Source organism: Rhizobium sp. BK251 (genome assembly GCF_004345245.1).
In the GTDB taxonomy this organism is placed as follows: domain Bacteria; phylum Pseudomonadota; class Alphaproteobacteria; order Rhizobiales; family Rhizobiaceae; genus Rhizobium.
Genome location: NZ_SLUQ01000008.1, coordinates 57,672 through 173,014, shown reverse-complemented (window position 1 = coordinate 173,014; position 115,343 = coordinate 57,672). Strand labels below are relative to the sequence as shown.

The window sequence follows — 115,343 nt, the reverse complement described above, 5'->3', positions numbered from 1 at the left end:
GCGCAAGGGGGTAACTCGCCGATGCAGGAAATAATGCAGCTTCTCCAGGATCCGGCTGCCTGGGTGGCGCTTGTCACCCTCGTGACCATGGAAGTCGTTCTCGGCATCGACAACCTGATCTTCATCTCGATCCTGACCAATAAGCTTCCGCCCGAAAATCGCGAAAAGGCGCGGCGCATCGGCATCGGGCTTGCCCTCGTCATGCGTCTTGCGCTGCTGGGCACGGTTGCCTGGATCGTCCAGCTGACCGAACCGGTTTTCGAGCTCTTCGGTCACGGCTTCTCCTGGAAGGACATCATCCTCATCGCCGGTGGCCTCTTCCTTGTCTGGAAGGCGACGAAGGAAATCCATCACAACGTCGATCCCGCCGATCATCAGGAGGATTTCATCGCGAGTTCCGCGACGACCGGCTTCGCCGCTGCGATCGGCCAGATCCTGCTGCTCGACCTCGTCTTCTCGGTGGACAGCATCATCACCGCCGTAGGCATGACGCCGCACGTCCCGATCATGGTGGTCGCCGTTATCGTCGCCGTTACGGTCATGCTGTTTGCTGCGACGCCGCTCGCAAACTTCATCGAGCGCAATCCGACGATCGTCATGCTGGCGCTCGCCTTCCTGCTGATGATCGGCACGACGCTGATCGCCGACGGCATGGGCTTCCATGTTCCGAAGGGATACGTCTACGCCGCGATGGCCTTCTCGGCGCTGGTCGAAGTGCTGAACATGGTGGCGCGCAACAGGCGCAAGAGAGCCGCCGGCGGTCATTGACGACCGCAAGCGAGCCGGGCGCGGTCGACGGCCGCGCCCGGCTGCAATTGAACAATCATCAGGCTGTTTGATCAGCCGGCTTTCGCGAGCTCCCGGTCGACCGCAGAGACAAGCCTTTGATCTTCGGGCGCCACATCGGGCGCGAAGCGGGCGACGACCTCGCCATTGCGCCCGATCAGGAATTTTTCGAAGTTCCAGAGAATTTCGGTTCGATCCTCCGCCTCGATCCCGTTGGCGCGCAGCCTTTGCCTCATCGGCTCATCGCCCGTCGCCGTAACGCCCGAACCCGTGAGTTGCCTGTAGAGCGGGTGCTGGTCCTCCCCCTTGACAGAGATCTTCGAGAAGATCGGAAACGTCACGTTATAGGTCGTGCTGCAGAACGCGACGATCTCCTCGTTCGTGCCGGGCTCCTGGCCCTTGAAGTTGTTGGCGGGGAAGGCTGCGATGACAAAGCCGCGGTCGCGCCTGTCCTCGTACAGCTTTTCCATGCCGTCATACTGGTTGGTGAAGCCGCATTTGGAGGCGACGTTGACGACCAGCATCACCTTACCCTTGTACTCGTTCAGCGTCGTTTCACGCCCGTCCGCCAGCTTTACCGGCACATGCAAAAGCTCGCTCATCTAAGATCTCTCCCTCGCGCGTCAGGCAATCGCCCTCCGGTTGAGCCTAGTCTCGCATCCGGCATTGTCCAGCCGCATTGACAGGTAAACGGTACGCCTTCGGCTCGAACCGCCGCTTTCGCTGCCGATCATCCTCGTCGGCAACGGCATTGCTCTTTGTCTGGCCGGTCCGCTCAGCCGCCGCCGACCGGTTTTCCTTGACGCGCACGGTTGAATATGGCCTAAGGCCAGCCGAGCGGAAAATCGGCCGATCATTCCGGGTTTCGACCCTCCCGCGGTGGTTTTCCTGATCCAGACATTCGCATCCATGGCGGCTGGCGCGCTCCCAGCGATGCCGCCTGCATCTCATAACGGGCAAAAAAGATGACAACCTCCGGCGTCCGCGTCCGCATTGCACCCTCCCCGACCGGCGAGCCGCATGTCGGCACCGCCTATATAGCGCTGTTCAACTACCTCTTCGCCAAGAAGCACGGCGGCGAATTCATCCTGCGTATCGAGGATACGGATGCGACCCGCTCGACGCCGGAATTCGAGACGAAGGTGCTGGACGCGCTGAAGTGGTGCGGGTTGGAATGGAAGGAAGGTCCGGATATCGGCGGCCCATATGGCCCTTATCGCCAGAGCGACCGCAAGTCGATGTACCAGCCCTATGCCCAGGAACTCCTGGACAAGGGCCACGCCTTCCGCTGTTTCTGCACGCCCGAGCGCCTGGAGCAGATGCGTGAAGCCCAGCGCGCCGCCGGCAAGGCGCCGAAATACGATGGTCTCTGCCTGACCCTTACGGCCGAGGAGGTCACGTCCAAGATGGCAGCGGGCGAAAGCTCCGTCATCCGCATGAAGATCCCGACCGAGGGCTCCTGCGACTTCACCGACGGCGTTTACGGCGAAGTCAGCATCCCCTGGGACTCGGTGGACATGCAGGTGCTGATCAAGGGCGACGGCATGCCGACCTACCACATGGCGAACGTCATCGACGACCATCTGATGAAGATCACCCATGTCGCGCGCGGCGAGGAATGGCTGGCATCCGTGCCGAAGCACATCCTGCTCTATCGCTATTTCGGCTGGGAGCAGCCCGTCTTCATGCACCTGTCGCTGATGCGCAACGCTGACAAATCCAAGCTGTCGAAGCGTAAGAACCCGACCTCGATCTCCTATTATTCGGCCCTCGGCTATATCCCCGAGGCGCTGATGAATTTCCTCGGCCTGTTCTTCGTCCAGATCGCCGAAGGCGAAGAACTGTTGACGATGGACGAATTCGCCGGAAAGTTCGATCCGGAAAACCTCTCCAAGGCAGGCGCGATCTTCGACATCCAGAAGCTCGACTGGCTGAACGGCCGGTGGATCCGCGAGAAGCTTTCGGAAGAGGAATTCCAGCAGCGCGTGCTGACCTGGGCGATGGAGAACGATCGGCTGCACCAGGGCCTGAAGCTGTCGCAGTCGCGCATTTCCAAGCTCGGCGAACTGCCGGACCTCATGGGCTTCCTTCTGAAGTCGGAGCTCAATCTCGATCCCTCGGCGTTTGCCCGCATCAAGTCGACGCCGGAAGAATTGCTCGAAATCCTCAATACAGTTCAGCCGGATCTTGAAAAGATACTGGAATGGAATGTTGAATCGATCGAGGCGGAGCTGCGCGCCGTCGCAGACCGCATGGGCAAGAAGCTGAAGGTCGTGGTGGCGCCGCTGTTCGTCGCGATGTCCGGCTCATCACGCTCGCTGCCCCTCTTCGATTCCATGGCAATCCTCGGCCGTGCCGTCGTGCGCCAGCGGCTGAAACTTGCCGCCCAGACCGTTGCCTCGCTCGTCGGCCCGAAGAACTGAATCGGACGCTTGAACCATGAACAACAAGACCGAAACCGCCGCCCTCTCCTCCGACGCGACCGAAGTGCGCGCCCAGAAGCTGAAGCTGCTGCGCGAGCAGATCGGCGAGGTCTATCCGGCCCACTTCCATCGCACGATGACCAATGCCGAGCTGGCCGCGAAATACGAAGGCCTTGAGCCGGACACGGAGACACAGGACGTCGTGACGGTCGCCGGCCGCGTCTACTCGTCGCGCAACTCCGGCATGTTCATGGACATCCATGACGCCGGCGGCAAGATCCAGATCTTCAGCCACAAGGACGTAACGCCCGAGGAAGCCCGCAACATGCTGGGCATGATCGATATCGGCGACATCATCGGCGTCACCGGCACTGTGCGTCGCACCAAGCGTGGCGAGCTGTCTATCAACGCCCGCGAAATCACCATGCTGACCAAGTCGCTGCTCCCCATGCCGGAGAAGTGGCACGGCATTTCCGACATCGAGATCCGCTATCGCAAGCGCCATCTCGACATCATGACCAACGAGGAATCGAAGCTGCGCTTCCAGCAGCGTTCGAAGATCGTTTCCGGCATCCGTCGCTTCATGGAAAACGACGGCTTCATGGAAGTCGAGACGCCGATGCTGCATTCGGTCTATGGCGGCGCGACCGCCGAACCCTTCAAGACGCATCACAACACGCTCAAGCTCGACATGTACCTGCGTATCGCGCCGGAACTGTTCCTGAAGCGCACGCTGGTCTCGGGCCTTACCGACAAGGTGTTCGAAATCAACCGCAACTTCCGCAACGAAGGCGTTTCCACCCGGCACAATCCAGAATTCACGATGATGGAGTGCTACTGGGCCTATGCCGACTACGAGGACATCATGGACCTCGTCGAGCGCCTGTTCGAGACGCTCGCTCTCTCGATCCACGGCAAGACCGAATTCGCCTTCGGCGACAAGGAAATCTCCTTCAAGGGTCCGTTCAAGCGCGTGCCGATGCCCGATGCCGTCAAGGACGTGACCGGCATCGACTTCCTTGCCATGAAGACCGATGAGGAAGCCCGCGCCGCCGCCAAGGCCGCCGGTTTCGAGGTCGAGAAGGACTGGACCTGGGGCGAATGCCTTGCCTTCATCTTCGAGGAGAAGGTCGAGGGCACGCTGATCCAGCCGAGCCACGTAACGCACTTCCCGAAGGATATCTCCCCCTTCGCCAAGGAAGTCCCGGGCGAGCCGCGCCTCGTCGAGCGCTTTGAGACCTATTGCAACGCCTGGGAACTCGGTAACGCATTCTCCGAGCTCAACGACCCGGAAGAGCAGCGCCGCCGCATGGTGGAGCAGCTCGAGCAGGCGCACGCCCGCGGCGAAAAGGAAAAGCAGCTGGACGACGAATTCCTCGACGCAATCGACCAGGGCATGCCACCCGCCGGCGGTCTCGGCATCGGCGTCGACCGTCTGATCATGCTTCTCACCAACGCACCGTCGATCCGCGACGTCATCCTATTCCCGGCCCGTCGCAGCAAAGCAGACTGAGCCGAACATACACAATCTCGTTGAAAGGGACCGGCGGCAAAACCGGTCCTTTTCTTTTTGAGCGGTACGGAATTCAATTCGTTTCGGATTCGGGCTTCGGCAGCGTGGCGAGATCTTCTTCGCTTTCCGCGGGTGCTTCCTGCCCGGCAGAAGCATAGCCGGATTCCGCGGCGGCGGCTGGCGCAGCGTCGGCCTCAGCGCCATTCTCGCTGATCTCGGGGCCGCTCGAGGGTGACGGGGCGCCATGCTCGGCCGGCCCGCTTCCCTTTTCCGCCGGTGGAGCAGCCTTGCTGGCGGCGGGCGCCTTCAGCGCGGCTTCGGCGGCGACCGGGTCGACGCAATCGTCATGGTCGGTCAGCGCCGCATTCATATGCTCGATGTCTTCGAGCGGCATTTCCATGCGCTCGCCGAAAAAGAGGCCGGCTTCGGTGGCGGCGCTATTGAAGTATTTGGCGGTGAAGAGTGCCGGGCTGACGCCTTCCACCATCTTCTCCGGATGCGGCACATAGACGACATCGGCGCCGATCGCACGGCCGCGGATGTCGGAACGCAGGGTAGGGCCGCTCTCGTCGAGCACCACGACTTGCACCAGGTCCGGCTTCTGCGTGTCGTAGACCGCCCGCGCGACGCGAAGTGCGGTCCTCACGCGCGTCATGCCGTCGGTCGGTGCCGTCTTTATATATTTGCGAACCCACAATTGGCCCGGACGGCGGATGGTCACCAGGTTGACGTCGGTGCAGGAAATTCCATTGGGGCCGCCGGCGGCGATGCGCAGGATCTTGTCCTTGCCGATATAAAGCGCAAAAGCGCCGGAAGCGCCCCCAAGGAGAGCGATTCCGCCGACAATCAGGGCCAGTTTCCGGGGTCGCCGGAAAATGCGCAGTAGGGCCATCACGCCAACTGCTCCGTCATTACGGCACTCCAACGCGATACAATTCAGTCTTGGACGCTAGAGAAATGTCGTTTCGGAATGCTTAAGTCGAGATGGAAATCAACGCCATATTCACGCGAAGCCCAGAAATGGGCCGGCGTTCTGGCTTCTGGATTTTGGCGCGCGGCCATGCTCTAACCGGCCATGGCCTTCACGCTTCGTCAGCTGCAGTATTTTGTCGCCGTGGCCGAGCAGGGCTCGGTGACGCGCGCCGCACAGAACCTATCGATTTCCCAATCTTCGGTCACCGAGGCGCTGAAGGAACTGGAAACGGACCTCGGCGTCGAACTCTTCGAGCGCCACCCGCGCGGGCTGACGATCACGCATAACGGGCACCAGTTCCTGCGCCATGCCACGAAGATCCTCTCGACGGTGTCGGACGCGCGAACGAGCTTTTCCGGCAAGCAGACCGAGCTGAACGGCAAGCTGAACATCGGCGTCACATCGCTGGTAGCGGGCTACGTGCTCTCCGATCTTCTGGCGCGCTATCGCCGCGCCTGCCCCGGCGTCGAGGTGAGCGCCATCGAGGACAACGGCGGCTACCTCGAACATCTCCTTGTCGGCGGAGAACTCGATGTGGCGGTCATGGTCATATCGAACCTGCGCGACCGCATGGCGCTGCAGGCGGAGATTCTCGAGACCTCGCCGTATCGCCTGTGGCTGCCCATGGGCCATCCGCTGGTCTCTGCCGACATCATCTCGGTCGCCGACATCGCGCGTGAGCCGCTGATCATGCTGACAGTCGACGAAATCGAGGAGAACACGGGCAAGCTGCTTTCCGCCCTCGGCGCCCGTCCGCATGTCGCCTTTCGCACCCGCTCGGTGGAAGCGGTCCGCAGTCTGGTCGCGACCGGTGCCGGCGTGGCTCTCCTGCCCGATCTCGTCTACCGCCCGTGGTCGCTGGAAGGCGACCGCATCGAAAGCCGGGACGTCTCGGGCTCGCTTCCTGTGGTGCAGGTGGGCATGGTCTGGCGGAAGGGCTCCAGTCTGCCGCAGGCGGCGCGGGATTTTGTCGGCATCGCCGAGGCCTTGCGATCCGGTCGCCAGCGATAGAGATATCGGAATTTCCGATATCGGCTTTCTGATAAATGAATTTGCGAAAGCTCGGAAATCGGATCAGTTTTCTACCTGGGAACAAATGCTGCAAAAAGCAGCGCAAGACCGGGAGAACTCCGATGAAAAACCATCTGAAATATTCGACTGCGATTCTGGCTGCCTTCAGCTTTGCGACGCAGGTCGTGGCCGCCGAACCGCTGAAGGAACTGGGCAAGGGCGAAGGCGCCGTCAGCATCGTGGCGTGGGCCGGCTATATCGAGCGCGGCGACACCGACAAGAATTACGACTGGGTCACCGACTTCGAAAAGGAGACGGGCTGCAAGGTCTCCGTGAAGACGGCGGCGACATCGGATGAAATGGTCGCGCTGATGAACGAAGGCGGCTTCGACCTGGTGACCGCTTCCGGCGACGCCTCGCTGCGCCTGGTGGCTGGCAAGCGCGTACAGCCGATCAATACGGACCTCATCCCGAGCTACAAGAGCATCGACGAGCGCCTGCAGAACGCGCCCTGGCATACGGTGAACGGCGTCCATTACGGTGTGCCCTATCTCTGGGGCCCCAACGTGCTGATGTACAGCACCGATACTTTCAAGGACGCGCCGACCAGCTGGAAGGTCGTCTTCGAGGAGGAAACGCTTCCCGACGGCAAGTCCAACAAGGGCCGCGTGCAGGCCTATGACGGCCCGATCTATATCGCTGACGCCGCACTCTACCTGATGGCGCACAAGCCGGAACTCGGCATCAAGGATCCCTATGAGCTGAACGAGGATCAGTACAAGGCGGCGATCGAGCTCCTGCGCGGACAGCGCAAGATCGTTTCTCGTTACTGGCACGACGCCATGATCCAGATCGACGACTTCAAGAACGAGGGCGTTGTAGCCTCCGGTTCCTGGCCGTTCCAGGTGAACCTGCTACAGACCGAAAAGGCAAAGATCGCTTCGACCTTCCCGGAGGAAGGTGTGACGGGCTGGGCTGACACGACCATGCTGCATGTCGACAGCGAGCATCCGAACTGCGCCTACATGTGGATGGAGCATTCGCTGAAGGCCAAGGTCCAGGGCGATGCCGCCTCCTGGTTCGGTGCCGTTCCTTCCGTGCCCGCCGCCTGCAAGGGCAACGAACTGCTGACGGACGACGGCTGCAACATGAACGGCTTCGACCACTTCGAGAAGATCAAGTTCTGGAAGACGCCGGTTGCCAAATGCTCGAGCGAGAGCGAGTGCGTGCCGTATCACCGCTGGGTATCCGACTATATCGGCGTGATCGGCGGCCGCTGATCGACGACGCGACAGCGCCAACGCGCTTTCAGCCTCTCCCCTGGCGGAGAGGCTGAAAGCCTCGACATGGGTTGCGGCCCGCTGAAACACCGAAACCGTGAGAAGCATGGCCACGCTCCTTAGCCACCGGCAAGGCGAAGGCTTCGACGCCCGCAATCCAGGCAGCAGCACGCCGCGGATGAATGACTGGAGTACCACAATGACCCCCGCCGTCCGTTTTCAAAGGGTTTCCCGCCATTTCGGCCAGGTTCGCGCCGTCGATAGCGTCGATCTTGACGTTGCGCCGGGCGAGTTCTTCGCCATGCTCGGGCCTTCCGGCTCGGGCAAGACCACCTGCCTGCGCCTGATCGCCGGCTTCGAGCAGCCGACCGCGGGGCACATCGAGATATTCGGCGAGACGGCGGAAGGCATGCCGCCCTATCGCCGCAACGTCAACACCGTCTTCCAGGATTACGCCCTCTTCCCGCATCTCAATATAGTCGACAACGTTGCCTACGGGCTAATGGTCAAGGGTGTTGGCAAGACAGAACGGATGCGCGCCGCAGAGCAGGCGCTCGAGTTGGTGAAGCTGCCGGGCTACGGCGCGCGCCGCCCCAGCCAGCTTTCCGGCGGCCAGCGTCAGCGCGTCGCGCTCGCCCGTGCGCTCGTCAACAAACCGAAGGTACTCCTCCTCGACGAGCCGCTCGGCGCGCTCGACCTGAAGCTGCGAGAGCAGATGCAGGAGGAATTGAAGAGCCTGCAAAGGGTCCTCGGCATCACCTTCATCTTCGTCACCCATGACCAGGGCGAAGCGCTGTCGATGGCCGATCGCGTCGCGGTCTTCAACGACGGCGGCATCGTCCAGCAGGCCACGCCGCAGGAAATCTACCAGCGTCCGCGCACCCGGTTCGTCGCGGATTTCGTCGGTTCGTCAAATGTGATCGCCCCCGACGCAATGGCCGCGTTCGGCGGTGAGCGGCGTTGGGCGAGCCTCAGGCCGGAGGCGATCCGGCTCGCGACCGGCGAAGGCGTTCCCGCCATGGTCGCTGCGACGAGCTTCCTCGGTGCTGCGACCCGGCTTGCGGTCGAGGCCCGGGGCACGCGGCTTCACGTGACCGTGCCGGCCGGGCAGCCGATCCCGGCGACGGGCGCCTCCGTCCAGATCGCCTGGGCGCCGGCCGACATTCATTACATGGATGACGCAGCATGACATCCGCCGCGACAACAGCTGCCCTGCCTTCGTCGACCTCGATCCTGCCCCGGCGCGGCGGGCTGTTCGGCGCCGTCTCGGATCTCTTCTGGAGAAAGCCGAAGCTGCTGCTCTTCCTGATGCTGACGCCGCCGCTGCTCTGGCTTGGCATCATCTATATCGGCTCGCTGATCGCGCTCTTGCTGCAGAGTTTCTTCTCGATCGACGACTTCTCGGGCCTCATCAACTACGAGTTCACGCTGGCAACCTATGCCCAGCTTCTCAACCCCACGAATTTCGACATCATCGTTCGCACCGTGCTGATGGCCGCTCTGGTAACGATCGCTTCGGCCTTCATCGCCTTCCCGATCGCCTATTACGCGGCCCGCTATGCCCAAGGAAAGTGGAAGGTGCTCTTCTACCTCGGCGTCATGCTGCCGCTTTGGTCGAGCTACCTCGTCAAGGTCTATGCCTGGAAGCTGATCCTTGCCAAGGAAGGCATCCTCACCTGGATCTTTGCCAAGCTGCATCTCGCCTGGCTGCTCGACGGCATCCTTGCCCTGCCGATCGTCGGCGGCAATTCGCTCTCGGTGAGCTACATCGGCACCTTCCTGGTCTTCGTCTATATCTGGCTGCCCTATATGATCCTGCCGACCCAGGCAGCGCTCGAACGCGTGCCGGGCAATTTGATCGAGGCCTCCGGCGATCTCGGCGCCACGCCGCAGCAGACCTTCCGCAGCGTCATCATGCCGCTGGCGCTGCCCGGCATCATCGCCGGCTCCATCTTTACGTTCTCGCTGACGCTCGGCGACTACATCATCCCGCAGATCGTCGGCTCCTCGCGGCTCTTCATCGGCCAGGCGGTCTATGCGCAGCAGGGCACGGCCGGCAACGTGCCGCTCGCCGCCGCCTTCTCCGTCGTGCCGATCGTCATCATGGCGATCTATCTTTGGCTCGCAAAACGAATGGGGGCCTTCGATGCGCTCTGATCGCGGCAATCGCTCCCCTCTCATCCTCAAGCTCGCAGCGGCCGGTGGCCTTCTCTTCCTGCACCTGCCGATCCTGCTGATCTTCGTCTACGCCTTCACGACGGAGGAAAAGAGCTATCAATGGCCGCCGCCGGGCCTGACGCTGCAATGGTTCGGGATCGCCTGGGACCGTCCTGATGTCTGGGCGGCACTCGGTCTGTCGCTCCAGGTCGCCTGTATCGCGACTGCCATCGCGCTCGTGCTTGGCACGCTTTGCGCGGCCGCCGTCAGCCAGACGAAATTCTTCGGCCGGGAGGCGATCTCGCTGCTCGTCATCCTGCCGATCGCCCTGCCCGGCATCATCACCGGCATTGCGCTGCGTTCGGCCTTCAGCCTGATGGACATCCCCTTCTCGGTCTGGACGATCGTACTCGGCCACGCGACCTTCTGCGTCGTCGTCGTCTACAACAATGCGGTCGCCCGCTTCCGCCGCACCTCCGGCTCGCTGATCGAGGCATCGATGGACCTCGGCGCCGACGGCTTCCAGACCTTCCGCCACATCATCCTGCCGAACATCGGAACGGCGCTTCTCGCCGGCGGCATGCTCGCCTTCGCGCTCTCCTTCGACGAGGTCATCGTCACGACCTTCACCGGCGGCCAGCAGACGACGCTGCCGATCTGGATGCTCGAGGAACTCATCCGTCCGCGCCAGCGCCCCGTCACCAATGTCGTGGCCATGGCCGTCGTCCTCGTTACCTTCCTGCCGATCCTGGCAGCCTACTATCTCACCCGCGACGGCGACCAGATCGCCGGAGCCGGCAAATAAAAAGGGAGAACATCATGGATACCCAGATGCTGATCGGAGACCGCTTCGAAACGGGCACGGAAACCGAAGAGCGCATCCTGAATCCGAAGACCGGCGAAGACGTGCTCAACCTGCCGGAAGCTTCGCTCGGGCAGGTCGATGCCGCCGTCGAGGCCGCCGAGGCAGCATTCCGCAGCTGGTCGCAGACGACGCCGCTGCAGCGCTCCACCTATCTCCTGAAGATTGCTGACGCGATCGAGAAGGACGCCGAAGGCTTCGCTGCGCTCGAGGCACTCAATTGCGGCAAGCCGATCAATGCGGTGCTGAACGACGAGATGCCCGCGATTGTCGACTGCTATCGCTTCTTCGCCGCCGCAGTGCGCAACCTGAGCGGACCTGTGGCCGCCGAATATCTGCCCGGCCATACCTCTATGATCCGGCGCGATCCGATCGGCATCGTCGGCTCGATCGCGCCGTGGAACTATCCGCTGATGATGATGGCCTGGAAGCTTGGGCCCGCGATTGCCGGCGGCAACACCGTCGTCTTCAAGCCGTCCGAGCAGACGCCGCTGACGGCGCTCAAGATGGCGAAGCTGCTCGCCGACATCCTTCCCGAAGGCGTCGTCAACGTCGTGCTCGGCCGTGGTGAAACGGTCGGCAACGCGCTGATCAATCACCCGAAGATCGGCATGGTGTCGATCACCGGCGATGTCGCGACCGGCAAGAAGGTGCTGCAGGCAGCCGCCAAGACCGTCAAGCGCACCCATCTGGAACTCGGCGGCAAGGCTCCGGTCATCGTCTTTGACGATGCCGATATCGAGGCCGTCGTCTCCGGCATCCGCACCTTCGGCTATTACAATGCCGGCCAGGACTGCACCGCCGCCTGCCGCATCTATGCCGACGCTCGGGTCTATGACCGCTTCGTCGCCGACCTGACATCGGCCGTCTCGAGCATCCGCTTCAACCAGGCCGATGACACCGAAAACGAGATCGGCCCGCTCATCTCCAAGCGCCAGCGCGACCGGGTCGAGAGCTTCGTCACCCGCGCCTCCGAGCACAAGCACATGGAGATCACCACAGGCGGCAAGACCTCCGGCGACAGGGGCTTCTTCTTTACGCCCACAGTCATTGCCGGCGCTCTGCAGGAGGACGAGATCGTCCGCCGCGAGGTCTTCGGCCCGGTTGTTTCCGTCACCCGCTTCAGCGACGTCGAGGATGCCGTCAACTGGGCGAACGACAGCGACTATGGCCTTGCCTCCTCGGTCTGGACCAAGGACATCGGCCGGGCCATGCAGACCGCCGCCCGGCTGCAATATGGCTGCACCTGGATCAACACGCACTTCATGCTGGCAAACGAGATGCCGCATGGCGGCGTGAAGCAATCCGGCTACGGCAAGGACATGTCGGTCTATGCCCTGGAGGACTACACCACCGTGCGTCACGTGATGATCAATCACGGATAACAGTGACGGCCGGACATACCGGCCGCAATCCAGAGGACAGAGGAAACAGGGAGAAATGATATGGAACGTCGTGCCTTTCTCGCCGCCTTCGGCGGCCTATGCATCGCCTCCGGGCTCGCTGCTCTCCCGGCACGCGCCGCAGACAGCCCGTCGCTTTCGGTCGTGGAGAACTATCTCGCCGCCTGGAATGCCCATGATGCCGAAAAGGCGGCCGCTCTCTTTGACGAGAAGGTGAGCTACTATGACGCCTCCGTCGGCAAGCCCACCGTCGGCAAGGCAGAGGCCAAATCCGCGGTGATCGACAATTTCATGACCGCCGTGCCGGATCTCAAATGGGTCATGCGCGGCGAGCCGATCGTGAGCGGCGACAGGGTTTCCTTCGAGTGGACCTTCAGCGGCACGAACAGCGGCGCCTGGGCGGACGGGACCAAGGCGACCAACAAGCCCTTCTCCTTCGATGGCGCCTCGGTGTTCGTCATTGAGAACGGGGCGATCAAGCAGCAGTCCGACTATTACGACGCCCTCGGTTTCTACAAGCAGTTGGGCCTGATGTGACGAGCGACCGGTAACCTGCCGAGTCGAAGACGGCCTCGCAACGAAGACCTGCTGAAGCAGGCATGCACGCGACAGGCCGGCCGCAAGCCGGCCTGATCGTCTTCAGAAGGGTGCCAGCCTGCCGCCGGCCGATTTGACGATTGCGGAACAAACTCGCGCCTTCCGCGTCATTACTCAGTGCAAGGCAGAGGAGACATGCATGCTCAAGTGGGCTCTTATATTCTTCGTGATATCACTCATCGCCGGCTTCTTCGGCTTTTCCGGCGTTTCAGCGGCGACGGCGACGATCGCGAGGGTGCTGTTTGCCCTGGCCCTGATCATCTTCGTGATCTTCCTGGTGCTCGCCTTCATGGCAGGACAGGCGGTTCTCTAGCGCCGCGACACCAGAGGTCGACGCGAATTAGGAAGGACGCGCCAGACGCGTCCTTTTCCATGTCCGGCGGCAATTGAACGGCAGGCGTTCGGCGCTATGCTGCGACGCTGACGAAGCCAAAACCGGACGGTACCAAGATGGCCGACATGACTGCGACACTCAGGATACTGGAGCCCTATCCGGGTATCTTCGCCTACTATGACGGCCGCATCGAAGGTCGCCGGCTGCACTCCCCGTCGCCCAATTGGCTGGACGACGGCGCCTACAGCCTGGGCGTTGCTTCCTACGCCATCGTCGATGGCGACGTGGCAATCGTCTACGACACCTCGATCTCGCTCGACCATGCCCGGGCAATCCGCTCCCATTTGCAAGCCATCGGCGTTCGCTCGATCCGCGTCGTGCTGAGCCATTGGCACGACGACCACATCGCCGGCAACGAGGTCTTCGCCGATTGCGAAATCATCGCGCTCAGGCTGACCGCCGAACGCCTTGAAGAGAACCGCGAGAAGATCGAGCACGCCAACCCACCGATCTCGCCGCTCGTGATGCCAACCCGCCTCTTCGAAAATCGGCTCGACCTGAAGGTCGGAAGCCGGAATGTGGAGTTGCACCACTTCGATATCCACAGCGCCGACGGCAACGTGATCTGGTTGCCGGACGATGGTCTTCTCCTTGCAGGCGATACGCTGGAGGATACGGTGACCTACATCTCAGAGGCCGACCGCCTCGCCGTCCATATCCGCGAACTGGAGCGGATGCGGACCTGGCCGATCCACCGCATCCTGCCCTGCCATGGCGATCCCGGCCGGATCGAGGCCGGCGGCTATATGGCAAGTCTCATCGATGCAAACAGACGCTATCTGCAGCGAGTGAGCGACCCCGCCTCGCTCGCGCAACGGGGTGACGAGAGCCTGAAGGAATTCGTGGCCGACAATATCGCGGCGGGCGCCATCCTCTATTTCGAGCCCTATGAGGAGGTGCATCGCACGAACGTTGCGGCAGTGAGGAATGTCACGAGCGTCTAGCAGGCGCGGCTGCGCTACAGCAGGCTTGCCCCGACATTGATGGCAAGCGCCAGGATCGTCGTATTGAACAGGAACGACAGCACCGCATGGAGCAGCGCAAGTCGGCGCATGTCCATCGTCGTGATGCTGACATCCGCCGTCTGCGCCGCGACGCCGATCGTGAAGGAGAAGTAGAGAAAATCCCAATAGATGGGATCGCCTGCAAGCTCGGGGAACTTCAGGCCGCCACCCTTGCCGGGAGCCGCATAGAAGCGGTGCGCATAGTGGATCGTGAAGAGCGTGTGCAGGAAGAACCAGGAAATGAGGATTGTGACGATTGCCACGAAGGCCCGCATCAGCGCGACGTCTCGCGGTGCATTATCGACGTTGTGAAGCTCGATCGCGATGCCGCCGATGCTTGCCAGAGCTGCGGCGATCGACAGGGAGAGGAGCACGACGTCGGAGAAATCGAGATCGGCGGAACGCTGCCGGATGCGGCTGGCGTTGGAGCGCATCATCCGGTACCAGGTGAAGCCGAGATAGCAGATTGCAGACAGGTTCCAGCTGGTCAGCAGGTTGGTCGCATTCGCCTGGCCGGAGGTCAGGAACGCAAATGCAAGAACGCCGACCACGACGGCGGCGACATAACTCTGGTGCCGCCGGATCTGGGCAAGGATCCACCGCGAGCCAGGCGATCGCTTGTTATCCATCTGCATTGATCGCGGTCCTCCAGTCAGGCCCAGGCGCATTGTCCGTCCGAAAAGCAAACCCGCCGAGGATCTCGGCGGGTCCGTGGTCAATCGACGCGCGGAGCCGGGACGCCTGTGCGTCCCTCCGCGTCCCGGGCCGTATCAGGCAGCGGCGAGCTGGAGTTCCTTCTGCACCATGGCGCGCAGCGTGCCGAGGTCCTTGGCAAAGGCGCGAATGCCTTCTGCCAGCTTTTCGGTCGCCATTGCGTCCTCGTTCATCATCCAGCGGAAAGTCTTCTCGTCGACGGAAACCTTCGGCGCGGCCTTCGTGGCCTCGGGCGAGAGCTTGCGCTCGAGCTTGCCCTGGTCCTTTGCGAGCTCGTCGAGCAGAGCGGGCGCGATCGTCAGGCGGTCGCAACCCGCAAGCGCTTCGATCTCGCCGGCGCTGCGGAACGAGGCACCCATGACGATCGTCTTGATGCCGTTGGCCTTGTAGTAGTTGTAGATGTCACGGACGGAGACGACGCCCGGATCTTCCTCAGGCGTGTACTCCTTGCCGGTCGACTTCTTGTACCAGTCGAGGATGCGGCCGACGAAAGGCGAGATCAGGAAAACCTTGGCGTCGGCGCAGGCGATAGCCTGGGCCTTGGAAAACAGAAGCGTCAGGTTGCAGTCGATGCCTTCCTTCTGGAGAATTTCGGCGGCACGGATACCTTCCCAGGTGGAAGCGAGCTTGATGAGGATGCGGTCACGCTCGATGCCGCGCTCCTTGTAGGCTGCGATGATGGAGCGCGCCTTGGCAAGCGAAGCTTCCTGGTTGAAAGAAAGGTCGGCGTCGACTTCGGTCGATACGCGGCCGGGAACGAGCTTCACCAGCGCAGCGCCGACGGAAATGGCGAGGCGGTCGGCGACGGCCGAAGACACGGCTTCCGGATTGCCGCCCTGCTTCTTGCCCCAGGCAACAGCTTCCTTGATCGCGTCTGCGAACATCGGCGTGCCGAGCGCCTTCAGGACGATGCTGGGGTTCGTGGTGCAATCGACCGGCTTCAGGCGGGCAACGGCTTCGATGTCGCCAGTGTCGGCAACGACCGTGGTGATCTCGCGGAGTTGGTCAAGCTTTGAGGTCATGATGACTATCCTTTGTGAACTTGAACTGTTGGGCCGGAACGCCATCGCCCGGCTTATGCTTCAGTCAGGAAGAGATTCCATGCTTGCGGCCACATCCGCGGTGGTCGCTTCGTCAGGGCGAGGGGTCCAGCGAGCATCCCGTCGAACGACGTCCTTCGCCTCATTTTCCGGCCAAAACTTACCGACCACAACAAAAAACCGCATGAGCGGCCCGCAAAATTCCTCGTCTCCCGCATGCTCGCACTCTGTCCTCCCCCGGACGAGCAAACCCGATCTTCCGCACGACTATCGCCAAACGCCCGGCGAAAAGTCAAGGGACATTTGTGCATTTCAATTGACATAAGTTTCATGTCGTACAATATCGACACCAAGGCGGCCAAAGGCGTCGCGGACCGCCACTTGGCGGCAGATCGGTTCTATCTAGTGCGGGAAGGCCAGTGGTAAAGCTGAGACGCGGCACGCACACCGCCTATTCGGAGGCGGCATCCCTGCGACTGAGGGCCGCATGGCTCTACTACAACCAGGGACTGACCCAGAAGGACGTTGCCGAGCAGCTCGGCATCAGCCGCACCACCGTCATCCGCCTCCTCGATGAGGCCATGAAGCGCAGCGAGGTTCAGATATGGATCAACGAGGCGATCGACGACTGCGTCGAGCTTGCGATCAAGTTGGAACGCGCCTACGGCCTTGACGAGGCAATCGTCGTCCCCGCCCCCGCCGAACCGACGGTGGACGCGGTCGCAAGGAGCGTGGGTCTCGCGCTCGGTCGTTTTCTTTCGGAAGCGATACCCGACGACTATACGATCGGTGTCGGCTGGGGCCGTACCATGACGGCCTCGCTTTCAAGCTTCCGCCCACCGCGCCGGGACAATTGCAAGATCGTTTCGCTGCTCGGCGGCATTGTCGCCGTGCACCAGACGAACCCGATCGACTACACCTGGCGGCTGGCAAACCAGCTCGGTGCGGAGTGCTACATGTTCCTCGCCCCGCTGCTCGTCGATTCGGTCCAGACCAAGCGCAATCTCATCGAGAAATGCGGGCTGGACACGATCTACCGGCTCGCGGAAGACCTCGATCTGGCGATCGTCAGCTGCGGAGATATCGGCCCGCACTCGACCTCGCTTTCCGAAGGCTGGATCTCCAAGAAGGAACTTCAGGAACTGGTCGACGCGGGCTGCGTCTGCGACACCATGTTCAATTTCCTCGACAGTGACGGCAATTCCGTCGACCACTCCATCAACCGCCGCGTCATGTCGGTCGACTTGGATACGCTGAAGAACGCCAAGCACATCGTTCTTTCCTCAGGTGGCGCGCACCGGGCCGTGGCAATCCGCGCCACGATCAAGCGGATCGGCTGCAATACTCTGATCACCGACGAGAGCGCAGCGAAGGCACTGCTGGAGCTTGCAGGCGATGCCGCCGCCGACGTCGCGCTCAATCCGCCGCAACACTCCGCGTCCAGCCGATAAGCCCGCAAGTCGGGTCGCTCAGCGCCATCCCGGCATGGCGCATGCCGAGCTCGCCCGCGCTCTCCCTATACCTGACCGGATTCCCAACCGAGCATGGCGCGCTTGCGCGTCAGTCCCCAATGGTAGCCGGTGAGCGCCCCGCTGCGGCCGAGCGCCCGATGGCAGGGCACGACGAACGAGATCGGATTGCGGCCGACGGCAGCACCGACGGCGCGCGCGGCAGTTGGTTGTCCGATATCGTTTGCGATGTCCGAATAGGTGACTGCATGACCCATCGGGATCTTTAGCAGGCTCTCCCAGACGCGGACCTGAAAGTCCGTGCCGATCAGGACGACGCGGAGCGGCTGGTCGGACGACCACCGCGATGGCTCGAAGATCTGCTCGGCATAGGTGGCGGTCGCCTCTGTATCTTCCACATAGTCCGCGTTCGGCCATCGGCATGTCATGTCTTCCAGGCACGCCTTCTCGTCGCCTGTATCGCTGAAGGCGAGGCCGGCAAGTCCGCGGTCCGTGACCATGACGAGCGCAATTCCGAAGGGCGAACGATGGAAGCCATAGCGGATCGTCAGGCCGCCGCCCCTCGCCTTCCATTCCCCGGGCGACATCGCCTCATGCGTGACGAAGAGGTCGTGCAGACGGCTGGGGCCTGAGAGACCGACCTCTATGGAGGTTTCCAGCAGCGGCATCTCCTCCTTGCGAAGCAGGCGCTTGGCGTGGTCGAGCGTAACGGCCTGCAGGAAGGCCTTCGGCGAAAGGCCGGCCCAGCGCGTGAAGGTCTTCTGCAATTGGGTCGGCGACTGGCCGAGACGCGACGCGATCGCCTCCAGGGAAGGCTGCTCGCGATAATCCTCGGAAATGAGCTCGATGACCTGCCGAACGGTCTCGTAATCGGAACCCGTGGGCGTGATGTCGTGCGAGAGGCTTGCTATCATGTTCATCGTATTTCTCCTTGTGGGAAGAAAACCATGAAGGAGAGCCGCAGGCCACCCGTTTCTTGCTGTCGCGCTATATGCGCCGCTTCACGGTGGCGAGCGCGCCCCTGAAGGCCTTGGCGAAGCTTTCCCGATCCTCCGGATTGAGGAAGGAGCCAACATCCGTGCCCCGGCCCTCGCCGGCGATGTACATCGAGAGAATGCCGATCTCCTGGTGACGGCGAACGAAGAACCGGGTCCAGAAGGGATTGAACAGGTGCTCGACCATCCGGCCTGAAGGCGAGTATTTGCGCACCGAAACGCTCGTGCGCGAGACCGTGACTTCCTCGCGCACCCTGCCCGAACGGTAGTTCAGCCAGAAGGCTCCGTAGAGCAGTACAAAATCGAGCCCGAAGAACATGCCGATCGGCCATGCGCCGGTGGTGGCGAAGAGCATTCCGTAGAAAAGGCAGACGCCACCGGTCATAAGCAGCAATATCCGGAAGCCCTTCCGACCGAGTGACCGGTAGGGGTAGAGTTCCGCCGCAAAAACGGGTTGCTCCTGGAGCGCGTCGGCGTTGCTTTCCGTCATGGCGGTTGAGTATAGATTCTCCATGTCAAATCCCAAACCAAAATCCATGATCGATGCACCGCGCAAGCTGAGTGCGACCGGTCGGCGGAAGCAGCAGGCGCGCAGTGCCTATTCCAAGGCCGAGGTTGAAGAGATCTTCCGTCGATTCTCCGTGCAGCGGCCCGAGCCGAAGGGCGAACTCGAGCATACCAATCCCTTCACGCTCGTCGTTGCGGTTGCGCTTTCCGCCCAGGCGACCGACGCCGGCGTCAACAGGGCGACGCGCGCTCTCTTCAAGATTGCCGATACGCCCGAGAAGATGCTCGAGCTTGGCGAGGAGCGCCTGCGCGACTACATCAAGACGATCGGTCTCTACAGGAACAAGGCGAAGAACGTCATCGCCCTTTCCCGGATGCTCGTGGAGCGGTATGGCGGCGAGGTGCCGCAGACCAGGGAGGAACTGGTCACCTTGCCGGGCGTCGGCCGCAAGACCGCAAACGTCGTGCTTTCAATGGCCTTCGGGAAAGCTACGCTGGCAGTCGACACGCACATATTCAGGATTGCTAACCGCATCAGGCTCGCGCCGGGCAAAACGCCGGACGAGGTGGAAGAGCGGCTGCTGAAAGCCATTCCGAACCACTATCTGTATCATGCGCATCATTGGTTGATTCTGCATGGAAGATACTGCTGCAAAGCGCGCAAGCCGGAATGCGAGCGCTGCGTCATCGCCGATCTCTGTCGCTCGCCGGAAAAGACCTGCGACGTGCCCGCCCCGCTGGTGGAGCTACCGCCGCAGCTGATCGGCGCCGATGCCGTCGATTAGAGCAGCGATGGCTCGCTCGTAGTCTATCCTGTCGCCGCCGGCCGCGATTGCAATCGCCGCGCGGTCGAAGGCGGCCGAGACCAACACGGTCAGGGGGTCGAGCAGGTCGAGCGGCTTGCCGCTTTCCGATAGGTAGTCGGAAAGCCCCTCCCGCAGGGTCCCTTCGGCATTCTCGCGGTCGATCGCGCCGAGCTCGTCGAGGCCGAGCACAGCGGGGCCGTCAAGCAGCAGCAGACGCGTCCGGCCCGGGACGGCCATCGCGTCGAAATAGGCCGCGGCACCGGAGATCAGCTTTTCATATGCCGTGCCGAACTGCGGTGATCCCGCCTCGATCGCCTCGGCGACGGCCTGCGCCTCTCGTGCGATAACCGCCTCGAACAGCGCCCTCTTGTCCTCGAAATGGTGATAGAGCGCGCCGCGCGTAAGCCCCGCCGCCTCCACGATTTCGGGCGTCGCGGTGTCGGCATAGCCTTTGGATACGAAGAGCGCGCGCGCCGCCTCGATCAATGCGTTCCTCGTCGTCTCGGTTCTCTCGCGATTGCTGCGGCTCATTCAACACCATTTACATACAGTCTGTATGTATGTTAATAAAAGAAACATGCAGATTGTATGTTAACTTCCGAAGGAGGAGAAGATGAAATCGACGAGCTATTACCCCGTGATCATGACGGACGATGTCGCCGGCACGGCCGCATTCTATTGCGACCATTTTCGTTTTGCGCCGCTCTTTACCAGCGACTGGTACATCCATCTCCAGTCGGAAGAGGATCCGCACGTGACGCTTGCGATCCTCGACGGCAACCACGAAACCATACCGGCAGCGAGCCGCGGCCGGGTATCGGGCCTCATCCTGAATTTCGAGGTAGATGATGCGGATGCCGTCCACGAGACCTGCCGCAAGGCGGGGCTGCCGATCCTGAAGGATCTTTGCGACGAGGCCTTCGGGCAGCGCCATTTCATAGCCGCTGATCCGAACGGCGTGCTGATCGACGTAATCAAGCCCATCCCGCCGAGCGCGGAATTCGCCGCTATGTACGACGCCTCCGCCCTGCCGGCATAGCCCGTACCCGCTAGCCGCGGAACCCCCGGTCCTGCCGCGACAGGAGCTTGTGAAGATGGACCATCATGCCGGCGGCAAAGAGCGGCGTGAGCAGGTTGACGATCGGCACGGCAAGGAAGGCGGCGATCACCAGGCCGCCGAGAAAGACCGTCTGCCAATGCTTGGCGCGGAAAAGCCGCGCTTCCGCGGGCGAGCGGAAGCGCATCGCCGCGAACTCGAAGAACTCGCGCCCGAGCAGGTAGCCGTTCACGATGAAGAAGGCGATCAGGTTCACGCCGGGCACGAACAATAGTGCCAGAGCCACGAGATTGCCTAGGATAACCACGCCCAGGAACTTGATCGAACTGGCGATTGCCGGCCCCAGCGGCATGGCATTTCCTGGCGGATCGGCTGCATAGTCGCGCCGTTCCACAACCTCCGCGACATCATCGAGGAAAAGGCCTGCGATCAACGCCGTCACCGGCGAAAGAAGCAGCGCGAGCGCGACAGCCAGGCCGAGGCCGGCAAACACGGCAAATACGAATGCCAGCCAGCCGGCCCAATCCGGAACGCCCGGAAAGAAACTCTCGATCCACGGCAGCGCAAAGGCAATGAACACACCGCGCACGGCCAGCCACAATGCGGCAAGTGCCAGAACCGTCAGTCCGAGCACCTTCCAGAATATGGCACGCGTTTCCGGCGCTAGAAGATTGGAAAAGGACAATCGCGCTGCGTCTAGAATCATTCCCTCATCCTTTTGATTGAGGTTGTGATGTAGGAATGACCGCAATTGCAGACAAGTATGCTTCCAATTGGCACACAGCATTGCGCAAACAGAAATATTGTAATAAAGGATTAACTAATATATAGTTAGCCCGTTTATAAAAACAAGAACTTAAACCTGCGAGCAGTTTCGCAAGTATCCCGTGGGGGCATGACCTTAAATTCAGTTCGCTCAGACGATGCGCCAGCTAGGCGGTAACGAGGCTTGCTTGGAAGATCTTGTTCAAAAACTGCGGCAATATGTGAAATCGGGCACTCCCGCCGAACGGCGAATCGCGAGATATTTTTCCGAGCACCTGAACGAGCTTCCTTTTGAGACCGCCGCCTCCGTGGCAGACAGGCTCGACCTCAGCCCGATGACCGTGGGCCGCTTCCTTCGCACGCTCGGCTATCAGGGCCTGGACGGCATGAAGGTCCACATACGCGACACCGCCGCTACTGCGAGCTGGGAATCCGTTGTCCCGGACGCGCACCAGCGGAGCAATTCTAACGGGAATCCGCTCGCGGGCCTGGTGGCCGAGCAGATCGACGCCCTCCACCATCTTCACAACCTTATCAGCCAGCCACAATGGGCGGAGGCCGCGGGCCTGATCCTTTCGTCGGGCGAGGTCTTCGTTGCCTCCCACCCCCGCCTGGACAGCCTGACCCATCATTTCTGCTACAGGCTCGGCCATGCGCGCGACAGGGTGCGCTATCTCGACGGCATGAGCGGAAGCTACATGGACCTGCTCGCGCGCGAGGGGATGGACGATACGCTGCTGATCATCATTGATTGTCGGCGCTTCACCAAGTCGAGGATACTTGCGCGATCGGCCCGGCGATCCGGCTGCAAGGTGCTTTTGCTGACCGGCCGCTATACGGACTGGGCAACCGAGTATGCCAGCACCACCCTCGCCCTGTCACTCCTCCGCTCGGAGAACCGCGAGAACCTTCCTGCCCTCATTGCCCTGCTGGAATGTCTCGCGGAGGCGGTCATTCTCCTTGCGGGAGCCGAAGCCAACATTCGCGGCAGGCGGATAGCCGAGCTCGAGGCGACGTTCGGCGACCCACCGAATCGCTGAGCTTCACGAGATCGCGTCCAGTTCCGATCGGTGACGGTGCATCGCGAGGAAACGGCGGTAGTCGCGATCATAGAGCGCCATCCGCGACCTGTCCGGTGCACGAACTTCCCCGCCCGGATGCATCGCGGCGCCCGCGACGGCAAGATCCTCATACATCCCGCAGGCCACGGACGCGGCGATGGCAGTGCCCAGAAGGACCGCCTCGTTCATCTTCGGAATAACCACGGAGCAGCCCGTGGCATCCGAATAGAGTTCCATGAGCACGGGATTCCTGACGTGGCCGCCGGCGACGTGGAGCGTATCAAGCGTGTAGCCGTACTCGTTCATCCTCTCCAGGATATGGCGGATTCCAAGCGCAATGGCGAGGCTGGCCCGCCAGTAGAGGCGGCAAAGCCCGTCGAAGGAGGCATCGAGCGTCATGCCGCTGATGACGCCGACGGCGTGCGGATCGGCGTGCGGCGAGCGATTGCCATGAAAATCGGGAAGCACATGGATACGCGCGCCGAATTCGTCGCCCTCAACGGCACGAAGCTCGGCGATGCGCTTGACGATGCGATCGTGGAACGCGGCTGTCGGCTCACCGCCGGCCGCATGCATGCGCACGATATGGTCGAGCAAGGCGCCCGTTGCCGACTGTCCGGCTTCGACAAGCCAGGATTGCGGAAACACCGCCTCGTAGTAAGGCCCCCACATGCCGTGGCTCGGCTTGGGCTCACGCGAGAAGGCGACGATGCAGCTCGAGGTGCCGGCGATGAGGGCAAGCTGATGCTCCAGCCTGCCGGGATCGCCGGCGTGGGAGCCGAGGACGCCGAGCGCACCGGCATAGGCGTCGATCATGCCGGTCGAAACCTCGCAATCGGCATGAAGGCCGAGCGCCTCGGCTGCCTCGCGCGTCAGTCTGCCGACGCTGGTGCCGACGGGCGCCGTCTCCTCCGGCAGGCCACCCTTCCTGCGCAGGTCGGAAAGCCCCGTCGCCTCCAGGAAATCCTCCTGCCACCCCTGCTGCAGGTGGGCCTGATAGTTCCATTTGGACGTGAGCGTGCAGCGCGAGCGCGCAGACGAGCCGGACGCCTTCCAAGTCATGAAATCCGCAAGGTCGAAGAAAAAGCCTGCCCGTTCCCATGTGTCCGGCATGTTGGCCTTCAGCCACATCAGCTTCGGGATTTCCATCTCCGGAGACATGAAGTGCCCGGAATGCTTGAGCACGCGATGTTCGGTCGCCGTGCAGAAATCCGCTTCCTTCAGCGCCCGGTGATCGAGCCAGACGATCGTATCGAAGCGGCGCTCGCCACCGGTCGAAACCGTGAGCGGGCTGCCCTGCGTGTCGCGCACCACCAACGAGCAGGTGGCGTCGAAGCCGATGGCGCCGACCTCCTCGGCACGCACCCCGGAGAGCTGCCGTGCCTGGCGCACCGCAGCGCAGACCGCCGCCCAGATGTCTTCGGAATCGTGCTCGGCATGATTTTCGCGCGGCCTGTTCATCACGATCACATGCTCGCCTTTGCCGAGCAGTCGTCCGCGGGCATCGAATACGCCGGCGCGAGCGCTGCCCGTGCCGATATCGACCGCAACCACATAATCACGCATTAAGGATGTGTCCCGTCCGCTCTGTATTTTTGGACAAGGTGTATCAAATCCGGCATGGCGTCAAACACCACTTCCGGCGCAAGCCTGTCCAATTCGGCACGGTAGCGCGGCAGGTTGGCGTGGGTGCCGCCGGTGAATGCGAAGACCGTCATGCCGGCCGCCCGCGCCGCCTCTATGCCGGCTGGACTGTCCTCCACGACGATGCAGCTTTCGGGCTCGGCATGCATTTCGCGCGCCGCGTAGAGGAAAAGATCGGGCGCCGGCTTGCCGCGCCTCACCATGCTCGCGCTGAAGATATGCGGCGAGAGCCGGTCGAGGAGCCCGGTCACCTCCAGCGAGAGGCGAATGCGCTCCAGTTGGCTGGAGGAGGCCACACAGCGGGGCAGGTCCAATGCATCGAGCGTTTCGCGGATGCCCTCGATCGGCTTCAGTTCCGCGCGGAACCGCGCATAGAGGTCAATTCGCATTCGTTCGAGGAACTTCTCCCCGGCGGCGATATTGAACTCGCTGCGCAGCGTGTCCGTAACGGTCGAAAGGCTGCGCCCGAGAAACCGCTCATACGCGCCATTTTCGTCGATCGTGACGCCGGCGTCGCGCATGGCGCCGACCAGGACGCCGATGGAGATCGGTTCGCTGTCGACGAGAACGCCGTCGCAATCGAAGATGACGAGACCTTTTTCCACTTCAGCCATTCACAAATCCAGCCGGTTTCGGTCGGATGCCGTTCCCGCCCAGTCTTGCGCAGGCGCCGAAGGGGCCTACGCGAAGAAGGAGGCCGGCCCCTAGGATGCGAGCTTGTTGTCGAGATAGAGTTGCAGGGTCGCCTGTGTGCCCTTTTCCCAGAGCGTCTTCAGGGCGTCGGCGAAGCGCTTGCGGAACAGGTCCGATTTCGCGACCTCCCCGAAGATGTCGTCGAATGCGAGGAAGGCTGCGGGATCGTCCTTCGCCTTCAGGGCGGCGGCGTGAAGCCTGTCGGCGCTGGCGTCATTGAAGACAATCTCCTTGCCGCTGTCGCTCTTTCCCGCGAAGTAGCGGCACCAGAGCGCGGAGACCAGCGCCAGGCCGACGACATCCCTGCCCTGGCGCAGGTTGTCGAGCGTCGAGGGGAGGATGAACTTCGGCTGGCGGTTCGAGCCGTCCTGCGCAAGCCGCGGGATCGTGTCGGCGACCTTGGGATTGAGGAAGCGGTGCTCGATCAGCTTGAAATAGTCGGCAAGCGACGTATTCGGCACCGGCGGCACGATCGGGATGATCTCCTCGTTCTCCAGCTTCGCGAGGAAGGCGCGGATGAGCGGATTTTCCATCGCCTCGTGCACGAAATGAATGTCCATCAGCGCTGCCGGATAGGCGATCGCCGCGTGGCCACCGTTGAGGATGCGGATCTTCATGTGCTCGTAGGGCGTCACGTCCGAGACGAAGGTAACGCCCACATTCTCGAGCGCCGGACGGCCGGCCGGGAACTTGTCCTCCAGCACCCACTGCTTGAATTCCTCGCAATAGACCGGCCAATTGTCCTCGATGCCGAACTTGTCCCTGAGCAGATCGATTTCGCGCTGGCCGGTCGCCGGCGTGATGCGGTCGACCATGCCGTTCGGGAACGAGACGTTCGCCTTGATCCAGTCTGCGAAGGCAGGGTCGGAGAGCTTCGCCGTGCCCACGACGGCATTCGCGGTCACTACGCCGTTGTGAGGAATGTTGTCGCACGACATGACCGTGAAGGGCTCGATACCCTTTTCCCTGCGCGCCCTGAGGCCCGCGACGATCAAGCCGAAGACGGTCTTTGGCGCGGAGGGACTGGCGCCGTCCGCAGCGATCGCCGGATGCTGCGGGTTGAACTTTCCGGAAGCGTCGATGAAATAACCGCCTTCCGTGATCGTCATGGAAACAATGTGGATCGAAGGATCGGCGAGTTTGGCGACGATCGCCGCCGCATCGCCGACCGGAAGGATGTCCACCATCGGCGCAGTGACGCGCGCGGCCGTACGATTGTTGTCCTGCTCGACGACGGTCGTCAGAAAATCCTGCGCCGCAAGCTTGTCACGCATCGCGGCATCCGAGGGCAGCACGCCGGCGCCGACGATCGCCCAGTCGTGGTCCTGCCCCTTGTTGAAAAGGTCGTCGAGATAGATCGCCTGGTGAGCGCGGTGGAAGTTGCCGACGCCGAAGTGCACGATCCCGGCCTTGAGCGATGCCCGGTCGTAGGCCGGAACGGCGGCTGTCTTTGCCACCTCTGCAAGGGTTGCCAGCGATAGTTTGCACGTCATGTTTCAGGTCCTTTTGAAGTCGTTGCGCGCAAGGCCGTTCTGCCGGCCCGGCTTGGGCGGTCCGGCCACGCGTAGCCAGCCCGCACGTCTACGCGCCCGCCGCTCCGGCGATCGAGCCAATCGCCAGGCCGTCTGCATTGAACCGGTGGATGCGGGTCCTGTCGGGCGTGACATAGACGGTATCGCCGTGTCGGCAGGAGAACTCGCCACCGGCGCGCACGGTGATCGGACCGATTCCGTCGATTTCCACATGGAGGAAAGTGTCCGAACCCAGGTGCTCGGCGACATTGACCGTGCCCTTCCATTCGCCGCTTTCATGGGAGAGGGTGACATGTTCGGGGCGAACGCCGATCGTGTGGGCATCCAGCGCCTTCGCATAGGCGCCGGTCACGAGGTTCATGCGCGGCGAGCCGATGAAGCCGGCGACGAAGAGATTGCGTGGGCTGCGATAGAGATCCAGTGGCGACCCCACCTGCTCGATATTGCCGCGGTTCAGGACAACGATCTTGTCGGCCATGGTCATTGCCTCGACCTGGTCGTGCGTGACGTAGATCATCGTCGTCGCCAGCTGCTGATGGAGCTCGCTGATCTCGAGCCGCATCGTACCGCGCAAGGCAGCATCGAGGTTCGACAGCGGCTCGTCGAACAGAAAGGCCGAGGGTTCGCGCACGATGGCGCGGCCGATCGCGACGCGCTGGCGCTGCCCGCCGGAAAGCTGCGAGGGCCGGCGCTCGAGATAGTCAGTGAGGTTGAGCACGCGCGCCGCGTCCGTCACCTTCCTGTCGATCAGCGCCTTGTCGAGCTTCGCCATCTTCAGGGGAAAGGCGATGTTGTTGCGCACGCTCATATGCGGATAGAGCGCGTAGGACTGGAAGACCATCGCAAGGCCGCGTTCGGCCGGCGCATTGCCCGTCATGTCCTTGCCGTCGATCAGGATCTGGCCGCCGCTGACATCCTCGAGCCCGGCGATCAGCCGCAGCAGCGTGGACTTGCCGCAGCCCGATGGGCCGACGAAGACGACGAATTCGCCGTCATTGATTTCCAGGTCGATCGACGGGATGACCTTGGCCTCGCCGAAAACCTTCGACACGCGTTTGAGGGTGATGCTGCCCATAGTCTCGTATCCTTATTTAACTGCGCCGAAGGTCAGGCCGCGGACCAGCTGTTTCTGGCTGAACCAGCCGAGGATGAGGATCGGTGCGATCGCCATGGTCGACGCCGCCGAAAGCTTTGCCCAGAAGAGCCCCTGTGGGCTGGAGAAGGAGGCGATGAAGGCCGTCAGCGGCGCCGCGTTGGTGGTCGTCAGCCGGATCGTCCAGAAGGATTCGTTCCAGGCGAGGATGATGTTGAGGAGCAGCGTCGAGGCAATTCCCGGAACCGCCATCGGCGTCAGCACGTAGACGATCTCCTGCCAGAGGCCGGCCCCATCCATGCGCGCGGCTTCCAGGATCTCGCCCGGAATTTCGCGGAAATAGGTGTAGAGCATCCACACCACGATCGGCAGGTTGATCAGGGTAAGCATGACGGTGAGGCCGATGCGGCTGTCGAGCAGGCCGAAGTCGCGGAACATCAGGTAGATCGGCACCAGGACCGCCACTGCCGGCATCATCTTGGTGGAGAGCATCCACATCAGGACGTCCTTGGTGCGCTTGGTCGGCGAGAAGGCCATGGCCCAGGCAGACGGGATCGCGATGATCAGCGCCAGGATGGTCGAACCCACCGACAGGATGACCGAGTTCATGAACGGCTTGAAATAGTCGCGCTGCGTCTGGACGGTGATGTAGTTCTCGAATGTGCCCGACGGGATCAGGTTGAAGCCAGCGATCGCCTCCGGCTCCGTCTTCAAGCTGGTGATGATCGTGTACAGGATCGGGAAGAAGATGATCAGCGCCACGACCCATGCGCCGACTGTCGCGATGACCTTGTGCTTTGTTGTGACCGAACGAGCCATGATCTTCTCCTACCGGTCCAGGTTCTTGCCGACGGCGCGCATCAGGAAGAAGGCGACGATGTTAGCGAGCACGACCGCGATGATGCCGCCTGCCGAAGCGCCGCCCACGTCGTAGCCGAGAAGCGCCGTGCGGTAGATCAGGAAGGCGAGGTTGGTGGAGGCGTAGCCAGGACCGCCATTGGTGGTGACCAAGATTTCCGCGTAGACGCCGAGCAGGAAGATCGTCTGGATGAGGATGACGACCGTGATCGCCCGGGCCAGATGCGGCAGCACCAGGTAGATGAAGCGGTTGAAAAAGTTCGCGCCATCCATCTCGGCCGCTTCCTTCTGTTCGCCGTCCAGCGATTGCAGAGCGGTGAGCAGGATGAGCGTCGCGAACGGAAGCCATTGCCAGGCGACGATAATGACAATGGAGAGCAGAGGATATTGCGCGAACCAGTCGATGGGCCTCAGCCCGAAGAACTTGGCCATGTCGGCAAGCACGCCATAGCCCGGATGCATGATCATGTTCTTCCAGATCAGCGCCGCGACGGGCGGCATGACGAAGAACGGCGAGATGACGAGAATGTGGACGATCCCCTGCCCGAAGACTGGCTGGTCGAGCAGGAGTGCGATGGCGACACCGCCGACGACGGTGATCAGCAGAACGCCGCAGACGATGACCAGAGTGTTCCAGATCGATTGGAAGAAGGCCGGATCGGTGTAGAAGAACTGGTAGTTGAAGAGACCCGCGAAGCTCACATTGCCGGGATTGAGCAGGTTGTAGTTCAGGAACGAGAACCACAATGTCATCGCCAGCGGAACGATCATCCAGATCAGGAGAAGCAGAACGGAAGGCGCCATCATCAGGCGTGCCAACGTTCTCGTGCTCTGCGTTGCCATCTTGCGAGCCTCCCTCAAGTCGCCGCCATCCGAAGGGCGGCAAGCGTGCACTGTTCAGATTTTGTTATTCTGTCGCCGAATGGATCGGAGACCGCCCGGCACCAGGGCCGGGCGATCCATTCCGGGAGGATTACTTGATGTAGCCGGCGCGGGTCATGTCGCGGACGGTCGCGGACTGGGCCTGCGCAAGTGCATCGTCAACCGTGGACTGTCCGGCGATAACTGCCGAGAACAGCTGACCGACATTCGTTCCGATCGCCTGGAATTCAGGGATCGCCACGAACTGCCCGCCGGTGTAGGGAACCGGCTGCACCGTCGGCTTGGTGATGTCAGCCGCATTCATGGCTGCAAGCGTCGGTGCGGCGAAGGGCGCTACCTTCTTGTATTCCTCGTTCTGGTAGAGCGAGGTGCGGGTGCCGGGAGGAGCGCTGGCCCAGCCGTCCTTGGAGGCCACCAGGGCGGTATATTCCTTGCTGGTCGCCCAGGCGATGAACTTCTGGGCTGCCTCAGCCTTGGTCGAGCTCGTCGGGACGGCGAGATTCCAAGACCACAGCCAGTTGCCATGGTTGGCGACACCTTCCTTAGAGGGGAAGATCGCGTAACCGACCTTGTCGGCAACCGTCGAATCCTTGGGATTGGAGACGGCGGAAGCGGCGACGGTCGCATCGATCCACATGCCGCACTTGCCCTGCTCGAAAAGCGTCAGGTTCTCGTTGAAACCGTTTGAGGACGCGCCAGACGGCCCGGCATCCTTCATCAGGTCGACATAGAACTGCAGCGATGCCTTCCATTCCGGCTGGTCGAACTGCGGCTGCCACTTTTCGTCAAACCAACGTCCACCGAACGAATTGGTGAGCGCCGTGATGAAGGCCATGTTCTCGCCCCATCCGGCCTTGCCACGCAGGCAGATGCCGTTGATATCGGCGTTGCGATCCGTGATCTTGCGTGCCGCGTCACCGATGAATTCCCAGGTCGGGTTTTCAGGCATCTTGAGACCGGCCTTCTCGAAAAGGTCGGTGCGATACATGATCATGGCGGATTCGCCGTAGAACGGCGCAGCGTAGAGCTTGCTGTCGACCGTCAAACCACCACGGATGGACGGCAACAGGTCATCGACGTCGTAGCCTTGGCCGAGGTTGCTCAGTTCGAGCAGCCAGCCCTGCTTTGCCCAGATCGGAACCTCGTAGTTGCCGATCGTCAGGATGTCATACTGGCCACCCTTGGTGGCAATATCAGTCGTGACGCGCTCACGCAGGATGTTTTCCTCAAGCGTGACCCACTCGACCTGGATATCGGGGTTCTTTGCGGTGAAGTCCGACGTCAGCCCCTGCATGCGGACCATGTCGTTATTGTTCACGGTTGCGATCGTCAGCGTTTCTGCCGAAGCCACGCCGGCAAATGCCAAAGCCGAGCAGGCGCCCAGCAGAAAAGTCTTCAATGTCATGTCTTCCTCCCAGAAGAGAAAATGAGCATTCGCTTTGCTCGTGGGCAATTACTCACGCACTGCGGCAAAAAGTCAATGCAGATTCGTTGCTGCATTGCCGAAGAATGAAGCTATCCTATTGAAATTAAAAGATGTAAATTTTTGCTCAAGACTTGAGCAAAAATTCGGCGACCTCTTCGTCGGTGATCAGGCCGTTGACCTGGAGACCCGTGACGGCTGCCTTGATGGCCTCGAACTTGCGCTTGCCCTTGGCGATTCCGATGACCGACGAGTTCTCCCGAGAGGGTATCGGCGCCGACGCGACGCGCTCGTTGACGGGATTGTCGAGAAGATTGCCCTGGTGGTCGAAAATCCAGCCGCATATCTCTCCGGCTGCGCCATTCGCCACCAGATCGAGCATTTCCTCGCGGCCGAGAAAGCCGTCCACGCAGAGCGGACCGTCCACTCCGAGCTCGCCGATGCCGACGAAGGTGACGTCGGCCTTTGCGCTCATCTCCAGCGTCGCCCGCACCAGCGGCTGGCCGTGCAGCAGTTCGCGCTCCTCCGCGGCCGAGGCCAGCACCGGCAACGGCATCGGATAATGCCTGGCCTTGACTGCATCGGCCATGCTGAAGATGACGTTGTAATAGGCCGCCGAGCCATCCGGCGCGATATTGCCGGTCAATGAGACGACGCGGTGATGCGGACACTCGATCATGGGCAGCTGGTCGACGGCCGCCTTCAGCGTTCGTCCCGTCCCGATGGCAAGCACGATCGGGTCGGTCCGCTTCAGCCAGCGCTCGATTTCGCTTGCCCCCGCCTCCGCAAGCCCGACCGTCGTTGACGAGGAGCCGGGATCACTCGGCACGATCTCTACGTGCTTCAGGCCATACTTGGTGCGAAGCGCTTGGGCGAGTTCCAGGCAATGGGCGATCGGATGGTCGAGCCTTACCTTGATCAGCCGCTCGGCGACGGCGAGCGAAACGAGCCTTTGCGCGGACTGCCTCGATATGCCCATGGCGGCCGCGATCTCGTCCTGCGTCCTGCCGGCGACATAATAGAGCCAGCCGGCACGCGCGGCATCGTCGAGCCGCTCCTGGATTTCGGACCTTTTCACCATCGGTGCCTACCTGCGATTGGACAGGCATGGCGCCCACCCGGAGGAAACGAAATTCTCTATCGCCAGATCAAAACCAAAAAAGCTGAAATGTCGAGAGCGAGAAAGTCGGCGTCCCCGGTGAATAACCTCCCAAGGCAACGAAGAGGGCGTCCGGATGTGAGCTAGGGGCAAGAAAACCGATGGTGCGGCAACCTCATGCCGCACCATCGGATGGATCATTCAGCGGCCATCGAATGTGGATTTGCCAACGCCGCTTGCTCGGCCTCTGCAGAAGGCCTTTCGTCATGGCCGCGTTTCTTGGGCTCCTTGCCGAAGAAGAGCGCATAGCCGGCCGGCAGCACGAAGATCGTCAGCACCGTCGCAACCAGAATGCCGCCCATCATCGCGAAAGCGAGCGGGCCCCAGAAGACGCCGCGCGAGATCGGGATCAGCGCCAGCACCGCCGTCATGGCCGTCAGCATGATGGGACGGAAACGACGGACCGCCGCACCTATGATCGCTTCCTGCCGCTCCATGCCCGCCTTGATGTCCTGGTCGATCTGATCGACGAGAATGATCGAGTTTCGGATGATGATACCGAGCAGGGCGATCACCCCGAGGATGGCGACGAAGCCGAAGGGTGCGCCACTGATCAGCAACGCCGCAGCCGCGCCGATGATGCCCAACGGACCGGTTGCCAGCACCAGCATCGCTTTTCCGAAGTGCTGGAGCTGTGCCATCAGGAGCACCACGATGACGACCAGCATGATCGGCGCCTTGGCGGCAATCGAGGCCTGGCTTTCGGCGCTGTCTTCGGCACCGCCCTGGACCTCGATCTTGTAGCCGGGGGCAAGGCCGTCGCGCAGCGGCTTGATGTCACTATAGAGCTTCGCGACGACGTCGTTCGACTGAACACCGTCCGGAAGCGTCGCCCGCACGGTGATCGTCGGCAGGCGGTCGCGGCGCCATTCGATGCCCTGCTCCATGACCGGCACCACCTTGGCGACCTGCGAGATCGGCACGAAGCCGCCGAAGTCCGTCGGAACATAGACGGAATTCACCGCCGACAGCAGATGACGGGTGGCATCCGGTTCACGGACGACGATCGAAACCGTCTCCTCGCCGTCGCGGAAGTCGTCGAGCGGCGCCCCGGACATGGTGGCCTGCAGCATCTGGCGAACCCGCTGGGAACTGACACCGAGGGCGCGCGCCCTATCCTGGTCGATCACCAGCTTCATCGCCGGCACCGGCTCGAGCCAGTCGTCGTGGATCGCGCCCAGCATCGGATTTTCCTGGAACTTCGCCTTCACCTCATCGGCGATGCGGCGCACTTCCTGCCTATCCGGACCCATGACGCGCAGCTGCACCGGCCAGCCCGTCGGCGGCCCGAGGAAGAGCCGGTCCACCTTGGCGCGGATCGAGGGGAAGTCTTGCGCGAGTATGCCGCGCAGCTTGACGATCAGCCGCTCGCGGGCCGGCTCGTCCTTCGCCATCACGAGGAGCTGTGCGAAGTTCGGGTTGCGCAGCTGCTGGTCGAGCGGCAGGAAGAAGCGCGGTGCACCCTCACCGATATAGGTGGCGATGAAACGCTTGTCCTCGTCGTCCATCATCCGGGCTTCCAGCGCCTTCGCCTGGGTCTCGACCTCCTTGATGCTCGTGCCTTCGGGCAGCCAGAGATCGACGAGGATCTCGGGACGGGAGGACTGCGGGAAGAAATTCTGCGGGATGAACTGGAAGGCCCACAGGCTGGTGGCAAAGGTGCCGAGCGTCAAAAGCAGCACGATGACCCGGTGTCGCACCGCCCAGCCAACGCTCGACCGAAGACGGCGGTAGAAGCGGGTGTCGAAAACGTCATGATGCTCGCCCGCATGCTTGCGCTGCTTGAGGATCATGTAGCCGAGCCAGGGCGTGAAATAGACGGCCACGAACCACGACACGACAAGCGCGATGCCGACGACATAGAACAGCGAGCGGACATACTCGCCCGCCTGGGACGCCGCAAAGCCGACGGGAATGAAGCCTGCCGTCGTGATCAGCGTCCCGGTGAGCATCGGGAAAGCGGTCGAGGAATACGCGAAGCTCGCCGCGTCGATCTTGACGAGCCCCTCCTCCAGCTTTCGCTCCATCAGTTCGACGACGATCATGGCGTCGTCGACCAGCAGACCGAGCGCGATGATCAGAGCCCCGAGCGAGATGCGCTGCAGGTCGATGCCGAGCTCGTACATGATGGCGAAGGTCGCGGCCAGCACGAGCGGTATCGCAATGGCAATCACAAGGCCGGAGCGCCAGCCGATCGACACGAAGGAGACGATCAGCACGATCACCAGCGCCTCGCCGAGCGCGTGCATGAATTCGCTGACCGCATCGGTCACCACGTCCGGCTGGTTGGAAATCTGGTCGACCGCCACGCCATAGGGCAGGGATTGCTCGAAGCTCTTGTAGGTCGCTTCGACATCCTTGCCGACATCGGTCACCTTGAAGCCCTTGGCCATGACGACACCGACCTGAACGCTGTCGTGGCCATTGAAGCGGTACTTGCGCTGATAGGGATCCTCGAGGCCGGAGGTAACGGTGGCGATATCGCCGAGCCGGGTCACCTGACCGCCGGCGCGCAGTCGCAGTTCCCTGATATCCTCGGCCTTGCGGACATCACCTTCGACGGAAATGCGCACCGAGCGGATGCCGGTATCGACCGATCCGGCAGGATCGACATTGTTCTGGCCCCGAACGGCATTCTGAATGTCGGTCAGCGTCAGGCCGCGTTCGGCGAGCGACTTGGAGGAAACGTCGATATAGATCTTCTCCGGCTGATCACCGATGATGACGGCCTTTTCGACGCCCGGCGTCGTCAGCAGCATGTCGCGCGCCTGGATGGCGAACTTCTTCAGTTCCGGATAGGAGTATCCGTCGCCGCTGATCGAGTGCAGCGTGATGAAGGTATCGCCGAATTCATCGTTGAAATACGGCCCGAGCAGACCTTGCGGCAGCTCGTTGGCAATGTCGCCAACCTTCTTGCGGACCTGATAGAAGGCATCCGCCACCTGCTCGGCGTTGGTGTCGCCCTTGACCTGCAGCGTGATGATGGCCGAGCCGGCCCGGGTATAGGATTTGACCCAATCAATATGGGGCGTTTCCTGCAGCTTGCGCTCGATCTTGTTGACGACCTGGTCTTCCATCTCCTGGATGGAGGAGCCGGGCCAGATCGCCTGGACGACCATGACGCGGAAGGTAAAGTCCGGATCTTCCTTCTGGCCCATGCGCATGAGGCCGAGCACGCCGGTGATGATGATCAGCCCGAACAGAAACCGCGCGATGCTCGGATGCGCAATCGCCCATCGGGAGAGATTGAACGGGCGCTTTTCCTGGGTGGAGTTTTCCATGGTCTTCTATCCCCGTCGCTAGAGCTGGATCAGCGGACCAGTTCGCCATCGGCCGTGCCCTCGACCGAAGCCGATTGCTGGCCGCTACCGGGAAGCTTGACCTTCATGTTCTCCGCCATGAACTGCGTGCCCGCGGCAACGACGAGATCTCCCTGCCGCAATCCTTCCGCAACATGCACCCCATCGCCTGTGAAATCCGAAATCTTGATGACGCGTGCGTGGACAGTGCCGGCACCGCGATCGACGAGCCAGACGATCTGCTCGCCATTCTTCTCCGCAAGCGCGCTCAGCGGCACCGAAACGAAGCCGCCGCCATTGTCACCGGTCGCCTCGATGGTCGCCGTCATCCCGAGCAGGATGCGCGGATCCTCGGGCAGGCTGACGCGCACCGCAAATGTGCGCGACTGTTGGTCGGCGCTGCCTGCGACTTCCCGCACCTTGCCGTCGAGCAACAGTGCGTCATGCGACCAGAACCGCACCTTCACCATCTTGCCCGGGCTGAACTGGGCGATATCGGTCTCCGGCACGGCGATCTGGACTTCCTTCTCACCGTCGACGGCAACCGCCAGCACCGGCGTTCCAGCACTCACCACCTGCCCGACATCGGCGGCAATGGCAGTCACGATACCGCTCTTGTCGGATTTGAGTTCCGTGTAGCCCACCTGGTTCCGGGCCTGCTGGAGCGAGGAGATCGCCGCATCCCGCGTCGAAACCGCCTGCTCGCTGGCAAGCGTCGCCTCTTCGAGCTGGGACTTGGGCGCCACGTTTTTGGCGTACAGTTGCTCGGCGCGCGTGCGGGCAAGATCGGTCGTCTCGACCTGTTTTTGCGCGGCTGCGAGATTGGCCTCGGCGCTGTTGACGGCCAGCCCATAGTCGGTGGAATCGACACGGGCCAGCACGTCATCCGGTTTCACGCGCTCGCCGATGTCGACGAGTCTAGCAATCACCTTGCCGTTCACGCGGAAGCCGAGGTTCATTTCCGTGCGGGCACGCACATAACCGGAATACTCCAGCGCGCGCGTATCGTCAGCCTTCGCGATCTCGAGCACCTTGACCGGGCGGATGATTTCCTTGGTCTCGGCTGTATCCTCGGAGCAGCCTGCCAGCGCCGCTGCTGCAAGCAGGAATGCGCCGAGGGCTGGGACGGTCATGCGGATCGGTGACGACATCTTGGTATTCCCCATAAAAACATCGGAAAATCCGGAACCGTGCCGGTCCCCGGCATTATTTATTTCTTCAAAGCCCTGATTGCGTATTCGATAAGCTCGTCCGGCGTGGCGCGGTTCTGCTTGGACAGACACTGCGCCACCATCTGCGGATGACAGAGGTTGATGGTGGCCGCGCCGAAGCATCGCGACGCTACCTGCGGGTCCTGGTCGACGAACTCTCCCGCCTCGATGCCCTGGCGGATGACCTCTGCGAGCAGATCGTGAATGCGGTCGATATGCTTTTCGATGACATGCCAGTCGCGCTCGATCGCGACGATCACCATCTCGTGGACCTTGTGCTCGTCGACCATGTTATCCAGCGTCATCTGGTACTGGCCCAGCACGTAGCGGCGCAGCCGCTCGGAAGCGCTGATCGGCAATTGCGCGATCGCGTAGGCGCCTTCGTAGCTCACGGTCAGCATGCGTCCGCACACCGCCTGGTGAATCTCCGTCTTGGATGCAAAGAAACGATAGATGTTGGCCGTCGACATGCCGAGGTCGCGCGCGATATCGGCCACTGTGGTCTTGCTGTAGCCATAGTGGCGGAACAGCCGCTCGGCTGAATCGAGAATGCGCGTGACATTCTCCTGGCGGGTTGAATCGGGAGCGGTATCGGCTGTGACGGACATGATCTCTCGACTTCCAATTACGACTGACGAATTTTGAATTTCGTCAGTCGTAAGACATCAGTCGAAAGATGTCAAGGTTCGCGCGCGCTCCAGAGGCCGCGCGAGCCGCGGTGGAAGGGGGGCTATGCGGTCAGAAGTGCGGGGCGGAAGCGCCGGACGCTGAGAATGCCGATGATGATAAAAACGACAAGCAACGCGGATTGTGCGGCCAGGATGGGCGGCTCATTGCCGAGCGGTGCCAGTGCGTTCAGCGCCGGGATCTTCTGGAACGACTGGACGATGAGGACCAGACAGTTGAAGTAGAAGAGCATCAACGCGCCGACAACGAAGACGATGCGCCAGGCTCCGTTCATGTGAAAGACATAGCGGCCGAGGGCAGTCGGGATGAAGATCGCGCTGCAGAGGATGCCGACATTGATGGCCGGCGTGAGGCCGCCATAGGGAAAGAGAAAGCCGGTGACGAGCGTGAGCGCGGTCGTGACCATGAACACGAGCGTCCATCTGTCGAACCGCCGCAGCGTCAGCAATCCGTAAGCGAGGGCTATGCCCGCAACGATGGCGACAAGGCTGATGATGACATGAAAGATGGTAAGACTTGCTACTTCCGGCACGGCCTTGCACTCCCGCAATGATGGTTTGGTGGGATAATCTGACGATAATATTCTGAAAGGCTGTTGGATTGGATAATGGCGCGATGGAACGCCGAGCACTGCGGAAGGAACCCGCAGTGCTCTCTTTGAGCCTCTAGGCCAGACGGGCGTCGAGCGTGATCGGCACGGAAGCAAGGGCCTTCGAGACCGGGCATCCGGCCTTGGCCTTGTTTGCCAGTTCCTTGAACGTGGCGTCGTCGGTCCCCGGGATCGAGGCCACGAGCGTGAGCTGGATCGCGGTGATCGCAAAGCCGCCTTCGACGGCCTCGAGCGTGACCTTGGCGGTCGTTTCCATGTTGTCAGCCCTGAGGCCGGCTTCCCCGAGGATCAGCGACAGGGCCATGGTAAAGCACCCTGCATGTGCCGCGCCGATCAGCTCCTCGGGATTCGTTCCCGGAACCCCTTCGAAACGGCTCGCAAAACCATAGGGATAGGCCTTGAGAGCGCCGCTCTGGGTCGATATCTGGCCCTTCCCGTCCTTCAGTCCACCGGACCATTGAGCGGAACCTGTGCGATTGATCTGCATGCCATCCTCCTTTGTGATGATCACTCTATCGGGCAGCCGGTGCCCACGTCTCCGAAGCCATTATCTTCATCATTTCAGAGATGTCCAATGACGTTGGAGTCGCGGGCAAGCTAGCTGCCGCAGACGACCAGAGGATGACGCTCATCGGGAGCGTCAGGCAGGGTGCTGCTGAACGCTCAGGCCGCCGTCGACGGTCAGGCAGGTGGCATTCATGAAGGTGCATTCGTCGGAGATCATGAAGACGGCAGCCATGGCAATCTCCTCCGGGCTGGCGATACGACCACCCGGATGCAGCTTCATCGTCTCGGCCTTCGCCGCCTCTGGATCGGGGAAGCCATTCCAATAGTCGAGCACCTTCTGGGTCGCGACATAGCCCGGCGCCAGCGCGTTCACACGTACATTCTTCGGCGCATATTCCAGCCCGAGCGACTTGGTCATGCCGAGCAGCGCGTGCTTGGCGAGCGGATAGGGAAAGGTGTGCGGGATGATCGTGAAGGCATGCGTCGAGGCGATGTTGAGGATGACGCCGCCGCCCTGCACGATCAGTTCCGGCAACACCGCCTTGCAGCAGTTCCAGGCACCCTTGAGGTTCACATCGAAGCAGCGCTGCCACTCTTCGTCGGTGGTCGCCAGTGGTTCGGAAAAAACGTTGATGCCGGCATTGTTGACGAGCGCGTTCAACCGACCGATCTCGGCGGCAGCCTTCGCGACCGCCGCTTCGATGCCCTTCGCATCGGTGATGTCGGCTGCCATGTGACCGATCTTCGCCTTTCCTGCCGCAAGCCCCGCCACGGCCTCGGCAAGCAGCGGTCCATCGCGATCGATCAGAAAGACTGAGGCATCCTCTCGCAGGAATGCTTCCGCCATGGCGAGGCCGATGCCCTGCGCCGCACCGGTGATCATGATGCGTTTTTCGGTCAGGCGATTGCCCATCTTTATTCCTCCACGGCGTCCGCGAGGGACGCCAGTTCAATCTTCACCCGGCCGGACAGACTCTCTCCCGGCGCAAGCGGCGTCAGGCCGCCAAGCTCCGGCATGTGATGGCCGTTCGGCAGATGGCTCATCGGCTCGAGGCAGAAGAAATCCGCCCGGTCGGCAGGCATATAAAGCATATAGCGGCTAAAGACCGCATCGGCCTCGACGCTGGCCTTCAGCCTCAATTCGGGCCAGAGGATGGTTACCCGGCCATCCCAGCCGTCGAAGGCATTGTTGACCCAGCGGCGCGGCAACGGTGCCCCCGCCTCGAAATCGAGATCGGCCGGACGCGGCTCCACCTCCCCGGGCAGATATCCCATCCTCTCGCCAAAATACGTCCGCGATCGAATGCTCAGCTGCGTCTGCGGCGTCCGGATGAAGAATGGATGCTGGCCGATGCCGAAGGGAAGCGTGGTCTCGCCGCGGTTCTGCACCGAAAGCTCAAGCACGATCGCTCCGGCGCTCAGGCTGATCCGCTGCGTGGCGGAATAGTGATAGGGCGAAGCATCATCCGCGACATGCGAAAAAGAGAGACGAACATGTCGGTGGTCTGCCTCCTCGATTTCCCAGAGGCCGAGCCAGCCATCGCCATGAAGATAGAGCGGATCGGCGCTGTTCGGCTGCAGGCTGAAATCTCCCCCCTCGAAGGAGAAGGTATTGCCCTCTACCCGATTGCCGAAGGGCACGAGCGGAAAGCTTGCCATGGCGCCCGTCGGGCCGCCCGCGCCGACGAGGAAAGGTTGCCCCTCGTAAGTCGCCTCCAGCAATGCGCCGCCAAGACGGTCAATCCGGACCGAAAGACCTCCGTCCGAAAGCACCACATCGCTGGCAGCGGGAGCGGGCTTCACCCCCGCCGTCCCGCAGCTGTCGAACGCAGGTTGTCGAGGAGGACGGCAATCAGGAGGATGAGGCCGCGCACGACATACTGATAGAAGGCCTGGATGTTGAGGAGGTTCATTACGTTTTCCGCGATCCCCATGATGAGCACGCCGACGATGACGCCGGTCATCGCGGCGCGTCCACCGGCAAGCGACACGCCGCCAAGCACGCAGGCCGAGATGACGGAGAGCTCGAGGCCCGTTGCGGCATTTGGCTGCCCGGACGTGATGCGCGAGGCGAGCAGGATGCCGGCAACGGCGCAGACGAGCCCCTGCAGCGCGAAGATCCAGATGCGCATGTTGACGACATTGACGCCGGCAAGGCGCGAGGCCTCCGGATTGCCGCCGATCGCCAGCGTATTCTTGCCGAAGACGGTGCGATTCAGCACGAAGCCGAAGACGATGAAGAGCAGCACCATGATCCAGATCGGCGTCGGCACGCCGAGAAGACGCGACAGCGCCAGCTGGTAGAAGGCCGGATCGTTGATGCCGACGGCGCGGCCGTCCGAGGCGATCAGCGCCATACCGCGCACAATCTGCATGGTCGCGAGCGTCGTGATCAGCGCGTTGATGCGGAACTTGGCGATGACGACGCCGTTGATGAAGCCGACCAGAGAGCCGCAGAGCAGCGCGGCCAGCAGCCCGATCGGTATCGATCCGGTCGAGTTGGAGACCATCACGGCGACCATGCCCGAGAAGGCGACGGTCGAGCCGACGGAAAGGTCGAAATCGCGCGAGGCGAGGCAGAACATCATGGTGCAGGCGACGATGCCGATGGTGACGACCGACTGCAGCAGGCCAAGCATGTTGCGCTCGGTCAGGAAATTCGGGACGAGCAGCGAGACAATGACAAAGGCGACCGCAAAGATGACGACCAGCCCCTGTTCGCCGAGAAGGATTTTTTTCAACGAATTCATCGCCACGATTTCCTGATTCAGATTGAGCCGCTTGCATTCCTGTCCGGCAGCGCTGCCGTCAGGATGCTACGCTCGTTGAAGTCCGCCCGCGCCACGTTGGCGGCTACCCTGCCCCCGCACATGACCATGATCCTGTCAGAGATGCCCATGACCTCGGGCAGCTCGCTGGAGATGACGACGATCGCCATGCCATCCGCCGCCAGCTCGTAGAGAATTTCGTAGATTTCCGACTTGGCGCCGACATCGATGCCCCGGGTTGGCTCGTCGACCAGCAGCACCTTCACGCCCTGTTCCGAAAGCCAGCGGCCGAGGATCACCTTTTGCTGGTTGCCGCCGGAGAGATTGATGATGTCCTGCTTACGCGACGGTGTGCGGATGCGCAGCCGGGCAATGAACTGGTCGGCAAGGGCTGCCTCCTTGCGCGGGCTGAGGACGCCGAAGGACGAGAAGTGCCGCCGGGAGGAGATCGCAATATTCTCCTCGATCGAACGTCCCTGAACGATGCCGTCGAACTTGCGGTCCTCCGGGCAGAGCACCATGCCGGCGCGGATCGCGGCCTGCGGATTGTTCGGCGAAACGGCAACGCCATCAATCGTCACCGCACCCTGCGAGCGGTGGTCGGCGCCGTAAAGGAGACGGGCCATCTCGCTGCGGCCGGCCCCGATCAGGCCGAAGAAACCGAGGATTTCGCCGCGACGGACGGAAAAGCTGATGGGATTGCGCAGTTTCGGGCCGGAGAGGTTTCGTACCTCCAGACGGACATCGCCGAGCGGCCGCTCGCGCCAGCCCCAGATATTGCTGATCTCGCGGCCGACCATTTCGGAGATGATCTGCTCGCGCGTCACCTTCTTGATGTCGGAGTGATGCGCAGCAAGCTTTCCGTCGCGCAGCACGCTCAGGCTGTCGCAGAGCCGGAATATCTCGTCGAGCCGGTGCGAAACGTAGAGGATGACGGTTCCGTTCGATTTCAGCTTTTCGATCAGCGAAAACAGGATCTCGCTTTCGCGAGACGAAAGCGAAGAGGTAGGCTCGTCGAGCGCGATCACCCGCGCGTCGAGCATTACGGCCTTGGCGATCTCGACCATTTGCCGTGCGCCGATCGAAAGCGACGAGACCTTGGCCGACGGATCGACGTCGATGCCGATATCTGTGAGTTTCTGGCGAACCGTCTCGACCAGCGTCTTGCCGTTGATGACGCCGGCCTTGCCGGGAAAGCGGCCGAGCCAGAGATTTTCAGCGACGGTCAGCTCGGGAACGAGCTGCAGTTCCTGGTGGATGACGATGACGCCGGCATGGAAGGCATCGCGGACAGAGCTGTACCGCTGCTCTTCCTCGCTGATCAGGATGCTGCCCTCGTCGGCCGACTGGTCACCCGAAAGCACGCGGATCAGCGTCGACTTTCCGGCACCGTTCTCCCCCATCAGGCCATGAACGGCACCCTTTTCGACGGAGAAGGACACGCCGGAAAGCGCCTGAACGCCGGGATAGCCCTTGGATATGCCTTTGAATTCGAGGAAAGCCATCATAGATCCGCCGGAAAGGATGCCCGGCGGCGGGATGGCCGCCGGGCGAAAGTCATCTTGGGAGGATGATTATTCGATGCCGAGGTCCTTGCGAACCTTTTCGTAATCGCCGCGCAGCGCCAGCGAACCGGAGGTCAGCGTCAGCTTTTCCGGTTCTTTGCCGTTGGCGATCCACTCGTACATGTTGAGCGCGGTTTCATAGCCGTGACGCTTCGGCGAGATGATGACTGTGCCGAAGAAGCCGGTGGCCGAAGGCTTCTTGAACTCGTTGATGGCCGAATCCGCACCGCCGATGCCGACGCCGATGATGTTTTCCGCCGGAATGCCGACCGATTCCGAAGCGCGGACGGCACCAAGCACGGCTTCGTCATTGAGACCGAAGGCAACCCAGTACTTCACGTCGGCATGCTTGTTCAGGACGGTCGTGGCAGCGTTGAGGGCAGCCTCGGTGTCGGTCTTGGCCTGCGGCGCGTCATAGATGTTCTCGGCCGGGAAGCCGGCTGCCTTCAGTACCGAGATAGCGCCCTCGACGCGGTCCACGGCGGTCGGCAGCTGGTCGTAGGAAACGCGGATCGCGCCGACATTCTTCATGTCCCAGCCGCGCTTCTTGATCTCATCGACGATCGCCTGGCCGACGGTTTCGCCGATCTTGGTGGCCGAGATGCCCATATGCGGGACATCTTCGAGCGGATTGCCATCAGCGCCGACGAGACGGTCGTCGACGGTCATGAGCTTGAGCTGGTTGGCTTCAGCCTTGGCGACGATGCCGGGGCCTAGCTTGACATCAGGCGTGCAGACGATGAAGCCCTGCGCACCCTGGGCGCCGAGGTTGTCGATCGCGGCCTGGACCTTCTCGCCGTCTTCGGCGCCGATCTTCACCAGCGTGAAGCCCTTTTCCTTGGCCGCAACGTCGGCGAACTTCCATTCGTCCTGGAACCAGGGCTCTTCGGGCTGCTTGACGATGAAGCCGATCTTGACGTCATCGGCGAAGGCCGAGCCGGCTGCGAGAACGGCGAAGGTGCCAGCCAGAATGGCTGCTTTGAAAAAGCGCATGGTCTCTCTCCCTAAACTCTCGAAATGAGCATCTGCCTCCCCGGCAGCATCAATGGATTAAGATAAATCATCATACCAGTCAATTGCCAATGTATGATGATTGGAATAAGAGAGGGAAGGAGAGATTGTCTGTCGTCGCCGATGCCGGCCCGTCGCAAAGCGGGCCTAATTCCGCTAAGCAGGATTCGGCCGGTCGCGGGACAGCATGTGGAGAGGTCAATTGGAATCAACCGAGCGGCAAGGTCAGCCGGAAAGCCCGAGGATCGAGCGCCGGCCGCGCGTGCGCAAGAATGTGACGGCCTCGATTGCGCGCGATATCTGTTCGGAGCGCTACCCCTCCGGTTCGCCGCTGCCGCGTGAAAATGATCTCTGCGATCTCTATGGCGTAAGCCGCACAGTCATCCGCGAATCCCTCAAGGTACTGGAATCGAAAGGGCTCGTGCGCGGCAGGCCGCGCATCGGCACGATCGTCTGCAACAAGGACGAATGGAACATCCTCGATCAGGACGTGCTCGAATGGATGGGTCCGTACATCAGGGATTTCGATCTCCTGGGCTGCATCCTGGAGGCCCGGCGGACGATCGAACCAGCCGCCGCCGAATATGCGGCAGAGCGCGCAACCGCGCAGGAGATCGCCGACCTCGACAGCGCCTGGCGACAGATGCGCGACTCCGCCCGCGACCCCGAGCGTTTCACGGATGCCGACGTCATGTTCCATACCGTGCTGCTGACCGCTAGCCACAACCAGGTTTTCCGGCGGCTTTCGAGTGCCATCCACGCCGCTTTGAAATACGCCCTGCACGCCTCCAACATCGCAGTCGAGAACCGCAATGACGCGATCGCCATCCACGGCGAGCTCGTCGAGGCGCTACGCCTGCGCGATCGCGCCCGCGCCCGCGATTGCGCGCACCGTATGCTCGACCTTGCCGTCCGCGATCTGGCCGCCGCCGAGAAGGCGATCGGCAGGACGCACACCTGAATCCACGCCATCTGCGGCCCTGCCCGGCCGATTGTTCACATGAAGCGAAAGCACGACGCCATGAAGATTACCAAGCTCACCACCTATATCGTTCCCCCGCGCTGGATGTTCCTGAAGATCGAGACCGATGAAGGCATCGTCGGCTGGGGCGAGCCGGTGGTCGAAGGCCGCGCGCTGACTGTCCAGGCCGCCGTCCATGAGCTTGAGGACTATCTCATCGGCAAGGACCCTTTCCTCATCGAGGACCACTGGAACGTGATGTATCGCGGCGGCTTCTATCGCGGCGGCGCGATCCACATGTCGGCGATCGCCGGTATCGACCAGGCGCTGTGGGACATCAAGGGCAAGGCGCTCGGCCAGCCGATCCACTCGCTGCTCGGCGGCCAGGTGCGCGATAGGATCAAGGTCTACAGCTGGATCGGCGGCGACCGTCCTGCCGACGTTGCCCGCAACGCCCAGGAAGTCGTCGCTCGCGGTTTCAAGGCGATCAAGCTCAACGGCTGCGAGGAGCTGCAGATCGTCGACACCAACGAGAAGATCGACAAGGCTGTCGAGACGATTGCCACGATCCGCGAGGCGATCGGTCCCCATATCGGCATCGGCGTCGATTTCCACGGCCGCGTCCATCGCCCGATGGCCAAGGTCCTTGCCCGCGAGCTCGAGCAGTTCAAGCTGATGTTCATCGAGGAGCCGGTGCTTTCGGAAAACAGGGAAGCGCTGAAGGAAATCGCCAATCATTGCTCGACGCCGATTGCACTTGGGGAACGGCTCTATTCGCGCTGGGACTTCAAGTCGGTGCTCTCCGACGGTTATGTCGATATCCTGCAGCCCGACCTCTCACATGCCGGCGGCATCACCGAATGCCGCAAGATCGCGGCGATGGCGGAAGCCTACGACGTGGCGCTGGCACCCCACTGCCCGCTCGGCCCGATCGCGCTTGCGGCCTGCCTGCAGGTCGATGCAGTCAGCTACAATGCCTTCATCCAGGAACAGAGCCTCGGCATCCACTACAACCAGGGCAACGACATCCTCGACTACATCTCGAACAAGGAAGTCTTCCAATACGCAGACGGTTTCGTCACGATCCCGCAAGGCCCGGGCCTCGGCATCGAGGTGGACGAAGCCTATGTCATCGAACGCGCGAAGACCGGCCATCGCTGGCGCAACCCTCTCTGGCGCCACGAGGACGGCAGCGTCGCCGAATGGTAAGCTGAAACTGACGGCCACCCGCGACCGAATTGCGGGTGGGCGCCTACTCCGCCCGGCTGAGGGTGAAGAGCTCCTGTGCGCGTTTGACACCCCGCAGCGCATAGCGGCCGACTGAAGCGACCGCGGGCTGCAGGTGCTGGGGAACGGCTGCAGCAAAATCCGACGACATCAGGATATTTCGGTCGACCGATCGACACATGGATGCGATGCGGCTGACCTCGTTGACGGCCGGGCCGATGACGGTGAAGTCGAGGCGGTCCTGGCTGCCGATATTCCCATAGAAGACATCGCCGATGTGCAGCCCGAGATAGACGTCCGTGGTCGGCCTGCCTTCTCCATCCCGCTCCGGGTTCAGTGTCTCCAGCCGCCGGCGCAGCAGCGTCTCCGCACGCAGCGCCGCAGCACAGGCGTCCTGCGGATCCTCGGCCTTGAAGATGGCGAGCACGCCATCGCCGATCAGCTTCAGGACGTTGCCGTCCGCCGCATGGACCGCGGAAATGACCGCGTCGCTGTAGTCGTTCAGGAAGGGTATTATCTCCTCGGGCGGCGCGCGCTCCGAAATGCTCGTATAGTTGACGAGGTCGGAGAACCAGAGCACTGCCGAGATACGCTCCGCCTTGCCGCGTGTGATCTTTCCTTCCAGCACCTGCCGCGCGGCATCGTCGCCAAGATAGACCTCTGCGATGGTGCGCGCGATGCGACCCAGCGCGACGCATTTGATGGCGAGACCAAGCGTCGGCACCAGTTCCCTCAGCGCAAGCATGTCTCCTTCGGAGAAGCCGTCTTGATGCTTCGTCGCGAAATGCGAGAAGAAGCAGTCCATCTCGCCAATGGTGCCGGCCGAAGCAAATCGCTGCGCCATGGCCACGAAATCCGTGTGCCCCGACGCTTGAAGCTGCTCGAGCATGGTGAAGTCCGCAGGATCGCCGAATCCCAGTCGGCGGCGAACCTCGCCACCATTGTTGTTCCAGAGGTAGAAGAACGCGGATCTTTGCCAGGTCTCCGACGCTTCGCCGTCGCTGGTCGAGCCGTACTCGAAAACCGGCTCTATCGTTTCGCGGCTGTCCCAGCGAAACGCGCGTCCTTCATGAATGGGATGGAGGGTATCCATGAGGGCCATGCCGCGGTCGAGCGGCAGGCCGGCCTCGCGACACTTTTCGCAGAAGCTGGTGAGGAGATGGCTTTCTTCAGTGCCCTTGAGGCCTTGCTCGGTGAGCCAGGCGGAAATCCTGCTGATATCCATGGCTTCCATGGATGCCTCCCCCGATTTCGTCCGCCACAGCTTTAATACGAAATCATCGTGAAGGGGAAGGCCGCGACCGGTGCGATCCGGTCGCTACGCTCACCACTTCGAGTAGACGGCGGTAAGACCAGTTGCATGAACTTCCGGCCAGAAGGCGGCGTGCCAGCGCGACAGAGCTGCCTGCTTCTGCACGGGAGCCGGCGTCTGGACCTGAACCGGTGCAGCTGCTTCGGAACCAGCCTCCGATACGCGCTTGACGCTTCGGGTAAACCGATAGCCGCGGCCGGGGATGTTGGCGATGTAGCCGAATGCGTTGCACTCGTCGCCGAGCACGCGGCGCAGACCGGAAATCTGGGTGCGCAGATTGCATTCCTCAACGAAAACGCCGGGCCATACGAGATCGAACAGTTCCTGCTTGCTGACGAGCTCGCCGGAGCGGCGGACCAGCTCCAGAAGGATCAGGAACGCGCGGCTGCCGATGGCGACTGGACGGTTGTTCTTCAGCAGAAGCTGACGATGGGGCGAAAGACGGAAATTGTCGAAGACGAAGTCGACATGGCCTTCATCCGCATCGCCGGACACGACGCTGTCCCAATGAGGATAGCTCAGCATCGATGCGAAGTCATATTTGACGGCGATTGTTGGCTTGTTCCACGACATCTGGTGCCATCCGCTTTCTGCGTTGATCGATGATTAAATTACTATGCTTTTCGATTGACGCTCGCGACCGTACTGCGGTCCAACTTGGACTGGCGCTTCGTTAGGGTAACCTAGACCTTGGTTTAGTTTCGACGGCCTCCAAAGGCCTGATTGCTGCGGCAAATTGCCTTGCGGAACGGCATAATGACGCACGCCCCCGCCATCCGGCGGGATGGCGGGGGCGTGCGGAAAAGCGGTAAATTATCGGGTCTCGAGAGCCGGGCTGAGCGCAGAGTTAAGGCAACGGATAAGCTTGTGGTCATCCACCGGCTTGCTCAGGAAACAATGGGCGCCGCCCTCGATTGCCTGCGAGCGTGTCCGCACGTCGTTGAACGAGGTCATGAATATCAGCGGCGGCTTTGCAGGCTCGTTGTTCAGGCGATTCTGCAGGTCGATGCCGCTGAGACCGGGCATCTTCACGTCGACGATCATTGCGTCGACCGTCTCCCTGTGGGGGAAGGCAAGAAACTCTTCGGCGCAGGCGAACAGAACGCTGCGATAGCCGAGGGAGCGAACGAGGTCATCTAGAGCCTCTCGGATGGCTATATCGTCGTCCACGATAGCGATGAGGGGCACATGGGGCACGGATGCAACAACCTTGTCAGCGTAATTTTTCACGCCTTTTGGTATGCGCCCCATGGGTGTGAAAAAAAATCATACAAAGGTCTAGGTGTCGCAGTCTGTGCGTCTAAACGGAACCCAAAACCTCCACTTTTCTTACCAATTCCGCGACCGAACGTGCCTTCATCTTGCGCATGACGTTGCCGCGGTGAAGCTTCACGGTGATCTCGGTGATTCCGAGTTCGCCGGCGATCTGCTTGTTCATGAGACCCTTCACGACAGCGGCCATGACCTCGCGCTCGCGTGCGGTCAGTGTCTGCGCAAGCTCCGTCACCTCGCTGATGGCGGAAGCTTCCCGCCGGCGTGCGGCGTCCGTTTCGATTGCCGTGGCGACCGCATCGAGCATGTCCTGATCGCGGAAGGGCTTGGTGAGGAAGTCGACGGCACCGGCCTTCATCGCGCGCACGGTCATCGGGATATCCCCATGCCCGGTCATGAAGATGATCGGCTTCGGATCGCCGACACTGGAAAGATGCGCCTGCAGATCGAGCCCGCTCGAGCCCGGCAGACGCACGTCGAGGATGATGCAACCCACCCTGTTCTCAGGCTTGCTCTGGAGAAGGTCGCGCGTCGAAGCGAAGGATCTGGTCTCGATCCCTACCGAGAGCAACAGGTCCGCGAGCGCCTCGCGTATGTTCTCGTCGTCGTCGACGATCAGAACCAATGGCGATGCTTCGTTCGAACTCTGCGGCGCGCTCTTGCCGCGAACAACGTCAGGCATGTTCCATCTCCAAAGGAAGCACGAATTCGAAGACCGCACCGCCCTCAGGGTGATTGCGCGCAGTCAGGTTTCCTCCGCGTGCCTCGATCGCCTGCCGGCAAATGGCAAGCCCCATACCCATACCATTTTGTTTGGTCGTGAAAAATGGATCGAACAGTCTTTCGATGATGTCCTCGTTCAGGCCCTTGCCCCTGTCGCGAACGCCGACGCGGACATGCTCGGGATCGGGGCTGTCCACCTTCACCGTGATCTCGGGTGCGCCTGTTCCGTGTTCCTTCATCGCCTGGATGCCGTTGGTAACAAGATTGATCATGACCTGCTGCAGCTCCGTGCGGCTCCCCTCGATCGGTGCAACACCGGGAGCGTAATCCACGCGGAAGATAACCCGGTCCGCGGCAAGTTCGTGTTCGAGAAGCGCACGCGTCTCCTCGATCATCTCACGCAGATCGAGAATGGCAAACTTGCGCGATCCGTTGGTAAGCATGGAACGGGTGTTGGCGACAATCTCGCTTGCGCGCTTTCCATCCCGAACCATCCGCTCTGCCGCCTTCGAGGCGGCCTCGATGTCGGGGACTTCGCGCCGCAGCCAGCGCAGGCAGGTCTGGGCGTTCATCACGAGCGCGCCGATCGGCTGGTTCAGCTCATGCGCGATCGAGGCCGAAAGGACCCCGACCGTTGCCGCACGCGAGGCACGCGCCACTTCCGTCTGGAGAGCAAGCAATGTCTGCTGCGTCTGCTCGCGCTGGGTTATGTCGACTAGGCCAACGATCACGCGTTCGAAGCTTGCTGCTTCGGGGAAGCGGGCGGCGATGAGCACCGTCAACTGCCGACCACTCAGCGTTACAATCTGCGCCCGGCCCTCGAAGCGATCCCTGCCCTCGAAACAGGCCTGCAGCAGATCTGCGGAAACTGTCTCTTCTTGCGGAATGAATCGCTCGATCGGGCCCATTATCTCTCCCAGCGAGGAGGCTCCGAGAAGTTCAAGCGTGGCTTCGTTTGCAGTGACGGTGTGAATGAGGCGCGCACTTTCACGCGCGACGCCTGGATGCTGCCTCGCATAGGCACCGAAATCCGTCACGCCCTGCGCGCGCAGTTCGTCCATCCACCGGAAGATGGCAGAAAAATCCTGCTCCCAAAGAGCAAGGAGGCTCTGCTCGAAGATCGACCGGTAGCGCTTCTCGCTTTGCGTCAGCGCCGCGTTCATTTCTACGAGAAGTTCCCGCACGGCATGGTTGCGAATAATCAGCCCTGCTGTGATGGCGATTGCCGCCAGGGAGACCACCAGCCGCAGGAACGACGAAATGTCGTCATTCCAGCCGTTGCCGTAGTCGAGCGACCAGCCATGGCCGTATATGAATGCGAAGAGCGTGAGAAACATGCAGATTCCTGCAAGAATGATCACGCCGCGACGGGTAAGGCTGTCGGCAGCAAGCAGGAGAACGAGAACGTAGAAGACCGCGATCGCACTCTCGATCGTCGTGAACGTATCGATCGAAAATACAAGGACTCCGAGCAGGAAGGCAGCAACGAGAAATCGCAGCCTTCCGCCGCCAAGCTCATTGCCTCCCGAATCTTTCATCGTACCAGCGAGCATCATCGAAGATTTCTGAGAGTTAATCGGAAAAAATACTATATCAGGACCCTGGTGCCTAATGCCAATAAAGGGCACGACCGCACATCACTAGCAAATTGCTGCAGCGCCCACCAACTAAAAAAGCTGTGATAAAGTCCCTTCGATACGCCTGCGTGACTACGGCTTCGGGAATCCCCCTGCCTTACGAGTCATGCCGCGCTTTCATAGCCCGAAGCGGCTACATCACCCAGACTTCACCGCCCGCAACCTTGAGAGCTGTGAGCTTGCCCGTGGCAAAAGCCGCCGTATCGATGCAGATGCGGTCCTTCCCGAAGACCGGTTCCGGACCAGGCGTATGGCCATGGACGACCTTTACCGGCAGACCCGGGCCTTCCGATAGAAAAGGCTCCCGAATCCACATCATGTCGTCATCGGTCTGCTTGTCGAGCGGAATGCCGGGACGGATGCCCGCATGGACGAATATCACCGTGCCGATCGAAAGAACGATGGGCATTTCCTGAAGCAGCTTTACGTGTGCCTGGGGAACAGCCAGCCGCGCAGCTTCCGCGACCGCACGGATTCCACCGCCCTGACGCATGATGTACGTGGCGTCTATGCCATAGGAATAAAGCGTTTCCTGCCCGCCAAGCTCAAGCCAGCCCCCGGTGGGCTTTGACGCAGTCAGGAAATCGAGGAAGGCGTCTTCGTGATTGCCGCAAAGCGTCACCCGCTCGAAACCGGCGGGAAGAGGCTTGCGCAGGTGCTCGAGAACATCCTTCGAGCGCGCGCCCCTGTCCACATAGTCACCGAGCATGACGATCAGCTTGCGACCTTCGATGCTCGCGCCGTCAGCAAGGAGCAATTGCTCGAGCTCTATGAGCTGGCCATAACAGCCGTGAACGTCACCGATCGCATAGATGGCGCTGAATTCGTCCGCGCCATAGGAGATCCTGGCTCGCGCCCGTCTCCTTGACTGTGATGAAAGCGTCTTGCCCAGGATTTTTCTTGCCAGACTTAGCATTGTTTATGACTAGGATACGAAACAACGATTAAATTCATTTTTGCTTGACGCCAACTAACTCAAAATGGTGATGCAAGCATAAGTTATCGCCCGTTGGCACGCAACTCGCGGCGCCGTACATAACCCCGCACCGACATCGACGTCAGCCGACGGACCTTTCGCGAGGGATTCTTGAGTTGTCCGCAGCCTGACTGGAGTGCCTTTTAGAGCTCGTACCAGCGATGCGGGTCTTCACCGGACTGAATCTTTACCCATCGCAGGTCGGTATCCCGCCACGAACGGATGCTGCTCGTCCGATTGTCGAGCACGAGGTCACCCCTGTCCGTCCTGACGGCGAGCACTGCGTGACCTTCGCCTGCCGGCGTGTGGGCGACGGCAATGCGCAGCGCCCGCGGCGACCACCCCGCCTTGATGAGTCGATCGCGCTTGGTCAGCGCGAAATCCTCGCAATCGCCGCTCTGGACGTCGACCTGCCATACATCGCCGAGGTCTCCGCTGTCATTGACCGCCACGATGGAACGGTTGACCGATGCATTGACCCGCGCAAGCTCGCGATAGGCGGCATCGTCAAGCGCGATCATCTCCGCGCCATCGCTTGCCCGGCACTCGTCCGGGCTCTGCATGCAGAAGCGAACCTGGGCGAAGGGAGCCAGCGTCGGGCGTCCCTCGGAGAAGTAGTTCAGCGCAGATGCTTTCTGGAAGGTGCGGGCGATGCCGGCTGGGCCGGCGGCATAGGCAGCAGGAGTGCCCGCCAGGGCTGCCATCACTGTGAAGGTGAGAACTGCTCGCTTCGTCATGCCCTATCTCCATCCCGAATTGGCCGATAGCCTGATGTCCAGCCACATCCCCTTGCGGTCGTCCCGCCGGGCGACAAGCAACGCAGCGGCCGCCTTGTCTTTCATGGCAGCAGCATAACTATAAGGACTCTCGGAGCTTTTAAGTCGTTCCGCGCAATTTTAGCTTTATGCGTCTTTTTCTGATGGCCGGGCGTACGCCTTCAGTTCGAGGCAAAGCCAGGCGCCAGAGCGAACCAGCGATCCGCATTGAAGTAATCGGCCGTGCGCCGCTGTCCGGCCGTCTTCGGCTGCACCGCCAGCGCGAGGTTATAGCTGTTCGGATTGGAAAATTCGCGATTGAACGTCAGTGTCGCGCCGAAGCCGCCTTCATTGACCGTCTCGAGCTTTCCGATCGCTGCGGAAGCGTTGCTCAGGTCGGACCATGCAGTCTGCTCCATCGCGGCGTCAAAGACGGTGCGCAGCCGCTCGCGCAACACCTCGCCGTCGGGCGAAGGCGGGATGACCACCTTGATCCGCAGCAGCGAGATCCGTCCGGAGGGGTCGCCCCTGACGATCACGAAGAACGAACCGAAGCTTGCGACATCGCCCTGTGTCCCGACACTTGTTTCGGAGCTGCACTCGAATGTCGCCGCGTCGAAGTCGCTCATCTTCCATCCATCGTTGGAAACACCGGTCTGGTTCATCTTCTCACAGAGGGCCGGACCGGAAACCGGCCATACCCGAAGGAAACCGCCGCCCACCTTGCTCTCCGGCCCCAAGAGCCGGAGCAACTGCTGCCGGGAGGGAACGCGCCCTTTGGTCTTCTCGGAGGGTAAGGGTGCCGGCGCGGGCTTCGGATCGAACCAATCGAGATGGTAGTGCCGCACGAGAGCCTTGAGGTTGCGCATGTCATTGGCGAGAAAAACGGTGGCAACGATGACCGACCCAAAGGCGATTGCCGTTATCCAGAACACCGCCCTGCTCTGGCGCACTGCCGGCTTCAGAGTCATGCTGCGGATGGCCTCCGGACCGGCTCGCCAGGTTTCCCGAGACGAGGCGCCGTCGCGCTCGGCTGGCGTCCTGCGAAGCGAAGGTTGCGGTGAACGGCTGTCAGACACTTCTCCTGCCCGGTCATTGATCCGGCTTGCACCAACCCATAGGCCCGTCCAGTCGGGTGAGCGGCACGGCAGGACACGAAAACGATATCCGAGCCACGTTTCGCGGTGAAGGGCCTGTTGTGCCGATCTCGCGCAACTTCCTGGGGAAAAAACCTGATTTCCCTAATAAGGATTTAACAACGCCGGCCTCGCGAGCAGATTCCGCGCGGCACAAACAGTAAAGCCGGCGCTTCGATCGCCGGCCATGAAAGTCTTGTCGCTGCTCGCAAGTTACCTCGACAACGAGGATCGAATGGTTATTTTTCCCTAAACTCCGTGGAGTTCAAGGACACCTCATCGCCTCTTAATTGTTCCACTTGCGAAGCTGGTCGCGGTCCTGTCCCGGGTCGGAATTGAAGAAGCGCGAAGCTGCCTCGGTGCGGTTCCGGACGTTCATCTTCTTATAGATATTGCGCACGTGAACCTTGACCGTGTTTTCCGAAAGATGAAGCTGGTCCGCGATGATCTTGTTCTGCGTCCCCTTGCAGATGAGATCCAGGATCTGCACCTCACGGGTCGTCAGCGACATCATGTTTCCGGCGGGCGCCGCCGACGATGCATAGGGCCTCGAACTTGCGGCAAGAGCCGCCGGAGCGCCATACATCGACTGGCCGGCCATTTGCGGCTGCACCGCAAGCCTGCGCAGCAGCGCGGATGGGAAATGCTCCCCGCCCTTCATGAGGAGCTCTATGGCCGCCATGAATACGTCGAGGCGCAGGTTAAGCGGCAGGACGCCATCGATGTTCCTGCCCTCCACCAGACGCGCGACATAGGGGTCGAGCAGGTTTATCGCCTCGACCACGAGACCGACGGAGGTATCAGGATAATTGGTCCTCAACGCCTGAAGCGTGTCGTGCACCTCGCCCGCGGCAATGTGATAGAGCAGGACAAGCCGTACTCCTTCGATGCCACCGGCGTGGAAAGCCTTTTGATCGGATAAGCTCACGATCTCGCAATCGGGAAATTTGACCGCAAGGGCCTGCGCCAGACATTCCGAAAAGAGATCGGCGTCCGCAAGCAGGACAATCGTATTTCTGAGTGGAACAAGATTTCGATTTTCGTCCATGCCCCCGACTCTTGCACTCGCCATATACATCTGCTTACGCCCCCTACCTTACACTGGAAACTAGGCTCTAGTCTTTGGCTAGTCATTACTTGGTCATGTTGGTTAAGCACGCCCACAACGTCAGATCGAAAGTCGATTAGTTAGCAATTTCTTAATTACGCTAATACATGTTTGGCTTAAATGAAATTGCCCAAACGGATTAGTTTTCGCTTAAAAAACCCTAAAAACCACTAAAAATCGGTTGTATTTTAAAGGATGCAATAACCTTTACGTACAATTTTCGCAAAAACAAAAGGCGCCTTCCGCGTAAAATGAAAGACGCCATTAAAGGTAAAATCGAGCAATTCTGAATTACCGCGCCGGCCCTAGCAGAAATACTGCGCGGCGGATGCAAAGCGATCAAAAAAGTTACGCACCAACTCGGATGACGGCACATGGCCCGCAACCGCAAGTTCGATTAGTGTATCTTAAGGTGACGTTTTACATTGTTATTTTTATTTTACAACATGCGTGCGTTGAACAGTGAGTTTAAGGTAAAGAGTACGCGATGCATCCAAAAGACGGGTGACACTACGTCGAAAATTATACTTATGGTTTCGTGAAACGCCGAATGTGTCACTTGACACTTTTCGAAAAACTCGCGTAATTCCGGATTAAGCCGAGCAAACATCACTGCAAAACAACGGCTTGCATCAAGCGCTTTGCCGATTTGGCCGGAAAAGGGCGAATCCGCCCATCCATAGCGCTAGCCCGAATTGGTATCTATCAGCACCTCGCTTTCTGGATCAATCTCGGATCGTTGCACAGATTGTGCGACCGGGAAATGCCGCAAGCGTCTGGGGTGTTTGCGTAGCGCGTACCGGCAAATCTCAAAACTCGCTACTCACCAAAGTATCGGGGGAATGAAGTTGGTGCTCTGAGAAAGCATCCAAGCGGATTTGTTCGTCCTAAAATATCGGGTAACGGCAAGCAAATCCTAAGACTACAGGTCTGATCAAACAGACCGGCGTTCGTAAGTAAACGAGTACAGTGGGCGAGTATGTGTTCAGTACGTCTGCTGATGTGGCAAAGGGGTCGGAGCACGCGCGAGTATAATCCCATTCGAGATGAGAGGGATTTCGAGAGCGGCTCCGCTTTTTTTTCTGGAGGAAACCGGAAATGTCTCTTGAAATCGAAGACAACAAGGTCGGCGCACTTGCCGACGGCCTTGCCGCGAGTGCTATTAACGGCACTGAAATCGAGGATGACTCGACCGGCTACGTTGGCGGTGTTGCCAACGGCGATGATCGTAACAACACCGATATCGACGTGAAGGCCAACGTGGACGTAGACGCGGACACGAACATCAACAATGGCGACAATCGCGACAATCAGTACGACTGGAGCTACGACAGCAAGGTCGATACTGACATCAAGACGACCAACACCACGATCAACGACAACGATACGACCACCAAGACTAGCAGCGACTACGACTGGAGCTACGACAGCAAGGTCGACGTTGATACGAAGACGACTACCATCAGCGACAACGACACTGATATCAAGACGATCAGCGACAACGACACTGAGACCAAAATCAGCAACGACTATGACGCCAACGAGAATGGCGACAACCGCGACAACAGCTACAGCTACCATTCCGACGTCGATACGGATCAGAACTGGGGCGTTGTCGATGATGTCAAGGACTTTGGCAACCTGGGCATCGCCGGTGGAGATCTCACCTTCAACATCGGTGACGACTTCTCCTTCAACCTCAACGTGGACAACGTCCTGAACGGCTCGCTGAGCGGCGACGGCTTCAGCATCGTCCAGGCCCACAACATTGCCGATCAGGACGCCGCCTATGGCGTAAGGATGGACAATGCCGGTGCTACCAACACGCTTTCGGCAAGCGGCGGCAGCGCCTACAGCGATCCGGGCGTAGAGCTGGATGGCAAGGGCTTCGACAAGGGCTGGGACCTCGACAACGGTGACGACGTCAACGGCAGCAGCGTGGCAGACGCATCCGCCATCCTCGCCAATTCCGGGTTCCATCTGGAAGTGGTCCAGGGCGCGAACATGTTCTCCAACTCGGTGGACATTACCGTCACGGGCGGCAACTCCCACGTTTCGGACGTCGGCGACGACTCCGGCTCCTGAAGATAGCCTCTCAAGCCCGAAAAAGGTGCACCGGCCGCCAGGCCGGTGCATGTTGATGGTTTGAAGTTGGATTTCCGGAATATCGGCAAACTACGGGATCCGACGGCTCAGTTCGTAAAAATCAGGCTTTTTGCGACTGAAGGGGAGCCGTGTCATGCACGCTGAAAAAGTCTCCGAGATCATTGCCCATTTCGTCGGGTGGTTCGATACGCTGACGGAAGAAATAAGGATGCGCCAGAAGTATGCAGACGGCGCAACCCCCTCGGACAAAATTCAGGATGAGCAAGCCGCAGAGCAACCGCGTGACGACTTTGCCTCGACCCTGGAACTGAAAGACTATGCACCCGGGGTGAAATACTCCCCCGATGGCCACGACTTCGACAACCTGATGGCCCGGAGATACGTCGAGACATACCAAGAGAGCCTCGACAAGTTGACCGCCCTTGCCGCCCAGGGCGCGGCTTATATGCCCCCTACTGGCGGAGAAACCACCTACCATTACGCCGACTACCCTTCGATGCACAGGCCGGAGCAGGCGATGCACGAGGAGGATCCACTTGTCGTCCATAGCGCCAGCGTCTCATCGGTCAGCCATGTCACGCAGGCCGGCGTATTGCGCGACGACGATTACCTGAACATGACTGACGGCCCCAACCGGATCCGCGACACGAGCTATGTCGGCGAACACCTGGGGCAGATGACCGCGAGGGCCGACGCCCTGGACCCCTTTGGCGACTTCCATCGGACCGACTCGCCTGCCGAACTGACGAAAATCGCCGATGAGATCCACGATTACGCACAGACCGCCGAGAACCAGCAGGACGATGAAACGACCGCCGCCCCGAGCCCCGGGACCGAGGTCGACTTCGTGCTGGTGGCGGACGAAATCGACAACAAGATATACGTGAACGGGCAGGAGGTTGACGACGTGCCGCTGATGTCGGATTTCGTTCCCGACCGCGGTATAGCCTCACGTGAAGAGGTAGAGCCCGACGACAGCCAGACCACGGTTCATCACGAGGGATCGGCCGTTGCGACAACCGAGGTCGAGGCCGGCGCCAATTTCGTCATCAATATCGCCTCGACGGTGGAGACAGGCACGATCGCGCCGGTCATGGCCGTGATGGGCAACTACCACCAGATCGACGTCATCTCACAGGTCTACGTCTACAGCGACGACGACAAGATCGACGACTGCCTGACGAAAAACGACGCCACATCCACGAGCGCCGCAACGATGGGCATGAACATCGCGATCTTCGAACGCGGCCAGTACGAGGCCAGCCACGATGCCGGCGCGGGGGCCAGTGGCGCGTCAAGTTCGAGTGGGGAAGATCCAGTCTTTCCATCGGCTTGGCGCGTCAGCGTCGTCCACGGCGACGTTTCCTTCGTCCATTGGACGGAACAGTACCATTTCGTCAGCGACAACGACACCATCACCATGACCACGTCGGGTGCCGAAGTATCGGTACTGACGGGCGGCAACGACGCCGTGAACCTGGCGACCTATTTCGGGTTCGGCATGCAGTACGACCTCGTCATCGTCGGCGGCAACGTCCTGGATATGAATGTCATCAGCCAGATCTCGGTGCTTTACGACAACGATACGGTTCGCAGCGAAGACGGCAACGGTCAGAACACCACTGTCCATTCGGGTGGCAACCTGCTCTGGAACGTGGCCTCGATCGACAACATCGGCGATAACGACCGGTTCCAATCCATGCCGGACTATGTGATCGACACGGTCAACGGCATAGAGTCACGCAATCCGGACATGCCGACCAGCCTCTCGGCCGCGGCCGACTTCCAGGGATATATGGGATTGAATATCCTTTATATCACCGGCGATCTCTACGGCGTCAACATGATCAAGCAGGTCAGCATCCTCGGCGATTCCGACGATGTCCTGAAGGCCGCGAACACGATCATAGACAAGCTTCCCGACGCTATCATGACGATTGATACTGGAAGCAACGTGGTCGCCAACGTAGCCCAGATCATCGACTACGACAGTTTCGGAACGACGACCTATGTTGGCGGACAGGTCTATTCCGATGCCATCCTCATCCAGGGCGGACTGGTCGATCATGATGTGTCGCAAAACGACGGTTCCCAGCCGGAACAGGCAAGTGATCGATTGGCCAACGAAGTTATCGCGTTCCTCTCCGACAACGACCATGACGGCACGGATGCCACGGTCGATGTGGGACGTGACCTTTCCTGGGCGGATGGGCACGCGGCCGACGTGATGCAGAACGTGGTGGCATAAGAATAATGAAGAAGCGAGCAGGGGGGAACTGCGCCACATGAACCAGCTTTCAAACCTGACGACATTCGGAAGCAGGACGCTGGATCTTCAGAATTCGGCATCCCATGGCGGCGAGCCGAAGGAAGAGGCGCTTGCCAATGCCTGCATAGCCGCAATCGACGAGGCAGTCGAAAATTTGCGTAGGTTGAGCCATCCGTCCGCGGAAGAGCCTGCACCCATCGAAGAGGAGAATGCGATGCGGGAACCGCAAGTCGCGGAACCGACCAACGGACAGGATTTTGCAGAAATCAAGAAAAGCCCCTGGCAGGAAACGCTGACGCAGCTTGCGAGCCTCTCGTACGAGCCGCCGCGCGCATCCTTCCCGGAGCGGGCGCCCCAGGAGGCCACCATAGAGCAGACACTAGCACCCGCCGCGCCGGTCGTGACCGTCGTCGAGACCGCGCCCGAAATTGTCGAAGCGGCACCCGTCTCGGAAGCGAAGACGCCCGAGGAGCCGACCATGCGCGCAGCGCCGTCCGAGCCGACTGCCCGCGACGAACTGAAGACCAGATCTCCGACCATCCTGCCACCAACGATCGACAACAATCCCGGCCCGATCGCCGAGAACGAGCGTCGTGTCCGCGCCGGCGGCGGTGGCAACGATAATGACAACGACGGTACCGGAAAAGGTGGTGGCGGTGGCGGCGGTGGTGGCGAAGGCAACATCTTCCACAAGCGCAGCGGCCCGGTTAACTTCGCGACGAGCCTGCAGAACGGCATCGCGGCCGTCCGACGCAATATGCTGATCGTGATGGTCTTTACCGTTGCGATCAACGTACTCGTGCTCGCCATCCCGCTCTATCTGTTCCAGATCTCCGATCGCGTTCTCACCAGCCGGTCAATCGACACGCTGATCATGCTCACGGTCGCCGTGCTCGGCGCCATTCTGCTGCAGGTCATCATGGATTCGATCCGCCGCTTCATCCTCACGAGGACGGCCGTCGAACTGGAGGTACAGCTCGGCGCACCGATCCTCAGCGCCGCGGCGCGCGCCTCGCTCCACGGAAGCGGCAAGGATTACCAGATCCTGCAGGACCTGCAGCAGCTGCGCACGTTCATCACGTCAGGTACCCTGATTGCCTTTCTCGATGCGCCGCTGATGCCGCTCTTCGTGCTCGTGGTCTACTGCGTGCATCCGCACCTCGGCGTGATCATCATGGTCTGCTGCGGGGTCCTGTTCTTCATCGCCTATCTCAATCAGAAGATGACGGCGAAGCAGTTCGGCGAGGCCAACGCTTATCTCAATCGCGCGAACTTCCACCTCGATTCCATGTCGCGCAACTCGCAGATCATCAATGCGCTCGCAATGATCCCTGAGGCGGTGAAGATGTGGGGGCGGGAAACCGCTGGCTCGCTCAAGTCCCAGGTCGCGGCCCAGGACAAGAACATCGTATTCTCGGGGCTTTCGAAGGCATGCCGCCTCATCACGCAGGTGGTCCTGCTCGGATGGGGCGCTCACCTTTCCCTCTCCGGCCAATTGACCGGTGGCATGGTGATCGCCGCATCGATCGTCTCCGGCCGTGCGCTCGCACCCGTCGAGGGAGCGATCGAAGGATGGAACCAGTTCAACCACTCGCGCGCCGCCTATGGTCGCATCAAGCAGCTCCTGCTGGGCTCGCCCCTGAATTTCCCGCGGCTGCGGCTGCCCAACCCCGAAGGCCGGCTGGATGTGGAACGCATTCTCTTTGTCCCGCCGCCGCAGAAGCGCGTCATCCTCAACGGCATTTCCTTCTCGCTGAAAAAGGGCGAGTCGCTCGCAGTCATCGGCAATTCGGGTTCCGGCAAGACGACCCTCGGCAAGATGCTGGTCGGCTCCATCCTCCCGACTTCCGGCAACGTCCGCCTCGATCTCATGGATCTTCGCAACTGGGACCAGCGGCAGTTCGGCGAAAGCATCGGCTACCTGCCCCAGGACGTGCAGCTCTTTCCCGGAACTATCAAGGCAAACATCTGCCGCATGCGCGACGACGTGGAAGACAGGCTGATCTACGAAGCCGCGGTGCTCGCCGACGTCCACGAACTCATCGCCACCTTCCCGCAGGGCTACGAAACCGTGGTCACGGCCGACGGCTCGCCGCTTTCCGGCGGCCAGAAGCAGCGCATCGCGCTTGCCCGCGCCTTCTTCGGCGATCCGAAATTCGTCGTGCTGGACGAGCCGAATTCCAATCTCGACTCCAACGGCGAGGCAGCGCTGGCGCGGGCCCTCATCCACGCCAAGAAGCAGGGCATCACGACCGTGACGATCACGCAGCGGCCCGCCCTTCTGCAGTGCGTCGACAAGATACTCGTGCTCAAGGACGGATCGGTCGCCATGTTTGGCGAACGCGTCGAGGTCCTGGCTGCGCTGAAGGGCAAGTCGAACGGAAACAATGGTCAGGAACTACCGAGGCTTCAGGGATAAGACCATGCTGGCAAGAAACGATAACAAGAACAAAAAGGCACATCAGTCGGCGCAGATCGAGTGGTACAGCGAAGTGCCGCGCTCGATCCGCCTTCACAGCTTCGCCGGCCTTTCCCTCCTGCTCGCTTCGTTCGGCGGCTTCGGCTACTGGGCGGCAACTGCCCCCCTCGCCTCCGCGGTCATCGCCCAGGGCAGTTTCGTCGCCACGGGCAACAACAAGATCATCCAGCATCTCGAGGGCGGCATCATCCAGGAACTGCTGGTGACCGAAGGCGATGTCGTCAAGGAAGGCGATGTCCTCGTCAAGCTCGACCCGACGGCGGCGCTCGCAAATGACCGCATGCTGAAGCTGCGCCGGCTCAGGCTCGAGGCCGTGGTCTCCAGGCTCAAGGCGGAAGCGCTGGGCAGCAGTGCCTTCGACATGCCGCCGATCGTCATGAAGGAAGCGAACGACCCTGAGGTCAACACCATCATCCAGAGCCAGAACGTCATCTTCCACAGCAAGCAGATCAAGCTGCAGGAACAGCTCAATCTCATCGAGAAGAACATCAAGTCGCTTGAATTCCGCAGCGGCGGCTATGACGGCCAGAAGGCGTCGTTCGAAAGGCAGCTCGCCCTGCTCAGCGAAGAGCGCGACTCAAAGGAACGCCTGGTGAAGGTCGGATACATGCGCAAGTCCGAACTGCTGGCGATCGAGCGCGCCATTGCCGACGCGATGGGCGACATCGCCAGGCTCACGGGTGAAATGAACGAAAGCGAAGCCCAGATCGCGCGCTATCGCCAGGAGGCGATCATTGCGGTCAACGCCAACAAACAGGCGGCGCTGGATGCCCTGGAGACCGCGGAATCGGATCTCGAAAGCGTGCGTGAACAGGTACGCGAGGCCGCCGGCGTTCTTGAGCGCACTGTCATCCGCTCGCCGGTTGGCGGCACCGTCATCCGTGCATACTATCATACCGCCGGCGGCGTCATCACGACTGGCAAGCCGATCATGGAAATCCTCCCGGCGAATGTCCCGCTGATCATCGAGGCGCAAGTCTTGCGCACCTCGATCGACCAGCTGCACGAGGGCCAGACTGCCTCGATCCGGCTTTCGGCCCTGAACCGCCGCACCACGCCGGTCCTGAACGGAAAGGTCTTCTACGTCTCGGCCGACTCCGTCGAGGAAGGCGCCGGCACGCAGGCGAAGGATGTCTATATCGTGCGCGTTCAGATCACGAACGACGAACTGAAGCATATCCACGGCTTCCACCCCGTGCCCGGCATGCCGGCCGACGTCCTGATCCAGACCTCGGAACGCACCTTCTTCGACTATCTCACCAAGCCCATTGCCGACAGCATGTCGCGTGCATTCAAGGAGCGCTGAGTCGCCGGTCGATGCCATCCGAAAGCCTTATCTGCGCATACGGGTGAGGGTTATCCGTCTACGCCACTCCACCATAGGTTACGCTTGACCAAATTTCAGTCATGCCGTGAAAGTAACCAGCCGATGCTCTATGGACAGGGTTTATCGTTGACGATTGTTCTATGATTACGGCTTGGCGAAACTTGCGATTTGGGAGGCGGGACGATGCCAGCTATGTCCGATATTCTCTTGCGCGTCGGGCGTTTGAATTATGTCTGGACCAATACCGAAAGCCTGCTGATCTACCTCATCAGCCATCTGCTGAACGTGGACAAGGACGCGGCCATCATTGTCTTCCTGACGCTCAATACCACCAGGGCACGCATCGATCTGGTGGAGAGGCTTTCGAAACTGCCCTCGGCGGCGGAAGCCGACAGGAAGGTCGTGCTGGCGCTGATGGGGCGGCTGAAGAAGGAATCCAAGACCCGCAACAAGTACAACCACTGTATCTACTCCTTCGATGAAAACGGCGAGATCTCCAGCACGCAGCTGATGCGGCTCGTCGAGGACGAAAAGCAGGTCAAGTACGGAAAGATAGAGCAGCTGGACATGAAGGAGATCGCCCGACTGGAGAAGTCGATTCGCGAGATCGTCCAGATCAGCCGGGAACTCTGGGTCTTTATCCACGCAAGCCCGCGCTTCACCGATCCGATTTGACACCGAAGCGCCCGGGGAGGCGCTTGGATGGGCGGCCGCATCCCTTGGTTGACGTTGTATGTCGCATGCGGCCGCAGGCCCAGAGGCTAGGCACTAGTTACAATAGGTGCGTCGGCGTAGCACCAACGGAATATTTGAAGCCTACCGTTTGGCCTTATGATGTGGCCGTGTGTTTTGCGTAGGGGGACGTTATGCGCATAGACGTCATCGATGACGATGCCGGTTTCGCCAGCGTGCGGGAGAACTGGGATCAGGTCTATATGCGCGATCCGCACGCGCAGCATTTCCTTTCCTGGAGCTGGCTCAAAAGCTACCTCTCCCGCCGCACGCGATGGTTCGTCCTTGCCTTGCGCGAAAGCGAACCGGGTTCACCGTATACGGCATTCTTTCCGCTGCGCCTCTCCACCTACCAGGATCGCAAGACCGGAGCCTTCAGCGACGAGATCATGATGGCCGGCAACTTCGCTGCCGACTACACCGGCTTCCTGAGCGAACCGGAGTATGAGGAACACGCCGCCAGGGGCTTTGCGGCCTTCCTGAAAAGTCAGCACTGGACGAACCTGCGGCTCGACAATTTCACCGGCTCGCCCAAACGCAGGGAAGCCATGCTGAGCGCGTTCCGCAGCGAGGAGTTCGTGCTGCGCAAGCGGCCGACCACCGATGACAACGGGATCGACAACTGCATCTGCCCCCATGTGCCCCTTCCGGAAAGCTGGGAGGACTATCTGGAGCAGCAGGTCAGCAGCCAGACCCGCCAGAAGCTTCGCCGGCTTCTGCGCAAACTCGACGGCGACGAGGGTTATCGCGTGACCTATGCGACCCCTGCGACGATCGACCGGGACCTCGACGCGCTCTTCACTCTCTGGCACAGCAGGTGGAGCGAGCAGAAAGGCGAGGACAGGACCAATCGCCTGGTCGTGGCAACCCGCCAGATGTTGATGGACTCCTTCGACGACGGCAATCTCGATGTTCCCGTCCTGTGGTGCGGCGATCGACCGCTCGGCGTGCTCGCAAACATCATCGACCGCCCGAAGAAGACGATTCTCTTCTACATCACCGGCCGCGACGAGACTTCCAAGGCGCTCTCGCCCGGCCTGCTGCTGCACGCATACGCCATTCGCCGTGCAATTTCCGAGGGCTTCCGCAGCTACGACTTCATGCGGGGAAACGAACCTTACAAATATCTCTTCGGTGCCGAGGACCGCACTATCAGCTGCCCGATCGTCCGCACGCGGACCGGGCGCAATCTCGGTGATGTGCTGCATCCGCTGAGCATCCGCCACGTCTACGAACAGGGAACCGAGCTTTACAAGAAGGGCAAGAAGAAGGAGGCGGAGATCGCCTTCCAGCAGGTCTGCGAGACGGTGCCGGACCATATGGGCGCCCGCTTCGGCCTGGCGCAGCTCCTTTTCGATCAGGCACGGCTTACCGAAGCCGAGGCCGAATTCAAACAGATCGCCGAAAAAGTCGATGACCGCGTGCCGGTTCTGATCCGTCTGGGCGACACGCAGATCGCCCTTCGCCGTTTCGATGCCGCCGCCGAGACCTTCGCGCGGGTTACAAAGCTGGCGCCCGACAATAGCCAGGCCCACTACAAGCGGGGCGTCGCCTTGGTTGCTGCAAAGCGGCTTGCGAAAGCAGCCAAGGCCTTCGCGGCACTTCAGGAGTTCCATTCGGATGATCCGGCGCACGCTTCCTATCTTGCCAAGGCGCAGGCAGCCCTCGCCCAGATCGCTCCCGTCAACGCCACGCACCGGCCCGCGTCCGATCCGTCGCACTCGCCAGTCGCCGCACTCGCGGGTACGAAGACCGCCGGCCGCAAGAAGCTCCGACACTCCACGGCAATCAGGCAGCCGGAATTGCCGCTCGCAAGATAGGAAAGCGAGCGGCGCCGGGAACGCCCTGAAATCTCAGTTGAACTGGCCCCAGGAGAGCGGCTCGGCCAGGAACTTCAGCTTCTGCGCCGCAAGCACCACCTCGACGCGATTGCGCACCTCGAGCTTCTGCATCAGAACCGTCATGTAGTGCTTGACCGTCTTCTCGCTGATGTCGAGGCCCCTCGCGATCTCGCGATTGGTGCTGCCCTTCAACAGATGGCGGACGATCTGCTCCTCACGGGCGCTGAGCTGCGTGCCCGTCGGCGCCCTCCGCCGCGTTTCAACGACCTTCGCCGAAAGCGCGATCTTGGGCGCAAAGCCCGGGGTGATGAAGGTCTGTCCCGCATGCACGGCCCTGATCGCATCATAGAGATCGCGCGCAGTGCCGCCCTTCTGCACAAAGCCCGAAACACCGAAACCCAAGGCACGCGTGGCGACGTCCATTTCCGACGCCGTTGCGAGTACTATCACCCTGGTGTTCTGGTACTTCCTTGTGATGAGTTGAACTGCGCCCATCGTGTCCCCGGGTACGCAGAGATCCAGCACGATGACGTCCGGGCGCAGTTTTTCCGTGATTCTGAGGGCTTCTACTGCACTCGCACCCCTCGCCACGATATCGAGATCACTCCTGCCCGAGCAAAGAGCGACCATACCATCCAAAAGAATTGGATGATCATCCACAAACGCTACTGATATTGGCATGATCGATGTTACCCTTAACCCATGTCGATCATGCTAGCGCATCGCAGATTAGTTTTAAAGAATACACTTAATTACTAGTTAATATCCTTCGTGATAATGCCAAACTGCAACACTTCGTAACGGATCATAACGCGTTGAAATAATGCTTTGATTCCGGTGAACGACCTTGTCCGCCCAGCCCTTCCCATCGTCGCGGACTGCCGGTCGCGCCGACATGTATGCGACGGCGGATACTGTCGGGGCTTGCATCCAGGGGATTTTCCCCTACTTTAGGGCTATCTTCAACGAAACGAAAGGAAGGTGATCCAATGTCTAGTGAGATTTCGGACCTCGTGACAGGCATGGGAATTGTGGTGGAACTGGCGAGGCAGCCCTCGCTCTGAACCAGCCTTTCTTCGGGTCGTTCGATCCGGGCCTGTCACAGGCCAAAGATCACGGGAGGGTCGCCAAGCGCGGCCCTTCTTTTTTGCATGGGTAACCCCAGCGCAACCCGCGCGCGTCCTCATTTGGTTGACAAACCAGACCGGAGTTTGAAGACTACCTCCATCGATGCAGACAGCGTTCGGGGGGACTCATGTCTAAGCGCGTTTTTATTGGCCTCGCTGCTCTCTTCTTCGCAACAATCGGCGCCCTGGCATCCGCCGACGCCCAGCAGACGCGCCGCGAAGTAGTAACCACCAAGGATGGCGACTATTACGGCTTCGATCTGCGCACGGTGCAGAACGTCACCCTCGACCAATGCCAGGCTTCCTGCGTCGGCGACCGCTCCTGCAAGGCCTTCACATACAATCCGAAGGTCAAATGGTGCTTCCTCAAGTCCGATTTCATGGAGGTGAACAGCTTCCCCGGCACCGTCGCCGGCAAGATCGTCGAGATTGCGGTCGATCCCGATATCGGCGCGCCGCCGCGCCTATCCTTCCTCTCCGACCAGTTCCTGCAGGATGCGCGCCAGGCGCGCGCCGATCTTTCACTTGCGGATGACCAGCAGGGTCAGGGTGTCGAGAGCCTGCTCGCGCTGGGTCGCCTCGAACTGACGGGCGGCAATACGGAAAACGCACTGAAGGCCTTCAGGGGCGCGCTTGCGATCACGCCCGACGATGCCGCGCTCTGGGTGGAGACGGCGCGCGCGGCCAACAGCGTGACCGGCAATACCGATCTCGCCGGGCAGGCGGCGCTTGCCGCCTTCAACGGCTATCAGCTTACCCGCACCGCGCCGACCCGCGCCGATGCGCTCGCCGTACTCGCCGCCGCCCTGCAGAATGCCCAGAACTACCGCCCGGCGCTCAGCGCCTATAAGGCGAGCCTTGCCCTCATGAACTCCGCGACCGTCCGTGCCGCCTATGCCGACCTGCGCGAACGGCAGGGCTTCCGTGTCGTCGACAACTCGATCGATGCCGACAGCGCCACGCCGCGGGCCTGCGTGCAGTTCTCCGAAGCACTCGTCAAGACCGGCGTGGATTATACCCCCTTCGTGACGCTCGATGGTGCGGCACCGCAGGCCGTCGAGGCCAAGGATAACCAGATCTGCGTCGAGGGGCTGGCCCACGGCCAGCGCTATCACCTAACGCTGCGCCGTGGTCTGCCCTCCTCCGTCGAAGAGAACCTCGAAGCGCAGGTCGACCTCGACCTCTATATCAAGGACCGGTCGGCGATGGTTCGCTTCACCGGCGACAGCTTCGTGCTTCCCTCCACCGCGCGCCGCGGCATCCCTATCGTCTCGGTCAACACGCCAAGCGCCGATCTCAAGCTCTATCGCGTCGGCGACCGCAGCATTGCGTCGCTCCTGACAAACTCGCAATTCCTCACCCAGGTCGACGGCTACAGCGCCCAGCGGATCGAGGATGAAAGCGGCGAACTGGTCTGGCAGGGGTCGATCGACATCGCGCAGGACCTGAACAAGGAGGTCGTCACCAGTTTCCCGGTCGACGAGGCGCTTCCCGAGCGCAAGCCGGGCGTCTATGTGCTCACAGCCGTTGCGCCGAACGCACCGAGCCAGGAATGGGACGCCCGCGCGACCCAATGGTTCGTCGTCTCCGATATCGGCGTCTCCACCTATGCCGGCACCGACGGCCTGAACGTCTTCGCCCGCTCGCTTGCGACCGCAACGCCGATTGCGGGCATCCAACTGCAGCTTCTGGCCAAGAACAACGAGGTCCTCGGTAGTGCGACGACCGACACCGAGGGCCGCGCCACCTTCACCGCCGGCCTGATACGTGGGACGGCCGCCATGACCCCCGCCGTCATCACCGCCCGCAACGGCGACAAGGACTATGTCTTCCTTGACATGACCCGCGCCGGCTTCGATCTTTCGGATCGCGGCGTCACCGGCCGCGCCGCACCCGGCGCGATCGACGTGCTGGCGTGGACGGAACGCGGCATCTACCGGGCGGGCGAGACGGTTCATGCCTCCGCGCTTGCGCGCGACATCAGTGCGCTCGCAATCGAAAACCTGCCGCTGACTTTCGTCTTCCTTCGACCCGATGGCGTCGAGGATCGTCGCATGGTCGAGAACGGAGCGCTCGGCGGCTACACACTCGACCTGCCATTGCTGCAGACTGCCATGCGCGGCACCTGGACCATGCAGATCTTCACCGATCCCAAGGGCTCGGCGATCGCCGAGAAGCGCTTCCTGGTCGATGATTTCGTCCCGGACCGGATCGAATTCGACATGACGAGTGCCGCCAAGGAGATCGACCCCGGCATGCCCGCCGAGGTCGCGGTCGACGGTCGCTATCTCTATGGCGCGCCGGCCGCCGGCCTGCATCTCGAAGGCGAGGTGACGCTGAAGCCGACGCGGGAAAACGCCGCCTACAAGGGCTATCTCTTCGGCCTTGCCGACGAGGAAGCCGGCGAGGACAGCCGCATGCCGCTCGAAGAGCTGCCCGAGCTCGACGAGAATGGCAAGGCGAGCTTCGAGGTGATGATCTCGGACACGCCTTCGACGACGCAGCTCCTGAACGCCAACATCAGCGTCCGCATGCAGGAAGCCGGTGGCCGCGCCGTGGAGCGCTCGCTCCTGCTGCCCGTCAAGGCTGACGGCCCGCGCATCGGCATCAAGCCCGAATTCACCGGCGATCTCGCGGAAAACTCGGTCGGCAATTTCCATGTGATCTTCATCGACAACAACGGCGCGAGACAACCCGCCTCCGGCCTTTCTTGGAAACTCATCAGCATCGAGCGGGACTACCAATGGTACCGCGACGGCAGCTCGTGGCGGTTTGAACCGGTCAGCCGGACCAAGCAGATTGCGAACGGCTCGGTCGATGCGACGGCCGATGGCGCGACCATCTCCGTGCCCGTCGCCTGGGGACGCTACCGGCTTGAGGTCGAAACGGCTGATGCCGCCGGCCCTGCATCCAGCGTCGAATTCGATGCCGGATGGTTTGTGACCGCAACATCGACCGAGACGCCGGACGCATTGGAAATCGGGCTCGACAAGGAGAGCTACCGGATCGGCGATACCGCCAAGGTCAAGATATCACCACGCTTTGCAGGCGAGGTGATGATCACCGCGGGTGCCGAAAACCTCATCGCCGTCACCAATGCCGTGATCGGCGCCGAGGGCGGCGAGGTCGATATTCCCGTCACCGCCGATTGGGGTGCCGGCGCCTATGTGACCGCCACCCTGTTCCGTCCCGGCGACGCACAGGAAAGCCGCATGCCCATGCGGGCGATCGGCATCAAATGGCTGAAGGTCGATCCCGCCGACCGGCAGCTCAACGTCAGGCTGGATGCACCGGAAAAGACGTTGCCCCGCCAGCCGCTCGACATTTCCCTCCAGGTAGCAGGTGCCGGCACGACAGAGGACGCCTATGTCACGGTCGCGGCCGTCGATGTCGGTATCCTGAACCTGACCCGCTACGAGCCTCCTGCGCCGGAGGACTGGTACTTTGGCCAGCGCCAGCTCGGCCTGGAAATCCGCGACCTCTACGGCCGCCTCATCGATGGTTCGCTCGGCGCGACGGGACGGCTGCGGACCGGTGGCGACGGCGGACAGGTGGCCCTGCAGGGCAGCCCGCCGACGGAAAAGCTCGTGGCCTTCTTCTCCGGCCCGATCAAGCTCGACGCCGAAGGCAAGGCGCAGGTGAGCTTCGAGCTGCCGCAATTCAACGGCACCGCCCGCGTCATGGCCGTGGCTTGGTCGAAGTCCGGCGTAGGTCACGCGGTCAAGGACGTCGTCATTCGCGATCCCCTGGTCGTGACCGCCAGCCTCCCGCGCTTCCTCGCGCCGGGCGACAAGGCGAACCTCCGGCTTGACATCGCCAATACGGACGGACCCGCCGGCCAGTACAAGCTGGAGATTGCCGGCAATCCCTCGGTCGAGGTCGGCCAGAACGCCGCATCACAAACACTCGACCTTGAGCCGGGCGGCCGATCCAGCGTCACCCTACCGCTGACCGGCGGGCAGCCCGGTGACGGAAGCGTCGTGATCAGGCTCTCCGAGGCTTCCGGCATCTCCCTCGATCAGACGGTCGCTATTCCGGTCCGTCCTGCCTCATTGCCGATAGCGGAGCGCCGGGTCATCGCGATCGCTCCCGGCAAAAGCCTCACGATCGACGGCGGACTGCTCGCCGACAGCGTGCTTCCCGGCGCGTCCGTCAGCCTCAATGTCAGCCGTGCCCAGTCTTTCGATATCCCGGCATTGCTGATGAGCCTCAGCCGCTATCCCTATGGCTGCGCCGAGCAGACGACGAGTGTGGCCATGCCCCTGCTCTATCTGAACGAGATGGCGGCACAGAACGGCCTCGACAACGAGGCCGACATCAGGAAACGCGTTCAGGATGCGATCTATCGCGATCTTTCCTATCAGTCCTCGACCGGCAGCTTCGGCCTCTGGGCACCCGGCGCCGGTGACCTGTGGCTCGATGCCTATGTGACGGACTTCCTCACCCGTGCCCGCGAGCAGAAATACGACGTGCCGGAACAGGCCATGGCCCAGGCACTCGAGAACCTCCAGAACGCACTGAGCTACGATGTCAACGTCAAGGACCAGGGCAACGAGATCGCCTATGCACTCTACGTGCTTGCGCGCAACCGCAAGGCCTCGATCAGCGACCTGCGCTACTATGCCGATACGATGCTCAGTGATTTCCCGACGCCGCTTGCCAGGGCTCACCTTGCTGCTGCCCTCGCGCTCTATGGCGACGCGCAGCGCTCGCGCAACATCTTCGTCGATTCGCTGCAGATGTCGGAACAGGCATTGGTGACGAATGTCAGCTTCTCGCGCTCCGACTATGGATCCTCGCTGCGCGACGGTGCGGCGGTGCTGGCCCTTGCCGCCGAGAGCCGCCCCGTTCCGCCGATCATTCCCGAGCTGGCAAAGATCGTCGCCGAAGAATCGCGCCGCAAGACCTATACGAGCACGCAGGAGCAGGCCTGGATGCTCCTTGCCGCACGCGCCCTGCAGGCCGGCGACGAGGATCTGAAGCTCGACGTCAATGGCGCCGAACACAGCGGCGCCTACATGGCGACCATGAGCGGCGACGCCCTTCTCGGTCATCCTGTTGTGATGACGAACAGGACGACGAGCCCTGTCTCGGCCGCGGTTACGACCGTCGCCGCGCCGAGGGAGCCGCTGCCGGCCGGCGGCGACGGCTTCACTATCGAGCGGAGCTACTACACGCTTGCAGGCGAGGAAGCCAATGTGAGCGAAGCGCAGCAGAACGAACGCTATGTCGTCGTCCTGCATGTCACTGAGACTAATGAATGGCCGTCGCGCCTGCTGATCACCGATCTCCTGCCCGCCGGCTTCGAGATCGACAATCCGAGCCTCGTCGACAGCGCCCAGCTGACCAATTTCGAATGGATCGGCGAGGTTCAGCCGGCCCATACGGAATTCCGCAACGACCGCTTCGTCGCGGCCTTCGACAGGACATCGGGCGATAGCGGCGACATAACGCTCGCCTATGTCGTGCGCGCGGTCACGCCGGGAGTCTACGATCATCCGGCGGCCAGCGTCGAGGACATGTACCGGCCGCAGTTTTCCGCGCGCACGGCGACGGGCCGCATGGAGGTTCTGGCGGCTCAATAGAGGCAACCATGAAGACCTGGCGAAAAATGGCGATCGGAATGACGGCGGCAGTCCTTGCCGCCGCGGCGATCGCCTTCGGGCTCGACGCCGCAGACCGCGCCTTTCCGCCTCCGCTTGAGCGGGCAAGCAGCGTTTCGTCCGAGGTTCTCGATGCCGACGGCCAGCTTCTTCGCGCCTTCGCTACTACAGAGGGGCGCTGGCGCCTCGAGACGTCGGTCGCGGCTGTCGACCCGCAGTTCATCGGCATGCTGATCGCCTATGAAGACCGCCGTTTCTACGAGCATCCCGGCGTCGATCCATTGGCGCTCGGACGCTCCTTCCTGCAATTCCTGACCAACGGACGCATCGTCTCCGGCGCCTCGACGCTATCGATGCAGGTCGCCCGCCTGATCGAGCCGCGCCAGGGCCGCTCGTTTTCGGCAAAGCTCCTGCAGGTCGTCCGCGCTATCCAGATCGAGCGGCGCCTCGGCAAGGAGGAAATCCTCGATCTCTACCTGACCCACGCCCCTTACGGCGGCAATCTCGAGGGCGTGCGCGCCGCAAGCCTTGCCTATTTCGGCAAGGAGCCACGGCGCCTGACCGTCGCCGAGGCAGCGCTGCTCGTCGCCCTGCCGCAACTGCCTGAAAGACGCCGGCCCGACAGGAATATCGAGGCGGCGAAGGCCGCGCGCGAACGGGTCCTGGCCCGCGCGGCCGTGGCTGAGGTCATCGGCGAAGGCGAGGCCGAACGCGCGGCCATGGTCTCGATCCCGCCCACGCGGCGGCAGCTCCCGGCGCTTGCTGCCCATCTCGCCGAGGCCGCGCTGCGCAAGGAGCCCGGCTTCCCCGTCCATCGCACGACGCTGCGCCGGGAGGTACAACAGGGTCTCGAGGCAGTTGCCCGCGAAGCTTCAGCCCGGCTCGGGCCGAAGCTGTCGATTGCCATGGTCATGGCGGATATCCGCACTGGCGAGATCATCGGCGACGTCGGCTCGGCGGACTATTTCGACGCGTCCCGATCCGGCTGGATCGACATGACGCGCGTCACCCGCTCGCCGGGCTCGACGCTCAAGCCCTTCATCTATGGCCTCGCATTCGAGGAAGGGTTGGTCAGCCAGGAAACCATCATGGAAGACCGACCGGCCGATTTCTTCGGCTATCGCCCGCGTAACTTCGACATGAGCTACCAGGGCGACGTCAGCGTGCGCCAGGCACTGCAACTGTCCCTGAACGTTCCGGCCGTGCGCCTGCTCGATGCCGTTGGGCCGACCAGGCTGATGGCGCGTTTCCGCCGCGCCGATGTCCGCCCGATCCTGCCGCCCAATGAGACACCCGGCCTTGCGATCGGTCTCGGCGGTGTCGGCATCACGCTCAAGGACCTTGTGCAGCTTTATGCCGGCCTTGCCAATCGCGGCCAGCCGATCCGGCTTGGTGACGGCATCCACGAGGCGCCTGGCGTGCTCGGCGATGCAGCGCTGCTGGAGCCGGTCGCCGCATGGAATGTGACCGATATCCTCTCCGACGTGCTGCCGCCGACGGGCAGCCGCCAGCGCGGCATCGCCTACAAGACCGGCACGAGCTATGGCTATCGCGATGCCTGGTCCGTCGGCTTCGACGGCCGCCACGTTCTCGGCGTGTGGGTCGGGCGGCCAGACAATGGAGCCGTTCCGGGCTTGACCGGCTATGGAGCGGCCGCCCCTATCCTCTTCGAAGGCTTCGCACGGTCCGGCGTTGCCGTCACGCCCTTCCCCCCCGCTCCGCCGGGTGCCGTCCGCATCAGCCCGGCCGAACTGCCGATCAGCCAGCGCCGCTTCTCGGTGACCGCGGCAGGACTGCCTTCCGCCGCGCTGCGCGAGCCGCCTCCACAGATCGTCTATCCGCCCGAGGGCGCCCGCGTCGACCTCGGCGCCGGAGGCGGCCGCCCCTCTGCTCCGCTCGTCCTGAAACTGCAGGGCGGGAGAGCCCCCTTCCGCTGGCTTGCCAACGGCCGGCCGTTGCCCGAACTTTCCCGGCGCCGCACCGGCCAATGGGTGCCCGATGGCGGCGGCTTCTCCACTTTGACCGTCATCGACGCTGCCGGCCGTGCCGCGAGCGTGCGGGTTTTTGTCGAGTAGTTGGCGACCGCATTCGCGCTTCTCAAAACCGCCCGTTTCGGCTAGCTTCTGCGGGCCGCATTGCCGTCAGGCAATCATATCGATCGGGGAATCGGTGTTGAGGGGAGCGTGCATTGACGAAATTGTTCCAGCATAGGCTGGCGCGCAGGGCATTGCTTGCTTCTGGCGCCGCAACTTTTTTCTCGTGGGCCGTCCGGCCCCTGAATTCGCAGGAAGTCATCAAGGACATTGCCGAGCTCAAGCCGGGCCAGTTCGTCTGGCATCCGGAGCGGCAGCTTGATGGCCCCGTCGCCATCGTCGTTTCGCTGCCGGAGCAGCGGGTCCATGTCTACCGGAACGGCATCCGCATCGCCCTCTCGACGTGCTCGACCGGCCGACCCGGACACGAGACGCCGACCGGCGTCTTCGTCGTCCTACAGAAGGATCCGAACCACCATTCCAGCACCTATGACGATGCGCCGATGCCCTTCATGAACCGGCTGACGTGGTCCGGCATCGCGCTCCATGCCGGTGCGCTGCCCGGATATCCGGCATCGCATGGCTGCGTCAGGCTGCCGATGGATTTTGCCAACAAGCTCTACACGGTGACCCATCTCGGCACGCCGGTAATCATCGCCGGATCCCAGACCGATCCTTGGGAGCTCACCCATCCCGGCATGGTGCTGTCAGGCTATACGGAGGATGAGTTCAAGCAGGTCGTCAGCTCGCTCGACGCCAAGAAGCCGCCGTCCGACTGGGCCGATGGCGAAAAGCATCCGATCGTTTCGGTCATCGCCTCCTCCGCCGATCGCAAGATCCTGATGCTGCAGGAAGGCGACATCATCGCCGAAGGCAGCCTCACCGTTCAAGGCAGCGGGCCGCTCGGCTCCCATGTTTTCGTCCTGCGTGGCGCGCATGAGGGCCAGCAGGGCATGGCCTGGTTCGCGATCAGCTACAATTCGGCTGCTAGCGCGACGATCGATCCTGACGAAAAGGCCCTGAATAGGCTGACGGCCGATCCCGATTTTCTCGCAAAACTCCAGGCCAATATGCATCCCGGCATGATGCTTGTTCTGACCGACTTGCCTCTCGATCCCGATACGCGCACCGGCAAGGACTTCGTCATCATGTCCTGAGGGTGGAAAGATATGGCTCGCCGGGGGCAATTTCCTGCGCTCGGCGACGTCTTTTGACCGGACCGTCGAACCGATAAATCCATTATTTTGCAACCTTATTCACTAGAGAGGCTTGTCCCTGCGCGAATCTGGGGCCAAAATAAATCTTCAGGCGAAAAAATCCCATGCAGAGAAAGCGAAGCGATCGATAGATCGTCCTCAGATGGAGATGACATGGCCCAAGAAACCGGTTCACTTCCCATTTTCTGCAATGATCCAGCCGAGAACCCGCAAGATCGTCCGCGAATATTCGTTCTCAGCGACATCCGTCTTCTGCGGGAGGGCATCGTTCTCGCGCTTTCCCTGCAGGCTTCGGTCCAGGTGGTCGGTTCATCGGACTTCTCGATTGCGCCCAGGAAGATCGTCGGCGTCGCCCCGAGCGTTCTGATCCTGGACATCACCGTATCCAAGGGGCTCGAATATACCTGCGCCATCCGGGCTGCGATGCCCGACGTAAAGATCGTGGCGCTGGGCGTCGCGGAGATCGAGCAGGTGGTGATCGCCTGCGCAGAGGCCGGCGTTTCCGGCTTCGTGTCGCCAAGCGGCTCGGTCAATGATGTCGTGACTGCGGTGCATTCGGCCATACGCGGAGAACTCGTCTGCTCGCCCCGTACCGCCGGCATCCTTCTCAGCCATGTCGCCAAGCCATCCGCCGCGGTCGAGAACGGCAACCTTACCCCGCGCGAGCGCGAGATCGTATCCCTGATGAGCGAAGGCATGTCGAACAAGCATATCGCCCGCCAGCTCGGCATCCAGAACGCGACGGTGAAGAGCCACGTCCACAATATCCTCAGCAAGATGCGGGTGCGGCGGCGTGGCGAGGCAGCGGCGCAATTGCTTCATTCCGGCATGAACGGCAGCGAAGCGTTGCTGCCCGGCGATGCCCCCATCCCGCTGCCGGTCCCCTACAGTTCGCCTCGCTCCGCGCGCAACTAGCGCCGCGACCCTGACCCAATCCCACGGATACTACCCGCGGCAAATTTGATGCAACCCTTACGGGTGAGCGCGTGAAAACGATCTACATCTTCGAGCTTAGAGCGCCTACACCCTTTGGCTCATTCGCAGGCCCGTGTTGAGTGCAACAATGCTGCTATGCGACTGAAGTCGAATGATCTTCGTCATTCGCCGTCGGCTCGCGGAAGATACCGAGGGACAATACGACAGGATAGATCCGAAAACCGTAGCGATTGAATGCAGTCGCCCGCGAGCAGCCGCACTTGCGGTCGTCGGGGGCCGGTTCATGCGACGAACTGATCGAAAGAGGCCTTCCGATGCCTACAGCCCTTCTCCAACCCGGTGTTTATATCGAAGAAGTGTCAAGCGGCGTGCGCAGCATCGCCGGTGTGGCGACATCCATTGCACTTTTCGTCGGCTGGGCGCCGCGCGGCCCGACCACCAAGGCGCTGCGCCTGACCAGTTTCCCCGATTACGAGCGGGCCTATGGCGGGCTCGATTTGCGCTCGGTGCTCGGCTATTCGGTTCGCCATTTCTACGACAATGGCGGCTCGGATGCCTATGTCATACGCCTCGCCTCGGGCGCGATAACCGCGACCTGCGACATTGGCGACCTTCACATCGAGGCGAGTTCACCCGGCGTGTGGGCGCATGATTTCAGCATCAGGCTGACGCAGCGCCCCGATGCTACCGACCGCTTCCGCCTCGACGTGATCGTGCCGGCGAGTAATGACGCGGTGGTGGAGACATTCGCTGACCTCTCGATGGATTCGAGCGACCCGCGCTTTGCGCCAACCGTGATCAACGAGCGATCCGCCTTCATGGACAAGCTTTCGGCGGGCACCACGACGACACCAGGCAATGCGACCGCCGCGCTTGGCAGCGGCACACCGGGCGACGACGGCACCGTCATCGATCCGACCGACAACGGTTTCCGCACTGCGCTGCTTGCGCTATTCGATCCAGGCGGCATTGCTGACCAGATCGATCTCTTCAATATCATCTGCGTGCCGGGTCTCATCGATGCCTCGACCATCGAGTCCATGCAGAAACGCGCCCGCGACCGCCGCGCCTTCCTGATCGTCGACAGCGACGAGAACGATACTGTCGGAACGGTCGTCGCCTCGCTTGCCGGAAAGACCAAAGTCGATGCCCCGAACTCGGCATTCTACTTCCCATGGGTCAAGGCGCCCGACCCGCTGCGGCAGGGCGCTCTTCGCAACTTCCCGCCCTGCGGCTTCGTTGCCGGCATCTATGCCCGCACGGATGCCAGCCGCGGCGTGTGGAAGGCTCCCGCCGGAACCGAGGCCAGCCTCACCGGCGCCACAGGCCTGAAGACCACCATGAGCGACGCCGAAAACGGCCAGCTCAATCCGCACGCGGTCAACTGCCTGCGAACGTTCCCGGTCTTCGGCACCGTGGCGTGGGGTGCAAGAACCCTTCACGGCGACAACGATCGCGGCTCGGAATGGAAATACCTGCCGGTGCGGCGCATGGCGCTCTTCCTCGAGGAGAGCCTCTATCGCGGCACGCAATGGGTCGTCTTCGAACCGAATGACGAACCGCTCTGGGCGCAGATCCGGCTGAATATCGGCGCCTTCATGCAGGGCTTGTTCAGGCAGGGCGCTTTCCAGGGCACGACGCCGCGCCAGGCCTATTTCGTCAAATGCGATTCCGAGACGACCACGCAGGCCGACATCAACCTCGGCATCGTCAACATCCTCGTCGGCTTCGCGCCGCTGAAGCCCGCCGAGTTCGTCGTCATCAAGATCCAGCAGATCGCCGGGGATATCCCGACCTAAGCGCTGAAAGGAGATTTACATGGCTCAGTTTTCAGTCAATCCGCAGCGCTTCGACCCCTACAAGAACTTCAAGTTCAGGGTGAAATGGGACGGCCGCTACGTCGCCGGCATATCCAAGGTCTCCGCACTGAAGCGCAGCACCGAGGTGGTGGAACATCGCGAAGGCGGCGACCCCTCCACCGGCCGCAAGTCACCCGGACGCACCAAGTTCGAGGCGATCACGCTGGAACGCGGCGTAACCCACGATACCGAGTTCGAGAAATGGGCGAACAAGGTCTGGAACTTCGGCTCCGGCCTCGGCGCCGAAGTTTCGCTCCAGGACTTCCGCAAGGACATCATCATCGAGTTCTACAACGAAGCCGGCCAGCTCGCCCTTGCCTACAAGGTCTTTCGCTGCTGGGTATCGGAATTCCAGTCGCTGCCCGATCTCGATGCCAATGCCAATGCGGTGGCGATCCAGACGCTCAAGCTCGAGAACGAGGGTTGGGAACGCGATGTCGACGTGACCGAGCCGACCGAACCCAGGTTCACCGAACCGGCATGACGAGGTCGATGATGTCGTCTGGCTCTGACCATGGCCGCGAGGCCGATATTCTGCTGCTGTGGGAGCGCGCCGTCGGGCTCTCCCGCTGGCGCCGCGATGACGCGCTGCTTTCGGCCGAAGGCACGCCGCCAGGCACGCTCGGCGCGCGCAACATCGGGCTTCTTGCCATGCGCAATCGTCTCTTCAGCCGCCGCTGGCCCTTGAGGAGCAAGTGCCCCGCCTGCGGCACCGACTGCGAATTCGAGATCGACAGCGCCGCCCTCGCCGGCGAACTGGCCGGCATGGCGCCACAGGAAACCAGGGCCGAAATCGAGGTAGCGGGACGATCGCTCGCGCTGCGCGCGCCAACGGTCGATGACCTGCAGGCCGTCGCGCATCTCGCCAGCAGCAAGGGTGCAGCCACCGCGCTGCTCGGTCGATGCGTCGACGGCGAGATCGACCTCTCCGACATTGCAGACGACGAACTTGCCGCGCTGGGGCACAACCTCGAGGCCCTCGATCCGGCCGCAGTCGTCACTTTCGAACTTGCCTGCCCCGGATGCGGCGGCGAATGGCCGGCCGTCATGGATGTCGGCGAGGCGGTCTGGGCCGAGCTGCGCCATGCCGCAGAACGCGCGCTGATCGAAGTCGATGCGCTGGCCCGCGCCTATGGCTGGAGCGAGGACCAGGTGATGGCCCTCTCGCCGACGCGCCGCGCCGCCTATCTGCAGCTGGCAGGTGCGTCATGACGAGCTTCCTGAACAATCTGGTCGGTCTGGCACGCGGCGAGGTGCCGGCGGGTGCGGCCCGCCTCTCACTGCCATCCCGGTTTGCAGGTCCCGCCGCGCCGGTTTCCGTCGAGACGGGGGAATTCGGCGCGAAGCCCGACGATGCAACGCCGTCCACCCCTGCAACTCCGCTTGGAACGCCTCCACAGACGCCGGGAGCCGCCTGGGCAAGGGCTGACGACGCCCCCGGTCGCCCGGCGGCGACGGCCGAAGCCACTGATTTTCCGGCAATCAAGGAGCCTCTCGTGACGCCCCGCCGCGTAGCAGCGCTGGAAGTGCCACAGACGCAGGAAGCAAGACCACCATTGCCCGGCGATCCGCGGCCGTTCGAACCGCGCCTTTCGCGTCCCGTGCAAATTCAGCGGCCGGACCCGTCAGCACCGGAGGTCAGCAGACCGACTGTGATCGGCAAGGCGCTTCCGCAAACACCTTTCGTTCCACCACCTGCTTCACCGCTCATCGGTCTTGAAGGACGCGCGATGCCAATGAGCGAGGCCGCTATGGCCGGCCGGGACGAGTTGCGCTCCCCCGAAAGGCCGATCGTCCACGTCACGATCGACCGGCTCGAAGTCCGCGCCCAGCCTTCGCAAAAGCCTGCTCCCGAACAGCGCCGCCGGCCGCCGCCGGAGCCGACCGTGTCGCTTGGCGACTACCTGCGCGGCAACGGATCGGGAGGAAGGACATGAGTTCGCCCCTCGCCATCGGCGCCGTCAGCGCGGTCCTGCGCAACCTTCTCGACGACGGGTTGGTGACGGCCGGTGCCGCAATGGGGGTGACGGTGGACGTGACGGCCGTGGCGCCCGACATGATCGACCTCGACAATGACGATGCGCCGATCCGCCTCAACCTCTTCCTGCACCAGGTGACCCCCAATCCCGGCTGGCGCAATGCCCAGCTTCCGTCGCGCAGCTCGGCAAGCGGCGAGCGGCTCACCAACGCACCCTTGGCGCTCGACCTGCACTATCTGCTGACCGCCTATGGCAGGGCCGATTTCCAGGCCGAAATACTGCTCGGCTATGCAATGCACCTGCTACATGAGCGCCCGGTGCTCGACCGGGCTGCGATCCGGCGGGCGCTCGATCCCAGCCCGCTGGATGTCAGCATGCTGCCGCCCGCCTATCAGGCGCTCACCGCGTCGGACCTCGCCGATCAGGTCGAGCAGATCAAGATCACGCCCTCGGTCATGAACACGGACGAAATGTCGAAGCTGTGGTCGGCGATCCAGACCCACTATCGTCCCTCCTCGGCCTATCAGATCTCCGTCGTGCTGATCGAGGGCACCAAGCCCGCCATCTCGCCGCTACCCGTGCTCTCGCGCGGCAAGCGTGATCCGGTCACGCATCGCGAGCGCGGCGTCCAGGTCACGCCGGACCTGCTGCCACCGCTGCCGACCCTTTTCACCGTCGCGCCGCAGAAGCTGCAGGCCGCCGCGCGGCTCGGCGAGCCGGTGACCATCACCGGCGTAAGGCTCGGCGGCGCGGGCCACCTCGTTCGTCTGAACCATCGCCTCTTCGCCTCGCCCATCGAAATCGCGCCATCGAATGTCAACGATGCCGGTACCGAGGTTACTTTCACGTTGCCGAACGACGTCGCCGCTCAAGCTGATTGGGCGCCCGGACAGCTTGCGGCAAGCATTCGCTTTAAGCCGACAGGCGAGCCTGATCCTCACGAGACCAACGGGATTCCGCTGCTGCTTGCCGCGGCACCAGTCATCGCGGCCGATGCCGGGCTCGGGCTGCCCGCCGCCACGGCGACGAGAGGCGGCGTGCCGCCGCGGGTGACCGTGACGCTCGCCTCCCGCCCCCAGGTGCACATCGAGCAGCCCGCAACCCTCATGCTCGGGTCAACTTCCGCAACGGCCTTGGCGAGAACCAATAATACCGATCCGCTGGTCTTCGAATTCCCGAACACCTTGCCTGCCGGACAGCACTTCGTGCGCCTGCGTGTCGATGGCACCGACAGCGTACTGATCGACCGTAGCGGCCCCGAACCGATCTTCGATCCCTCGCAACGCATAACGGTGCCGGCATGAGCGCTTCCCTCGAACATATGCGGCCCGCCCCGGTCACGCCGCTCTCAAGCTGGAGTGAGCTCAACAGGCAGTGGCTCGTCGCGGCGATACGCAGGCTGCGCGAGCGTATAGAGGCTCTGTCAGCCGACGGCGCCACACCGAACACGATCCCCGACTGCATCGAGGCACAACCCGCTTCCGGATTTCTGCCCGCCCTCATTCGTTGCGCGGAAACCTTCGGCCTCTCGCCTTTCGAGCGTGAACTGCTGCTTCTCGTCGCGGGGCTGGAGCTTGACCAAGGCCTGCGGGCTGCTGTTGGGCGCTTCAATACCAACGGATCCCCCGCTGCAACCTACGGCCTTGCCCTGGCCGTGCTTACCCAATCGCATTGGGATGCATTGTCGCCTGAGCGTCCGCTGCGGCGCTGGCGGATCGTGGAGTCGCAGGCCGGCGGCCTGCTGACGCAGTCGGTCCTCCGTCTCGACGAACGCATCCTTCACTTCATTGCCGGCATCGCCGCCCGCGATGCGCATCTCGAGGGGATGGCGAGCCTCGTCGAGCCGCCGAAGGGCGGTGGCGACGCGGCCGGTCATCCTTTGGCGCAGCGCACCGCAGCACTCCTTGACGGCAACGACCACCCGAGACCGGTTGTCGTGCTGCATGGAGGCACCGACGCCACAGCGCGACGCGATCTCGTGCTTGCCGCCCTTGCCGAGTGCGGACGACCCGCTCTGTGGATCGCGGCGCACGGACTCGCGGGCGACGGCGCCACCCTTTCGCTCATCGCGCGTCATCTGGACCGAGAGCACCTCCTGACCGGAGCGGTTCCGGCCCTGTCGGTGAATGCGGAAGCGGAGGAAACGGCGGCACTCGACCTGATCGCCCGGATGGAGGGACCGGCGCTCTGGCTCGGCACGCCGGCATTCGGCCTTTCGACGCTGCCGCTGCGACGGCGAATCGTGCGCTACGAACTGCCAAAGCCGGGCAAGCGGCAGGCGCAGGCGCGACTGGCCACCCACTGGCAACAGTCCGCCCTCGGCGAAAGCCGGGATCCTGACGTCGATGCCGCCATCAAGCGGGCGTCCGAACAGTTCCATCTCACCTCCCAATCCCTGGAACAAGTGATCGAGCGTCTCGACACCGCCACGCCGGCGGATCGGCCGGCGACCGTATGGGCTGCGGCGCGCGAGGCCGTGCGCGGCGGGTTGGAGGCTCTCGCACAGCGCATCGACACGCGCGTGACCTTCGATGACCTTGTCCTGCCTTCCGGCCAGACTGCAACCTTGCGCGACATCGCGCGGCATCTGCGCCATCGCGATCTGGTCTACGAGGATTGGGAATTCGGCCGCAAGCACCAGCTGGGCCAGGGCTTGGTCGCCCTCTTTGCCGGCGAGCCGGGCACGGGCAAGACGCTGGCGGCAGAGGCGATCGCAAGCGAAGTCGAGCTCGACCTCTACCGCGTCGACCTGGCATCCACAGTCAGCAAATATATCGGTGAAACCGAGAAGAACCTGAAACGCCTCTTCGATGCGGCGGAAGCGAGCGGCGCAGTCCTCCTCTTCGACGAGGCCGACGCCCTGTTCGGCAAACGCAGCGAGGTGAAGGACAGCCACGATCGCTATGCCAACATCGAGGTCGCCTATCTGCTGCAGCGCGTCGAAGCCTATCGCGGCCTCGCTATTCTGACGACCAACATGAAGAGCGCGCTCGACCGCGCCTTCCTGCGCCGCATCCGCTTCGTCGTGACCTTCCCCTTCCCCGACATGGCGGCGCGCGAACAAATATGGCGCAAGCAGTTTCCGCCTGTCGCGCCGCTTGGCGACATCGACTTCGTGGAGCTTTCCCGCCTCAATCTCGCCGGCGGCCATATCCGCAGCGTCGCGCTCGCCGCCGCCTTCAAGGCCGCGGAAAAAGGCTCCGCGATCGATCAGGAACTGTTGATCGCCGCCGCCCGCGAAGAATTCGCAAAAATGGAGCGCAATTTCAGCACGACCGTCGGAGGCAGGCCATGACGAGCCGCGACATCCAGATCCACATCGGCCGCCTCGTCGTTCATTCGGACGCCCTGCCCGCCGACGCGACAACCGCCCAGGAATTTGCCGCCCTGGTCCAACAGGCAATTGGCGAGCGGCTTGCGGGCGCCGAACAGCCGAGGCAAGCCGGTTCCGGCACGACGCGTGCGGTCGCGAACGGTATTCTCGATCTGCCGCAAGTGGCTGGCCGCCTTGCCGATGGAAAGGGGAGGTTCGAACGATGAGCGGAACCCTCGCCGCAAGAGGCACGCAGTCAACCGCGGAAAATGCCAGCGCCAGACAGCGCGCCCACGCGCAATCCCGGACGGCAGGCAACCTCGATGAAATGGCGGATGCAACCGAGCTGCAGACAATCAGCCCGCTCCGGGGAACTAACTGGGCGGACTACAGCACAGTGGCGCTTACGGACTTAGCCACCCCACGCGGGAGCGTCACGACCGAACTTGCACGCGCCGAGGACGAAGCAGAGGCCGATACGCCCGACCTCGTCGAGGATCCGAAGGACAAGGACGAGGCAACCAGGACCGAAGCCGCGCGCGCCGAACTCTCTCCGGCCACTTCACCCGCCGCGCCACCGGCCCTGTCTGGTTCGGCACTTGCCGCTCCTTCGCTGAACATCGGCACCATTCTGTTGCCCGGGAAACAACCGCAGACCTACGCAGCCGCGCATGCGGCACAAGAGTTCGACCACCCCCACGGCCAGACCGTCGCTCCCGGTGGCAAGCCCACTGAGGGAGCCGCCTCGAACGACTGCCTGCCTTCCACCGCATCCGCCACGCTGGCATGGGACGTGGTCGATGCGGACAAGGACAATTGGGGGGCGGATGTTCAGTCTCTGACGCTGGTGGGACAGGTCAACGTGAAGCCATGGCCCTCCAATCCGACGAGCATGACCGTTCCAAACACGGCAAATCCCGTTGACGGCGGCAATATCAACAACACCGCGGGGTCCGACAACAATTGGCAGGCAGCAATCGACGACATGGCGGACTACAATCTGGTCGATGGCGGAGCAGGACCGAACTGGCACAGCACCGACGCCTCTCATGCGCACGAGTGGGCCCATTGGAACACCGACTACGTGATTGACAGCGTCGGGAGCGCAGCCGGTGGCAACTGGTCAAAGGTCAACACGGACATCGACGCCTTGCGGCAGCCGAAGACCACAAGCGCGACAGCGGGCGATGCGAAGACGGCGCTCACGGCTCGCGTCAACGCCCAGTTCGCCAAGTGGCGAAGCAACACGATCAAGCGTTGGAACGCGATCCCCGATACGGCCGGCGTCGCAGGGAGCACAGGCTATGAGGCCGGCGCCGCCGTGCTTGCCACCCTCATCGCCTCCGTGCGGGCCTATGCGGTCAGCAAGGGATGGGCGGGAGCACCCCCACCACCGCCGGCGCCGTTCTTACCACTGCCACCCAGACCCGGTCGGGACATACCGCCATGATCGACACGTCATCCAATCCGAAGCTCGACGCGAGCGACTGCCTGCAGGCCATCGCATTGGCGATGAAGGTGCTCGAGCCGCTGGCGCCGCCAGATGGACCCTTCAAGCTCATCGGCGTCACCAACCTGGTCAAGGGCAGCCGGCCGCCGAGCGGCCCGATGGTCTGGGAATTGACGTTCAAGCCGAGCCGACTGCTGCCCGATAACCCATCAGAGGAAGTCGGTGCCGGCGGCGAGTGGTTCGCACGTATCGATTTGGCAAGACATGACAATCCAGTTCGGCTGATCCGAGGGGAGTAACGCATCGATGAGTGGCAGGCGCATCGCCGATGTGCAGCAGCTTCAGAGCACGGGGCCGACGCGGGCAGTCGCACGCGGCAACCCGTTGACCACCGAACTGCGCAGCCAATTCGAGCCGGCATTCGGTGCCGATTTCTCGATGGTGCGGGTTCACACCGACGAGGCGGCCGGTGCCTCGGCACTTGGGCTCGGTGCGCGTGCCTATAGCCTGGGATCGGATATCGTCTTTGCGCCCGGGCATTTCACGCCGGACACCGGAGAGGGACGTGAGCTGATCGCGCACGAGCTTTTCCACGTCAGCCGGGAGGGTGGCCGCGTGCCCCAACCGGGTACTCCGATCACGATCGATCCGCCCGGAAGCGCTGAAGAACACCAGGCGGAAGAGGCGGCGCGAACGCTTGCTTCGGCGCCGGCAACACCGGTTTCCTCCACATCGCCGGTCGTCGCTCCATCGCGACCGCGCCCGACAGGGACGCCGAGGCTGCACCGCTCGCTCCTCGGCGCGGGCATCGGCGGCCTCTTGGGAGGGGCGGTCGGCGCCGTCGGCCTTGGCCTTCTGGGTGGCCTGCTCGGACCGGCCGGCGCAGTGGTCGGGGCCATCGTCGGCGGAATCGGCGGTCTGGTCGCCGGCGCAATCGTCGGTGATATCGCATCGCGGCGCAGCCGCAGCCTGACCGGGCCGGAGAAGGCCTATCTGCAGGAAATCTTTCACGATGCGGTGGACTACGACAAGGTCACGATTACCCGCGGCAGCGCGCTGTCCGTCGGCGCCGCCCGCACCACCGGGAACACGATCAACCTGCAGGACGAGCATTTCAAGGGCGATACCATGGAGCTCTCGGACGCCGGCCTCCTCGTGCTCGCACATGAGACCGGGCATGTCTGGCAATACCAGAACGGTGGGCTTTCCTACATTCCATCCAGCCTGATTCCGCAAATCGTCGCCGGCCTGACCGGCCAGTCGCGCAACGTCGCCTACGATTGGCGCAATGCCGTGCGCAACCACATCGACTGGGCCGACTGGAACGCCGAACAACAGGCCGAATGCATCTCGGATTACAACGAGGCGTTCCGGCGCACCCAGGACGGCACGGCCACCCTGAAGGACTACGAGACGGTCACACTCGCCCAGCCCTTCATCGAGTTCGTGCGCCAGCGCATCGGAGCGGTCGGCTCGACAAGGCGGAACACCACGGCAGCACCCGCAGGAGCAACGCCATGACGCTTACCTCCTCACCAAAGGTCATCAAGGGTGGACTGGTGGTGCTCGCGCCGGGCGGCGGTGCGGTGCGCAACACGATCGCGCTCCAGTACAATCCGGACACGCTGACGCGCAGCTATCAGGTCCAGGGCGTCGGCGGCGATGGCGGCGGCGAGCGGGCGCAGCCGTTCCGTCTCAAGGGGCCGGCGATCGAGACGATCAAGTTCGACGCCGAGATCGACGCGACGGACCAGCTCGAATTCCCGGGTAACCATCCGAACGCGGTCGCCTTCGGCATCGCTCCGCAGATCGCCGTCCTCGAGGCGCTTGTCAATCCAAGCGTGGAAGAGCTGCTCGCGGTCGCAACCCAGACGTCCGGCGGGACATTGGAGATCCTGCCGCCGGAGGCTCCGCTCGTCCTGTTCGTGTGGAGCAAGAACCGCGTCGTGCCGGTCCGCGTCACGGATTTCTCGGTAACGGAGCAGGCCTTCGACCCCGCGCTCAATCCGATCCGCGCCAAGGTGAGTCTCGGTCTACGGGTGATGAGCATCGAGGATCTCGGCTTTACGCACCGCGGCGGCACGATCTTCATGAGCTATCTGCGTGCCCGCGAGGCCCTGGCGCAGAAGGCGGGCGGCACGACGCTCGCCTCGCTCGGCATCAGCAACCTGCCATGACGGGAGAGACGCGATGACGACAGACCCAGTCCAGTTGCTGATCGAAGCGGGCGCGATACCGTCGAACCCGTTTGCCTCGAACAGCCGCTATCGCGACGTGCTCTTCGGCCTCTATCGCCGCGACGCGGCCGATCCCGGCGTCGCCTATGTGCTGCGCCGCTTCATCGCCCAGCGCCGCGACATCCCTGTTGCCTTCGAACACATCGTCCAGGGTGGCGAGCGGCCCGATCTGCTGGCCGCCCAGGCCTTTGCCGATGCCGAACTCTACTGGCGGATCGCCGACGCGAACGCGGTGACCGACCCGAACGAACTGACCGACACTCTGGGACGCCGGGTGGCGATCCCGCTGGTCGCGGGGGGCTAGGAAACGATGGCCATTCAAAGCGGCATCCAGCTGTCGTTGAAGATCGGACCGGTGCCGATAGCCGCACCGCGCGAGGTCTCCGATGCGCTCGTCCGTGTGAAGGTCGAGGACGGATCGGGCGGCACGCAGAGCGGCTTCGAGATGACCTTCGAGCTCCCCGCCCGCTCGCCGCTGCGCACGCTCTTCCTGCTCGCCGGCGGCGGCAGCCTGCCGTTGATGCGCGTCGTCCTCGTGGTCACGATCAACGGCACCGCCCAGTCGATCATCGACGGCGTGACGACCAACGTCGAGGCCCAGCCCGGCGAAGGCGGCGTGTCGCGGCTCGTAGTGAAAGGCAAGGATCTCTCCGCCCTCATGGATATTATCGAGATCCCCGGCCTGCCCTTCCCAGCAATGCCGCCTTCGGCGCGCATCCTCCTCGTGCTCGCGAAATACGCAGCCTTCGGCGTCATCCCGCAGGTCATTCCCAGCATCCTCGACATTCCGCCGTTGCCGATGCAGCAGATCCCGCAGCAGCGGGGCAGCGACTACGCCTATGTGAAGCGCCTGGCGGGCGAGGCCGGCTATGTCTTCTATCTCGAGCCCGGCCCGACGCCCGGCACCTCGAAGGCCTATTGGGGGCCGGAAATCCGCGTCGGCGAACCGCAGCCCGCTCTGACGACCAATATGGACGCCCATTCCAATGTCGAGCAGCTCACTTTCAACTTCGACAAGGAGCGGAAGAAGATGCCGATCGTGTTCTTCCAGGAGCCGATCAGCAAGGCACCGATCGGCCTGCCCATCCCGGATGTGACGCCGCTCAATCCGCCGCTCGGACTGGTGCCGCCGCTGCCGCCTAAAATAGAGAAGCTCGACGCGACCTCGCACCTGCCGGCTCCGCAGGCGCTGATGGCCGGCCTCGCCTATGCAGGACAGAACAGCGATTCCGTCTTCGGAAAAGGAAAACTCGATGTCGCGCGATACGGCCGGTTGCTGAAGTCCCGCCAGCTCGTCGGCGTGCGCGGCGCCGGCGTCGCCTTCGACGGGCTCTACTATGTCAAATCCGTAACCCACGAAATCGAGCGCGGCTCCTACAAGCAAAACTTCACGCTTGCGCGCAACGGCCTCGTCTCGACCATTCCGGCGGTGCCAACATGAGCACCGCACCACTCTTCGGCAAATACCGTGGCACGGTCATCAACAATGTCGATCCGATGCAGATCGGGCGGATCCAGGCAATGGTGCCGGACCTTGCCGGCTTCGTGCCGGGCACATGGGCCATGCCCTGCGTACCCGTTGCCGGCATTAACACCGGTGTCTTCACGGTGCCGATGATCGGGGCCGGCGTCTGGGTCGAATTCGAACGGGGCGATCCGGACTATCCGATCTGGGTTGGCGGTTATTGGGGAAGTGCTGCGGAAGTGCCGGTGATGTCGCGCACGGTTCCCCCGGGCGTCAACGGCATCACGCTGCAGACAACGCTCAAGAACGGCATCGTCATCAGCGATGTCCCGGGGCCGACCGGCGGCATCCTGATCCAGACGACAACAGGTGCGATGATTTCGGTGAGCGACGTCGGCATCGTCATTTCCAACGGCAAGGGGGCGATCATCAACATGACCGGCCCCTCGGTTGACGTGAACCTCGGCGCATTGACGGTGATCTAGGGAGGATGAAACGCCATGCCAGCTCCCATCCTGCATCTCGGCGCTACCGTCCTCTGCACCCATGCGGGTCAGGCGACCCCACTTGCGCCGTTCCCGCGGATTCTGCTCTCGGGCCAGCCGGCGGTGACGCTGACGAGCCCCTATGCGATCGCCGGCTGCGCGCTGACGGGAACGCCGACGCCGCCCTGCGTCATGGGACAGTGGCTCGTCGGAGCCGTCCGCGTCCTGGCCGGCGGCACGCCCGTGGTCACGATGACGGGCTCCTCCACCTGCATTCCGACAGGAACGCCGATGCTGCCAGTCGTGGCGCAGACGCGCGTCCTGGCAACGTGAGGAGGGAAAGGGATGGCTGCCGACCTTGACTTCCCCTACCACTTTTCCAGCCTCGGCCGCACGGCAACGACTGATCGCGATGACCATATCGGCGACCTGATCGAGCAGGTCCTCTTCACCTCGCCCGGCGAACGCGTGATGCGGCCGGATTTCGGTGCCGGCCTGCTTGCCCTGGTCTTCGAGCCGAACAGCGCGACGCTGGCGGCAGCCACGCAGATGCTCGTGCAATCCTCGCTGCAGCTCCACCTCTCCCATCTCATCGCAGTGCAATCCGTCGAGGTGGTCAATGATGACGCGGCCCTGCGCGTCGATGTCCGCTACACGGTTCTTCTCGATCGCACGACCCACGCGGCAACCTTCACGGCACCGGGGAGCGCGCCATGAGATATCATTGCTGCGATCTTCGCCGGCTTTCCGTTCTGCGCCGCAGCGGCTCGGCCAATGCCATCGATTTCATCGAGGTGCTGGACAAGGATGCCCCACCCGGCGCGCCGCGCCAGCAGACCCTGTTCGTGAGGCTGTTGCGCACAGGCTTCAACATCACGCCGGACAACCTGCGCATCACCGGCGGCGAGCGCATCCGCACCGTCGGGATCGTCTGGTCCGCTACCGCCGACGCCTTGCCGCCAGAGGCGGAGCCCGGCCTCGTCGATACGGTCGACGATCTCCCGCGCACGCTGGTGATCCGCACCGATAGTTCCGGCGACTTCTCGACCTACACGCTCAGCATCGTAGCCAATTCCGGCAGCAGCAATCCGCCCGCCGGCTTCGACCCGATCCTTTCCTCGATCGAGTTTTCCTTCAAGGTCGAATGCCCGGCCGATTTCGATTGCGCGGATACACATGCCTGCCCGCCGGAGCTTCGCCCGCGCCCTGACATCGACTACCTCGCCAAGGACTTCCAGGGCTTTCGGCGACTGATGCTCGACCGCCTCAATCTCCTGGTGCCCGGCTGGACGGAACGCTCCGCCGCGGACCTCGGCGTCATGCTCGTCGAACTTCTCGCCTATGCCGCGGACAACCTCTCTTACCGCCAGGACGCCATCGCCAACGAGGCCTATCTGGCGACGGCGCGCCAGCGCATCTCGGTAAGACGCCACGCGAGGCTCGTGGACTATTTCATGCACGAGGGGTGCAATGCCCGCGCCTTCGTCCATTTCGACGTCAACGAAGCGGACGTGACGCTGCCCACGCGAACGCAATTGCTGACGGAGGTTCCAGGCCTGCCGCCGGTCATCGCACCCGCAAGTATCGAGCTGACGAAGGCGCTTGCGGCAAACCCGCTGATCTTCGAGACGACCCATGACGCGGTCCTGCACAGCCAACTCAACCGCCTCTTCTTCTACGCCTGGGGCGATAGCGGCTGCTGCCTGCCCAAGGGCGCCACGTCCGCGACCCTGCGCGATCACCTCGACACGCTTCAGGTCGGCGACATCCTGATCTTCGAGGAGGTAGTGAGCCCGACCACGTTCAGCGAGGACGACGTCGACCTGACCCATCGCTGGGCAGTGCGACTGACCAGCGTCGTGCATTCGAGCGACCCCTCCGGACAGCTCTTCGACGAGCCGCCCGTCGACGGGCCGGTCGACGTGACCGAGATCGCCTGGGATGCCGCCGACGCCCTGCCGTTCGCCCTTTGCCTCTCCGTCGAGGAGCGGCCGGGCCTCGAGATCAGCGTTGCGCTCGGCAATATCGTGCTCGTCGATCATGGCGCGACGATCGAAGGGGAAGCCCTCGGCGAAGTGCCGGAGCATGTTCTGGAAGTTGCCGCGGAAGAAACCGGCTGCGGCTGCGATGCGCCCGATGCGGTGCCCGTGCCGCCGCGCTTCCGTCCGGCGCTTGAGAACAAGCCGCTGGCACACGGCTTCGACCTGCCCAAGCTGTTGTCAGTCCCGATCGACCCAGACAATGCCTGGTGGCCGGCGTCCTCGCTGCTTTCGATCGACGCACGCTCGGCAAAGCCCCTGATAACCGACCTCGAGGGAACGTCGGGCGCGGCTCCTCCGGATTCCTGGACTGTCCAGCGCGATCTCATGTCGAGCGTCGCAGGTGCCACCGACTTCGTCGTCGAGGTCGAGGACGACGGTACGGCGAAGCTGCGCTTCGGAGACGACGACCGCGGCAAGCGGCCCGATCCCGGCACCAATTTCAGTATAACCTACAGGGTTGGCAACGGCGCCGTCGGCAATGTCGGGGCAGATGCGATCTTCCATATCGTCAGCCCGTCCAATGGCGTCTTCGACGCGCTTCGCAATCCCATGCCCGCCGCAGGCGGCACCGAGCCGGAAAACATCGAAACGGTGCGCCGCGACGCGCCACAGGCCTTCCGGACCCAGGAGCGAGCGGTCACGGCGGCCGATTATGCCGCCGCCGCCGAACGTCGGCCGGATGTGCAGCGCGCCGCCGCGACCTTCCGCTGGACGGGCAGCTGGCATACGGTCTTCATCACGCCCGATCGCTTTGGCGGCGGCGAAATCGATGCGACGTTCCGCACCCGCATGCGCCGTCACCTCGAACGGTTCCGCATGGCAGGCTACGATCTCGACGTATCATCGCCGCGCTACGTGCCTCTCGACGTCGCCCTGCACATCTGCGTCAAGGACGATTATTTCCGTGCCGACGTGCTGCATGCCGTCGAAAAAGTCCTCTCTAGCACGGCCCTTTCCGATGGCAGGCTGGGGCTCTTCCATCCCGACAATTTCACCTTCGGGCAGCCGGCCTATCTGAGCCAGGTCATCGCCGCGGCGCAGGCGGTGGAAGGGGTGGAAGCCGTGCGCGCCGATCGCTTCCAGCGCCTCGCCAATCCCGAACCGACCTCCCTCGATGAGGGCGTCATCGATATCGGCGGGCTGGAGATCGCCCAACTTGCCAACAATCCGAATTTCCGCGAGCGCGGCAAGCTCGAAATCAGCGCTGGAGGCGGCAAATGAGCACGCCTGTCCCTGACCTGAAACCCCATGCACCGCCCGTCGCCGCCGGCAGCGAGTGCTGCGGCTGCTGCGAGGGCATCGAAGCCGAAACCCCGCAGGCACTTTTCAATCGCAGCGGGCTTTCGGCGATCGAGTATCGCATCGGTGAATATTCCCATTTCCGGGAGAGCCTGCAGGCGGCGCTTTCCTCCGCAGCCTTTCCGCAGCTATCGCAGCTGCGCTCGCGCGATGACGACGATTTCACGATCGGCCTGATCGATGCCTTCGCCTGCTCGGCAGACGTGCTGACCTTCTACCAGGAGCGGATCGCCAACGAATCCTTCCTGCGCACGGCCGTCGAGCGCATTTCGTTGCAGGAGATGGGCAAGCTCGTCGGCTATCGCCTGCGGCCCGGCGTCGCCGCCGAGACATGGCTCGCCTTCGCTCTCGATACACCACCCACGCCGCCGGCCAATCTCGCGCCCGAACCGGGGAATTTCGTGACCGGCGTGCCGGAAAGCCTTGTTCTCGAGACCGGCCTGAAAGTACAGAGTGTTCCGGGTCCGGGTGAAAAACCCCAGACCTTCGAACTGGTGGAGACGCTCGCCGAGGCGCGGCCTGCATGGAACGCCATCCGCCCGTGGCTGAGCGAGACGCATTTCCCGGGGCGCGACGAGCGCGAGGCATGGCTGGCGGGTGTCGCTACCGGTCTCAAGCCCGGAGATGCGCTCCTCTTTGTCGGCCAGGAATTCTTCGACAGCGCGGACAGCGACAACTGGGATTTCCGGCTGATCACGGGGGTCACGGCCGACAGCGATAACGACCGCACGCGAGTCACCTGGGCCCGCGGGCTGGGCTCCTCCTCCCCCTTCTCCAACCCCGCAAGCCAGACCTTCGTCTTCGCTATGCGCAAGCGCGCCGGCGTGTTCGGCAACAATGCTCCGGTCTGGCGCAGCATGGATGCGCGTTTCCGCGCCGACTACGCTGCCAAGTTTGGTGGCGCGGCCGATGACGGCGAATGGCGCGATTTCTTCATCAGCCTCGTCACGCCGACCGCGGCGGGCGGCGCAGTCGATCTCGACGGCACACAGACGGAAATCGGCGCAGACGTGCCCGGCGCGATCGAAAAGCGCAGCTTCGCGATCCTTGCAAAGGGCGGCTTCAACCGGCCCGATGAGAATTTCCCGAGCGGCACCTATGTCGAACTTTACCGGGTCACGGGAACGACCGAGATCTCTCGCGCGAACTTCGCTCTGTCGGCCAAGGTGACCCGGCTGGAATTGGCTGGTGAGAACCTCGATGATGTCTTCAAGGATCAGGTGCGCGAAACCTCGGTCTACGGCAAGTCCGAGTTCCTGCCGCTGGCCGCGCGCCCTGTGACCACGAACGTCAGCGGCGACCGGGTACCCGCTGCCATCGGCCAGGAGGCTCTGCTGCCCGGTCGGCGGCTAATCATCCGGGGCCTGCGCGCCAACGACAACAAGGCTGTTACCCTGCAGGTAACGCTTGTTGCGGCACATCCCGCCGGCCCGGGCCGTTGCGAACTGGAGATCGCCCCTCCGCTTCCCAATCCCCTCCTGCGCGGAAGCGTCGTCGTGCATGCGAACGTCGCGCTCGCCTCGCACGGCGAGTCGGTCTTCCAGATTCTCGGCGCCGGCAATGCCAGCCAGAGCTTCCAGCGTTTCGAGTTGAAGCAGCTGCCGCTCACCTACCGCGCTGCCGCCAACGAGATCGGTGCCGAAGCGGAGTTGACCGTGCGCGTCGGCGACATCGCCTGGAAGGAGCGGCCGACGATGTTCGGTGCCGCACCGACCGAGCGCGCCTTCACGCTGCAAACCGACGAGCAAGGCCGCGAATTCGTCGCCTTCGGAGATGGATTGCGCGGTGCCCGCCTGCCGACCGGTGTCAACAATATCCGTGCCGCCTACCGCAAGGGGCTCGGCACCGAGGGCAATGTCGCAGCTGAAAAGCTCACCCAGCTCATGACGCGTCCGCTCGGGCTGAAGAGCGTCAGTAATCCCCTTCCCGCTGAGGGCGGCACGGAGCCGGAGCCCTCGGATGCAGCCCGGCGCACGATCCCGCTGACGACCCGCACCCTCGGCCGAGCCGTCTCCCTGCTCGACTACGAGGATTTCGCCCGCGCCTTCAGCGGCATTGCCAAGGCAAGTGCCGCGGTGCTCCAGCCACGCCAGGGCCAGACGATCGCCATCACGCTCGCTGCGCCGAACGGCGATCCGCTGACATCGTCGAACCCGGTGCTGCAGAACCTACTGGCAGCCCTGAAATCAAGCGGCGACCCGCATGTCTCCGTCACGCTGCTCGATCATGAGGCAAGCACCTTCCGCCTCGGCCTCAAGGTCAAGGTAGATCCCGCCTTTGAAGTGAAGAAAGTCCTGGCGGCAGTGGAAGCAGCGCTTCGGGCGCATTTCTCCTTCGATGCGCGAGATCTCGGACAGGCGGTCCAGCAATCGGACGTCATCGCGGTGGCGCAGTCCGTCGCCGGTGTCGTCGCGGTCGATCTCTCGCGTCTCTACGGCGGCACGCAGCCTGCGGCGCAGACCGTTCCCTCACTCCAGGTCCGGCTCCTTGCCTCGCGTATGCGCGTCGAAAACGGCGTCGCGCGACCCGCAGAACTCCTCACCCTCGATCCCGGACCCTTCGATCAGTTGGAGGAGATGGCATGAGCACGCTGACCGCCGAACGCCTCTATTCGTTGCTGCCCGCCGTCTATCGCCTGCGCGACGCCGAACAGGGAGAACCGCTGAAGGCGCTGCTTGCGGCCTTCGCCAAGGAATTCGCCGCCCTGGAGGAAAATGTCGAGCAGCTCTACGACGACCAGTTCATCGAGACCTGCGCCGACTGGGTAGCGCCCTATATCGGCGACCTGATCGGCTACCGGCCGCTGCATGGCGTGGCACCGAACATCGCCTCGCCGAGGGCGGAAGTCGCGAACACCATCGGTCACCGCCGGCGCAAAGGCACTGCCCTGATGCTCGAGCAGCTTGCGAGCGACGTCACCACATGGCCGGCCCATGCCGTCGAATATTTCGAGCTTCTAGCAACGACCCAGTACATGAAGCATATCCGGCTGCATGCCAAGGCGACGGCCGATCTCCGTGACCTGAAGGCGACCTTCCTGCTGGGCGGTGCCTTCGAGAGCTTCGCCCATACCGCCGAGATGCGCCGGCCGGAGGCGCGTTCCGGACGCTACAACATTCCGAATGTCGGGATCTTCCTCTGGCGCCTGCTGGCGCTACGCCTGACGGCGCTGCCGCTGGTGCCCGACCCGGGTGATGCGAGCGGCCGCAAGTTCCGCGTCAATCCGCTCGGAGCCGACCTGCAGCTCTTCCGCCGGCCACGAACGGAGGACGACATCAGCCATCTTGCCGAACCGATCAACGTTCCCGAGCCGCTGTCCGTCCGCCTGATGGCGATTGCGGTAAAGGCAGCGCAGGCAAGTACGATCCCTGCACCCGACGACATCCTCGAAGACGACTACGGCGATGGCGAAAGCATCGTCTTCCTGCGTCCCGGCACGCCGCCGACGCCGGTACCGGTCGGCGAGGTCAGGGTCTGCGACCTGCGGGACATTCTCGACGGTGGCGGCACCGTCATCGGCTGGAATCATGAGGATGCCGTGCCGGCCGGAACGATTGGCTTCGATCCGGAGCGCGGCCGCGTCCTTCTCGGTGAACCGGCTGACGGACCGCTGCTTGCGACCTTCCACTACGGTACGCCGAGCGCGATCGGCGGCGGCGAATACGAGCGCACGCCCGAAGGCGAGGAACTGGCGACCCAGGAGACGGTCGCCAACGGTGATGCTCTGCAGCCTCATCTCGACAACATCGCGGGCGGCGGCCGGCTCCTGATCGACGACAGCCTGACCTATGCCGAGACCCCCACCTTCCGGATCGACGACGTCACCGCGCCGCAGGCACCGGGCCTGAAAGTCGTGGTTGCGGCACGGAACCCTGCACGGCCACTGATCGTGGCGGGCGGCGAGGTCACGCTTGCAATCGGCGCGCGCGGCCGGCTCATCCTCGACGGCATGGTCTTTTCCGGCGGCGCGCTCCGCCTCGCCGCAGCGGCCGACGACGAGCCGCGCGAACTCGTTTTGCGCGATTGCACATTGGTGCCGGGCCTCACGCTCAATCCCGATGGCAGTGCCGTCTCGCCCGGCGCGCCGAGCCTCATCATCGAGCATCCCTTCGCCAAGGTCACTCTCGAGCGTTGCATCACCGGCCCGCTCGTCATCGAGAGCGACGTCGAGATCACGCTGAAAGACTGCATCGTGGACGCCGGCGCGCCGGAAACACCCGCCTATGCCGGCGACAATGCCGGCGGCCCGGGCGGCACGCTCACCGCATCCGAATGTACCTTCGTCGGCAAGGTCCATGCGAAGCTCATCGAGCTTGCCTCGAATTCGATCCTCTTTGCGGCCCTTGGTCCCGCACCCGGCGAAACCTGGCGGGCACCTGTGATCGCCGAACGCCGCCAGGAAGGCTGCATGCGCTTCTCCTTCGTGCCCGCCGGTTCCGTGACGCCGAGGCGGTATCGCTGCATTCCGGACGAGGATCACCCGGGCGCGCTGCCGCACTTCACCTCGCTGCGCTACGGCGATCCCGGCTACGGCCAGCTGAAAAGCTCGACCGATGCCTCGATCCGGACCGGTGCGGACGATGAAAGCGAAATGGGCGTGCTGCACGATCTGTTCCAGCCGCAGCGTGAAACGAACCTGCGCATCCGGCTCGACGAATATCTGCGGTTTGGCCTGCACGCCGGCGTCTTCTACGCCAGCTAAAAGCAATTGACGGGGAGGGTTACTCATGGGTACCGATTTTTCAAGAGTGCGCCTCAATCCGCTGCTGGACTATGCCGGCATCGCACTGAAGCAGGGCGGCGTCCTCCTGGATGCCGATGCCAACGAACTGGTCGACGTGCTCGATCGGCGCCTGCGCGCACTTGCAGGTGACGTGCTCGGCCGCTCGACCGTGTCGTCGACGACGCCGGACGCCTTCAAGATCAGCGTGGCGGCGGGTGCACTTTCGATCGGCAAGGGCAGGCTCTATGTCGACGGCCTCCTCGCGGAAAACCACGGTGCCGTCTCGACCGATCCCGCGAAAAAGCTGTTCGACGGCCTGATGGCCGAGCCGCAATTCGCCGACCCGATAGCCTATACGGCCCAGCCCTACCTGCCGCAGCCGCCAGCCCTGCCGACCGCCGGGCGTCATCTCGTCTATCTCGACGTCTGGGACCGGGAAGTCACGCATCTGGAGCAGCCCGACCTCGTCGAAAGCGCCGTCGGCGTCGAATCGACCTCGCGTATCCAGACCGTATGGCAGGTCCGGGCGCTTTCAGACGAAGCCGGAGCCAACGTCACCTGCGCCTCGCCGGATGGCGACGTCGCCGGCTGGGAGACCCTTATCGCGCCCTCGACGGGCGTGCTCACCACGGGCACTTTCGAAGTCGCGCCGGTGGACGATCCCTGCGAGCTTCCGCCGACCGGTGGTTACCGCGGACTTGAAAACCAGCTCTACAGGGTCGAGATCCAGAATCCCGGGCAGCCCGGCGCCGGCGCGACCTTCAAGTGGTCGCGGGAGAATGCCAGCGTCGGCAGCCGCGTCACGAGCATGATTTCCGGCACCGAACTCGAGCTCGCAACACTCGGGCGCGACGACGTGCTGTCCTTCAAGACGGGTGACTGGGTGGAGATCATCGACGACGTGCGCGAGTTCTCGCAGACCTGCGGCGAGATACGCAAGGTAACCGTCGTCGAGGCCACGCGGCGCATCCAGTTCTCCCCGGCACTGCCGGCTGCGATGCTGCCCGGCGCCTTCCCGGATTCGACGTTCCCCGACCAGCGCAATCTGCGCGTCCGTCGTTGGGACCAGACAGGCAAGGTCTTTCGCACGGACGCAAGCGGTACCCCTGTCGAGATCCAGGACCTCGATGCGGGCGGCTCGACGGGTGTAATCGCCATTCCCGCCGCGGCGACGACCTTCCTGCTGGAAAAAGGCGTGACCGTCAGCTTCGCCTCGACGGGCACAAAAGGCTTCCGCGCCGGGGATTACTGGGTCTTTGCGGCCCGGACCTCGGATGCCTCTGTCGAAATCCTCGACCGCGCCCCACCACGCGGCATCCATCATCATTACGAGCGCCTCGCCATCTGGGATGTCGGCGCCGGGACGGTAACCGATTGCCGCCATCCATGGCCGCCGCCGGGCGGCGATGGCGAAGATTGCTGCTGCACGGCCTGCGTTACCGCCGAATCCCACGCAAGCGGCAGCTTCACCATCCAGGACGGCGTCAACCAGGCCGCCCAGACCGGCGGCACCGTCTGCCTCGGTCCCGGTCAATATGCACTCACGGAACCGGTCCAATTGAACGGCCTGCGCTCGCTGCTCATCAAGGGACAGGGACCGGCGACGGTTGTCACCGCAGGCGGCAGCGCCTTCGTGATACGCAACGGCGTCGCGATCGGCATCGAGAAGATGACGATCCTGTCGCTCGCCCGCCAGCCGGCGATCCAGGTCATTTCGGCCATCGGCCTGTCGCTGCGAGGGCTCCTCATGGCCGTCCTCGAAACGAATGATTTCCGGGCATCCGCGATATCGCTCGCAGGCGCCGTCGCGGCAGCCTCTATCCGCGAAAACGCGATCTTCGCGCCGACGGCGATCCTTGCCAACGATCCCGCCGCCCCGACCGGCGAGAACGAGCCGGCGAGCGTGCTGCTGACGGCAGGACTGGCGATCGACGACAACGTGTTCTGGAGCACGCGGCAGGCGATCGTGCTGAACGGCAGCGTGCTGCATCTCCTCGCCACCCGCATCACCGGAAACGAGATACTGAGCAGCCAGCAGGTCGCGATCAGTACCTTGGGCCAGGGACTTCAGGGCTCCTCGATGGTGATCAGCCGCAACGCATTCTCGATCCCCGGAAGCGGCATCAGCTGCGGGGTCGATGGTGCATGGATCAGCGAGAACAAGCTCGTCAACAACGACCGGCAGGGCGCCCTTGAGAACGGCATCGCGCTGGTCACCGGCCTCGATCGCAATGGATCGAACCAGTGCCAGATCCTCGCCAACCAGATCAGCGGCTTCGCCCGAAGCGGCATCCTGATCGCGGCACCGGTGCGCGATCTCATCGTCAAACTCAACATCATCGAGGAATGCGGCAACGGCATTCTTTCGACTGCGGATGCAAGCTCCTCATCGATCTCCATCGAGAACAACCACCTGCGCGATATCGGGCCGCCGAGCGCCAACGACACCGGCATCGTCGTCGGCGTCGGCGTCCTGCGCGCCGATACCGCGGCCATTGCCGGCAATACCATACGCCGGCTTGGCGTCCTCGCCAGCGCCTCGGCCATGCGCGCGGGGATCCTCGCCTTCGGCGTCAGTCGCCCGGCGATCGGCAGCAACGAGATCACCGAGCTTGCCCCTCCCGGCGATTTCGTCGGCCGCGCAGTCGGCATCATGGTCATGGCTCCGGTGATCGACTTCGAGATCACGCGCAACCGCGTCGATCGCGATGCGATCGAACTCAACGACCGCAGCAATGGCGACTGGCGCGCGCTGCTCGTGCTCGACAGCGGGCCGCAGGCGGCGATTACCCATGTCGGAACGCTGACCACGGTTCGCGTCGACAATACCAAGATGCTGATGCTGGGCGCCGGTCGCCCCGTTCTGGCGACCCTTGCCGGACTGGCGGCCGCCGAAGTGTTCGCCGGGCCGAAGGGCTCCGTCGTCGGCAATGCCTTCAATTCGCGGGGCGACGCGCCTGCCGTCGACGTCTCGGCCAGCCAGTGCCTATTCAACGACAATCGCGTCGATGCGCGGCTCAACGGCAAGATCGCGGTGACGCTCGCAGCCGACGTGATCATCGTCAATGCCAACCGCGTCACCGGCAACGAGCTGTCGATACAGATCACCAGGGCGACCACCAAATCGGCCGCCGTGCTCGGAAACATAACCACCCGCGGCATCGCGCTTTCCGGCGGCGGTCTCATCCCGCCATGGGATGCGCTCAATCTGCGGGCATGATCGGCTTATCGGAGAGTTATCATGGTCAGGACATTCGTCGTCAGGGAGAAGATGAACCTCGAAGCGCTGAGCGGCAATCTGCTGGATGCGCGGTTCCGTGGCGCGCAGGCAGAGGCAGCGGTGAACGAGCTCAGGCGCTCCAACCCGCATCTGGATCTTGAAAAGCTGACCCCGGGCACTGTCGTCATCGTGCCGGACAATCCCGGCTTCAAGGTATCGGCGACGGACTCGACGCAGTCGACGCCGCTCGAGGACTTTCGAAAGCAGGCCTCGACTGCGCTCAACGAAGCGACCTCGCGATTGAAGACGGGTTTCGAGACCCGCAGGGCCGAGCGCGCCGAGATCTCGGCGTTCCTGAAGAGCGCGGTCTTCAAGCGCCTTTCAGCGGGAGACGAGCTCCTCGTCAAGCAGGCCGAGGAAGCCAACGCGGCGCTCGCCGCCGAGGAAGAGCAGGACAAGAAGGCTCTAGAGAGCTTCGACGCCACGGCCAAATCGGCGCTCGCCGCCCTCGGGCAGTTCTCAAAGATCCTCGGCTAGCCGCCGGCGCTGGGGATGCAGCCGTCGACCGGTCTCGCGAACGGCCGCAAACGAGTGTAAGCTTTGCTCAAGGCATCGGCCGCGCCCCGGGGAATCGGGCGCGTCTGAGCCTCGGGAGCAATCTGAACTGGTGAAGCGGGATCTTCCTCATGAGGGCCAATCGCAGTTGCGTGCGTCGGACTATCCGGCTTCCGTCGACAGGATGGCCGACCTTCCGATGACGGAGACGATGACCCTGCCTGCCGGAGGCCTGATGCGGCTGGTGCGCGAGGAGTGGTTCCTGGGCATCAGCGCGGCGACCTGCCTTGCGTTCTTCTCGGCCGGCGACCAGATGATGGCGAACCTCGGCAATCCGCTGTGGTTTAGCCTGATTTTCCTCTGGCTCTTCGCAGCCGTGCTTGGCTCGGCACTGTCGGTGGTGCGCCATGCGGATCACCTTGCCCAACTGCTGGGCGAGCCCTACGGCACGCTGATCCTGACCCTTTCGGTGACGGCCATAGAGGTGCTTGCCATTTCCGCCGTGATGACACACGGCGAAAGCAATCCGACGCTTGCGCGCGACACGCTTTTCGCGGTCATCATGATCATCCTCAATGGCATGGTGGGGATATCGCTGCTGGTTGGCGCGTGGCGACGGCCGGAGCAGTATCACAACCTCCAGGGCGCCAACAGCTACCTCGGCGTCATCGTGCCGCTCGCGACCCTCAGCCTCGTGCTGCCGGCCACCCTCTATGCCGACGGCTTGCCCCACCCCTCGGCGCCCCGCCAATTGGTCCTCGGCATCATGCTGCTCGGCCTATACGCGACCTTCCTCGTGCTGCAGACCGGCCGCCATCACGGCTTCTTTGCCAATGACGCGGAGCACGTCGAGCGAAGGGAGCAGCCGCCGCGCACGGCATGGTTCCATGCCCTCATGCTCTTCCTGCACATGTTGCCCGTCGTCTATCTCGTCGAGCATCTGGCAATGCCGGTCGATTACATCATCGAGACCCTTCACGCGCCACCCGCGTTCGGCGGCGTCATCATGGCCGTACTCGTGGCGACGCCGGAAGCGATCAGTGCCGTGAAGGCGTCCATCGCCAATCACCTTCAGCGCTCGATCAACATCTTCCTCGGCTCCGTGCTTTCGACGATCGGCCTCACGGTGCCGGCAATGCTGCTTATCAGCCACTTTCACGGACATCTCCTGATACTGGGTCTCGAGCACGGGGACATGGTGATGCTCATGCTCACGCTTCTCGTGAGCATCATCACCTTCGCGAGCGGCCGCACGCATGTCATGCAGGGTGCAATTCACCTCATGCTGTTCGTGACCTATGTGCTCCTGATTTTCCAGCCATGAGGCTCTTAGCCGGCTCGCGACGCGGCGCGGCGTCAGTCGATACCAGCTTCGCGTGATCTCCTTATGCTATTGCAATTGCGTGCGATCCTATTTCATAGTGTCGCAAGCCTCGAGACTTCCGGGTCGCATGACCACGAGGCACGCATGATGACCGGGACTCGTGAGGGGCAGCGAGAATGCGTCGGAAATTCCGCAGTGGGGTGCAAGTCTTTTTCACGCTTTGCTGCATGGCCGCCGTTGCGGCATGCGATGGAAGCAATACCTACGTTCCCCCGCCGCCGCCGAAAGTTCAGGTAGCGCTGCCCCTGCAGCGCACCGTCACGCAGTATTTCGAGCTTACCGGCAATACGGCAGCCTATAACTCCGTGGATATCGAGGCCCGGGTCCAAGGCTTCCTCGAATCGATCAACTATCAGGATGGTGCGATGGTGACGAAGGGCACGGAGCTCTTCGGCATCCAGCGCAACACCTACGAGGCGCAGGTGGAGCAGTCCAAGGCTTCGCTGGCCTCGGCCCAGGCCTCGCAGGTCGGCGCCAAGCAGGAATTCGACCGCCAGACCAACCTGGTGAAGCAAGGGGTTTCCACCCAGTCTCTGTATGATACCGCACAGGCGAACCTGGACGAGGCGAACGCCGCAATCCTCAATGCGCAGGCGAGCCTCGACCTCGCCAACATCAACCTCGGCTACACGACCGTCACCGCACCCTTCGACGGCATCGTCACGGATCACCTCGCCGATATAGGCGCATTGGTCGGCGTCTCCGGCCCGACCAAGCTCGCGACCATCGTGCAGACGGCACCGCTCTACGCCTATTTCAACGTCAGCGAGAGCCAGGTGCTGATGATCAAGGAGAGCCTGGAAAAGAGCGGACACAAGCTGACGCGCAGCGACTTTCCGAACATACCCGTCGAGATCGGCTTGCAGACCGAAGAAGGCTACCCGCACAAGGGCCACCTCGACTACGTCTCTCCGCAGGTCGACGCATCCTCCGGCACCCTGATGGTCCGCGGTCTGTTCGACAATGCGAAACATGAACTGCTGCCGGGTCTTTTCGTGCGCATTCGCGTTCCGATCGGCCATACCGACAATGCCCTGCTCGTTCCCGACGACGCGATCGGCGTCAATCAGCAGGGCAGCTACGTGCTTGTGCTCGGCAAAGACGATGTGATCGAGCAAAGGCAGGTCAAGACAGCCCAGCGGGACGGTCCGCTGCGCGTCATCGAATCCGGCCTCGAACCGACGGATTGGGTCGTGGCGCTTGGCATTCAGCGGGCAATACCCGGCAACAAGGTCGCGCCGGAGAGGATAGAGCTGCAGGATGGCTCTGCCGGAAGCGCCTCCACCGACGACGCGGAAAAGCCGGAGGCGGAATGACTTCGAGCAATTCCGGGAAAAAGGGAAAGCGGCTTTCCGTCCGGAGTTGCGTGAAAAGAACCTTTGGCACCTGCTCTTCACCTGAACGTCTGGGGACAACAGCATGATCTCGCGCTTCTTCATCGAGCGTCCGGTGCTTTCAAACGTTCTGGCGCTGGTGTTCATTCTCATCGGTGCAGTCGCGCTCTACCAGTTGCCCGTGGCGCAATATCCAAACGTCGTCCCGCCGACCGTTCAGGTCACGACCCGCTTCCCGGGCGCGAGCGCCAGGACGCTGATCGACACCGTCGCCCTGCCGATCGAGCAGCAGGTGAACGGCGTTCAGGGCATGCTCTACATGCAATCGACGAGCGCCAGCGACGGGACCTATTCGCTGACGGTAACCTTCGAGATCGGAACCGATCCCGATCAGGCGCAGGTCCTGGTCCAGAACCGTGTCGCAATCGCCATGTCCTCGCTGCCGGAGACCGTCCAGGTCCAGGGCGTGACGACGCAGAAGAAGTCGACGGCAATCCTCGGCTTCGTGAGCCTTACGTCGACCGACGGCCGCTATGACAGCCTGTTCCTCTCCAACTACGCGGTCATCAACCTTCAGAACGAATTGTCCCGCGTTCCCGGTGTCGGCAACGTCAGCGTCTTCGGCGCGGGCCAGTATGCCATGCGCATCTGGATGGACCCGAACCTGCTGCAGGCGCGCGGTCTGACGCCGCAGGACGTCGTCAGCGTCGTCCAGCAACAGAGCCAGGAAGTCGCTGCCGGTCAGATCGGCCTCCCGCCGGTGCCGCAGGGACAGGACTTCCAGTACACGCTCAATGTCAACGGAAGGCTGGATAACGCACCGGATTACGAAAACATCATCGTCAAGGTCGATGCCACGCAGGGTGGGCGCATAACGCGCATACGTGATATCGGCCGCGTCGAGCTCGGCGCGCAGACCTACAGCCAGTCCTTCATGCAGAACGGCCGGCCCGCCGCCGGCATCGGGATCTACCAGCTCCCGGAGGCGAATGCGATCTCCGTTGCCCAGCTCGTCGCAGCAAAGATGGCCGAGCTTTCAAAGGGCTTCCCGCCGGGGCTCGAATACAGCATTCCCTTCGACACGACGAAGTTCGTCAAGGCATCGATCAACGAGGTTTATGTCACGCTCATCGAGGCCGGCGTCCTCGTGCTCGTGGTCATCCTCGTCTTCCTTCAGGACTGGCGCGCGACACTCGTGCCGGCGACGACCGTACCGGTGACGATCATCGGTGCGTTTGCCGCGATGGCCGCACTCGGCTTCACCGTCAACCTGTCGACCCTCTTTGCCATCGTCCTTGCGATCGGCATCGTCGTGGATGACGCGATCGTCATCGTGGAAGGGGTGGCGCGCCACATAGAGGCGGGCATGTCCGGGCGCAAGGCGGCCGAGAAGGCAATGGACGAACTCTTCGGCCCGGTCATCGGCATCACCCTCGTCCTGATGGCGGTCTTCATTCCCGCCGCCTTCCTGCCGGGCCTCACCGGCCAGCTCTACAGGCAGTTCGCGCTCGTCATCGCCGCGACAGCCTTCATCAGCGCCATCAACGCAATGACGCTGAAGCCAACGCAGTGCGCACTCTGGCTGCGGCCGCCCGTGCCGCCGGAGCAGCGCAACTTCTTCTACCGCGGTTTCAACCGGATCTACGACTCGGCCGAACACGCCTATTCGAGGCTGATCGGCTCGATGGTGCACCGTAGCATCGCGATGGTCCTTGTCGCGCTTGCATTGATCGGTGTTGCCGTGTGGGGGCTCACGCGCCTTCCGACCGCCTTCCTGCCGCTTGAGGATCAGGGCTATCTGCTGATCAGCGCGCAGCTGCCCGACGGTGCCTCGAAGGAGCGCACCGACGCGGTGATGGCCCAGGTCGGCAAGATCGCGCAGGATACGCCCGGCGTCGACCAGGTGCTGACGATCAGCGGCATCTCGGTTCTCGACAACAGTGCCAGCCTGCAGAATGCCGGCGCCGCCTATGTCGTTCTGAAGGATTGGGACGAGCGCGGCAAGGTGAAGGGCCAGGATCTGCTGTCGATCTACGAACACCTGAACGGCGCGCTCCAGAGCATCCTCGCTGCCAACACCTTCGTGATCGTCCCGCCGCCGATCCAGGGAGTCGGAAACGCGAACGGCTTCACCATGCAGGTCGAGATCAGGAACGGCGACTTCGACTATCCGTTGCTGCAGTCGCTGGCCAACACGATCGTGACGAGCGGCAACTCGCAATCCTCGCTGCAAAGGCTCAGCACCTCGTTCCGGTCGAGCGTGCCGCAGCTTTCCGTTTCCGTCGACCGCATCAAGGCCGAGACGCTCGGCATAACGGTGGGGCAGGTCTTTTCGGCGCTGTCCGGTTATGTCGGCTCGAGCTACGTGACTCAGTTCAACAAGTTCGGGCGTACCTTCCAGGTCTATGTGCAGGCGTCGCCCGACTTCCGCGTCAGCCCCGACGATATCCGCAATCTTAAGGTCAAGGCCGGGGACGGGACCATGGTCCCGCTCGACACGGTCGTCGACGTTACGAGCAGCCAGGGACCGTCGCTGATCAGCCTCTATAATCTCTATCCGACGGCGACCATCGTCGGCGGATCGGCACCCGGCTTCAGCTCTGGCCAGGCTCTCAGCCTGATGGAGCAGATTGCCGAGGAGACGCTACCGCCCGGCACCGGCTTCGATTGGACCGCACTTTCCTACCAGGAGAAGGCTGTCGGCGGGCAGATCTATTTCGTCTTCGCCCTTGCCATCATCCTCGTCTATTTCGTGCTTGCCGGCCAATACGAAAGCTGGATCCTGCCGCTAGCGGTAATTCTGGCCGTACCGCTTGCACTTCTCGGAACTGTCGGAGCCCTGATGGCCTTCGGCGTGGCCAACAATCTCTATACGCAGATCGGCCTTATTCTCCTGATCGCACTTGCCTCGAAGAATGCGATCCTGATCGTGGAATACGCGCGGGAGAAGCGCGCCGAGGGCATGGAGATCATGGACGCCGCGGTGGAGGCCGCGCGGCTGCGCTTCCGTCCGATCCTGATGACATCCTTCGCCTTCATTCTCGGCGTCCTGCCGCTCGTGCTGGCAACAGGCGCTGGCGCTTCTGCGCGCAAATCGATCGGCATATCGGTTTTCAGCGGCATGATCGCCTCGACCTGCCTTGCCGTTCTCTTCGTCCCGTCCTTCTACGTCGTGCTGCAGCGCTTCGAAGAATACAGGCAGCGCAGGAAGACGAAGGTGCCGCCGGCCGCCCAAGTCTCGGCGCCGGGCAGCGGCGAGCCAGTGTAGCGAATCGTGGACGCACGGGCGCCCTTCCGGCCGGATGCGCTCACTCAATAGGTGGCGCGCAGGAAGACCAGGCAACGCCGGCCGTCAGAGCCCCGTGGTCAAAACCTTCTGGCATGTCGGCGAAGCGCGTGAGAGCTTCTCCCTCAGGCAGGCAATTCCGCGCCCACCACCCAGCGGCACGGTTCCGCACAGGCTGCGAAAATCGGGCCCGCAGGCCTCGCGCAGGATGATGAGTTCCTCGCGCGGCGTAAACTCCGGCATCGGATGCGGGGTGGGAGCAGGTGCGGGTGTGGCGGCGGCAGCTGCTGCTGCGGGCGCGGCTGTGTCCGCCGGAGCGCTACCTGTCGTCGCCGCATCGGACTGCGTTGCCGCTGGCGCGGAAGGCTCGGCAGATGTCGATTTCGGCTTGGCGCTGATTGCCGAGACGGCCTTCTTGCATGCGGCCGAAAGCGAGGCGTTGTGCTGCTGCAGGCAGTTGAATGCCTCGATCCCGCCAGGTGAAACCCCCGAGCATTGCGCCATGAAATCCGAACGGCACGCCGCCCTGATGTCGTCCCGCTGCTGCTGCGTGGGCTGCTGCGCGAGAGCAGCGCCCGTGAAAAGACCGAGCGCACAGAACACGCGCAAACCGAATGCACCAAAACGCATTGTCCCCTCCGGCTGTTTGCTTGCGTCCCGCAGGGCGGAGACGTCTCAAGACCCTTCGCGGACAAGTAGCCGCGCCAGCGAAATTTATCACAACTTGCCAAAATTCGATATGCGCGCTTCACTCGGGAACGGGACTTCCATCACGACCCTGCCCATTCATTCTCGATCTGCGGCGCCACATTCACAAGTCCGCCGAGTGACTTCACAAGATCGTGGAATGGCGCCGGTCGCATGGACTTATGCTCCGCATCTGGATAATTGAAGAGGTATATTTAAGAGATTCTGTTCAATAGCCAGGCGGAGCAAGCGTGCGCCAGGACCAGCTAGACGGCCTTATCACCTTCGTGACGGTCGCGCAGGAGAAGGGCTTCACCGCCGCCGCGGTCCGTCTGGGCGTCTCGCCTTCTGCCGTCAGCCAGTCCATCCGCACGTTGGAAGAGCGTCTGGGCCTTGTCCTCTTCAACAGGACGACGCGGAGCATCAGTCTCACAGAGGCCGGCGGCCGCTACTTCGAGATGATATCGCCTTCGATCGATACGATTCTCGGGGCAGTCGACGAGCTGGGCGAGGATGGCGAGGAACCCTCCGGTCTTCTGCGCCTCAATGTACCCCGTGCCGCTTTCCTGATCGTCCTGCAGCCGGTGATGAAAGCCTTCCTGGCGGCCCACCCGCAGGTGAGGCTGGAGATTTCCGTGGAGAACACGCTGATCGACATCGTCGGGCGCGGCTTCGATGCCGGCATCCGTTTCGGCGACCTTGTCGAGAAGGACATGGTGGGCGTCACCATCGGGCCGCCGATATCCGCCCATATCATCGCCTCTCCCGAATATGTCGAAGCCCATGGCATGCCAGTGCATCCGCGCGACCTGCTCGGCCACGAGTGCATCACCTTCCGGCACGTGACCACCGGCCAGATCGAGCGCTGGGCGTTCGCCAAGGGCAATGAAGAGTTCGAACTCGCGGTCGACGGCAGGCTGACGATCAACGATTCCTCCGCGCTCGTTCAGGCCGCCCTCGATGGGCTTGGCATTGCCTACATGATCAACGGCTATATCGAGCGCTTCATCGAACAGGGTCGCCTTGTCCGCCTCCTGCCGGACTGGAGCCCGTCTTTTCCCGGGCTCATGCTCTACTATCCGGACAGGCGAAGGGTTCCGCTGAAGTTGCGCGCGCTGATCGATTTTCTGAAGCGACCCGCCATGGACCGGCCTGTTCTCCAGTTGCTCGGCGACTTCCGATAGGCGTCATCCGGCGAGGCTTGCAAGACCGGCCCACTGATTCGCCGACGCAACCTCGGCGATTACGGCAGAGCCCGTCACAAAACCCAAAATCTTACGGCACTGCCCTTTAAACCCCGAAAAACGGCTGTTTTCGGTGCCAATTGCGCCTGTGATGTAAATAGAAGTTTCATCACCCTGCCACCTTCCCGCCTAGGTGTTATGGTTCAAGGAGTTGGGGGAACACATATTCCAAGAGAGGAATTTTTCAACACAACTCCAAGAGGTCTTTTTCAAATGCCAAAGACAATACAGAATGCCCTGGGACAAACTCTTTATTACAGCGACACCTCGACGGCATGGTTTTCGGCTACCGGCTCCGGTCCGACCCTCAATGGAACAGCAGGCAATGATTCCATGTGGGGCGACAGTGCGGTCAATGTGAACATGGTCGGTGGTACCGGCGACGATATTTATTACCTTTATTCAAGCATCAACAAGGCCACGGAGAAGGCCAGCGCCGGTGTCGATACCATCGAAACCTGGATGGACTACACGCTTCCCGAACACTTCGAAAACCTCAACGTAACGGGCGCCGGGCGCCACGCCTTCGGCAACAGCGCCGACAACATCATCTCCGGTGCCGCAGGCAGCCAGACGATCGACGGCGGCAAAGGCAACGACGTCCTGACGGGCGGGGCGGGAGCCGATACCTTCATCTTCACGAAGGGCAATGGCAGCGACCTGATCACGGATTTCGGTCGCGACGACAAGGTCAGGCTCAATCAATACGGTCTTACCTCCTTCAACGACATCGTCAGCCATGCGAAGCAGGAAGGCGCCAATCTGCGCCTCGATCTTGGCGGCGGCGAGAGCCTCGTCTTCGCAAACAAGACGGTCGGCGATCTCCACGCCGATCAGTTCGAGCTCAACCTCGACCGCTCCACACTGACCCAGACTTTCTCGGACGACTTCAATTCGCTTTCACTTTGGAACGGCACGAAGGGTACCTGGGAGTCGAAGTTCTGGTGGGCTCCGGAAAAGGGCAGCACGCTTCCGGGCAATAGCGAGTTGCAGTGGTACATCAACCCGTCCTACGCGCCGACGGCCTCGGCCAATCCCTTCTCGGTCTCGAACGGAGTTCTGACCATCAAGGCGCAGCCGACGCCGGATGCCATCAAGTGGCAGGTGGATGGACATGCCTACACGTCCGGCATGCTGACGACCCATGCCTCCTTCGCCCAGCAGTACGGTTATTTCGAAATCAGGGCCGACATGCCGGACGACCAGGGCGCGTGGCCGGCATTCTGGCTGCTTCCGGAAGACGGCACCTGGCCGCCGGAACTCGATGTGGTGGAAATGCGCGGACAGGACCCGAACACGGTTCACGTAACGGTTCACACCAACGAAACGGGTCAACACACCCTGACATCGACACCCGTGAAGGTCGCCAGCACCGACGGCTTCCACAAGTATGGTGTATTGTGGGACGAGGACCAGATCGTCTGGTATTTCGATGACGTCGCAGTAGCCCGCGCCGACACACCTTCGGACATGCACAAGCCCATGTACATGCTGGTCAACCTCGCCGTCGGCGGCGTGGCCGGCGCCCCGAATGCCGACATGAAGGACGGGGCGGAGCTCAAGGTAGACTATATCAAGGCCTATTCGCTGGGTGATGCCGCAGCGACCGCGGCCTCCCATGCCGCAAGCGCGGCAAACCATGGGACCGACTGGCACATCTAGTCGGCGCTAGCCATGAAGACACGATCGGGCGATGGCTGCTGCCACCGCCCGATTTTTTTGTCCTATTGCTCCCTGAAGGCGCGGGCCACCTGATCGACGACCGGCTTGGTCAGATATCCGAGAACGGTTCTTTCGCCGGTCTGGACGAAAGCCTCCACGGGCATGCCCGGAACGAGCGTGAGCTTGCCCAGCCTGTTCCATTCTCCGTCGTCGACGGTGGCCCGAACCAGGTAGTAGCTGAGGCCCGAGCGCTGGTCGGTCGCCAGATCGGCCGACACCTTGGTGATGTGGCCGTTCAGCTCCGGCGTGTCGCGCTGGTTGAAGGCCGAGAAGCGCAGCATCACCGCCTGGCCGACGCCGACCTGATCGATGTCCTGCGGCGCAAGCTTGATCTCGGCGACGAGCGCATCGCTGTCCGGCACGATCTGCAGGATCGTCTGGCCCGGCTCGATGACGGCGCCGGCGGCGTGGACATTGAGTTGATTGACGACGCCTGACTGCGGAGCGCGGATATCGATCCGCTTCAGGTCGTCCTCGGCCGCCACCAGCCGCTCGGAAAGCTGGCCCGCATCGCTTTCCGCCTGCCGCAGCTGATCGGAAACCTCCGCACTCTGATCGTCGTCGATCTGGATGATCTGCAGCTCCGTTTCGCTCACTCGCCCCTTTGCCTGTGCGATCGAGGAAACGAGATTGCCGAGCTCGCCGTTGAGGTTTGCTGCCTCGCGCTGAAGGGCGTAGACCCGCGTCGCAGGCACGATCCCCTGCTCATGCAAGCGCAGCAGGCTTGAGAGCTCCTTTTCCACAAGGCCGATCTCGACACGCTTGCCCTGCTCCTGGGCTGCAAGTCCCTCGCTCTCCTGGCCAAGCTGCTCGATGCGCTGCTTGAGCTGCGATTTCCTGCCAAGACGCGAGGCCGCGCGATCATCGAAGAGGCGGCGCTCGCCCGATATCACATTGGCGATTTCGCTGTCGTCGGTCGCTGCGACCAGATCGGGCGGAAAGGCTATGGCGGCGGCGCCATCGCGCTCGGCCACGAGCCGCGCAGTCCTGGCGGCAAGTTCGTTGAGCCGCTTGCGTATAATCTGGAGGCTTGCCTTCGTCTGGGTGTCGTCCAGCCGGATGAGGACCTGCCCCGCCTCGATCCGGTCGCCGTTCTTGACGCGTATCTCGCCGACGATTCCGCCCTTCAGGTGCTGGACCGATTTCACATAGCTGTCGACGACAAGGCTGCCGGAAGCAATGACCGCGCCGGAAATGCTTGTCGTCGCGGCGAGCCCGCCCATGACGCCAACCAGCATCAGGATGGTGGCGAGCGCCAGCACCGAAAGTCGCCGGATCGCGCGATCAGTTGCGGAGATGCTTTCCCCGGTCATGAACTGACCTCCTCGTTGCCGATCATCAGGCGAATTGGTCCGGGCGCCGAGCGCATTGCCTTTCCGAGAACCTCCTCCTTAGGTCCGAAGGCCTGGGCCTTGCCATTGGCGAGGACCAGCACCTGGTCGGCCGCCGCAAGAGCGCTCGGCCGGTGCGCGACGACGATGGCGATGCCGCGACGGGCGCGTACGGCCAGCAGCGCCTGGGTCAGCGCCGCCTCCCCCTCGGCGTCGAGGTTCGAATTCGGCTCGTCGAGCACGACGAGGAAGGGATTGCCATAGAGCGCGCGGGCAAGCGCGATGCGCTGCCTCTGGCCGGCCGAGAGCTTGGTGCCCGCCTCACCGATCACCGTGTCGAAGCCATCCGGCAGCTCAACGATCATCTCGTAGACGCCGGCCGATTTTGCCGCCGCGATGATCGCAGCCGACGGCGCATGCTCGTCGAAGCGCGCGATATTCTCCGAAATCGTGCCGTCGAACAGGCTGACATCCTGTGGCAGGTAGCCGATATGCCGGCCAAGATCGGCGGGATCCCACTGAGAGAGCGTTGCACGATCGAGCCGTATCGCACCGATCGTGATCGGCCACAGTCCGGTGATCGCACGCGCGAGCGAGGACTTGCCCGAGGCGCTGGGTCCGACCACCCCGAGCACCGCGCCGGCCGATATCCTGAAGGAAATGTTGCGCAGGATAAGCTCCCGGCTGCCCGGCGATGCCAGGCTCACATTCTCGACTGCGAGATGCCCTTCGGGCTTTGGAAGTGCGACACCCCACTGTCCCGTCGGGGTGAGCTCCAGCAACCTGACGATGCGCGACCAGCTCTGCCGGGCGGAAACGAAGCCCTTCCAATTGGCGATGGCGAGTTCGACAGGAGCCAGCGCGCGGCTGATCAGGATCGAGCTCGCGATCATGATGCCGCCCGTCGCCTCCTGCCTGATGACGAGGATCGCGCCAACGGCGAGCACCCCGGACTGGATCATCATGCGCAGCACCTTGGAGATGGTCGTCAGCGTCCCGATGATATTGGCCGCCGCGAGCTGCCTTCCGAGATAGTCCTGGTTCAGGGTCGCCCACCTTTCGGCAAGCCGGCCGGAAAAGCCCATTGCGGCCACGGCCTCCCAGTTTCGCCGCGCTCCCTCCGCCATGCCGAGCCGGGCGGATGAATATTTGGCGACATCCCGCGCCGGCCCTTGGGAGCTGATCTCGGCAAGTATCGTCAGCGCGACAAGCAGGATGGCGCCGCAGAGAGCGGTAACGCCGATCCAGAAATGGAAGAGAAAGCAGAGGCCGATATAGACCGGTATCCAGGGCAGGTCGAAGAGCGCGGTCGGGCCCGAGCCCGAAAGGAACGAACGCACCTGGTCGAGATCGCGGACCGCCTGCAGTCCGTCGCCCTTCGCCTGCATCCGTGACGGCAGCTGGACCAGCGAGGCGAACACGCGCCCGCTCAGTCGCTCGTCGAGCGAGACACCGATACGGGCAAGCAGCATGGAACGCAGGAGTTCGAGCACGCCCTGGAAGGCGTACATGGTGGCGGCGAGTATCGCGAGCACCGCCAGGGTCGGAAGGCTGCGGCCGGGGATGACCCGGTCGTAGACCTGAAGCATGAAGAGCGAGCCTGTGAGAGCCAGGATATTGATGACCGCGCTGGTCGCACCGAGGCTGAGAAAGACCTTGCGCAAGGAGGTCAGCAAGGCCGCAAGAAAGGTGGAAGGCGGATTCGTGGGGGGAATGGGCACGCGGCAGGATCCTTCAACTACTCTGCCGAAAGGAGCGCGGACCATGCGGGAGGATATGGCCCGTCCAAGCCCAGGCTTAAGCCGAGGCCCGACCTTTTCGACAGGATTGAGCGGCTCGTTCGATAACGGCCGTGCGATATCGGAGCCGGATTATGTTCATTGCGCCCGCCGTATTAGATACGGCGAATACATCCGTCTTGGCGGCCGGTTCCGTGTCTCGAAGAGACACAATCCGGCGCCCTAGCGCCCTTCGTCTTCTGACGCCACCACCTAGCATGGCAGTCCGGCATGTTACTTTCAACCGTGATTTTCACTTCCAGCGCGCTGGTTGTAGCCTAGCTTAACGAGGCTACAGTCCGCCGCGCCTGATTCCCGTTTGGAAACAATGCCGCAGTGCAGCATGGACAGCGCAAATATTTCGTGGGGAAAGAAACGGCATTACGCACCCTCTCGAGGTCGTGGGAGCGAAATCCTGCAATCTTCAATGGAAAACGGGGGGGCGCCTACTGAAGGGGCGGCCTTCTTAGAAAACTATTGCGATCGGCTGATTTGACTCGCAGCCAGGCCTCGCGGCCGTTGCGCAGCACGCGGAGCGGGATCTCGGCGCCGGCGGGACCGCTGCCCCAGACCTTGCGGTAGAAATCGGCAAGACCGTCAACCTCGCGATCGCGGATCTCGGAGATCACATCGCCCTGGCGCAGGCCCGCCTCGGCGGCCGGACTGCCTTCGGCAACACTCATCACCACGACTTCCCCGTTGCTCTCCGCCGAGAAAGCTCCGAGCCACGGACGCGGCGGCCTGTTGACGCGTCCGCGGGTCAACAGGTCATCAAGAATGGGCGGAAGGAGGTCGATCGGCACCACCATGTTGATATCGGCGACCTCGCCGTTCTGGCTCATCTGCAGCCTGAGGGAACCGACACCGAGAAGCCTGCCATCTTCCCCGACAAGAGCCGCGCCACCCCATGAAGGATGCGCCGGAGCGATGAAAATCGCCTCGTCCAGAAGATATTCCCAGTAGCCGGCAAATTCCTGCTTGGCGACGATATTTGCTTCGACGAACTGCCCGATCCCATCGGCGATAACGACGGGATCGCCGACCTCCGCCCTGCTGGCCTGGCCAAGCGAGATGGCCGGCACGCCGAGCGAACCGAGAGCCTGGACGAGGCCGAAGCCGGTTTCCTGGTCATAGGCCAGCGCATGGGCCGGAACGATGCGCCCGTCGTTGCGGGTGAGCCACACCTCCTCGGCCTCGGTGATGAGGTAGCCGATCGTGAGCACGAGCCCATCCTCGCGAATGACGACTCCGCTGCCCTCCCGGCGGGTGCCCAATGTCGTGGCAGTGAATGCATCCTCGGGAATTGACGAACGGACGGCCACCACCGACCGCAAAATCCTATCGATATCCATGCTTCACCCTGATGGCGTGCGGCACTTCGTCTTGCGAGGCTTCCAGTGCCCGGCACGTGCCG

At 62.5% G+C, this 115,343-nt stretch carries 94 protein-coding genes; 54 read left to right on the top strand and 40 right to left on the bottom strand.

What is annotated here, in order from left to right; genetic code table 11:
• The first annotated feature begins 21 nt into the window (after window positions 1-21).
• Window positions 22-768, top strand: a complete 747-nt coding sequence (locus EV286_RS21375) for a TerC family protein (protein WP_132959182.1) — start codon at window positions 22-24, stop codon at window positions 766-768.
• A 71-nt stretch (window positions 769-839) separates the two neighbouring features.
• Here EV286_RS21375 and EV286_RS21370 read toward each other — a convergent pair whose 3' ends face one another.
• Window positions 840-1,388 (bottom strand): glutathione peroxidase, encoded by a 549-nt coding sequence (locus EV286_RS21370; protein WP_132959181.1) that lies wholly within the window; start codon window positions 1,386-1,388, stop codon window positions 840-842.
• 363 nt (window positions 1,389-1,751) lie between these two features.
• Here EV286_RS21370 and gltX point away from each other — a divergent pair, with 363 nt between their 5' ends.
• Complete coding sequence (gltX, locus tag EV286_RS21365) at window positions 1,752-3,209, top strand: glutamate--tRNA ligase (RefSeq protein ID WP_132959180.1); 1,458 nt, start codon at window positions 1,752-1,754, stop codon at window positions 3,207-3,209.
• A gap of 16 nt (window positions 3,210-3,225) precedes the next feature.
• Window positions 3,226-4,722: a lysine--tRNA ligase gene (lysS, locus tag EV286_RS21360; RefSeq protein WP_132959179.1), complete on the top strand. Its 1,497-nt coding sequence runs from the start codon at window positions 3,226-3,228 to the stop codon at window positions 4,720-4,722.
• A 73-nt stretch (window positions 4,723-4,795) separates the two neighbouring features.
• Here the strand turns inward: lysS and EV286_RS21355 are convergent, their stop codons facing one another.
• Window positions 4,796-5,617, bottom strand: a complete 822-nt coding sequence (locus EV286_RS21355) for a hypothetical protein (RefSeq protein ID WP_132959178.1) — start codon at window positions 5,615-5,617, stop codon at window positions 4,796-4,798.
• A 180-nt stretch (window positions 5,618-5,797) separates the two neighbouring features.
• Between EV286_RS21355 and EV286_RS21350 the strand changes: the two genes are divergently transcribed.
• The 9 genes from EV286_RS21350 to EV286_RS21310 all read left to right on the top strand — a co-directional run bounded on the left by EV286_RS21350 (window position 5,798) and on the right by EV286_RS21310 (window position 14,343).
• The gene (locus EV286_RS21350) at window positions 5,798-6,706 is read left to right on the top strand and encodes a LysR family transcriptional regulator (RefSeq protein WP_132959177.1); all 909 of its coding nucleotides are present in this window, start codon (window positions 5,798-5,800) and stop codon (window positions 6,704-6,706) included.
• Window positions 6,707-6,828: 122 nt separating this feature from the next.
• The gene (locus EV286_RS21345; RefSeq protein ID WP_132959176.1) at window positions 6,829-7,986 is read left to right on the top strand and encodes an ABC transporter substrate-binding protein; all 1,158 of its coding nucleotides are present in this window, start codon (window positions 6,829-6,831) and stop codon (window positions 7,984-7,986) included.
• Between the two features lie 199 nt (window positions 7,987-8,185).
• Window positions 8,186-9,175 (top strand): ABC transporter ATP-binding protein, encoded by a 990-nt coding sequence (locus tag EV286_RS21340; RefSeq protein ID WP_132959175.1) that lies wholly within the window; start codon window positions 8,186-8,188, stop codon window positions 9,173-9,175.
• Complete coding sequence (locus EV286_RS21335) at window positions 9,172-10,143, top strand: ABC transporter permease (RefSeq protein WP_132959174.1); 972 nt, start codon at window positions 9,172-9,174, stop codon at window positions 10,141-10,143. Before EV286_RS21340 ends, EV286_RS21335 begins: the two co-directional genes overlap by 4 nt.
• A complete protein-coding gene (locus tag EV286_RS21330) occupies window positions 10,133-10,948 on the top strand; it encodes an ABC transporter permease (RefSeq protein ID WP_132959173.1) in 816 nt (271 codons plus the stop codon). The genes EV286_RS21335 and EV286_RS21330 overlap by 11 nt, the downstream gene beginning before the upstream one ends.
• A gap of 14 nt (window positions 10,949-10,962) precedes the next feature.
• On the top strand, window positions 10,963-12,390 hold the full coding sequence (locus EV286_RS21325; RefSeq protein WP_132959172.1) for a gamma-aminobutyraldehyde dehydrogenase: 1,428 nt from the start codon (window positions 10,963-10,965) through the stop codon (window positions 12,388-12,390).
• A 60-nt stretch (window positions 12,391-12,450) separates the two neighbouring features.
• Entirely contained in the window at window positions 12,451-12,945 is a 495-nt protein-coding gene (locus EV286_RS21320) for an ester cyclase (RefSeq protein ID WP_132959171.1), read from the top strand.
• A 199-nt stretch (window positions 12,946-13,144) separates the two neighbouring features.
• Window positions 13,145-13,318, top strand: a complete 174-nt coding sequence (locus EV286_RS21315; protein WP_132959170.1) for a DUF1328 domain-containing protein — start codon at window positions 13,145-13,147, stop codon at window positions 13,316-13,318.
• 137 nt (window positions 13,319-13,455) lie between these two features.
• A complete protein-coding gene (locus EV286_RS21310; protein ID WP_132959169.1) occupies window positions 13,456-14,343 on the top strand; it encodes an MBL fold metallo-hydrolase in 888 nt (295 codons plus the stop codon).
• A gap of 14 nt (window positions 14,344-14,357) precedes the next feature.
• Here EV286_RS21310 and EV286_RS21305 read toward each other — a convergent pair whose 3' ends face one another.
• Both EV286_RS21305 and tal read right to left on the bottom strand, forming a co-directional pair.
• Window positions 14,358-15,038, bottom strand: a complete 681-nt coding sequence (locus EV286_RS21305) for a DUF1345 domain-containing protein (protein ID WP_132959168.1) — start codon at window positions 15,036-15,038, stop codon at window positions 14,358-14,360.
• 135 nt (window positions 15,039-15,173) lie between these two features.
• On the bottom strand, window positions 15,174-16,139 hold the full coding sequence (gene tal / locus EV286_RS21300) for a transaldolase (protein WP_132959167.1): 966 nt from the start codon (window positions 16,137-16,139) through the stop codon (window positions 15,174-15,176).
• A 437-nt stretch (window positions 16,140-16,576) separates the two neighbouring features.
• Between tal and EV286_RS21295 the strand changes: the two genes are divergently transcribed.
• Complete coding sequence (locus EV286_RS21295) at window positions 16,577-17,608, top strand: sugar-binding transcriptional regulator (protein ID WP_132959166.1); 1,032 nt, start codon at window positions 16,577-16,579, stop codon at window positions 17,606-17,608.
• A gap of 65 nt (window positions 17,609-17,673) precedes the next feature.
• Here EV286_RS21295 and EV286_RS21290 read toward each other — a convergent pair whose 3' ends face one another.
• Complete coding sequence (locus tag EV286_RS21290; RefSeq protein ID WP_132959165.1) at window positions 17,674-18,546, bottom strand: bifunctional helix-turn-helix domain-containing protein/methylated-DNA--[protein]-cysteine S-methyltransferase; 873 nt, start codon at window positions 18,544-18,546, stop codon at window positions 17,674-17,676.
• 67 nt (window positions 18,547-18,613) lie between these two features.
• Complete coding sequence (locus EV286_RS21285) at window positions 18,614-19,111, bottom strand: DUF2244 domain-containing protein (RefSeq protein WP_132959467.1); 498 nt, start codon at window positions 19,109-19,111, stop codon at window positions 18,614-18,616.
• Between EV286_RS21285 and nth the strand changes: the two genes are divergently transcribed.
• Window positions 19,110-19,913 (top strand): endonuclease III, encoded by an 804-nt coding sequence (nth, locus tag EV286_RS21280; RefSeq protein WP_132959164.1) that lies wholly within the window; start codon window positions 19,110-19,112, stop codon window positions 19,911-19,913. The genes EV286_RS21285 and nth overlap by 2 nt on opposite strands.
• Here the strand turns inward: nth and EV286_RS21275 are convergent.
• Window positions 19,875-20,465, bottom strand: a complete 591-nt coding sequence (locus EV286_RS21275) for a TetR/AcrR family transcriptional regulator (protein WP_132959163.1) — start codon at window positions 20,463-20,465, stop codon at window positions 19,875-19,877. The two genes, nth and EV286_RS21275, sit on opposite strands and share 39 nt — an antisense overlap.
• An 82-nt stretch (window positions 20,466-20,547) precedes the next feature.
• On the opposite strand from EV286_RS21275, the gene EV286_RS21270 reads away from it, so the two are divergent.
• Entirely contained in the window at window positions 20,548-20,973 is a 426-nt protein-coding gene (locus EV286_RS21270; protein WP_132959162.1) for a VOC family protein, read from the top strand.
• A gap of 10 nt (window positions 20,974-20,983) precedes the next feature.
• On the opposite strand, the gene EV286_RS21265 is transcribed toward EV286_RS21270, so the two are convergent.
• On the bottom strand, window positions 20,984-21,697 hold the full coding sequence (locus tag EV286_RS21265; RefSeq protein WP_132959161.1) for a sulfate transporter family protein: 714 nt from the start codon (window positions 21,695-21,697) through the stop codon (window positions 20,984-20,986).
• A 247-nt stretch (window positions 21,698-21,944) separates the two neighbouring features.
• Between EV286_RS21265 and EV286_RS21260 the strand changes: the two genes are divergently transcribed.
• Window positions 21,945-22,796: a MurR/RpiR family transcriptional regulator gene (locus EV286_RS21260; RefSeq protein ID WP_132959160.1), complete on the top strand. Its 852-nt coding sequence runs from the start codon at window positions 21,945-21,947 to the stop codon at window positions 22,794-22,796.
• A gap of 3 nt (window positions 22,797-22,799) precedes the next feature.
• Here EV286_RS21260 and EV286_RS21255 read toward each other — a convergent pair whose 3' ends face one another.
• From EV286_RS21255 to EV286_RS21170, 18 genes are all read right to left on the bottom strand, one after another.
• The gene (locus EV286_RS21255; protein ID WP_132959159.1) at window positions 22,800-24,383 is read right to left on the bottom strand and encodes an FGGY-family carbohydrate kinase; all 1,584 of its coding nucleotides are present in this window, start codon (window positions 24,381-24,383) and stop codon (window positions 22,800-22,802) included.
• Window positions 24,383-25,075 carry an HAD family hydrolase gene (locus tag EV286_RS21250; protein WP_132959158.1) on the bottom strand — a complete coding sequence of 231 codons (693 nt, stop codon included), beginning with the start codon at window positions 25,073-25,075 and terminating at the stop codon, window positions 24,383-24,385. Before EV286_RS21250 ends, EV286_RS21255 begins: the two co-directional genes overlap by 1 nt.
• A 90-nt stretch (window positions 25,076-25,165) precedes the next feature.
• Window positions 25,166-26,647, bottom strand: coding sequence for a mannitol dehydrogenase family protein (locus EV286_RS21245; RefSeq protein WP_132959157.1), 1,482 nt, complete (start codon window positions 26,645-26,647; stop codon window positions 25,166-25,168).
• An 88-nt stretch (window positions 26,648-26,735) separates the two neighbouring features.
• A complete protein-coding gene (locus EV286_RS21240) occupies window positions 26,736-27,761 on the bottom strand; it encodes an ABC transporter ATP-binding protein (RefSeq protein ID WP_132959156.1) in 1,026 nt (341 codons plus the stop codon).
• Between the two features lie 12 nt (window positions 27,762-27,773).
• Window positions 27,774-28,598, bottom strand: coding sequence for a carbohydrate ABC transporter permease (locus EV286_RS21235; protein ID WP_132959155.1), 825 nt, complete (start codon window positions 28,596-28,598; stop codon window positions 27,774-27,776).
• A 9-nt stretch (window positions 28,599-28,607) separates the two neighbouring features.
• Entirely contained in the window at window positions 28,608-29,480 is an 873-nt protein-coding gene (locus tag EV286_RS21230) for a sugar ABC transporter permease (RefSeq protein WP_132959154.1), read from the bottom strand.
• A gap of 130 nt (window positions 29,481-29,610) precedes the next feature.
• A complete protein-coding gene (locus EV286_RS21225) occupies window positions 29,611-30,924 on the bottom strand; it encodes a sugar ABC transporter substrate-binding protein (RefSeq protein WP_132959153.1) in 1,314 nt (437 codons plus the stop codon).
• 145 nt (window positions 30,925-31,069) lie between these two features.
• The gene (locus EV286_RS21220; protein WP_132959152.1) at window positions 31,070-32,023 is read right to left on the bottom strand and encodes a sugar-binding transcriptional regulator; all 954 of its coding nucleotides are present in this window, start codon (window positions 32,021-32,023) and stop codon (window positions 31,070-31,072) included.
• Between the two features lie 215 nt (window positions 32,024-32,238).
• Window positions 32,239-35,382 (bottom strand): efflux RND transporter permease subunit, encoded by a 3,144-nt coding sequence (locus EV286_RS21215; protein WP_132959151.1) that lies wholly within the window; start codon window positions 35,380-35,382, stop codon window positions 32,239-32,241.
• A 29-nt stretch (window positions 35,383-35,411) separates the two neighbouring features.
• Window positions 35,412-36,533 (bottom strand): efflux RND transporter periplasmic adaptor subunit, encoded by a 1,122-nt coding sequence (locus tag EV286_RS21210; RefSeq protein ID WP_245500799.1) that lies wholly within the window; start codon window positions 36,531-36,533, stop codon window positions 35,412-35,414.
• A 77-nt stretch (window positions 36,534-36,610) separates the two neighbouring features.
• The gene (locus tag EV286_RS21205) at window positions 36,611-37,219 is read right to left on the bottom strand and encodes a TetR family transcriptional regulator (protein ID WP_132959149.1); all 609 of its coding nucleotides are present in this window, start codon (window positions 37,217-37,219) and stop codon (window positions 36,611-36,613) included.
• A gap of 122 nt (window positions 37,220-37,341) precedes the next feature.
• Window positions 37,342-37,830: a hypothetical protein gene (locus EV286_RS21200; RefSeq protein ID WP_132959148.1), complete on the bottom strand. Its 489-nt coding sequence runs from the start codon at window positions 37,828-37,830 to the stop codon at window positions 37,342-37,344.
• A gap of 133 nt (window positions 37,831-37,963) precedes the next feature.
• Complete coding sequence (locus EV286_RS21195) at window positions 37,964-38,395, bottom strand: OsmC family protein (protein WP_132959147.1); 432 nt, start codon at window positions 38,393-38,395, stop codon at window positions 37,964-37,966.
• Between the two features lie 153 nt (window positions 38,396-38,548).
• Window positions 38,549-39,328, bottom strand: coding sequence for an SDR family oxidoreductase (locus EV286_RS21190; protein WP_132959146.1), 780 nt, complete (start codon window positions 39,326-39,328; stop codon window positions 38,549-38,551).
• 2 nt (window positions 39,329-39,330) lie between these two features.
• Window positions 39,331-40,218, bottom strand: coding sequence for an aldose 1-epimerase (locus EV286_RS21185; protein WP_132959145.1), 888 nt, complete (start codon window positions 40,216-40,218; stop codon window positions 39,331-39,333).
• On the bottom strand, window positions 40,215-41,165 hold the full coding sequence (gene araH / locus EV286_RS21180) for an L-arabinose ABC transporter permease AraH (protein WP_132959144.1): 951 nt from the start codon (window positions 41,163-41,165) through the stop codon (window positions 40,215-40,217). The genes EV286_RS21185 and araH overlap by 4 nt, the downstream gene beginning before the upstream one ends.
• Before the next feature lie 17 nt (window positions 41,166-41,182).
• Window positions 41,183-42,688 carry an L-arabinose ABC transporter ATP-binding protein AraG gene (gene araG / locus EV286_RS21175; protein ID WP_132959466.1) on the bottom strand — a complete coding sequence of 502 codons (1,506 nt, stop codon included), beginning with the start codon at window positions 42,686-42,688 and terminating at the stop codon, window positions 41,183-41,185.
• A 69-nt stretch (window positions 42,689-42,757) separates the two neighbouring features.
• Window positions 42,758-43,741, bottom strand: coding sequence for an arabinose ABC transporter substrate-binding protein (locus tag EV286_RS21170; protein WP_132959143.1), 984 nt, complete (start codon window positions 43,739-43,741; stop codon window positions 42,758-42,760).
• A gap of 220 nt (window positions 43,742-43,961) precedes the next feature.
• On the opposite strand from EV286_RS21170, the gene EV286_RS21165 reads away from it, so the two are divergent.
• Window positions 43,962-44,720, top strand: coding sequence for an FCD domain-containing protein (locus tag EV286_RS21165; RefSeq protein WP_132959142.1), 759 nt, complete (start codon window positions 43,962-43,964; stop codon window positions 44,718-44,720).
• Window positions 44,721-44,780: 60 nt separating this feature from the next.
• Window positions 44,781-45,929, top strand: coding sequence for a galactonate dehydratase (gene dgoD, locus EV286_RS21160; protein ID WP_132959465.1), 1,149 nt, complete (start codon window positions 44,781-44,783; stop codon window positions 45,927-45,929).
• Between the two features lie 43 nt (window positions 45,930-45,972).
• On the opposite strand, the gene EV286_RS21155 is transcribed toward dgoD, so the two are convergent.
• From EV286_RS21155 to EV286_RS21115, 9 genes are all read right to left on the bottom strand, one after another.
• Window positions 45,973-47,181 carry an adenylate/guanylate cyclase domain-containing protein gene (locus EV286_RS21155; RefSeq protein WP_132959141.1) on the bottom strand — a complete coding sequence of 403 codons (1,209 nt, stop codon included), beginning with the start codon at window positions 47,179-47,181 and terminating at the stop codon, window positions 45,973-45,975.
• A 90-nt stretch (window positions 47,182-47,271) separates the two neighbouring features.
• Complete coding sequence (locus EV286_RS21150; protein WP_132959140.1) at window positions 47,272-47,832, bottom strand: transcriptional regulator; 561 nt, start codon at window positions 47,830-47,832, stop codon at window positions 47,272-47,274.
• Between the two features lie 240 nt (window positions 47,833-48,072).
• Window positions 48,073-48,456, bottom strand: a complete 384-nt coding sequence (locus EV286_RS21145) for a response regulator (protein WP_245500798.1) — start codon at window positions 48,454-48,456, stop codon at window positions 48,073-48,075.
• A gap of 103 nt (window positions 48,457-48,559) precedes the next feature.
• A complete protein-coding gene (locus tag EV286_RS21140; RefSeq protein ID WP_132959138.1) occupies window positions 48,560-49,213 on the bottom strand; it encodes a response regulator transcription factor in 654 nt (217 codons plus the stop codon).
• Window positions 49,206-50,810, bottom strand: coding sequence for an ATP-binding protein (locus EV286_RS21135; RefSeq protein ID WP_132959137.1), 1,605 nt, complete (start codon window positions 50,808-50,810; stop codon window positions 49,206-49,208). Before EV286_RS21135 ends, EV286_RS21140 begins: the two co-directional genes overlap by 8 nt.
• Window positions 50,811-51,024: 214 nt before the next feature.
• A complete protein-coding gene (locus tag EV286_RS21130; protein ID WP_132959136.1) occupies window positions 51,025-51,807 on the bottom strand; it encodes a metallophosphoesterase family protein in 783 nt (260 codons plus the stop codon).
• 203 nt (window positions 51,808-52,010) lie between these two features.
• Complete coding sequence (locus EV286_RS21125; protein ID WP_132959135.1) at window positions 52,011-52,604, bottom strand: transglutaminase-like cysteine peptidase; 594 nt, start codon at window positions 52,602-52,604, stop codon at window positions 52,011-52,013.
• 200 nt (window positions 52,605-52,804) lie between these two features.
• Window positions 52,805-53,593, bottom strand: a complete 789-nt coding sequence (locus tag EV286_RS21120) for a DUF6030 family protein (protein ID WP_132959134.1) — start codon at window positions 53,591-53,593, stop codon at window positions 52,805-52,807.
• A 451-nt stretch (window positions 53,594-54,044) separates the two neighbouring features.
• Complete coding sequence (locus tag EV286_RS21115; protein ID WP_132959133.1) at window positions 54,045-54,836, bottom strand: response regulator transcription factor; 792 nt, start codon at window positions 54,834-54,836, stop codon at window positions 54,045-54,047.
• Window positions 54,837-55,964: 1,128 nt separating this feature from the next.
• On the opposite strand from EV286_RS21115, the gene EV286_RS21110 reads away from it, so the two are divergent.
• The 6 genes from EV286_RS21110 (at window position 55,965) to EV286_RS21085 (ending at window position 65,599) form a co-directional block, all read left to right on the top strand.
• Complete coding sequence (locus tag EV286_RS21110; protein WP_132959132.1) at window positions 55,965-56,951, top strand: fibrinogen-binding protein; 987 nt, start codon at window positions 55,965-55,967, stop codon at window positions 56,949-56,951.
• 154 nt (window positions 56,952-57,105) lie between these two features.
• Entirely contained in the window at window positions 57,106-59,220 is a 2,115-nt protein-coding gene (locus tag EV286_RS21105; protein WP_132959131.1) for a hypothetical protein, read from the top strand.
• Between the two features lie 37 nt (window positions 59,221-59,257).
• Window positions 59,258-61,660, top strand: coding sequence for a type I secretion system permease/ATPase (locus tag EV286_RS21100; protein WP_132959130.1), 2,403 nt, complete (start codon window positions 59,258-59,260; stop codon window positions 61,658-61,660).
• 4 nt (window positions 61,661-61,664) lie between these two features.
• Window positions 61,665-63,026, top strand: coding sequence for an HlyD family type I secretion periplasmic adaptor subunit (locus tag EV286_RS21095; RefSeq protein ID WP_132959129.1), 1,362 nt, complete (start codon window positions 61,665-61,667; stop codon window positions 63,024-63,026).
• A 204-nt stretch (window positions 63,027-63,230) separates the two neighbouring features.
• On the top strand, window positions 63,231-63,722 hold the full coding sequence (locus EV286_RS21090) for a hypothetical protein (RefSeq protein ID WP_132959128.1): 492 nt from the start codon (window positions 63,231-63,233) through the stop codon (window positions 63,720-63,722).
• A 191-nt stretch (window positions 63,723-63,913) separates the two neighbouring features.
• On the top strand, window positions 63,914-65,599 hold the full coding sequence (locus EV286_RS21085) for a GNAT family N-acetyltransferase (protein WP_132959127.1): 1,686 nt from the start codon (window positions 63,914-63,916) through the stop codon (window positions 65,597-65,599).
• 33 nt (window positions 65,600-65,632) lie between these two features.
• Here the strand turns inward: EV286_RS21085 and EV286_RS21080 are convergent, their stop codons facing one another.
• Window positions 65,633-66,301 carry a response regulator transcription factor gene (locus EV286_RS21080; RefSeq protein ID WP_132959126.1) on the bottom strand — a complete coding sequence of 223 codons (669 nt, stop codon included), beginning with the start codon at window positions 66,299-66,301 and terminating at the stop codon, window positions 65,633-65,635.
• 574 nt (window positions 66,302-66,875) lie between these two features.
• Between EV286_RS21080 and EV286_RS21075 the strand changes: the two genes are divergently transcribed.
• The 28 genes from EV286_RS21075 to EV286_RS20940 all read left to right on the top strand — a co-directional run bounded on the left by EV286_RS21075 (window position 66,876) and on the right by EV286_RS20940 (window position 107,149).
• The gene (locus tag EV286_RS21075; RefSeq protein ID WP_132959125.1) at window positions 66,876-72,332 is read left to right on the top strand and encodes an alpha-2-macroglobulin family protein; all 5,457 of its coding nucleotides are present in this window, start codon (window positions 66,876-66,878) and stop codon (window positions 72,330-72,332) included.
• Window positions 72,333-72,340: 8 nt separating this feature from the next.
• A complete protein-coding gene (gene pbpC / locus EV286_RS21070; protein WP_132959124.1) occupies window positions 72,341-74,425 on the top strand; it encodes a penicillin-binding protein 1C in 2,085 nt (694 codons plus the stop codon).
• A gap of 113 nt (window positions 74,426-74,538) precedes the next feature.
• Window positions 74,539-75,540 (top strand): L,D-transpeptidase, encoded by a 1,002-nt coding sequence (locus tag EV286_RS21065; protein WP_245500783.1) that lies wholly within the window; start codon window positions 74,539-74,541, stop codon window positions 75,538-75,540.
• A 213-nt stretch (window positions 75,541-75,753) separates the two neighbouring features.
• Window positions 75,754-76,515, top strand: a complete 762-nt coding sequence (locus EV286_RS21060; RefSeq protein WP_132959123.1) for a response regulator transcription factor — start codon at window positions 75,754-75,756, stop codon at window positions 76,513-76,515.
• A 335-nt stretch (window positions 76,516-76,850) separates the two neighbouring features.
• A complete protein-coding gene (locus EV286_RS21055) occupies window positions 76,851-78,335 on the top strand; it encodes a phage tail sheath subtilisin-like domain-containing protein (protein WP_132959122.1) in 1,485 nt (494 codons plus the stop codon).
• 19 nt (window positions 78,336-78,354) lie between these two features.
• Complete coding sequence (locus EV286_RS21050) at window positions 78,355-78,879, top strand: phage tail protein (RefSeq protein WP_132959121.1); 525 nt, start codon at window positions 78,355-78,357, stop codon at window positions 78,877-78,879.
• An 11-nt stretch (window positions 78,880-78,890) separates the two neighbouring features.
• Window positions 78,891-79,607: a hypothetical protein gene (locus tag EV286_RS21045; RefSeq protein WP_207909912.1), complete on the top strand. Its 717-nt coding sequence runs from the start codon at window positions 78,891-78,893 to the stop codon at window positions 79,605-79,607.
• Window positions 79,604-80,332: a hypothetical protein gene (locus EV286_RS21040; protein WP_132959120.1), complete on the top strand. Its 729-nt coding sequence runs from the start codon at window positions 79,604-79,606 to the stop codon at window positions 80,330-80,332. Before EV286_RS21045 ends, EV286_RS21040 begins: the two co-directional genes overlap by 4 nt.
• A complete protein-coding gene (locus EV286_RS21035) occupies window positions 80,329-81,678 on the top strand; it encodes a DUF4255 domain-containing protein (RefSeq protein ID WP_132959119.1) in 1,350 nt (449 codons plus the stop codon). Before EV286_RS21040 ends, EV286_RS21035 begins: the two co-directional genes overlap by 4 nt.
• Window positions 81,675-83,669 carry an ATP-binding protein gene (locus EV286_RS21030; protein ID WP_207909911.1) on the top strand — a complete coding sequence of 665 codons (1,995 nt, stop codon included), beginning with the start codon at window positions 81,675-81,677 and terminating at the stop codon, window positions 83,667-83,669. The genes EV286_RS21035 and EV286_RS21030 overlap by 4 nt, the downstream gene beginning before the upstream one ends.
• Window positions 83,666-83,914 (top strand): hypothetical protein, encoded by a 249-nt coding sequence (locus tag EV286_RS21025; protein ID WP_132959118.1) that lies wholly within the window; start codon window positions 83,666-83,668, stop codon window positions 83,912-83,914. The genes EV286_RS21030 and EV286_RS21025 overlap by 4 nt, the downstream gene beginning before the upstream one ends.
• On the top strand, window positions 83,911-85,137 hold the full coding sequence (locus EV286_RS21020; protein WP_132959117.1) for a hypothetical protein: 1,227 nt from the start codon (window positions 83,911-83,913) through the stop codon (window positions 85,135-85,137). The genes EV286_RS21025 and EV286_RS21020 overlap by 4 nt, the downstream gene beginning before the upstream one ends.
• The gene (locus tag EV286_RS21015; RefSeq protein ID WP_132959116.1) at window positions 85,134-85,436 is read left to right on the top strand and encodes a hypothetical protein; all 303 of its coding nucleotides are present in this window, start codon (window positions 85,134-85,136) and stop codon (window positions 85,434-85,436) included. The genes EV286_RS21020 and EV286_RS21015 overlap by 4 nt, the downstream gene beginning before the upstream one ends.
• Window positions 85,437-85,443: 7 nt before the next feature.
• Complete coding sequence (locus EV286_RS21010; protein WP_132959115.1) at window positions 85,444-86,658, top strand: DUF4157 domain-containing protein; 1,215 nt, start codon at window positions 85,444-85,446, stop codon at window positions 86,656-86,658.
• Window positions 86,655-87,314, top strand: coding sequence for a hypothetical protein (locus tag EV286_RS21005; protein WP_132959114.1), 660 nt, complete (start codon window positions 86,655-86,657; stop codon window positions 87,312-87,314). Before EV286_RS21010 ends, EV286_RS21005 begins: the two co-directional genes overlap by 4 nt.
• A 13-nt stretch (window positions 87,315-87,327) precedes the next feature.
• Entirely contained in the window at window positions 87,328-87,678 is a 351-nt protein-coding gene (locus EV286_RS21000; protein WP_132959113.1) for a Base plate wedge protein 53, read from the top strand.
• Between the two features lie 6 nt (window positions 87,679-87,684).
• Entirely contained in the window at window positions 87,685-88,815 is a 1,131-nt protein-coding gene (locus EV286_RS20995) for a hypothetical protein (RefSeq protein ID WP_207909909.1), read from the top strand.
• A complete protein-coding gene (locus tag EV286_RS20990) occupies window positions 88,812-89,324 on the top strand; it encodes a phage baseplate assembly protein V (protein ID WP_132959112.1) in 513 nt (170 codons plus the stop codon). Before EV286_RS20995 ends, EV286_RS20990 begins: the two co-directional genes overlap by 4 nt.
• 15 nt (window positions 89,325-89,339) lie before the next feature.
• Window positions 89,340-89,657: a hypothetical protein gene (locus tag EV286_RS20985; RefSeq protein ID WP_132959111.1), complete on the top strand. Its 318-nt coding sequence runs from the start codon at window positions 89,340-89,342 to the stop codon at window positions 89,655-89,657.
• Window positions 89,658-89,669: 12 nt separating this feature from the next.
• Window positions 89,670-90,041, top strand: a complete 372-nt coding sequence (locus EV286_RS20980; protein ID WP_132959110.1) for a GPW/gp25 family protein — start codon at window positions 89,670-89,672, stop codon at window positions 90,039-90,041.
• Window positions 90,038-92,587: a putative baseplate assembly protein gene (locus tag EV286_RS20975; protein ID WP_132959109.1), complete on the top strand. Its 2,550-nt coding sequence runs from the start codon at window positions 90,038-90,040 to the stop codon at window positions 92,585-92,587. Before EV286_RS20980 ends, EV286_RS20975 begins: the two co-directional genes overlap by 4 nt.
• Window positions 92,584-95,250, top strand: a complete 2,667-nt coding sequence (locus EV286_RS20970) for a putative baseplate assembly protein (RefSeq protein ID WP_132959108.1) — start codon at window positions 92,584-92,586, stop codon at window positions 95,248-95,250. Before EV286_RS20975 ends, EV286_RS20970 begins: the two co-directional genes overlap by 4 nt.
• Window positions 95,247-97,367, top strand: coding sequence for a hypothetical protein (locus EV286_RS20965; protein ID WP_132959107.1), 2,121 nt, complete (start codon window positions 95,247-95,249; stop codon window positions 97,365-97,367). Before EV286_RS20970 ends, EV286_RS20965 begins: the two co-directional genes overlap by 4 nt.
• Before the next feature lie 25 nt (window positions 97,368-97,392).
• Window positions 97,393-100,608 carry a DUF6519 domain-containing protein gene (locus EV286_RS20960; protein ID WP_132959106.1) on the top strand — a complete coding sequence of 1,072 codons (3,216 nt, stop codon included), beginning with the start codon at window positions 97,393-97,395 and terminating at the stop codon, window positions 100,606-100,608.
• A gap of 21 nt (window positions 100,609-100,629) precedes the next feature.
• On the top strand, window positions 100,630-101,145 hold the full coding sequence (locus tag EV286_RS20955; protein WP_132959105.1) for a hypothetical protein: 516 nt from the start codon (window positions 100,630-100,632) through the stop codon (window positions 101,143-101,145).
• 217 nt (window positions 101,146-101,362) lie between these two features.
• Complete coding sequence (locus EV286_RS20950; RefSeq protein ID WP_132959460.1) at window positions 101,363-102,487, top strand: calcium:proton antiporter; 1,125 nt, start codon at window positions 101,363-101,365, stop codon at window positions 102,485-102,487.
• A gap of 176 nt (window positions 102,488-102,663) precedes the next feature.
• Window positions 102,664-103,863 (top strand): efflux RND transporter periplasmic adaptor subunit, encoded by a 1,200-nt coding sequence (locus EV286_RS20945; RefSeq protein WP_132959104.1) that lies wholly within the window; start codon window positions 102,664-102,666, stop codon window positions 103,861-103,863.
• Between the two features lie 103 nt (window positions 103,864-103,966).
• The gene (locus EV286_RS20940) at window positions 103,967-107,149 is read left to right on the top strand and encodes a multidrug efflux RND transporter permease subunit (protein WP_132959103.1); all 3,183 of its coding nucleotides are present in this window, start codon (window positions 103,967-103,969) and stop codon (window positions 107,147-107,149) included.
• An 84-nt stretch (window positions 107,150-107,233) separates the two neighbouring features.
• Here the strand turns inward: EV286_RS20940 and EV286_RS20935 are convergent, their stop codons facing one another.
• Window positions 107,234-107,797, bottom strand: a complete 564-nt coding sequence (locus EV286_RS20935) for a hypothetical protein (RefSeq protein WP_132959102.1) — start codon at window positions 107,795-107,797, stop codon at window positions 107,234-107,236.
• A gap of 308 nt (window positions 107,798-108,105) precedes the next feature.
• Between EV286_RS20935 and EV286_RS20930 the strand changes: the two genes are divergently transcribed.
• Window positions 108,106-109,038 carry a LysR family transcriptional regulator gene (locus EV286_RS20930; RefSeq protein WP_132959101.1) on the top strand — a complete coding sequence of 311 codons (933 nt, stop codon included), beginning with the start codon at window positions 108,106-108,108 and terminating at the stop codon, window positions 109,036-109,038.
• 273 nt (window positions 109,039-109,311) lie between these two features.
• Window positions 109,312-110,760 carry a family 16 glycosylhydrolase gene (locus EV286_RS20925; protein ID WP_132959100.1) on the top strand — a complete coding sequence of 483 codons (1,449 nt, stop codon included), beginning with the start codon at window positions 109,312-109,314 and terminating at the stop codon, window positions 110,758-110,760.
• 62 nt (window positions 110,761-110,822) lie between these two features.
• Here EV286_RS20925 and EV286_RS20920 read toward each other — a convergent pair whose 3' ends face one another.
• The 3 genes from EV286_RS20920 to EV286_RS20910 all read right to left on the bottom strand — a co-directional run bounded on the left by EV286_RS20920 (window position 110,823) and on the right by EV286_RS20910 (window position 115,281).
• A complete protein-coding gene (locus EV286_RS20920; protein ID WP_132959099.1) occupies window positions 110,823-112,133 on the bottom strand; it encodes an HlyD family type I secretion periplasmic adaptor subunit in 1,311 nt (436 codons plus the stop codon).
• On the bottom strand, window positions 112,130-113,872 hold the full coding sequence (locus EV286_RS20915) for a type I secretion system permease/ATPase (RefSeq protein WP_245500782.1): 1,743 nt from the start codon (window positions 113,870-113,872) through the stop codon (window positions 112,130-112,132). Before EV286_RS20915 ends, EV286_RS20920 begins: the two co-directional genes overlap by 4 nt.
• 503 nt (window positions 113,873-114,375) lie before the next feature.
• Window positions 114,376-115,281 (bottom strand): S1C family serine protease, encoded by a 906-nt coding sequence (locus EV286_RS20910; protein ID WP_132959097.1) that lies wholly within the window; start codon window positions 115,279-115,281, stop codon window positions 114,376-114,378.
• Window positions 115,282-115,343 lie beyond the last annotated feature (62 nt).

Excerpts from the sequence above, each read along its gene's own strand:
- EV286_RS21025 (WP_132959118.1), top strand. The coding sequence starts at position 83,666 with ATGACGAGCCGCGACATCCAGATCCACATCGGCCGCCTCGTCGTTCAT.
- lysS (WP_132959179.1), top strand. The coding sequence starts at position 3,226 with ATGAACAACAAGACCGAAACCGCCGCCCTCTCCTCCGACGCGACCGAA.
- EV286_RS21290 (WP_132959165.1), bottom strand. The coding sequence starts at position 18,546 with ATGAACATGATAGCAAGCCTCTCGCACGACATCACGCCCACGGGTTCC.
- araH (WP_132959144.1), bottom strand. The coding sequence starts at position 41,165 with ATGAATTCGTTGAAAAAAATCCTTCTCGGCGAACAGGGGCTGGTCGTC.
- EV286_RS21060 (WP_132959123.1), top strand. The coding sequence starts at position 75,754 with ATGGCCCAAGAAACCGGTTCACTTCCCATTTTCTGCAATGATCCAGCC.
- EV286_RS21220 (WP_132959152.1), bottom strand. The coding sequence starts at position 32,023 with ATGGTGAAAAGGTCCGAAATCCAGGAGCGGCTCGACGATGCCGCGCGT.
- EV286_RS21000 (WP_132959113.1), top strand. The coding sequence starts at position 87,328 with ATGACGACAGACCCAGTCCAGTTGCTGATCGAAGCGGGCGCGATACCG.
- EV286_RS21215 (WP_132959151.1), bottom strand. The coding sequence starts at position 35,382 with ATGGAAAACTCCACCCAGGAAAAGCGCCCGTTCAATCTCTCCCGATGG.
- EV286_RS21370 (WP_132959181.1), bottom strand. The coding sequence starts at position 1,388 with ATGAGCGAGCTTTTGCATGTGCCGGTAAAGCTGGCGGACGGGCGTGAA.
- EV286_RS21335 (WP_132959174.1), top strand. The coding sequence starts at position 9,172 with ATGACATCCGCCGCGACAACAGCTGCCCTGCCTTCGTCGACCTCGATC.
- EV286_RS21110 (WP_132959132.1), top strand. The coding sequence starts at position 55,965 with ATGTCTCTTGAAATCGAAGACAACAAGGTCGGCGCACTTGCCGACGGC.
- EV286_RS21250 (WP_132959158.1), bottom strand. The coding sequence starts at position 25,075 with ATGGCTGAAGTGGAAAAAGGTCTCGTCATCTTCGATTGCGACGGCGTT.
- EV286_RS21035 (WP_132959119.1), top strand. The coding sequence starts at position 80,329 with ATGAGTTCGCCCCTCGCCATCGGCGCCGTCAGCGCGGTCCTGCGCAAC.
- EV286_RS21315 (WP_132959170.1), top strand. The coding sequence starts at position 13,145 with ATGCTCAAGTGGGCTCTTATATTCTTCGTGATATCACTCATCGCCGGC.
- EV286_RS20985 (WP_132959111.1), top strand. The coding sequence starts at position 89,340 with ATGCCAGCTCCCATCCTGCATCTCGGCGCTACCGTCCTCTGCACCCAT.
- EV286_RS20960 (WP_132959106.1), top strand. The coding sequence starts at position 97,393 with ATGGGTACCGATTTTTCAAGAGTGCGCCTCAATCCGCTGCTGGACTAT.
- EV286_RS21125 (WP_132959135.1), bottom strand. The coding sequence starts at position 52,604 with ATGACGAAGCGAGCAGTTCTCACCTTCACAGTGATGGCAGCCCTGGCG.
- EV286_RS21195 (WP_132959147.1), bottom strand. The coding sequence starts at position 38,395 with ATGCAGATCAATCGCACAGGTTCCGCTCAATGGTCCGGTGGACTGAAG.
- EV286_RS21330 (WP_132959173.1), top strand. The coding sequence starts at position 10,133 with ATGCGCTCTGATCGCGGCAATCGCTCCCCTCTCATCCTCAAGCTCGCA.
- pbpC (WP_132959124.1), top strand. The coding sequence starts at position 72,341 with ATGAAGACCTGGCGAAAAATGGCGATCGGAATGACGGCGGCAGTCCTT.
- EV286_RS20955 (WP_132959105.1), top strand. The coding sequence starts at position 100,630 with ATGGTCAGGACATTCGTCGTCAGGGAGAAGATGAACCTCGAAGCGCTG.
- EV286_RS21115 (WP_132959133.1), bottom strand. The coding sequence starts at position 54,836 with ATGTATATGGCGAGTGCAAGAGTCGGGGGCATGGACGAAAATCGAAAT.
- araG (WP_132959466.1), bottom strand. The coding sequence starts at position 42,688 with ATGGCTTTCCTCGAATTCAAAGGCATATCCAAGGGCTATCCCGGCGTT.
- EV286_RS21170 (WP_132959143.1), bottom strand. The coding sequence starts at position 43,741 with ATGCGCTTTTTCAAAGCAGCCATTCTGGCTGGCACCTTCGCCGTTCTC.
- EV286_RS21015 (WP_132959116.1), top strand. The coding sequence starts at position 85,134 with ATGATCGACACGTCATCCAATCCGAAGCTCGACGCGAGCGACTGCCTG.
- EV286_RS21275 (WP_132959163.1), bottom strand. The coding sequence starts at position 20,465 with ATGAGCCGCAGCAATCGCGAGAGAACCGAGACGACGAGGAACGCATTG.
- EV286_RS21045 (WP_207909912.1), top strand. The coding sequence starts at position 78,891 with ATGTCGTCTGGCTCTGACCATGGCCGCGAGGCCGATATTCTGCTGCTG.
- EV286_RS21105 (WP_132959131.1), top strand. The coding sequence starts at position 57,106 with ATGCACGCTGAAAAAGTCTCCGAGATCATTGCCCATTTCGTCGGGTGG.
- EV286_RS21075 (WP_132959125.1), top strand. The coding sequence starts at position 66,876 with ATGTCTAAGCGCGTTTTTATTGGCCTCGCTGCTCTCTTCTTCGCAACA.
- EV286_RS21340 (WP_132959175.1), top strand. The coding sequence starts at position 8,186 with ATGACCCCCGCCGTCCGTTTTCAAAGGGTTTCCCGCCATTTCGGCCAG.
- EV286_RS21240 (WP_132959156.1), bottom strand. The coding sequence starts at position 27,761 with ATGGGCAGCATCACCCTCAAACGCGTGTCGAAGGTTTTCGGCGAGGCC.
- EV286_RS21230 (WP_132959154.1), bottom strand. The coding sequence starts at position 29,480 with ATGGCAACGCAGAGCACGAGAACGTTGGCACGCCTGATGATGGCGCCT.
- EV286_RS20940 (WP_132959103.1), top strand. The coding sequence starts at position 103,967 with ATGATCTCGCGCTTCTTCATCGAGCGTCCGGTGCTTTCAAACGTTCTG.
- EV286_RS20950 (WP_132959460.1), top strand. The coding sequence starts at position 101,363 with ATGACGGAGACGATGACCCTGCCTGCCGGAGGCCTGATGCGGCTGGTG.
- EV286_RS21225 (WP_132959153.1), bottom strand. The coding sequence starts at position 30,924 with ATGACATTGAAGACTTTTCTGCTGGGCGCCTGCTCGGCTTTGGCATTT.
- EV286_RS21255 (WP_132959159.1), bottom strand. The coding sequence starts at position 24,383 with ATGCGTGATTATGTGGTTGCGGTCGATATCGGCACGGGCAGCGCTCGC.
- EV286_RS21030 (WP_207909911.1), top strand. The coding sequence starts at position 81,675 with ATGAGCGCTTCCCTCGAACATATGCGGCCCGCCCCGGTCACGCCGCTC.
- EV286_RS21080 (WP_132959126.1), bottom strand. The coding sequence starts at position 66,301 with ATGCCAATATCAGTAGCGTTTGTGGATGATCATCCAATTCTTTTGGAT.
- EV286_RS20925 (WP_132959100.1), top strand. The coding sequence starts at position 109,312 with ATGCCAAAGACAATACAGAATGCCCTGGGACAAACTCTTTATTACAGC.
- EV286_RS21150 (WP_132959140.1), bottom strand. The coding sequence starts at position 47,832 with ATGTCGTGGAACAAGCCAACAATCGCCGTCAAATATGACTTCGCATCG.
- EV286_RS21310 (WP_132959169.1), top strand. The coding sequence starts at position 13,456 with ATGGCCGACATGACTGCGACACTCAGGATACTGGAGCCCTATCCGGGT.
- EV286_RS21040 (WP_132959120.1), top strand. The coding sequence starts at position 79,604 with ATGACGAGCTTCCTGAACAATCTGGTCGGTCTGGCACGCGGCGAGGTG.
- EV286_RS21285 (WP_132959467.1), bottom strand. The coding sequence starts at position 19,111 with ATGACGGAAAGCAACGCCGACGCGCTCCAGGAGCAACCCGTTTTTGCG.
- EV286_RS21305 (WP_132959168.1), bottom strand. The coding sequence starts at position 15,038 with ATGCAGATGGATAACAAGCGATCGCCTGGCTCGCGGTGGATCCTTGCC.
- EV286_RS21120 (WP_132959134.1), bottom strand. The coding sequence starts at position 53,593 with ATGACTCTGAAGCCGGCAGTGCGCCAGAGCAGGGCGGTGTTCTGGATA.
- EV286_RS21245 (WP_132959157.1), bottom strand. The coding sequence starts at position 26,647 with ATGACGTGCAAACTATCGCTGGCAACCCTTGCAGAGGTGGCAAAGACA.
- EV286_RS21265 (WP_132959161.1), bottom strand. The coding sequence starts at position 21,697 with ATGATTCTAGACGCAGCGCGATTGTCCTTTTCCAATCTTCTAGCGCCG.
- dgoD (WP_132959465.1), top strand. The coding sequence starts at position 44,781 with ATGAAGATTACCAAGCTCACCACCTATATCGTTCCCCCGCGCTGGATG.
- EV286_RS21155 (WP_132959141.1), bottom strand. The coding sequence starts at position 47,181 with ATGGAAGCCATGGATATCAGCAGGATTTCCGCCTGGCTCACCGAGCAA.
- gltX (WP_132959180.1), top strand. The coding sequence starts at position 1,752 with ATGACAACCTCCGGCGTCCGCGTCCGCATTGCACCCTCCCCGACCGGC.
- EV286_RS21375 (WP_132959182.1), top strand. The coding sequence starts at position 22 with ATGCAGGAAATAATGCAGCTTCTCCAGGATCCGGCTGCCTGGGTGGCG.
- EV286_RS21205 (WP_132959149.1), bottom strand. The coding sequence starts at position 37,219 with ATGTCCGTCACAGCCGATACCGCTCCCGATTCAACCCGCCAGGAGAAT.
- EV286_RS21270 (WP_132959162.1), top strand. The coding sequence starts at position 20,548 with ATGAAATCGACGAGCTATTACCCCGTGATCATGACGGACGATGTCGCC.
- EV286_RS21085 (WP_132959127.1), top strand. The coding sequence starts at position 63,914 with ATGCGCATAGACGTCATCGATGACGATGCCGGTTTCGCCAGCGTGCGG.
- EV286_RS21135 (WP_132959137.1), bottom strand. The coding sequence starts at position 50,810 with ATGATGCTCGCTGGTACGATGAAAGATTCGGGAGGCAATGAGCTTGGC.
- EV286_RS20975 (WP_132959109.1), top strand. The coding sequence starts at position 90,038 with ATGAGATATCATTGCTGCGATCTTCGCCGGCTTTCCGTTCTGCGCCGC.
- EV286_RS21325 (WP_132959172.1), top strand. The coding sequence starts at position 10,963 with ATGGATACCCAGATGCTGATCGGAGACCGCTTCGAAACGGGCACGGAA.
- EV286_RS20920 (WP_132959099.1), bottom strand. The coding sequence starts at position 112,133 with ATGACCGGGGAAAGCATCTCCGCAACTGATCGCGCGATCCGGCGACTT.
- EV286_RS21050 (WP_132959121.1), top strand. The coding sequence starts at position 78,355 with ATGGCTCAGTTTTCAGTCAATCCGCAGCGCTTCGACCCCTACAAGAAC.
- EV286_RS20935 (WP_132959102.1), bottom strand. The coding sequence starts at position 107,797 with ATGCGTTTTGGTGCATTCGGTTTGCGCGTGTTCTGTGCGCTCGGTCTT.
- EV286_RS21055 (WP_132959122.1), top strand. The coding sequence starts at position 76,851 with ATGCCTACAGCCCTTCTCCAACCCGGTGTTTATATCGAAGAAGTGTCA.
- EV286_RS21235 (WP_132959155.1), bottom strand. The coding sequence starts at position 28,598 with ATGGCTCGTTCGGTCACAACAAAGCACAAGGTCATCGCGACAGTCGGC.
- EV286_RS21100 (WP_132959130.1), top strand. The coding sequence starts at position 59,258 with ATGAACCAGCTTTCAAACCTGACGACATTCGGAAGCAGGACGCTGGAT.
- EV286_RS20995 (WP_207909909.1), top strand. The coding sequence starts at position 87,685 with ATGGCCATTCAAAGCGGCATCCAGCTGTCGTTGAAGATCGGACCGGTG.
- nth (WP_132959164.1), top strand. The coding sequence starts at position 19,110 with ATGGCGGTTGAGTATAGATTCTCCATGTCAAATCCCAAACCAAAATCC.
- EV286_RS21020 (WP_132959117.1), top strand. The coding sequence starts at position 83,911 with ATGAGCGGAACCCTCGCCGCAAGAGGCACGCAGTCAACCGCGGAAAAT.
- EV286_RS21345 (WP_132959176.1), top strand. The coding sequence starts at position 6,829 with ATGAAAAACCATCTGAAATATTCGACTGCGATTCTGGCTGCCTTCAGC.
- EV286_RS20980 (WP_132959110.1), top strand. The coding sequence starts at position 89,670 with ATGGCTGCCGACCTTGACTTCCCCTACCACTTTTCCAGCCTCGGCCGC.
- EV286_RS20965 (WP_132959107.1), top strand. The coding sequence starts at position 95,247 with ATGAGCACGCTGACCGCCGAACGCCTCTATTCGTTGCTGCCCGCCGTC.
- EV286_RS21190 (WP_132959146.1), bottom strand. The coding sequence starts at position 39,328 with ATGGGCAATCGCCTGACCGAAAAACGCATCATGATCACCGGTGCGGCG.
- EV286_RS21090 (WP_132959128.1), top strand. The coding sequence starts at position 63,231 with ATGCCAGCTATGTCCGATATTCTCTTGCGCGTCGGGCGTTTGAATTAT.
- EV286_RS21140 (WP_132959138.1), bottom strand. The coding sequence starts at position 49,213 with ATGCCTGACGTTGTTCGCGGCAAGAGCGCGCCGCAGAGTTCGAACGAA.
- EV286_RS20910 (WP_132959097.1), bottom strand. The coding sequence starts at position 115,281 with ATGGATATCGATAGGATTTTGCGGTCGGTGGTGGCCGTCCGTTCGTCA.
- EV286_RS20970 (WP_132959108.1), top strand. The coding sequence starts at position 92,584 with ATGAGCACGCCTGTCCCTGACCTGAAACCCCATGCACCGCCCGTCGCC.
- EV286_RS21130 (WP_132959136.1), bottom strand. The coding sequence starts at position 51,807 with ATGCTAAGTCTGGCAAGAAAAATCCTGGGCAAGACGCTTTCATCACAG.
- EV286_RS20990 (WP_132959112.1), top strand. The coding sequence starts at position 88,812 with ATGAGCACCGCACCACTCTTCGGCAAATACCGTGGCACGGTCATCAAC.
- EV286_RS21210 (WP_245500799.1), bottom strand. The coding sequence starts at position 36,533 with ATGACCGTCCCAGCCCTCGGCGCATTCCTGCTTGCAGCAGCGGCGCTG.
- EV286_RS21320 (WP_132959171.1), top strand. The coding sequence starts at position 12,451 with ATGGAACGTCGTGCCTTTCTCGCCGCCTTCGGCGGCCTATGCATCGCC.
- EV286_RS21095 (WP_132959129.1), top strand. The coding sequence starts at position 61,665 with ATGCTGGCAAGAAACGATAACAAGAACAAAAAGGCACATCAGTCGGCG.
- EV286_RS21010 (WP_132959115.1), top strand. The coding sequence starts at position 85,444 with ATGAGTGGCAGGCGCATCGCCGATGTGCAGCAGCTTCAGAGCACGGGG.
- EV286_RS20945 (WP_132959104.1), top strand. The coding sequence starts at position 102,664 with ATGCGTCGGAAATTCCGCAGTGGGGTGCAAGTCTTTTTCACGCTTTGC.
- tal (WP_132959167.1), bottom strand. The coding sequence starts at position 16,139 with ATGACCTCAAAGCTTGACCAACTCCGCGAGATCACCACGGTCGTTGCC.
- EV286_RS21005 (WP_132959114.1), top strand. The coding sequence starts at position 86,655 with ATGACGCTTACCTCCTCACCAAAGGTCATCAAGGGTGGACTGGTGGTG.
- EV286_RS21350 (WP_132959177.1), top strand. The coding sequence starts at position 5,798 with ATGGCCTTCACGCTTCGTCAGCTGCAGTATTTTGTCGCCGTGGCCGAG.